The 115,343-nt window shown below is 27.2% G+C and carries 106 protein-coding genes, 1 tRNA gene, 1 rRNA gene and 1 other RNA gene (1 of these 109 running past the window's edge); 49 read left to right on the forward strand and 60 right to left on the reverse strand.

Features of this window, described 5'->3' with window-relative positions:
* Positions 1-122: ribosomal RNA gene (locus tag MSCUN_RS01545) — 16S ribosomal RNA — on the reverse strand; the annotation flags it as partial.
* 623 nt (positions 123-745) lie between these two features.
* On the opposite strand from MSCUN_RS01545, the gene MSCUN_RS08245 reads away from it, so the two are divergent.
* Positions 746-910, forward strand: a complete 165-nt coding sequence (locus tag MSCUN_RS08245) for a hypothetical protein (RefSeq protein WP_170103980.1) — start codon at positions 746-748, stop codon at positions 908-910.
* A 45-nt stretch (positions 911-955) separates the two neighbouring features.
* On the opposite strand, the gene MSCUN_RS01555 is transcribed toward MSCUN_RS08245, so the two are convergent.
* Positions 956-1,342 (reverse strand): hypothetical protein, encoded by a 387-nt coding sequence (locus tag MSCUN_RS01555; RefSeq protein WP_095609019.1) that lies wholly within the window; start codon positions 1,340-1,342, stop codon positions 956-958.
* A gap of 118 nt (positions 1,343-1,460) precedes the next feature.
* Between MSCUN_RS01555 and MSCUN_RS01560 the strand changes: the two genes are divergently transcribed.
* From MSCUN_RS01560 to MSCUN_RS01590, 6 genes are all read left to right on the forward strand, one after another.
* Positions 1,461-1,802, forward strand: a complete 342-nt coding sequence (locus MSCUN_RS01560; protein ID WP_146192102.1) for a hypothetical protein — start codon at positions 1,461-1,463, stop codon at positions 1,800-1,802.
* 471 nt (positions 1,803-2,273) lie between these two features.
* The gene (locus tag MSCUN_RS01565; RefSeq protein ID WP_095609021.1) at positions 2,274-2,747 is read left to right on the forward strand and encodes a hypothetical protein; all 474 of its coding nucleotides are present in this window, start codon (positions 2,274-2,276) and stop codon (positions 2,745-2,747) included.
* A gap of 254 nt (positions 2,748-3,001) precedes the next feature.
* Positions 3,002-3,421, forward strand: coding sequence for a hypothetical protein (locus MSCUN_RS01575; protein WP_095609023.1), 420 nt, complete (start codon positions 3,002-3,004; stop codon positions 3,419-3,421).
* Between the two features lie 234 nt (positions 3,422-3,655).
* Entirely contained in the window at positions 3,656-5,155 is a 1,500-nt protein-coding gene (locus MSCUN_RS01580) for a TrkH family potassium uptake protein (RefSeq protein WP_095609024.1), read from the forward strand.
* A 162-nt stretch (positions 5,156-5,317) separates the two neighbouring features.
* Positions 5,318-5,674 (forward strand): hypothetical protein, encoded by a 357-nt coding sequence (locus MSCUN_RS01585; protein WP_095609025.1) that lies wholly within the window; start codon positions 5,318-5,320, stop codon positions 5,672-5,674.
* Complete coding sequence (locus tag MSCUN_RS01590; protein WP_095609026.1) at positions 5,675-6,820, forward strand: TrkH family potassium uptake protein; 1,146 nt, start codon at positions 5,675-5,677, stop codon at positions 6,818-6,820.
* Between the two features lie 283 nt (positions 6,821-7,103).
* On the opposite strand, the gene MSCUN_RS01595 is transcribed toward MSCUN_RS01590, so the two are convergent.
* From MSCUN_RS01595 to MSCUN_RS01610, 5 genes are all read right to left on the reverse strand, one after another.
* Positions 7,104-8,744 carry a heavy metal translocating P-type ATPase gene (locus tag MSCUN_RS01595; RefSeq protein WP_245837662.1) on the reverse strand — a complete coding sequence of 547 codons (1,641 nt, stop codon included), beginning with the start codon at positions 8,742-8,744 and terminating at the stop codon, positions 7,104-7,106.
* A 65-nt stretch (positions 8,745-8,809) separates the two neighbouring features.
* Positions 8,810-9,214, reverse strand: a complete 405-nt coding sequence (locus MSCUN_RS08395) for a hypothetical protein (RefSeq protein WP_245837663.1) — start codon at positions 9,212-9,214, stop codon at positions 8,810-8,812.
* A 96-nt stretch (positions 9,215-9,310) separates the two neighbouring features.
* Positions 9,311-9,595: a DUF6110 family protein gene (locus MSCUN_RS01600; protein ID WP_095609027.1), complete on the reverse strand. Its 285-nt coding sequence runs from the start codon at positions 9,593-9,595 to the stop codon at positions 9,311-9,313.
* Between the two features lie 323 nt (positions 9,596-9,918).
* A complete protein-coding gene (locus MSCUN_RS01605; RefSeq protein ID WP_095609028.1) occupies positions 9,919-10,659 on the reverse strand; it encodes a metal-dependent hydrolase in 741 nt (246 codons plus the stop codon).
* Between the two features lie 89 nt (positions 10,660-10,748).
* A complete protein-coding gene (locus tag MSCUN_RS01610; protein WP_095609029.1) occupies positions 10,749-11,879 on the reverse strand; it encodes a UDP-N-acetylglucosamine--N-acetylmuramyl-(pentapeptide) pyrophosphoryl-undecaprenol N-acetylglucosamine transferase in 1,131 nt (376 codons plus the stop codon).
* 248 nt (positions 11,880-12,127) lie between these two features.
* On the opposite strand from MSCUN_RS01610, the gene MSCUN_RS01615 reads away from it, so the two are divergent.
* Entirely contained in the window at positions 12,128-12,313 is a 186-nt protein-coding gene (locus MSCUN_RS01615) for a class III signal peptide-containing protein (protein WP_095609030.1), read from the forward strand.
* Positions 12,310-12,489, forward strand: a complete 180-nt coding sequence (locus tag MSCUN_RS01620; RefSeq protein ID WP_095609031.1) for a hypothetical protein — start codon at positions 12,310-12,312, stop codon at positions 12,487-12,489. Before MSCUN_RS01615 ends, MSCUN_RS01620 begins: the two co-directional genes overlap by 4 nt.
* Positions 12,490-12,582: 93 nt before the next feature.
* Here MSCUN_RS01620 and MSCUN_RS01625 read toward each other — a convergent pair whose 3' ends face one another.
* The 4 genes from MSCUN_RS01625 to MSCUN_RS01640 form a co-directional block, all read right to left on the reverse strand.
* Positions 12,583-13,050, reverse strand: coding sequence for a phosphopantetheine adenylyltransferase (locus tag MSCUN_RS01625; protein WP_095609032.1), 468 nt, complete (start codon positions 13,048-13,050; stop codon positions 12,583-12,585).
* A gap of 223 nt (positions 13,051-13,273) precedes the next feature.
* Complete coding sequence (locus MSCUN_RS01630; protein ID WP_095609033.1) at positions 13,274-14,830, reverse strand: radical SAM protein; 1,557 nt, start codon at positions 14,828-14,830, stop codon at positions 13,274-13,276.
* A gap of 27 nt (positions 14,831-14,857) precedes the next feature.
* Entirely contained in the window at positions 14,858-15,328 is a 471-nt protein-coding gene (locus MSCUN_RS01635; protein WP_095609034.1) for a MarR family winged helix-turn-helix transcriptional regulator, read from the reverse strand.
* A 207-nt stretch (positions 15,329-15,535) separates the two neighbouring features.
* The gene (locus tag MSCUN_RS01640) at positions 15,536-16,777 is read right to left on the reverse strand and encodes an MATE family efflux transporter (protein ID WP_095609035.1); all 1,242 of its coding nucleotides are present in this window, start codon (positions 16,775-16,777) and stop codon (positions 15,536-15,538) included.
* Positions 16,778-17,154: 377 nt separating this feature from the next.
* Between MSCUN_RS01640 and MSCUN_RS01645 the strand changes: the two genes are divergently transcribed.
* A complete protein-coding gene (locus tag MSCUN_RS01645; RefSeq protein WP_095609036.1) occupies positions 17,155-18,273 on the forward strand; it encodes a pyridoxal phosphate-dependent aminotransferase in 1,119 nt (372 codons plus the stop codon).
* A gap of 52 nt (positions 18,274-18,325) precedes the next feature.
* On the opposite strand, the gene MSCUN_RS01650 is transcribed toward MSCUN_RS01645, so the two are convergent.
* The 9 genes from MSCUN_RS01650 to MSCUN_RS01690 all read right to left on the reverse strand — a co-directional run bounded on the left by MSCUN_RS01650 (position 18,326) and on the right by MSCUN_RS01690 (position 29,984).
* Entirely contained in the window at positions 18,326-18,841 is a 516-nt protein-coding gene (locus MSCUN_RS01650; protein ID WP_095609037.1) for a hypothetical protein, read from the reverse strand.
* A 220-nt stretch (positions 18,842-19,061) separates the two neighbouring features.
* Positions 19,062-19,145, reverse strand: a tRNA-Ser gene (locus MSCUN_RS01655).
* 102 nt (positions 19,146-19,247) lie between these two features.
* Positions 19,248-19,563: signal recognition particle sRNA (gene ffs / locus MSCUN_RS01660), an RNA gene on the reverse strand.
* A 163-nt stretch (positions 19,564-19,726) separates the two neighbouring features.
* On the reverse strand, positions 19,727-21,625 hold the full coding sequence (locus MSCUN_RS01665) for a DHH family phosphoesterase (RefSeq protein WP_095609038.1): 1,899 nt from the start codon (positions 21,623-21,625) through the stop codon (positions 19,727-19,729).
* Positions 21,626-21,680: 55 nt separating this feature from the next.
* Positions 21,681-22,208, reverse strand: coding sequence for a hypothetical protein (locus tag MSCUN_RS01670; RefSeq protein ID WP_146192103.1), 528 nt, complete (start codon positions 22,206-22,208; stop codon positions 21,681-21,683).
* A gap of 845 nt (positions 22,209-23,053) precedes the next feature.
* Positions 23,054-23,710, reverse strand: a complete 657-nt coding sequence (locus MSCUN_RS01675; protein WP_394338960.1) for an endonuclease III domain-containing protein — start codon at positions 23,708-23,710, stop codon at positions 23,054-23,056.
* Between the two features lie 27 nt (positions 23,711-23,737).
* Positions 23,738-25,015 (reverse strand): 3-phosphoshikimate 1-carboxyvinyltransferase, encoded by a 1,278-nt coding sequence (gene aroA / locus MSCUN_RS01680; RefSeq protein ID WP_095609040.1) that lies wholly within the window; start codon positions 25,013-25,015, stop codon positions 23,738-23,740.
* Between the two features lie 234 nt (positions 25,016-25,249).
* Positions 25,250-27,892 carry a valine--tRNA ligase gene (locus tag MSCUN_RS01685; RefSeq protein WP_095609041.1) on the reverse strand — a complete coding sequence of 881 codons (2,643 nt, stop codon included), beginning with the start codon at positions 27,890-27,892 and terminating at the stop codon, positions 25,250-25,252.
* Between the two features lie 319 nt (positions 27,893-28,211).
* Entirely contained in the window at positions 28,212-29,984 is a 1,773-nt protein-coding gene (locus MSCUN_RS01690) for an MJ1255/VC2487 family glycosyltransferase (RefSeq protein WP_095609042.1), read from the reverse strand.
* A gap of 329 nt (positions 29,985-30,313) precedes the next feature.
* On the opposite strand from MSCUN_RS01690, the gene MSCUN_RS01695 reads away from it, so the two are divergent.
* The gene (locus MSCUN_RS01695) at positions 30,314-30,511 is read left to right on the forward strand and encodes a histone family protein (protein WP_095609043.1); all 198 of its coding nucleotides are present in this window, start codon (positions 30,314-30,316) and stop codon (positions 30,509-30,511) included.
* 386 nt (positions 30,512-30,897) lie between these two features.
* On the opposite strand, the gene MSCUN_RS01700 is transcribed toward MSCUN_RS01695, so the two are convergent.
* From MSCUN_RS01700 to MSCUN_RS01735, 10 genes are all read right to left on the reverse strand, one after another.
* Positions 30,898-31,977: a hypothetical protein gene (locus tag MSCUN_RS01700; RefSeq protein WP_095609044.1), complete on the reverse strand. Its 1,080-nt coding sequence runs from the start codon at positions 31,975-31,977 to the stop codon at positions 30,898-30,900.
* A 248-nt stretch (positions 31,978-32,225) separates the two neighbouring features.
* The gene (nadA, locus tag MSCUN_RS01705; protein WP_095609045.1) at positions 32,226-33,143 is read right to left on the reverse strand and encodes a quinolinate synthase NadA; all 918 of its coding nucleotides are present in this window, start codon (positions 33,141-33,143) and stop codon (positions 32,226-32,228) included.
* Positions 33,144-33,216: 73 nt separating this feature from the next.
* Positions 33,217-33,978 (reverse strand): MTAP family purine nucleoside phosphorylase, encoded by a 762-nt coding sequence (locus MSCUN_RS01710; RefSeq protein WP_095609046.1) that lies wholly within the window; start codon positions 33,976-33,978, stop codon positions 33,217-33,219.
* 6 nt (positions 33,979-33,984) lie between these two features.
* Positions 33,985-35,433, reverse strand: a complete 1,449-nt coding sequence (locus tag MSCUN_RS01715) for an RtcB family protein (RefSeq protein WP_095609047.1) — start codon at positions 35,431-35,433, stop codon at positions 33,985-33,987.
* A 316-nt stretch (positions 35,434-35,749) separates the two neighbouring features.
* A complete protein-coding gene (locus MSCUN_RS01720; protein WP_095609048.1) occupies positions 35,750-36,187 on the reverse strand; it encodes an archease in 438 nt (145 codons plus the stop codon).
* 59 nt (positions 36,188-36,246) lie between these two features.
* Positions 36,247-36,390, reverse strand: coding sequence for a hypothetical protein (locus tag MSCUN_RS08250; RefSeq protein WP_170103982.1), 144 nt, complete (start codon positions 36,388-36,390; stop codon positions 36,247-36,249).
* 50 nt (positions 36,391-36,440) lie between these two features.
* On the reverse strand, positions 36,441-37,592 hold the full coding sequence (locus MSCUN_RS01725; protein ID WP_095609049.1) for an ORC1-type DNA replication protein: 1,152 nt from the start codon (positions 37,590-37,592) through the stop codon (positions 36,441-36,443).
* 711 nt (positions 37,593-38,303) lie between these two features.
* Entirely contained in the window at positions 38,304-38,705 is a 402-nt protein-coding gene (locus tag MSCUN_RS01730) for a hypothetical protein (RefSeq protein WP_095609050.1), read from the reverse strand.
* 67 nt (positions 38,706-38,772) lie between these two features.
* On the reverse strand, positions 38,773-38,901 hold the full coding sequence (locus tag MSCUN_RS08425) for a hypothetical protein (protein WP_275542270.1): 129 nt from the start codon (positions 38,899-38,901) through the stop codon (positions 38,773-38,775).
* A gap of 496 nt (positions 38,902-39,397) precedes the next feature.
* On the reverse strand, positions 39,398-40,216 hold the full coding sequence (locus MSCUN_RS01735) for a UbiA family prenyltransferase (protein ID WP_095609132.1): 819 nt from the start codon (positions 40,214-40,216) through the stop codon (positions 39,398-39,400).
* A gap of 685 nt (positions 40,217-40,901) precedes the next feature.
* On the opposite strand from MSCUN_RS01735, the gene rpl7ae reads away from it, so the two are divergent.
* The 15 genes from rpl7ae to MSCUN_RS01810 all read left to right on the forward strand — a co-directional run bounded on the left by rpl7ae (position 40,902) and on the right by MSCUN_RS01810 (position 51,561).
* Positions 40,902-41,273, forward strand: a complete 372-nt coding sequence (gene rpl7ae, locus MSCUN_RS01740) for a 50S ribosomal protein L7Ae (RefSeq protein ID WP_095609051.1) — start codon at positions 40,902-40,904, stop codon at positions 41,271-41,273.
* A 335-nt stretch (positions 41,274-41,608) separates the two neighbouring features.
* Positions 41,609-41,815, forward strand: coding sequence for a 30S ribosomal protein S28e (locus MSCUN_RS01745; RefSeq protein ID WP_095609052.1), 207 nt, complete (start codon positions 41,609-41,611; stop codon positions 41,813-41,815).
* A gap of 90 nt (positions 41,816-41,905) precedes the next feature.
* Positions 41,906-42,064: a 50S ribosomal protein L24e gene (locus MSCUN_RS01750; RefSeq protein ID WP_095609053.1), complete on the forward strand. Its 159-nt coding sequence runs from the start codon at positions 41,906-41,908 to the stop codon at positions 42,062-42,064.
* A complete protein-coding gene (gene ndk / locus MSCUN_RS01755; protein WP_095609054.1) occupies positions 42,061-42,519 on the forward strand; it encodes a nucleoside-diphosphate kinase in 459 nt (152 codons plus the stop codon). Before MSCUN_RS01750 ends, ndk begins: the two co-directional genes overlap by 4 nt.
* 952 nt (positions 42,520-43,471) lie before the next feature.
* Positions 43,472-45,316 carry a translation initiation factor IF-2 gene (gene infB, locus MSCUN_RS01760; protein ID WP_095609055.1) on the forward strand — a complete coding sequence of 615 codons (1,845 nt, stop codon included), beginning with the start codon at positions 43,472-43,474 and terminating at the stop codon, positions 45,314-45,316.
* A 251-nt stretch (positions 45,317-45,567) separates the two neighbouring features.
* On the forward strand, positions 45,568-45,963 hold the full coding sequence (locus MSCUN_RS01765) for a 30S ribosomal protein S6e (protein WP_095609056.1): 396 nt from the start codon (positions 45,568-45,570) through the stop codon (positions 45,961-45,963).
* A 49-nt stretch (positions 45,964-46,012) separates the two neighbouring features.
* Entirely contained in the window at positions 46,013-47,242 is a 1,230-nt protein-coding gene (locus MSCUN_RS01770; RefSeq protein ID WP_095609057.1) for a translation initiation factor IF-2 subunit gamma, read from the forward strand.
* On the forward strand, positions 47,223-47,630 hold the full coding sequence (locus MSCUN_RS01775; protein ID WP_170103984.1) for a type II toxin-antitoxin system VapC family toxin: 408 nt from the start codon (positions 47,223-47,225) through the stop codon (positions 47,628-47,630). Before MSCUN_RS01770 ends, MSCUN_RS01775 begins: the two co-directional genes overlap by 20 nt.
* A gap of 138 nt (positions 47,631-47,768) precedes the next feature.
* Positions 47,769-48,311 (forward strand): DNA-directed RNA polymerase, encoded by a 543-nt coding sequence (locus tag MSCUN_RS01780; protein WP_180738354.1) that lies wholly within the window; start codon positions 47,769-47,771, stop codon positions 48,309-48,311.
* 58 nt (positions 48,312-48,369) lie between these two features.
* Positions 48,370-48,555 (forward strand): transcription elongation factor subunit Spt4, encoded by a 186-nt coding sequence (spt4, locus tag MSCUN_RS01785; RefSeq protein ID WP_095609059.1) that lies wholly within the window; start codon positions 48,370-48,372, stop codon positions 48,553-48,555.
* Positions 48,556-48,577: 22 nt separating this feature from the next.
* The gene (locus MSCUN_RS01790; RefSeq protein ID WP_095609060.1) at positions 48,578-49,102 is read left to right on the forward strand and encodes a GTP-dependent dephospho-CoA kinase family protein; all 525 of its coding nucleotides are present in this window, start codon (positions 48,578-48,580) and stop codon (positions 49,100-49,102) included.
* Positions 49,103-49,107: 5 nt separating this feature from the next.
* The gene (locus MSCUN_RS01795) at positions 49,108-49,422 is read left to right on the forward strand and encodes an eS24 family ribosomal protein (protein WP_095609134.1); all 315 of its coding nucleotides are present in this window, start codon (positions 49,108-49,110) and stop codon (positions 49,420-49,422) included.
* 38 nt (positions 49,423-49,460) lie between these two features.
* Positions 49,461-49,616 carry a 30S ribosomal protein S27ae gene (locus tag MSCUN_RS01800; RefSeq protein WP_011406218.1) on the forward strand — a complete coding sequence of 52 codons (156 nt, stop codon included), beginning with the start codon at positions 49,461-49,463 and terminating at the stop codon, positions 49,614-49,616.
* Positions 49,617-49,929: 313 nt separating this feature from the next.
* Positions 49,930-51,324 carry an argininosuccinate lyase gene (argH, locus tag MSCUN_RS01805; RefSeq protein WP_095609061.1) on the forward strand — a complete coding sequence of 465 codons (1,395 nt, stop codon included), beginning with the start codon at positions 49,930-49,932 and terminating at the stop codon, positions 51,322-51,324.
* A 99-nt stretch (positions 51,325-51,423) separates the two neighbouring features.
* Entirely contained in the window at positions 51,424-51,561 is a 138-nt protein-coding gene (locus MSCUN_RS01810; protein WP_109582950.1) for a DUF3096 domain-containing protein, read from the forward strand.
* Here MSCUN_RS01810 and MSCUN_RS01815 read toward each other — a convergent pair.
* The 5 genes from MSCUN_RS01815 to MSCUN_RS01835 all read right to left on the reverse strand — a co-directional run bounded on the left by MSCUN_RS01815 (position 51,558) and on the right by MSCUN_RS01835 (position 59,341).
* Positions 51,558-52,589 (reverse strand): 7-cyano-7-deazaguanine synthase, encoded by a 1,032-nt coding sequence (locus tag MSCUN_RS01815; protein ID WP_109582952.1) that lies wholly within the window; start codon positions 52,587-52,589, stop codon positions 51,558-51,560. The two genes, MSCUN_RS01810 and MSCUN_RS01815, sit on opposite strands and share 4 nt — an antisense overlap.
* Positions 52,590-52,680: 91 nt before the next feature.
* A complete protein-coding gene (locus MSCUN_RS01820; RefSeq protein ID WP_170103986.1) occupies positions 52,681-54,264 on the reverse strand; it encodes a glycosyltransferase family 39 protein in 1,584 nt (527 codons plus the stop codon).
* Between the two features lie 69 nt (positions 54,265-54,333).
* Positions 54,334-56,028, reverse strand: coding sequence for a glycosyltransferase family 39 protein (locus MSCUN_RS01825; RefSeq protein WP_170103988.1), 1,695 nt, complete (start codon positions 56,026-56,028; stop codon positions 54,334-54,336).
* Positions 56,029-56,349: 321 nt separating this feature from the next.
* Positions 56,350-57,531, reverse strand: a complete 1,182-nt coding sequence (locus tag MSCUN_RS01830; RefSeq protein WP_095609065.1) for a TIGR04083 family peptide-modifying radical SAM enzyme — start codon at positions 57,529-57,531, stop codon at positions 56,350-56,352.
* 25 nt (positions 57,532-57,556) lie between these two features.
* Positions 57,557-59,341, reverse strand: a complete 1,785-nt coding sequence (locus MSCUN_RS01835) for a ribosome biogenesis/translation initiation ATPase RLI (RefSeq protein ID WP_095609066.1) — start codon at positions 59,339-59,341, stop codon at positions 57,557-57,559.
* 506 nt (positions 59,342-59,847) lie between these two features.
* Here MSCUN_RS01835 and MSCUN_RS01840 point away from each other — a divergent pair.
* Together MSCUN_RS01840 and MSCUN_RS01850 are read left to right on the forward strand one after the other, a co-directional pair.
* Positions 59,848-60,057: a histone family protein gene (locus MSCUN_RS01840; protein WP_095609067.1), complete on the forward strand. Its 210-nt coding sequence runs from the start codon at positions 59,848-59,850 to the stop codon at positions 60,055-60,057.
* A gap of 474 nt (positions 60,058-60,531) precedes the next feature.
* Complete coding sequence (locus tag MSCUN_RS01850; RefSeq protein ID WP_143744875.1) at positions 60,532-60,996, forward strand: hypothetical protein; 465 nt, start codon at positions 60,532-60,534, stop codon at positions 60,994-60,996.
* Between the two features lie 86 nt (positions 60,997-61,082).
* Here MSCUN_RS01850 and MSCUN_RS01855 read toward each other — a convergent pair whose 3' ends face one another.
* The 8 genes from MSCUN_RS01855 to MSCUN_RS01885 all read right to left on the reverse strand — a co-directional run bounded on the left by MSCUN_RS01855 (position 61,083) and on the right by MSCUN_RS01885 (position 69,880).
* Positions 61,083-63,770, reverse strand: coding sequence for an Eco57I restriction-modification methylase domain-containing protein (locus MSCUN_RS01855; protein WP_095609070.1), 2,688 nt, complete (start codon positions 63,768-63,770; stop codon positions 61,083-61,085).
* Positions 63,767-65,101: a DEAD/DEAH box helicase gene (locus MSCUN_RS01860; RefSeq protein WP_095609071.1), complete on the reverse strand. Its 1,335-nt coding sequence runs from the start codon at positions 65,099-65,101 to the stop codon at positions 63,767-63,769. The genes MSCUN_RS01855 and MSCUN_RS01860 overlap by 4 nt, the downstream gene beginning before the upstream one ends.
* 4 nt (positions 65,102-65,105) lie before the next feature.
* The gene (locus tag MSCUN_RS01865) at positions 65,106-65,972 is read right to left on the reverse strand and encodes a hypothetical protein (RefSeq protein WP_211305543.1); all 867 of its coding nucleotides are present in this window, start codon (positions 65,970-65,972) and stop codon (positions 65,106-65,108) included.
* A gap of 346 nt (positions 65,973-66,318) precedes the next feature.
* Positions 66,319-66,450 carry a hypothetical protein gene (locus MSCUN_RS08430; RefSeq protein WP_275542272.1) on the reverse strand — a complete coding sequence of 44 codons (132 nt, stop codon included), beginning with the start codon at positions 66,448-66,450 and terminating at the stop codon, positions 66,319-66,321.
* A 704-nt stretch (positions 66,451-67,154) separates the two neighbouring features.
* The gene (locus MSCUN_RS01870; RefSeq protein ID WP_095609072.1) at positions 67,155-67,427 is read right to left on the reverse strand and encodes a metal-sensing transcriptional repressor; all 273 of its coding nucleotides are present in this window, start codon (positions 67,425-67,427) and stop codon (positions 67,155-67,157) included.
* Positions 67,428-67,531: 104 nt separating this feature from the next.
* A complete protein-coding gene (rpiA, locus tag MSCUN_RS01875) occupies positions 67,532-68,227 on the reverse strand; it encodes a ribose-5-phosphate isomerase RpiA (protein WP_095609073.1) in 696 nt (231 codons plus the stop codon).
* Between the two features lie 131 nt (positions 68,228-68,358).
* On the reverse strand, positions 68,359-68,781 hold the full coding sequence (locus MSCUN_RS01880; protein WP_095609074.1) for a UPF0179 family protein: 423 nt from the start codon (positions 68,779-68,781) through the stop codon (positions 68,359-68,361).
* A 55-nt stretch (positions 68,782-68,836) separates the two neighbouring features.
* Positions 68,837-69,880 (reverse strand): NAD(P)-dependent glycerol-1-phosphate dehydrogenase, encoded by a 1,044-nt coding sequence (locus tag MSCUN_RS01885; protein WP_095609075.1) that lies wholly within the window; start codon positions 69,878-69,880, stop codon positions 68,837-68,839.
* A 615-nt stretch (positions 69,881-70,495) separates the two neighbouring features.
* Between MSCUN_RS01885 and MSCUN_RS01890 the strand changes: the two genes are divergently transcribed.
* Complete coding sequence (locus MSCUN_RS01890; protein WP_095609076.1) at positions 70,496-71,236, forward strand: MIP/aquaporin family protein; 741 nt, start codon at positions 70,496-70,498, stop codon at positions 71,234-71,236.
* A 448-nt stretch (positions 71,237-71,684) separates the two neighbouring features.
* Here the strand turns inward: MSCUN_RS01890 and MSCUN_RS01895 are convergent, their stop codons facing one another.
* Positions 71,685-72,185: a hypothetical protein gene (locus MSCUN_RS01895; protein ID WP_095609077.1), complete on the reverse strand. Its 501-nt coding sequence runs from the start codon at positions 72,183-72,185 to the stop codon at positions 71,685-71,687.
* 106 nt (positions 72,186-72,291) lie between these two features.
* Here MSCUN_RS01895 and MSCUN_RS01900 point away from each other — a divergent pair, with 106 nt between their 5' ends.
* The 3 genes from MSCUN_RS01900 to MSCUN_RS01910 all read left to right on the forward strand — a co-directional run bounded on the left by MSCUN_RS01900 (position 72,292) and on the right by MSCUN_RS01910 (position 75,113).
* On the forward strand, positions 72,292-73,677 hold the full coding sequence (locus MSCUN_RS01900) for an MFS transporter (RefSeq protein ID WP_245837664.1): 1,386 nt from the start codon (positions 72,292-72,294) through the stop codon (positions 73,675-73,677).
* Positions 73,678-73,890: 213 nt separating this feature from the next.
* The gene (locus tag MSCUN_RS01905) at positions 73,891-74,223 is read left to right on the forward strand and encodes a hypothetical protein (RefSeq protein ID WP_146192104.1); all 333 of its coding nucleotides are present in this window, start codon (positions 73,891-73,893) and stop codon (positions 74,221-74,223) included.
* A 137-nt stretch (positions 74,224-74,360) separates the two neighbouring features.
* Complete coding sequence (locus MSCUN_RS01910) at positions 74,361-75,113, forward strand: mechanosensitive ion channel family protein (protein WP_095609079.1); 753 nt, start codon at positions 74,361-74,363, stop codon at positions 75,111-75,113.
* Positions 75,114-75,357: 244 nt separating this feature from the next.
* On the opposite strand, the gene MSCUN_RS01915 is transcribed toward MSCUN_RS01910, so the two are convergent.
* The 3 genes from MSCUN_RS01915 to MSCUN_RS01925 form a co-directional block, all read right to left on the reverse strand.
* Positions 75,358-75,693, reverse strand: coding sequence for a putative quinol monooxygenase (locus MSCUN_RS01915; RefSeq protein WP_095609080.1), 336 nt, complete (start codon positions 75,691-75,693; stop codon positions 75,358-75,360).
* Between the two features lie 192 nt (positions 75,694-75,885).
* A complete protein-coding gene (locus tag MSCUN_RS01920) occupies positions 75,886-76,335 on the reverse strand; it encodes a hypothetical protein (protein WP_095609081.1) in 450 nt (149 codons plus the stop codon).
* A 77-nt stretch (positions 76,336-76,412) separates the two neighbouring features.
* The gene (locus tag MSCUN_RS01925) at positions 76,413-79,013 is read right to left on the reverse strand and encodes a DUF11 domain-containing protein (RefSeq protein WP_095609082.1); all 2,601 of its coding nucleotides are present in this window, start codon (positions 79,011-79,013) and stop codon (positions 76,413-76,415) included.
* Positions 79,014-79,348: 335 nt separating this feature from the next.
* On the opposite strand from MSCUN_RS01925, the gene MSCUN_RS01930 reads away from it, so the two are divergent.
* The 6 genes from MSCUN_RS01930 (at position 79,349) to MSCUN_RS01955 (ending at position 85,735) form a co-directional block, all read left to right on the forward strand.
* On the forward strand, positions 79,349-80,488 hold the full coding sequence (locus tag MSCUN_RS01930; protein WP_095609083.1) for an aldo/keto reductase: 1,140 nt from the start codon (positions 79,349-79,351) through the stop codon (positions 80,486-80,488).
* 277 nt (positions 80,489-80,765) lie between these two features.
* Positions 80,766-81,122: a hypothetical protein gene (locus tag MSCUN_RS01935; protein WP_245837665.1), complete on the forward strand. Its 357-nt coding sequence runs from the start codon at positions 80,766-80,768 to the stop codon at positions 81,120-81,122.
* A 272-nt stretch (positions 81,123-81,394) separates the two neighbouring features.
* Entirely contained in the window at positions 81,395-82,033 is a 639-nt protein-coding gene (locus MSCUN_RS01940; RefSeq protein WP_095609084.1) for a sugar O-acetyltransferase, read from the forward strand.
* 56 nt (positions 82,034-82,089) lie between these two features.
* On the forward strand, positions 82,090-83,244 hold the full coding sequence (locus tag MSCUN_RS01945; protein ID WP_095609085.1) for an aldo/keto reductase: 1,155 nt from the start codon (positions 82,090-82,092) through the stop codon (positions 83,242-83,244).
* 101 nt (positions 83,245-83,345) lie between these two features.
* Positions 83,346-84,494, forward strand: coding sequence for an aldo/keto reductase (locus MSCUN_RS01950; protein WP_095609086.1), 1,149 nt, complete (start codon positions 83,346-83,348; stop codon positions 84,492-84,494).
* 101 nt (positions 84,495-84,595) lie between these two features.
* On the forward strand, positions 84,596-85,735 hold the full coding sequence (locus tag MSCUN_RS01955) for an aldo/keto reductase (RefSeq protein ID WP_095609087.1): 1,140 nt from the start codon (positions 84,596-84,598) through the stop codon (positions 85,733-85,735).
* 109 nt (positions 85,736-85,844) lie between these two features.
* On the opposite strand, the gene MSCUN_RS01960 is transcribed toward MSCUN_RS01955, so the two are convergent.
* Together MSCUN_RS01960 and MSCUN_RS01965 are read right to left on the reverse strand one after the other, a co-directional pair.
* Positions 85,845-86,948 (reverse strand): aldo/keto reductase, encoded by a 1,104-nt coding sequence (locus MSCUN_RS01960; protein WP_095609088.1) that lies wholly within the window; start codon positions 86,946-86,948, stop codon positions 85,845-85,847.
* Between the two features lie 36 nt (positions 86,949-86,984).
* Positions 86,985-87,902, reverse strand: a complete 918-nt coding sequence (locus tag MSCUN_RS01965) for an aldo/keto reductase (protein WP_095609089.1) — start codon at positions 87,900-87,902, stop codon at positions 86,985-86,987.
* A 436-nt stretch (positions 87,903-88,338) separates the two neighbouring features.
* On the opposite strand from MSCUN_RS01965, the gene MSCUN_RS01970 reads away from it, so the two are divergent.
* Entirely contained in the window at positions 88,339-88,962 is a 624-nt protein-coding gene (locus MSCUN_RS01970) for an energy-coupling factor ABC transporter permease (RefSeq protein WP_095609090.1), read from the forward strand.
* Positions 88,963-89,233: 271 nt separating this feature from the next.
* On the opposite strand, the gene MSCUN_RS01975 is transcribed toward MSCUN_RS01970, so the two are convergent.
* The 3 genes from MSCUN_RS01975 to MSCUN_RS01985 form a co-directional block, all read right to left on the reverse strand.
* The gene (locus tag MSCUN_RS01975; protein WP_095609138.1) at positions 89,234-90,022 is read right to left on the reverse strand and encodes a TatD family hydrolase; all 789 of its coding nucleotides are present in this window, start codon (positions 90,020-90,022) and stop codon (positions 89,234-89,236) included.
* A gap of 166 nt (positions 90,023-90,188) precedes the next feature.
* Positions 90,189-91,211, reverse strand: a complete 1,023-nt coding sequence (locus tag MSCUN_RS01980) for an adenylosuccinate synthetase (protein ID WP_095609091.1) — start codon at positions 91,209-91,211, stop codon at positions 90,189-90,191.
* 521 nt (positions 91,212-91,732) lie between these two features.
* Entirely contained in the window at positions 91,733-92,374 is a 642-nt protein-coding gene (locus MSCUN_RS01985; RefSeq protein WP_095609092.1) for a hypothetical protein, read from the reverse strand.
* 195 nt (positions 92,375-92,569) lie between these two features.
* Here MSCUN_RS01985 and glf point away from each other — a divergent pair, with 195 nt between their 5' ends.
* From glf to MSCUN_RS02000, 3 genes are all read left to right on the forward strand, one after another.
* Positions 92,570-93,664, forward strand: coding sequence for a UDP-galactopyranose mutase (gene glf, locus MSCUN_RS01990; RefSeq protein ID WP_095609093.1), 1,095 nt, complete (start codon positions 92,570-92,572; stop codon positions 93,662-93,664).
* Positions 93,665-93,928: 264 nt separating this feature from the next.
* Entirely contained in the window at positions 93,929-95,128 is a 1,200-nt protein-coding gene (locus tag MSCUN_RS01995; RefSeq protein ID WP_095609094.1) for a glycosyltransferase family 2 protein, read from the forward strand.
* The gene (locus MSCUN_RS02000; RefSeq protein WP_095609095.1) at positions 95,122-96,204 is read left to right on the forward strand and encodes a glycosyltransferase family 2 protein; all 1,083 of its coding nucleotides are present in this window, start codon (positions 95,122-95,124) and stop codon (positions 96,202-96,204) included. Before MSCUN_RS01995 ends, MSCUN_RS02000 begins: the two co-directional genes overlap by 7 nt.
* Positions 96,205-96,350: 146 nt before the next feature.
* Here MSCUN_RS02000 and MSCUN_RS02005 read toward each other — a convergent pair whose 3' ends face one another.
* The 3 genes from MSCUN_RS02005 to MSCUN_RS02015 form a co-directional block, all read right to left on the reverse strand.
* Complete coding sequence (locus MSCUN_RS02005) at positions 96,351-97,058, reverse strand: hypothetical protein (RefSeq protein ID WP_095609096.1); 708 nt, start codon at positions 97,056-97,058, stop codon at positions 96,351-96,353.
* A gap of 51 nt (positions 97,059-97,109) precedes the next feature.
* Complete coding sequence (locus tag MSCUN_RS02010) at positions 97,110-97,352, reverse strand: hypothetical protein (RefSeq protein ID WP_095609097.1); 243 nt, start codon at positions 97,350-97,352, stop codon at positions 97,110-97,112.
* A 359-nt stretch (positions 97,353-97,711) separates the two neighbouring features.
* On the reverse strand, positions 97,712-98,662 hold the full coding sequence (locus MSCUN_RS02015; RefSeq protein WP_170103990.1) for an ADP-ribosylglycohydrolase family protein: 951 nt from the start codon (positions 98,660-98,662) through the stop codon (positions 97,712-97,714).
* Positions 98,663-98,865: 203 nt separating this feature from the next.
* On the opposite strand from MSCUN_RS02015, the gene tgtA reads away from it, so the two are divergent.
* The 4 genes from tgtA (at position 98,866) to uvrC (ending at position 103,837) form a co-directional block, all read left to right on the forward strand.
* Positions 98,866-100,878 carry a tRNA guanosine(15) transglycosylase TgtA gene (tgtA, locus tag MSCUN_RS02020; protein WP_095609099.1) on the forward strand — a complete coding sequence of 671 codons (2,013 nt, stop codon included), beginning with the start codon at positions 98,866-98,868 and terminating at the stop codon, positions 100,876-100,878.
* Between the two features lie 29 nt (positions 100,879-100,907).
* On the forward strand, positions 100,908-101,366 hold the full coding sequence (gene pyrI, locus MSCUN_RS02025; protein WP_095609100.1) for an aspartate carbamoyltransferase regulatory subunit: 459 nt from the start codon (positions 100,908-100,910) through the stop codon (positions 101,364-101,366).
* 54 nt (positions 101,367-101,420) lie between these two features.
* Entirely contained in the window at positions 101,421-101,834 is a 414-nt protein-coding gene (locus MSCUN_RS02030) for a secondary thiamine-phosphate synthase enzyme YjbQ (protein WP_095609101.1), read from the forward strand.
* Positions 101,835-102,025: 191 nt separating this feature from the next.
* Positions 102,026-103,837 (forward strand): excinuclease ABC subunit UvrC, encoded by a 1,812-nt coding sequence (gene uvrC / locus MSCUN_RS02035; protein ID WP_095609102.1) that lies wholly within the window; start codon positions 102,026-102,028, stop codon positions 103,835-103,837.
* A gap of 56 nt (positions 103,838-103,893) precedes the next feature.
* On the opposite strand, the gene MSCUN_RS02040 is transcribed toward uvrC, so the two are convergent.
* From MSCUN_RS02040 to MSCUN_RS02050, 3 genes are all read right to left on the reverse strand, one after another.
* The gene (locus MSCUN_RS02040; RefSeq protein ID WP_095609103.1) at positions 103,894-104,613 is read right to left on the reverse strand and encodes an epoxyqueuosine reductase; all 720 of its coding nucleotides are present in this window, start codon (positions 104,611-104,613) and stop codon (positions 103,894-103,896) included.
* Positions 104,614-104,758: 145 nt separating this feature from the next.
* Positions 104,759-105,349: a hypothetical protein gene (locus MSCUN_RS02045; RefSeq protein ID WP_095609104.1), complete on the reverse strand. Its 591-nt coding sequence runs from the start codon at positions 105,347-105,349 to the stop codon at positions 104,759-104,761.
* Between the two features lie 89 nt (positions 105,350-105,438).
* On the reverse strand, positions 105,439-106,014 hold the full coding sequence (locus MSCUN_RS02050) for a hypothetical protein (protein WP_095609105.1): 576 nt from the start codon (positions 106,012-106,014) through the stop codon (positions 105,439-105,441).
* A 206-nt stretch (positions 106,015-106,220) separates the two neighbouring features.
* Here MSCUN_RS02050 and MSCUN_RS02055 point away from each other — a divergent pair, with 206 nt between their 5' ends.
* Both MSCUN_RS02055 and MSCUN_RS02060 read left to right on the forward strand, forming a co-directional pair.
* Positions 106,221-106,775: a flavodoxin family protein gene (locus MSCUN_RS02055; RefSeq protein WP_095609106.1), complete on the forward strand. Its 555-nt coding sequence runs from the start codon at positions 106,221-106,223 to the stop codon at positions 106,773-106,775.
* A gap of 490 nt (positions 106,776-107,265) precedes the next feature.
* Positions 107,266-112,455 carry a beta strand repeat-containing protein gene (locus MSCUN_RS02060; RefSeq protein ID WP_095609107.1) on the forward strand — a complete coding sequence of 1,730 codons (5,190 nt, stop codon included), beginning with the start codon at positions 107,266-107,268 and terminating at the stop codon, positions 112,453-112,455.
* A gap of 276 nt (positions 112,456-112,731) precedes the next feature.
* Here MSCUN_RS02060 and MSCUN_RS02065 read toward each other — a convergent pair whose 3' ends face one another.
* Both MSCUN_RS02065 and MSCUN_RS02070 read right to left on the reverse strand, forming a co-directional pair.
* Positions 112,732-113,430 carry a diphthine--ammonia ligase gene (locus MSCUN_RS02065; RefSeq protein ID WP_095609108.1) on the reverse strand — a complete coding sequence of 233 codons (699 nt, stop codon included), beginning with the start codon at positions 113,428-113,430 and terminating at the stop codon, positions 112,732-112,734.
* A 345-nt stretch (positions 113,431-113,775) separates the two neighbouring features.
* Complete coding sequence (locus MSCUN_RS02070; protein WP_095609109.1) at positions 113,776-114,918, reverse strand: hypothetical protein; 1,143 nt, start codon at positions 114,916-114,918, stop codon at positions 113,776-113,778.
* A 414-nt stretch (positions 114,919-115,332) separates the two neighbouring features.
* Between MSCUN_RS02070 and MSCUN_RS02075 the strand changes: the two genes are divergently transcribed.
* Positions 115,333-115,343: the 5' portion of a M42 family metallopeptidase gene (locus MSCUN_RS02075; RefSeq protein ID WP_095609139.1), read on the forward strand. The gene runs 1,018 nt beyond the window's last position; 11 of the gene's 1,029 nt are visible here — the first part of the coding sequence; its start codon is at positions 115,333-115,335; the stop codon falls past the right edge of the window.

The raw sequence follows: 115,343 nt of genomic DNA on the forward strand, positions 1-115,343 counted from the left end.
CCAGTCCTAAGGGTAAGTTATCCACGTGTTACTGAGCCGTACGCCATGAATATAAATTCATTCAACTTGCATGGCTTAATCGAATCCCAATAGCAGTATCTTCCGCCAGGATCAAACGGATTTACACAATTATTTGTAAATCAGTCCTATCATAGCAGATATTTTGTATTTACACACTGTTTTTATCTTCTCTTTAGAAGTATTTTTTTGAAGTAAACTTAAAAAAAATTATAGCAGTTCTTTTGTTAACACTTTTTTCGTGTTACACCACTAATTCAATTAACACAATTGCATTAATTGTCTACTTGCTTTTTTTGCGTTTAACGTACTTTGAACTAAATCATTTCTCTATGTCAGTTGACATGTTTGAAACTTTCTTTTAGCTCTCATTAATAAAAGTTATTTATTAAAATGTTTTTATCGCTACAATTGGAAAAACTACAAATCATTACTTAAAAAATCTTAGTGATTTTCTTATGTTCATGTGTCTCGCTTTTTGTAGCACATACTATTATCAACGAACCAAATCTAACAAGATAATTAGAAAATATTACATAAATATTTTTATGGATAATGTTTTACATAAGTATATAATATTATGTTATTAATTCAAAAAGATGACTCTAAGAGTAATTTTATAAAAAATTTATATAAAGAAAATAAGATCATATTTGAAAAAACTACTCTTATTTCAAATAATTTAAAATATGTTATATGTTATTTTAGTAGTGAGGATTATTATTATGTGTATATTTATAATTACATTGATAATATGACATATAGTTGTGTTAATTTTAAGAAATTATCAAATTCTACACTTAGATATTTTAACATGCAAAAAGATGATACTTATGATGATTGGTTTAAAAATAGTTTCCGTTGTCTTTCACATATTGTAGGTTATAAATAAAAGGAGACTTTATCTAATTATATGATAACTTCTCCTCTATAAATATTAGTCTTTTATTATTATTTTTTCATATTGTGGATATTTTTTGATAAATTCTAGTACTTCCTTATCTATGAATTCGAACCATTCTTCATGTGATATATCACGTGAGAAGTGTTTTAGTTTCATATGATTTCGTTCTTCTTCTAATTGTTGTCTTTTTTGTTTGCATTCTTCTGCTATGTTTGGAAGTTCTATTTTATCATACATGTTTCCTTTACATGCAACATTTAGATCTTCAAATTCTAGTGGTATTGTTTCACCATTAGTATGTAGTAGTACTACTATTTCTTCAAAGTTTTCAGCAAGTATTTTATAGTCTATTGTTATACTATTATATGTACTGCTTTTTTCTGTCATACTTTCAAGTTTTTCATAATTCCAGTTAATCATTTTAAATCAACCTTTCTATATTTCTAGTTTAAATTTTATTTTTTATCATATTTAGTTGTTTATTTCAATTTTTTATGTGTTGTGTGTTTATATAGTTTATTTTATAAATGTATGATGTATGAGAAATAAAAACTTAGTAATAGTTATTGTTGCTATTGTTCTTGTTTTAATAGTCTTTATTAGTAATGGTGGAATTAATTTTAACATGTCAGATAATGACACAAATTCCTCAGATAATAATACCACTACTGATAATTCAAGCTATAATAGTAGCAGTAATGATGACAATAATAATGGTAATGATCATAATGAATTAAGTCCACAATCTGATGATTCACAACAGAATCAAGCTGGAGACTCTAAAGCCAAACCATCTAATGGTGGATCTCAATCTAATGGTCAACCACAACAACAAGCAAATGCTAAAGTAAGCAGTAGTGACTCAAGTAATGATAATTAAATAAATTACTTTTTATTACTACTTTTACTTTTTTTATTAGCCCCTTATTTTTTCATGATTCTATTCGTTTTTTGCTTTAATTATTTTTTAAAATCTTTTTCAAAATTTATTAAGTATTTTCATCACATTTTTTTAAAAAAAATAACTTAAATAGGACTTATATATAAATTATTTGATTAAATAAACTAAAAATTATATAAAAAACAATAATAACACTTCTTAAAAAAAATAAAATATTTTAAATACTATTACAGTAAAATATATAAATTGTAATTCCAATTTGACTCAAATAATTTATTAAACAAAGTTATAATTAAATATAACATAGAAAAAAGCTTTAATAAATTATCAGATAAAAACATGGAAAAAAAATAAAAAAATTATAATATTTTAAAATTTACATTATTCTTTCCCAATTTTTTTATTTTAAGAAAGAAAAAAAACCAAATATAATTTTAAAATATCGATAAAATGATAAATAAAAAAATCAACCTAACAAATACAATAAAAAACGAAAGCATCAATACAATTATAAATCTACTAGAAAACCAATACAATGATCAAATAGAATACATCTATGTTGATAAAAGTATACTAACAAAAAACAGACAAGACAACCTACTTTTTAAAGAAAAAATATTCATAACAACAGACAACAACAATAACCTACAAATGCTAGATTTCGAACAAAATGAAAAAGATATACTAAACTTCACACCAAAAGTAGACCTACTAATAATAGACCATCATAACACATCAAACAACTTCACAAAAAACATCATAGATAAACATACAATAATCTCAAAAATCCTATCAGATGACACAATATACATAGAAGATGCACTAAATAAACTAAAAATAATAATATCCAAAGATGAAACATACATCTTCAAAGATAAACAAAACTACAAAAACAACATACCAATGGAATTTAAATATACATAATTTAAAAAAATAAATTCTCAATATCTAAAAAATCCTTCTTTTTTTGATTTACATTATTTAATAAATAAAAGAGTGAAAAATATTTTTTTTCTATTAAATCTAAAAAATATAAATAACAAAAAAAGAACAAAATAACATATATACCCACAATAATCTCACCCCCAAACCCCTCTTTTAACACAATTTTATTCCCTACTTTTTTATTATATAAAATAATAATATTAATACACTATAAAAAATAAATATTAATAATAATGATAAAACTAGACTACTTAACATCAATACTAATGGGCTTATTTATAGGAAGTTTTATACTATTCATAGCACGACTTCTATCATATCCTATATGTGGAATAATACTAGCAATAATCATAGCACCACTAGTAGCAGCATTCTTATACAATCCATCAAATAAGAAAAAAGCAAACCACAGATCACTAAGATGCACAGCTTCAAGCATGCTACTATGTTTCATCTTCAGTATAATACTAGCAACATACTACATACCACAATTTAACACTCTCCTTGGAAGTGCAGACATATCAGCATCAATGTCACTAATAATAATCATAGCATTCACAATAATTGGAGGATTCCTCATAGGAAGTATTGGAGGAAGTATCGGAGCTACAATGAGAAATATAGTATCAGTAATAACCTTCGAAAGAAAATAAACCTCATTTATCTAAAATATCCCCTTTTTACTTTTTTTAAAATAGAATTCAGGTAATTTAGTACATATAATCTTTTTAAATGTTTAATTAGATGTTCTTATTTTTTTTATACTCATATTACTATAAATAATAAAATATACAAATAAAAATTTAGAAGTTATACAAAAGAAAAAAATTTTTTGTATAAAAAAAAAGTAATAAATCAAATAAAAAAAAATAAGGAAACGCTAAAAAATGAACTCATTTTTCATAAACAAACTAAAACCAAGCGAACTTAGAACTATTGCTTATTTCACAGGAATAATATGTATAATACTAGGCGTATTTCAACTAATACCAATAATCTTTGCAATAATATACCATGATAACACACACTACATCAACTCATTTCTAATATCATCAGCACTAACACTCACCTTAGGATTTATAATACATCACTTCTATAAAAAAGAAACGATCACAGATTTATCACTTAAAGGAGCATTAATCTTCGTATTTACAATATGGGGCGTAACAGCACTAATATCAGCACTACCATACTACTTTTCAGGAACACTAGGATTTCTAGATTCACTCTTCCAGTCAATGTCAGGAATAACAACCACAGGATTTTCACTAATAACAGATCCAACAATACCATACTCAATGGCATTCTGGCAAGTCTTCACACAATGGTATGGAGGACTAGGAATGATACTGCTCATCGTAGCTGTAATTCCATCATCCACAAGCCTAAAAAGATTATACTTTGCTGAAGGTAGAACTGAACAAATGACACCCAACATACGACACACATCAATGATATTCATAAAATTATACCTGTTTTTATCAGCAATAGGAGTAATACTCTACATACTTGTAGGATTACCACTATTTGAAGCTTTCTGCTACTCAGCAACAGCAATAGCAACTGGAGGATTTTCAGTATTTCCAGAAAGTGTAAACTACTTCCAAGACTTCTCAATACAACTTGTAACAATAATCCTAATGATACTAGGAAGTACAAACTTCATACTAATATACAGAGTACTAACTCGAAACTTTAAATCATACTACAAAGACTCAGAAACAAAAACCATGTGGTTTGTAATAATACTAGCAACAGCACTAATAACAATATCACTCCTATCAAATAACATCTATGGCTCTGATATTATACTATCAATGAGACATGCACTATTTCAAGCAGTATCAATAATGTCAAGTACAGGATTCAGCTCAACAGACATAAACATGTGGCCACCATTTTGCTACCAAATAATGATAATACTTATGATCTGTGGAGGAGGAATATGTTCAACATCAAGTGGAATAAAACTATATAACATATACTTACTTTTTAAAGCATTCTGGTGGGAAGGACAAAGCATGTTTCTACCAAAAAACTCAGTGATAGTAAAACGAATTTATCATGATAAAAAATATATTGACATAACAAACAACGACATCAGATCAGTTCTAATATATGTAATGGTATACATCATGATATTCATACTAGGAGCAACCATAATACTAATATACACACACAACATAGAATTAGCATATACAATATCAGCATCATCACTAGGAAATACAGGACTTGGACCAGCATACGTTGGAATAACAGCACCAACTGTTGTAAAAATAGTTATGATAATAGAATTCTGGGTAGGAAGAACAGGAATGTGGCCAATATTACTACTAATAGTATATGAAATAAATAAATTAGGGGAAATATCAGAAAAAAATACATAAAAAAAAATAAATTCACCACCCCCCAACTCTTTTTATTTGAAATTTTATTTTTTATACTTTTAAAAATTTGAATATTATAAAGAACATTATTACATAATAATATATAAGAATGAAAAAATCATAAAAGATATAAAAAAAAATTAGTAGGAAGTATAATAAAAGATGAACTCATTTTTCATAAACAAAATAAAACCAAGCGAACTTAAAACAATCGCATACTTCACAGGAACTATCTGCATAATACTTGGAATATTCCTACTACTACCAGTAATAATCGCCCTAATATATGACACACCAAAATACACCCAAGCATTTCTAATATCAGCAATAATAACAATAGTTGTTGGACTACTAATACGAGCAAACTTCACACGAAACAAAATAGGAGAACTATCACTTAAAGGAGCATTAATCTTCGTATTTTCCATATGGGGAGTAACAGCACTATTTACCTCACTACCCTACTTCTTTACAGGACTACTAGGACCACTTGATGCAATATTTCAGGGAATGTCATGAATAACAACCACAGGATTTACACTAATAGATATCCACCCAATACCACGATCAATCGCATTTTGGGAAGCATTCACACAATGGATTGGTGGACTTGGAGTAATACTACTTATAATATCAGTAATTCCATCATCCACAAGTCTAAAAAGACTATACTTTGCTGAAGGTAGAACTGAACAAATGACACCCAACATACGACACACATCAAAAATATTCATAAAACTATACATAATTTTAACATTACTAAGCATACTAACCTACCTACTTTTAGGACTACCAAAATTTGAAGCACTATGCTATGCACTAACAGCAATAGCAACTGGAGGATTTTCAATATTTCCAAGTAGTGTAGATTACTTTAACACACCAGCAATAGAAATTGCAACAATCATTATAATGATAATAGGAAGTACTAATTTCATACTACTATATCGACTAATTAAAGGAAACTTCAAATCATACTATAAAGATGTTGAAGTTAAAACAATGTTCATACTAATGGTTATAGCCACAGTATTAATAACAATATCACTCCTATCAAATAACATCTATGGCTCTGACATAATAGAAACACTAAGACATGCACTATTTCAGGTAGTATCAGTAATATCAAGTACAGGATTCACATCAACAGATGTAAATATATGGCCTCCATTTTGCTATCATATAATGATACTACTTATGATCTGTGGAGGAGGAATATGTTCAACAGCAAGTGGAATAAAACTATATAATGTATACCTACTTTTTAAATCACTCTGGTGGGAAGGACAACACATATTTCAATCTAAAAATACAATAATACATAAAAAAATATACCATGATCGAAGAATAATAAACATAACTAACAAAGAAATAAAATCAGTATTCATCTATGCAATACTTTACATAATAATATTCATAATTGGTGCAACAATCATACTCATCTTTACAAAAGATGTCCAATCAGCATATGTAATATCAGCATCAGCCATAGGAAACATAGGAATAGGACCTGAATCTATAAATATAACAACACCAGCTGTTGTAAAAATAGTCATGATAATAGAATTCTGGATAGGAAGAATAGGAGTATGGCCAATACTACTAATAATAGTATATGAAATAAATAAAATAAATGGAACACTTGAAGATAAATTTGAAAAATAATAAAGGTTAGAAAAAAAAAGTTTATTTTCAAATAAATATCATACCTCCTTTTTCATCTCCCCAAAAAAAAATATTTTACTATTTAGATACCTATCTTTCCTTCTTAAATAATTCTCATCATTATCTCTTTTTTTTATAATTAATATGCTAAAATTTTAAACTTTTGTTAAAAAAAATCAATTATTTTTCATAAGAAAAAAAATGAGAATATTAAAATTTTATTTTTTTTAATTTAGAAATAATAATATTTAAAAAAAAGAGAAAAAGGTGATGAATAAGGTATTTAAACATCAATTACAGGTTCTTTAAGATTATTAAAATTTTTAGATCTTGAACTATTTAAACCAATAAGCATTGTTGAACCATTATGTAATACTGAAGTTACAGCTGGAGTAATCACACCTGATAAACCTAGTAACATAAATAGTGTATTAAATATCACAATCTTTCTATAATTAGAATTAATTAAATCAAGCATTTGTTGACTTAATAATCTAATAGTTACCAAATCATCTAAACATGGTCTAAGTAAAGTAATATCTGCTACTTCACGTGCTAAATCAGATGAATCTTTCATTGCAACACTTACATCAGCTGCAGATAATGCTGGTGAATCATTTATACCATCACCTACCATTATTACCTTATTACCCTTAGCTTTAATTTCTTCAACTATATGAGCTTTATCTTCTGGTAAAACTTGTGATTTATACTCATCAATACCTAATAATTCAGCAGTAGTTGATGCTGCATTTTCAGAATCACCTGTTAACATTATAATATTATCAATACCTAATTTTCTAAGTTTACATAATACTTCTTTAGCCTCATCTCGTGGAGGATCATCAATACAGATTATTCCTTTAAGTACTCCATCAATACCAAAATATATTACAGAGTATTTATCTATATGTTCTTCAATAATTTCTTGTTTTTCTTTTGTTATTTCTACTTCTTCATCTTCAACAACAAAATGTCTACTACCTAAAACTGTACGTTTTCCAATAAGTGTTGTTACAATTCCATGAGCTACAATATATTCTACCTCAGAGTGTAATTCTTCTCCATGTGATAAATTACGTTTTTTCGCTTCATTAGTAATTGCTGTTGCAACACTATGTGGGAAGTGTTCTTCAATACATGCAGCTTGTCTTAATATTTCATCATCTGAAAGTTCACCTAATGATATTACCTTTGCTACATGAGGACTTGATTTTGTAAGTGTACCTGTTTTATCAAAAATTATAGTATTTGCTGTTGCAAATGCTTCTAAGTATTTTCCACCTTTAACCACAATTTCACGTTCTGATGCTTCACGCATTGCAGAAATAATTGCTATAGGTGTTGCTAGTTTAATTGCACAAGAATAATCAACAGTTAATGCTGATATTGCTTTAATAGAACTACCAGTAATTAAATATGTTAAAGCTGTTATGACAAAATTCCATGGTACAATTGAGTCTGCTAGTTTTTCTGCTTTACTTTGAATGGAAGCTTTTGCTTTTTCTGATTTTTTAATCATTTCTATAATTTGATTAATTCTTGTTGATTCATTAATAGCATCAACATTAACAATTATATTTCCATCTTCAACAGTTGTACCAGCATAAACTGTTTTTCCCTTATCTTTATGTACTGCTAATGATTCTCCTGTCATTGTAGCTTCATTTATTGCAGCTTCACCTGATATAATTGTTCCATCAACAGGTATTAGTGATCCTGTTCTTATGATTAGTTTATCATTATCTTTTAGTTTGGTAAATGGTATTTGTATTTCTTTACCATCATCTGTTTGTATCCAAACTTTGTTAATGTTTATCATTAAACTATTTTCTAATGAATTTTTTGTTTTCTCAACAGTATATTCTTCTAATATTTCTGATAATCCTAATAAAAATACAATTGATCCTGAAACATCATACATTCTTTTAGCTAAAGTTACAGCTAAACTTGTTGCATCAAGTAGATCAACATCACATTTTAAGTGTTTTATACTGTTGATTTAATTATATATGGAATTGACTTACATACTATTATAATTTTATTGATGTTAAATGGTAATAAAAACTTACAAGCATATCGTGAAACAATTCTTTTTATAATTTTATTAATATAAATTCTGTTTGTTTCACGTGAAATTTCATCAACTGTTGGTTCTGATTCAGTTAAATCAGATCTTTTCATGTTAGATAAGTATTTAAGTATTTTTATCTTATTACATGAATATTTAATGTAAATACTACCATTTATTGATGAGACTTTAACTTCTTCAATTCCTTTTTTTTCACTTAGAGTTTTTGATAATCCATAACCTTGCTCTTTACTAAAAGCGTATTTACCTGCTCTTAGGCGAATAATATTCTTATTATTATCATAAACTATTTTATATTTCATTTTGTATTTATCCTTTAAAAATTTAAATTAAAAAAAAATATGATAAAAAAAAAATTTTAGGGTTTTAGATGTTAAAAAAATAATTTTTTTGTGGTTTTATTCTTCGTTTTCTTCTTCTATTTCTTCATCTATTTCTTCTGAATCAAATATTTCAATTTGTCTTTTTTCTTTTGCTTCTGCATGAATATCTTCTGCATCTTCTTTAATTGTTTCTATTTCTGATTCAACAGTATCTTTAAGATTTAATGCTCCAGCTGTTAGGTTAACTGCAAGTTTGTGTGCACAGTCTGTTTCAGCTACTTTTTTTATTACATAACCAGCTACTATTCCTCCTATGAAGTATTTAACTTTTGTTTCTCCTAAGAAATCTTTTATTGCCATAATTATTACCTCTTTTTTTGTTTTATATTGTTGTTTAAAATTTAATTAAATAATTGTATTATCATATGTGTATTTACTAAAAAAAAATCCTATTTTTTCAATATTAATATAGAATATTTTTTTTTCACATTTCATATTATATAATTCAAACATTATAACTGTTGTTATAAATTTAGTTTAAACTAAATTCAAAGAATATATTATTAAAGTAACCTAAAAACACATAAAAAAAGCCTTATCTAATAACTTAAAATCAGAAAAAAAAAATAAAAAAAGGGGGAGGGAAGGGGAGATGAGATTATAATTTATCTATAATATCATAATTATTCATCTATAAATTCATCTTCAACTACTTGCTGTGATTCTTCAGAATATGTTTCACCAGGCATAAGAATAAGAGTGTATGTTCCAATACTTTCATGATCAACAAGTTCTGCAAATTCCTCTGGATCTTGTTCTATTTCTGGGAATGTATTATAATGCATAGGTATTACAATTCTTGCACCTATCCATTTTGCAGCAATTGCAGCATCAACAGGACCCATTGTAAAACGATCACCTATAGGTAACATTGCAATATCAGGTTTATACATATCACCAATAATAGTTTTCATATCACCAAATAATGCTGTATCCCCAGCATGATATATTTTCTTACCATTTTCAAGTGTTATTACAAACCCTGCAGCAGCTCCTGCTACTTCTACTTCTTCTGTAAAGTCAATTGAAGAGGTATGTTTTGCATCTGTCATTGTTATATTTATCATATCATTTACTGATACACTTCCACCTTTATTCATTCCTATTGCATTTAGTCCCTGTTTTTGTACAAAGAGTGCTATTTCATGTGTTGATATTATTGTTGCATTAGAGTTATTTGCAATTTCAAGTGCATCACCAAAATGATCTGAATGACCATGAGTAAGAAGTATTATATCTGGTCTTAAGCTTTCAACTGGCGTTGTACATGCAGGATTACTGCTTATAAATGGATCTATTAGTATGTTTAAACCTTCTTCACTTATTATGTTAAATGCTGAATGTCCTAAGTATTCTATATACATATATGAAATCACCTATATTTTTTTTTATAATTTTATTTTAAAAAGTTTTCTATTTATTATAATATTAATTTTTCTTTTTTAATTAAATTTCATTCTTTTTTTTCTATTATTTCAAAAGCTTTTTTACATCCATTATATTTTATAAATTTATTATATTCATCTGAGTTTATCTTGATTGTATCTGTTTTATTTATTGTTGTATTTATCATATTTTTTAGTTTTTCTTTATCATCAATCATAGTAGTTTGTGATATTTTATATGGTTTTATTCTTTGTATGTTTTTTTGTTGTTCTTTATGATTTTTAATTGGTATTAAAATGTTAGGTTTTTTTATTGATATAAGTTCCATGGTAGTTGTGTGTCCAGCTAGTGCTATTGTAAGATCTGATAATCGCATCCATTCAACGAGATTGTAGCTAAACTGTTTTATTATAATAGTTTTATTAGTCTTTGGTATTTTAAATTGACTTGGATCTAATTCTAAGCCTGTGAATATGATAATTGTATCAACATTAAGTTCTAAGGATATATCACATATATTTTCAATTAAAAGTTTTCCAAATTCACTACCACCAACAGTAACAACAATAACTTTACTATCCACATTTATGTTATGTTTTCGTCGTAATTCATCTTTTGTAAGATCTACTGGTGCTTTAATTAAAGGTCCTATAAATTCTGTTTTACTTTTAAGTTTATCTGGTATTGTAATTGTTCCTGGAATATCAGGTATAAGTATTTTTGTTGCATTTTTTGATATTTGATGGATGAGTTTTTCAATACTTTTTTCAAAATATTTTATAAATTGTATATCTGTTGAATCAGAAAATCCAAAAGTTAAATCATTAGTAATAATATAACATGGAATTTTTAGAAGTTTTGCTGTATATGGTGTTGAATAATCAGAATCTGATATTATAATATCAGGTTTTATACGCTTAATTATTCTAGCTTCTTTATACATTGTTTTAATAAAAGTATATGGTATGTCTTTTGAGTTTTTAACTGACTTTTCAATATCAACAGATCCATTGTTTCCTTCAAAGTTCATATTAGGGAGTGGATGAACAGTCTTATGATTTTTACGAAGAAAATGTAATCCTGCACCATAACTTGCAAACTCAACACTATGTCCTTTTTTTTCTAAATATAATGCTAGTGTTAATTCACGAGATGCATGTCCAATTCCAACACCACATGTTGTTATTAATATTTTCATAATTATCAAAAATCCCAAAAAAAAATACTTCTTAATTACTTCTTAGTTATATAGTTGTTTATCATAATTATATTAAAATTATTATCATAAATATTTAAAAAAAGATAGAAAGTGTGGTTGTAAAAAGGGTATTTTATTTTAAAAATAAGTATTACTTTTAATATAAAAAAGTAATACTTTTATATAGTAGAACTAATAAAAATAAGAAATACAAAAAACATAAAAAAAAGGTGACATAAAAAACAACTATGAACATAATAAAAGACACGAAAGGACAAGGAGCAGCAGAATACATACTACTATTTGGAGGAGTAATAATAATAGCACTAGTCGCACTTCAAATATACACAAACTACTTCGCAGATAGTGCAGGATTCAGTGCAAAAACAGACGCAGAACAAATACGAAACAACCTAACAACAAAATCAACATGAATATTATCAAAGACATTCATGCACAACTAAGCACAGAAATAATACTAATACTATCATCCATACTTATAATAACACTAATAACCGCACAGATGACACTAGATTATGAAAACAAAATAACAACAAAAACACAACAAATACTAAACACAACACGAAATACAATACTAACAAAAATATAAAAAGTAAAAAAAAATAGTATTTTAAAAGTTAAAAAAAAAGAAAAGTAAACAAAAAAAAGAAAAGTAATATAAAAAAAAGAAGATAGAATTATTTTATTCTTCTGTTAATAAAACACCATCTTGAGTAATTTCACCTTTCCTAATACGGGTAGATGAAATAGGAACATTATCAGCAGCAAGAATCCATTCAATAACAACAATATCAAGCAAATTAAGCCCATTTGACTTACGAATTTGATTAATATATACAGCTGATTCTTCAGTTTCCTCACTTACAACAATAGCATCAAGTTCAGGATCAAAATCAGCAGTACCCATAGCATCATCAATACGCTTAATTTCATAAAAGTTATCATAATCATTTACAACTTCTTTAACCTTTGCTATTCTTTTTTCACAACTTTCCACATCATGACTTTTATGTGCTGCAAATTCATCAGATGTAATTCCAATTAAAACTTTCTCAGATAACCTAAAAGCTGTTCTAATAAGTTCTTCATGACCTTTATGGAATTTATCAAAAGTTCCTCCAACAGCAATCTTCTTATAAGTATAATCCATTATAATATTACATCCCTTTCTACGTTCTTGTTTTTTTTTATAAAAAAAAATTAATTATTTTTTCATTTATGATTTTTAATAAAATTAAATAAAAAAAAATAAGTTATATTAAAAAAGTTTCCAAAAAAATGAAAAAATAAAGTTTCTAGCTCTTAGTAATTTTTATATTTTTCATAATATTTAAAAATTAATATCCACTAAAAATTGAAAACTTTTTAAATTGTTAGCATGCACCACAATTATAACAACCTTCCTCCTCACACCATGGTGTTACTTCAGAGTTTTGCATTTTTTCATACTCACTTTGAAGATATTTATCTGATATTCCAACATCTATTTCATACCATGGGAATTTAGTTATACCATCAACTTTCACCTGATTAATATTATTTGCAAGTTTATACCAGTCACGGAATTTTAGTTGATCTGATATTTTAAGAATATTATTAAGCTCTCCTCCACCATTTGAAAGTACATATTGTATTGTTGCACGACGTAGAGATTCATTTTTATATCTGAATTTTAATCGTGGAGAATATTTCTTAAATTTCTGGTATAAATCATCATAATCAAATGGCATATACTGAAGTGGAGTATGTGGTTTTGGAATAAGTGGATTAATACTTGTTTTTATTGTATTATATCGTACACCACGACTAAGTATTCCCCTAAGATAATTAATTAATTCCATCACAGTATCTGTTGATTCACCTGGTGTACCAAGAAGTAAATACATTTTAACTTTAAATTTAAGATCAATTGCCCGATCTATTGTATTAATTATCTGTGAATCTGTTATTGGTTTATTTAATTTTAAGCGTTGAGAGTATATGGTTTCAGGTGCTATTGTAATTGTTTTAAGTCCATTTGATCGTAATATTTCAAGAAGTTCATCAGATATTGATTCAATACGTAGAGATGGTGTTACTATATCAAATCCTTCCTCAGATAAATTCCAGCATAAATCCTCAATTTTACTATAATCACTTACAGCTTCACCTAATAATGCTACTCTATTATGTCCTGTTGCATGACGTGTTTTAAGTGCTGTATCTATAAGTGTATCAAGGTCAACTTCTCGTCTTGGACGATACATACATCCACTCATACAAAATCTACATCCACGACTACATCCACGTGATACTTCCATCATAAATGTATTATCTCCAAATGCTGGCATGAATTTAGGATTATCTGTCTTTGTTACTATCTGATATATTGGTCTCCATGCATCTTTCATGCTTTTTATTTGCTGTTTTTTTGCAGGATATCCTGGCTTATACACACCTGGTATGTCAAGAAAGTCAAATATATCGGCACGTGGATCATTTGTATCACTTCTAACATCTATTATTTCATCAAGTACTACTTCTCCATCTCCTATTACAAATAGATCTATGAATTTTGATATTGGCAGTGGATTTGATGTTGCACATGGTCCACCTGCAATTACAAGTGGATCTTTTGGTCTTCTGTTTTTACTTTCAAGTGGTATATTACTTTTTTTAAGCATCTCAATCATATTTAGATAGTCTTCTTCAAATTGTAGTGTGAAACTTACAATATCAAAGTCAGCTAAATCAGATCGAGTTTCAATACTTTTAGCTTGTGGATATATTACACGTTCACAGTAGATATCTTCTCGTGCATTAAGAAAGTCATATATTATCTGATATCCAAGTGATGACATAGCAACTCTATAAACATTAGGATAACATGATGCAACTCGTGTTATTACTTTTCGTGGATTTTTTATAACTGTATTATACTCTTCAATCATTAGTTAATCGTATCTCCCATTTTTTGTTTATTTTTTATTTTCTTCTATTATTCTATTTTTTATTTTATATGAATTTTTAAGTATTTGATCAAGTATTTTTTTTAGTTTGTGTATTTCATTTTCATTTAGAGATTCACATACTTCTTTTTCCCATTGTGTATCAAGATTTAATATGTGTTTTACAATTTCTGCTCCATCTGATGTTAGTGTAACAAAGTTTTGTCGTCTGTTGTTTTTGTCAATTTCTCGATGTATTATATTTTTATCTTCAAGGCGTCTTAGTGTTCGTGCAACAGCTCCTGGTGTTAAGTAGAATGTGTCTACTAGTTCATGTTGTGTTAGTTTTCCTTTATGATATATTTCCATTAATATTGGAAATTCTCCTGCTGATGTATTATAATCTTTTAGCATATGGTTTAAATAGATGTAGTGTTGACGATCAATTATTGAAAAGAATGCTATTAATTCTATATTATCCACATTATCTTCTTTTTTCATATTCTTTAATACACATCCTTATTGTCGTTATTTTTTGGTAATTACTTATTAGTTTTATTTTTTATTATTTTATTATTTTATTATTAATTGTATATTAGTCTAAAAAAAAAGTTGAGATATGGAATTTTTATTAAATTTATAAAAAAAAATTAAAGTAAAAGAAGGTGGAGAAGTTGGATTTAAAGGTTCTATTTTTTTCCCTTTTTTTTATGTATATCCTTCTAGTTTATCAATTTTTTTGATATATCCTTTAAATACTATTAGTCCTAGTAGTGATCCTAAAAATGCTCCTATTGCAAGTGATAGGTATGCTCCATCAGGTCCCATATTTAATGTGAATACAAGAATATATATTGATATTAGTATGAATAAGAATTCTCTGCATGTTGTAAGTATGAGTGATATTACACCTTTTCCCATTCCTTGGAATATGAATGAACAACATAATCCTATAGGTAAAGCCAGTAAGAACAAACATAATATTCTTAGTGCATCTGTTATTATTGAACTTAATCCTGCACTTGATGATGTATAACTAAATAGTAATGCTAGTTGTGGTGCAAATAATTCCATTAATATTATAAGTATTATAACAAGTATCATTGATAATTTTATTGAATAGTTACATATACTATCTACACGTTTTATATCACGTGCTCCATATGCTACTCCTGATACTGTAATTGCTGCTGTTGCAATTCCTACAGGTACCATCATACCTACTTGTATGATACTCATTGCAGCTGAAAATCCTGCAACTGTTGCTGTTGTTGATATCATTGCAAGTACTGCATTCATAATAATTGTTATTAGTGATATTATAAGTTGTTCAATACTTCCTGGAATTGCTACTGCTATTAATTGTTTTAAGATTGTTTTGCTAAATTCAAATTCACTACGTTTTACATCAACATATGTGTCTTGTTTTATTAATATCCAGTATAGCATTAGTATTGTTGCAACTAATGCTGAGAGTATTGTTGCTATTGCTGCACCTATAACTCCCATATTTAGTGCGTATATGAAAATTGGATCAATTATTATATTTATTATTCCTGTAAGAATTAGTGCTATTGTTGCTCGTTTAACATCACCTTCTGCTCTTAGTTGGCTTGAGAGTATTCCATTAAATATTAGTGTAAATGATCCTATGATTATGATTGATGCATATGGTATTGCATAATCTAGTACTGCATTTGCTCCCATTACTATTAGTAATTCTTTTATGCATGGAAGTAGTATTGCTGGTATTATTATTGAAAGTATGAGGGCTATTATTATTCCATGTATTGCACTATTTGATGCTTGGTGTTTATTTTTAGCTCCAATATATCTTGATATTAGTGAGTTTACCCCTGCTCCAAATCCATTTGCTATTCCACCAATTATAATAAATATTGGTGTTACAAATCCAATAGCTGCTAGTGGATCAGCTCCTAATCCTGATATCTACCCTATCTACCATATTATATACCATATTTAAAACTAATGTAAGTATTAAGGGCCATGCTATTGTTTTTAGTGCTATTTTTGGATCACCTTGTATTATTTCAACTTTTGAATTTTTTTCTGAATCATTCTTTTTCATGTTTTGATTCAAATTATCTTATTCTCCTTTGAAAAGATTATTTTTTTTCTATTATTTTATAATAATTATAATAAATGTTGTTTAGTTAATAATTTAAATATAAACATTTTACATGTAAACTATTTAATTGTAAACTATCTTATATTTTTACAACCAATCATATATAAAAGTATTCATTAAAATAATACTAAAAACAAAAATAACAAACAGAATAAAAAAAAAAGGATTGATCAAAAAAATGCAATATGGAGCAAAAAGAGTATTAGATATTAACCTCTCCCAAGTAAGAAAAATGTTCGAACAAGCAAGTCCAACAGCAATAAATCTAGCACTAGGAGAACCAGATTTTGACACACCACCACACATAATCGAAGCACTAAAAGATGCACTAACAATGGGCGAAACACATTACTCACAAAACAAAGGACTACCAGAACTTAGAAAAGCCATAGTACAAAAACTTAAAAAAGACAACAACATAAACACCACAATGGACGATATAATAGTAACAGTAGGAGCAAGTGAAGCACTATACTCATCAATAAATGCACTAATAAACCCAGGCGATGATGTACTAATACCAGATCCAGGATTTCTATCATACCAAGAAGTAGTAAAAATAGCAGGAGCTAATGCAATACCTGTTAAAACATACCCTGAAAATGGATTTAAAACAACAATAAAAGATGTAGAAAATAGCCTAACAGAAAATACAAAAGCTATAATCATAAACTCACCATGTAACCCAACAGGTGCAGTTATCGAAAAAGAAGATGTAAAAGCAATATCAGATCTAGCAGATGATAAAGACATAATCATAATATCAGATGAAATATATGAAAAAATAATATATGATAAAAAACACTACAGCTTCCAAGCATACACAGATAATGCAATAACAATAAATGGATTTTCAAAATCATATGCAATGACAGGACTAAGAATAGGATACCTCTCAGCAATACCTGAAATGATAGATGAAATACTAAAAATACACCAATATAATGTTGCATGTGTAGATACACCAACACAAATAGCAGCAACAGACGCATTAGTTAAATCACAACAATGTGTAACAGATATGGTAGCAGAATTTAGAAAAAGACGTGATCTTGTTGTAAAATCATTAAATGAAATGGGACTTGAATGTATACGTCCTGATGGAGCATTCTATGTATTCTTTAAATGTGATAATCCTGATGAATTTATACAAAAAGCACTAAAAGAAGATGTAGTATTAGTTAATGGAAATGCATTTGGTGATATGGGAGAAGGTTATATTAGATTATCCTATGCACAAAGTTATGATAACTTAGAACGTGCAATGAGAAGACTTAAAAAAATAGTAGAAAACTAAAAAACTTAGTTTTTTATATATTCTCCCCCAATTAGACTACCTTTACTTTTTTTTAATTCCAACCTACAAGTTTATCTGATATTTCACCAAGTTTTTTAATAATATCTTCAGTTAACTGGATATTTTCATTATATGTATCAATCTTATCTTGATATAATACTACTAGTGGTAGACATTCATCAAAAAAATCACTATCTAGATATTGTGATCTGTAAAATTTAAGTGTTCTTTTGTTTGATGAAATTTCACGTTTACAATGATCTATATAATTATTTAAAGCATCAATTTCATTTAAAGCATCTACTCTTATTTGAACATAGTTTTCATATGTTTCACCTATATTTTCTTTAAAATATTGTGGTAGATCATCCTCTGTAACATGAAAATCCTCCACACTTTCTATGATAAAATTATTTAAACTTTCATAAAAATTATCATAACCCATCTTTGAACGTGTAAGTTCCTCATTTTCTTTTTTAACCTTACTTAACTGTTGAGTTTCAGATTTTATCTTTTGTTCAATTTCCTTTTTAGCTTTAAGTAGAAAAGTTTCCTCACCATTTGACATAAGGTATTCTACCTCCCCTTTTTATTATTTGATTAAAAAAAATAAATTTAAATAAAAATATTATTAATTTAATGTTCTAATTAATATGTATGTAATTATCTAGTATATAAAAAAAATAGCATAAATTAAAAAAAAAATAATCTTAATATTTAAAATCATAGATTAAATATCTAAAAATTAGTATTAATGTTAAATAATTATTATAGAAATAGTTTTTAAGCGCCGAGGCCGGGATTCGAACCCGGGTGGAGATCTCTCCAGTGGCTTAGCAGGCCACCGCCGTACCAGGCTGGGCCACCTCGACATATAAAATTAAGTTTTTGTTATAAATAAAAAGCTATATTATACTATATTGTTTATAATATATAAAATTAACTGATATAGTTTTATAATATACATATTATTTTTACAAGCATGTAATTGGATGGACATACCTCATAAATATAAGTTATCTATATTCATAGCTCCACCCCGCGGATCCTCGAACATCAGTTGTCCAAAACAGAGCTGCTTCTTTCCAGACCTGACCCGTTCAATTGATTAAGATAGTTTAGTTTAACCCTCCAGTTAAACTTCCATCACCGCTAATCCCAAGGGACGAAGCTTCTACGCTGCAAATATAGGCTTATAAGTATTTAATATGCCTCTCCAAAAACTTCGGTCGCTCCATATAGAGGATTTGAGCTGATAAGAGACCACTAACCTCCCGACCTAGCTTAATTATAATATATATAATTTAGTATTTATAAAGTTTTTGTATTTAAAAATAGTAATAATTATTTATCAAAAGAATTATTTTTTTTATAAAAAATAGTAATTTAAGTTTATTTTATAATAAAAAGGTGAGTAGAGAAAATTTGTTTAAGGGGAGATTAGGTTTTGAATTTAATCTCTTTTAAGATCCTTTACATCTTCAATGAATAAGTCTAAAACTTCATCACGTAATCCTTCTACAAATTTAAGAGATCCTGCAACTTCGTGTCCTCCACCATCTACTCCTGCTTGTGGAAGTTCTTCTTGTATCTTTGTAATTACATTATTTAAGTTGAAATCAAAGTCATTTTTAATAGTTTCAGTTGCTCTTAGTACTGCAAAGTCAGGTCCATTTGCAAGTGTCATAATAGGTTTATCTTCACCTTTTTCTTGTACTAATTTATCATGTACATATCCTGTGGTTTTACCAGGTGCTGGGTATGTGAATTTATGAGCATATTTTTCAACATCAAGTCTGTTAAGTTGAATTCCATTATCAAAGTATACTGTTTCAACATTAGGAAGTGCTGCTTTAAGTTGTGTGTCAACTCTTTTATCAGATTCAGACATTAATACATCAAGTAGTTCTTCTTGACGTTCACGATCTTCAAGTCCAAGTAGTGTATTCATAATTCCTCGACCATTATTAAATCTTAGGAAGTATGCTTCAAAGTCTACACATGTTGATACACGATCAAGATCTTCACGTGAATATCCAAGTTCTTCTGCAATTTCAAGGTATTGATCTACTTCATCACATTCAGCATGATCTCCAACTGCTGCAATTGCTGGGAAGTGTCTTATTTTATCACGTACATCAGGATTAATCATACCAGCAAGTTCTACTGCTAATGCTCCTGCTGTAAGTTGTGAATCTCCACCTACAAGGTATGGATTTACATGTATATCTACATAATCATCAATTAGTGATCTTCCATCTTCTACTTCTCCTGGGTAGTGGTGATCTACAACAACTGATTCTACTCCAAATACTTTAGAGTGTCTTAGTGCTGCTACATCTTCTTCTGTAGATCCATTATCTAGTAATACTAGAAGTGGTAGTTTTTGTCCATGTCTTTCTTGATCTTCAAGTGCAAATGATAAATCTTTTACAACATCTTCAAGTTCATAGAATGGTGCTTTACTTGGTGATCTTTTAAAGAAGTGCCATTCAGCATCTGCATCATTACTTTCTTCACGAAGTAATGGTAGTACTGCTTGTTCTACTGCTATTCCTGAACATATTCCATCAGCATCTGCATGGTGGCGTACGAGAATTGATCTTCCATCAAGAATTGCACGTCTTATTGCTTTTGCTGCAGCTGCAAGTTTTGGTCTGAGTTTATCAAGTACTTCTGATTCTATCATTACTGATGTATCAGGTGATTCAGCTTTTTTATCTACAGCCATATCAATTGCTCGTCTTACAGCTTCTTCTTCATCTTCAGGTAGTTTTTCAATTGATTCTGATTCAATTTGTATTTTACCACTATGGAGTGATACTTCACCTAGTATTTCTACAACATCTTCAACTTCAAGTTCAGGATACATTCGTACACCTGGTTCATTGAATGCTGCTGCCCATGTTATGTCTGTTTCATCACGTAATGTGAATATTGTAGGACCACTGGTTTGTTGTATTTGTATGATTTCTCCTTGTACTGCAACATTTCGTCCTATAAGATCTTCTGTTAGGTCTTTGACTTTTGTTTTTTTAACGCTGCGTTTTACTGGTACTTTTTCATAGTCATTACCATAGCGTGTTTTTGAATAGCTTAAATCTACATCCATTTTTCCTTTATGTGGTTTAATTTCTGAGATTTTTACAACTATTTTATCTCCAACTTTTTCTTTTGGATTACGGGTTCTAAGTAGTCCATATACACTTTTACTTAGACTTACAAAAAAACCATATTTTTCTACTCTGGTAATAACTCCCTCATAGTCACTTCCGATTTCAAGGTCTTCTATTTGACATGAAGGATTAAGTACATATACCATTGGCTTTGTATATGTAGTTGTTTTACTCATGTTGTTTTACTCCTATGTTTTTAGCTTTATTTTTCATAAGTAAATTCTCTTTTTTTTAGCTTATGAATTTGTCTAAATGTTGTTTTTCTAAATTGTTACGTTCAATAGTATATTGTGATGTGTTTTGTATTAGTTGATTAGATTTTTTGAAGTGTTCTTTTGATGATTGTAAATTATTTGAATTTACATCACCTATTCCTTTTTGTATTTCTTCAAGTGATTGTATTTTTAAATCTATTTCTTCAGTTGTATGTTTAAAGTACTCAGTTAGTATACTGTCGTTTTCTTTGATTGTTTTATTTAAAGCTTTTTGGGTACTATATCGTGCATTTTCATAATATGTCATTGTGTTATTGATCTTATCTGATGCTTCTTGATATTTTTGTTGATTTATATTATCTGTAATTTCATTATAGTTTTTATTTCCCTGTTGTAGGTTATAATTTATTAATGGAATTTCAGCATCAGCTTTATTTATACTGTTTATATAAAAAAGAGCAATAATAGCAAGTACTATTATAATACAGGATATTATGGCTTTTTTATTCATATAATCAATTCCATAACTAATTAGTCTAAACATTTAATATATTTGTTGATTTTACTTAAAATATTTAAATATAATTAAAATATTATTTATTTAATAGTTATGGTTGATAAAAAGGTGTATATTTAACTTGTAGGTTATTTGAAGTACTTTTAATATTTGTTTTAATTTTTATTTTTTCATCTTATATTTTTTTTTGATAGTTTAATAGCATGATAAGTTAGTATAAATAAAAATTTCTTTAAGAAAAAATAAGTTTTAAAAATTGGAAGTTCATATTTTTTTTAGATATTTTTCATGGTGGGTATTAGTTGTGTGGTTTCTTAATTTTATTTTAAAAAAAATAATTTTGTGGTTAAAAAAAAATTATATGTATTAAATGATTTATCAAAAAAATTGTAATTATTAATTATTATAGATTTTTATTTTACCTTATTTTTGTTATAAAAAGGTGGAATTTGTAGTAATTAAAATTAAGTTTGGTCTATGTTAAATAGAAAAATAGGATAAGTAATAAATCTAAATATTCTTCTATTTTTTCCTCTAATTTTAATTAAATTCCAATCTTAAGAATATAAAAATCAACAACTAATAAAAAAAAACGACAACTAAAAAAATATCCTAATATTAATTAATTTTCCTAAAAAATAGGTTAATAAAATATTAAAATTAATTTTTTTTGGTCATTATATTTTTACAATTAATAATATAGAAACATGTTATATATATAAGTTATGAAATTTAAGGATATATATAATTATTTCCATAAATATACTAAAATATACTTTAAAATAGATTAAGTAATTTTTAATAACTTTTTTTGAAAATACTGAAAAAATAGGGATAAAAAGAAAAAAACTTCCCTTTCACATCCTTAATAATTAATCACTTGAATTATAAAATTCACACACACCAACAAACGGACACATATCATGCTTAGGACTAATAGGTCTACAAATTGTCTGACCAAATTGAACCATTAAATCATTAATAGGAATCCAATAATCCATAGGTACAATTTCACATAAAACTTCTTCAGTCTCCTCAGGAGTTTGAGTATGAACAAGACCAAGACGATTAGAAATTCTATGAACATGCACATCAACAGGTATAGCTTCTTTATCAAAACCAAATACCATAACACAATTAGCAGTTTTACGACCCACACCTGGAAGTTTCATAAGCTCATTTACCGTATCAGGTACAACTCCATCATATTCATCAATTAATATTTTTGAAACTTCTTTTATACGTTTTGCTTTAACATTATAAAATCCTGCACAATGAACAAGCTCTGCTATCTTATCAACAGGTGCATTTGCAACATCCACCATTGTTGGATATACACTAAAGAGCTTATCTGATGCTTGATCTGTATTCTCATCACGTGTACGTTGTGATAAAATTGTACGAATAAGAACACGATATGGATCCATATCATAAAATGTACGCCTATTATACATAGATTCTAATGTATCTACAATATCAATGATTTGATCTTCTGAAAAATCACCTATCATACTACTTTTAACTACCATTAATAATCACCATTCTCCACTAGTTTCTTATTGTGTTATTTGATCCATTACTTCAAGGAAATTTGGGAAAGATACATCATAACATGCTGCATCTTGAATTGTAATATGTCCAATTTTAAGACCAAGAACATAAAATGCCATAACCATCCTATGATCAAGATATGAATTTACAATACCACCTGTAGGTTTTCCACTTATTTTAAGACCATCCTGGAATTCCTCAACATCAACACCAACTGATGCTAATTCAGCTGCACAATTATGAACACGATCTGTTTCTTTAAACCGAGCATGTTCTACTCCTGTTATTGTTGATGATCCATCAGCAGCTGCCATTAAAATTGCAACAGTTGGAAGAAGATCAGGTGCATTAGCAAGATTTATATCAAAAGCTTTTAAATTACCATCACTTTTAATATGTATTTCAGTTTCTGATACTTCAACTTCAGCTCCCATACGACGTATAATATCAACAATTACCTTATCACCCTGCATTGAATCTTCATAAAGATTTTTAATTATAATATCTGATTTAAGTAGAGCTGCTGCTGCTATCATGTATGATGCTGATGAATAATCACCTTCTATTGTATAATCTGTACATTCATAGGTTTGTGGCTCTATGTAGTATGATGAGTATTCAGGCTGATTTGATGTATCATATTCAAAGTCTATTCCAAACTTACTTATTACAGATAATGTCATGTTTACATATGGTTTAGATACAAATTTTCCTTTAACATTTAATGTTACAGGACGTTTTGCATATGGTGCTGCCATTAGTATTGATGATATAAATTGACTACTTACATTTCCCTTAATATCTGTTTTTCCACCATCAAATCCACCTTTTACAATTATTGGTGGTGTTCCATTATTTTGTGATGATACAATTGTAACACCAAGATTAGTTAAAGCATTTATTAGATATTGCATTGGTCTTGTTCTTAGTGATTCATCACCTGTAAATATTGTGTAGTTTGCTCTTGGTGCTATTGCTGCTACACTACTTAGTATTCGTACACTGGTACCTGAGTTTTTAACATCAATCACATTTTCAGGTGTTCTGATATATCCAGCTGTTCCTTGAACTATACATTTATCAGGAAACCTTTGAAATAATGCACCAAGCTTCTCACAAGCTTGTAGTGTTGCAAGAGTATCCTCAGAATATAAAGGGTCACGTAAAATAGATTGACCCTCAGCCAATGCTGCTGCAATAAATGCACGATGTGAATAACTTTTTGATGCAGGTGCTTTAATTTCACCACATACTTTATCTACTTTTTCAACTTGTAAATCCATAATATATTACCTTTTCATATTTTTTTAAAAATTTATTTTATTATTATTATTTTTTGGGGTGTGTAAAATTTTTTTTCTTTTATATCTTCTTTTATGTTTTTAATAGATTCTATATATTATCATTCTAAAAAAAAATAAGTATGTAAAAAAAAAATTAGTTACTTTAAAAAAAAGAAGGAAAAAAAGAAGAGTATAAAGATTAAAAGTTTTTTTTTAAATTTTAACTTCTATTCCTTATTTTTGAACTTCTAATAATACATTCATATTAGGAGTTTTAAGAATATCCACAACTTCCCCTGTTTTACTTACAAGTTCTGATTCTTTAGTTATATGTTCATCTGTAAATGCAACATCATCAACTACAACAACACGACCATCAGATTCTAGTTGTTTTTGAATCTCTGATGGATCAGTATTTGCAATATAATCTATGATTTTCTTTGCATTTTGTTTAAATTCAGGACCAATAATACTCATAACTGGTTCTACACTTATAACTTTTTCATTTAAGTCAGGTTTTCCACTTGATACTGATATATTTTCAACACGATTAGTATTTTTAATATCATCAATTGTAGCTTCTACTTTTTCTACATCATCTGTATATATATTTACAATACTAAGTGGCTGATTTAATGCTATTCCATGTGATGATTTATAACGTCTTAATTCATCAATAATATCAATAGCATAGTTTCCAATAAGTTCTACATCATCAGATATTAATTCTTCTTGTATTTCTGGCCATCCACCAATATGTAATTGTTCTGATTCATTACCAAGATATGAATTCACTGTATCAGCAAAGAATGGTGTTATTGGAGCCATGAGTTTTAGTACTGTTTCTATTGTGTGTTTTAGTGTGTATTTTGCATCAGGTGTACTTGGAAGATCTTCATATAACCGGTATTTTACAGCTTCAATGTATTCATCACAGAAGTCATGCCATACAAAGTCATATATTGCTTGTTCTGCTTTTGCAAAGTCATATTCTTCAAATGCATCAGTTACAGTTCTATTTAAACGGTTAAGTTTTGATAGTATCCATTTATCAATGATATTATCACCAGTTAAATGATCTGGTATTTCACCATCTAAGTTCATGTTAATAAATCTGAATGCATTCCAGAATTTACGTAGGAATTTATATGCATGTTTTATATCTTTCCATCCAAATGGTACATCTGATCCTGGTGTACTGTTTGCTGACCATAATCTTAGTGCATCTGCTCCATATTCATCTATTACTTCTTCTGGTGCTATTACATTTCCTAGTGATTTACTCATTTTATGTCCATCTTCACCAAATACCATACCATTTATTACTATTTCATCAAATGGTTTTACATCAGTTAATGCATAACATCTAAGAATTGTATAAAATGCCCATGTTCTTATAATATCATGACCTTGAGGTCTTAATGTTGCAGGATATATTTTTTCCCATCCAGGATTTGGCCAGTCTGCTATTGTTAGTGGTGTTATTGAACTATCCATCCATGTATCTAGTACATCTTCTTCTGCTATGAATTCATCACATCCACACTCAGCACATACATGGTCTGGTTTATCTATTGTTGGATCTACTGGTAGTTGCTCTTCTGATGGAAGTACTACATGATGATGATCTTTACAATACCATACAGGTATTGGTGTTGCAAATATTCTTTGTCTTGATATGCACCAGTCCCAGTCCATGGAATTTGCCCAGTTTTCTAGTCTCTGATACATGTGTTGTGGAACCCATCTCATTTGTTTTGCTTGATCTATAATATCTTGGGTCATCTTATTTGCTGCTACAAACCATTGTTTTTTAGTCATAATTTCAATAGGTGTTTTACATCTCCAGCAAAGTCCAACATTTTGGTCAACTTCTTCTTGTTTTATCAGATAACCTGCTTGTTTTAGATCTTCAATTATTTCACTGCGACATTCTTTAATTGTCATTCCAGCATATTTTCCTGATACATCAAGCATATCACCTTTTTCACTTATTGCATTAATAACATCAAGGTTATATTTTGTTACCCATTCAACGTCTGTTTTATCCCCAAATGTACAGATCATTACAGCTCCAGTACCATATTCTGGGTCTACTGATTCATCTGTGATAATTTTAACTTCACGTTCATATAATGGTAATGTTAATGTTTTACCATGTAAATTCATGTATCGTTCATCATCAGGATGTACAACTACAGCTACACATGCACATAAAAGTTCTGGTCTTGTTGTTGCAATTGTTACATGTCCATTTCCATCTGTTGCTGGGAAATTTACATAGTTTAATTTTGTTACATTATCTGAGTATTCTACTTCTGCAAATGCTATTGCTGTTTCACAACGTGGACACCAGTTTATTGGATGAATATCCTGATATATCATATCTTGGTCGTATAATTTTAGGAATGATAGTTGTGTTCTCATCTTATTTTCAGGAAGCATTGTAATATATTCATGATCCCAGTCTTGTGAGTACCCCATTTTACGCATTTGTAGTCTCATCTTTTCGATGTTTTCATGTGTTAGGTCTATACAGTATTCCCGGAATTTTTCACGTGATACATCATTTTTCTTAATATTATGAATTTCTTCTACTTTTACCTCTGTTGGTAGTCCGTGACAATCCCATCCTTGTGGGAAGAGTACATCATAGTTGTTCATACGTTTGTATCTTGCTATTATATCCATATATACCCAGTTTAGTACGTGTCCCATGTGTAGTTTTCCTGTTGGATATGGTGGTGGTGTATCTATTATGTATGTTGGTCTGGTTCCATCACCTATGAATCTGTATGTTTTTTTATCTTGCCATAAGTCTTGTAATTCTTCTTCCTTGGTATGATCATAATCCTTTGGAATCTCATTATTACTCATCTTAAAGTATGTCTCCTAAAATTTAATTATGTTAAATTTTTATAAATTTTATTATTTTTTTTTTAAAAAAGTTTAGATTTTATTTGTTTTTTTTTAGTTTATTTTTTTTTCCTTGTTAAATAGTAGTTTCTTGTTTGTTATATGTGGAATTTTATATATATAAAAAATAAAATCTTTTTTACTAATTATTATATATTTATGTTAAAAATAGAATATTAAATTTTATATACCAAAGATAGGTTTTTTTTACCATATAAAAAAAAGTGTAAATATAGGGGGGAGAATATTAGTAAATAGATAAATTCTATGATCTGATTTTTTAGATTACATTATCTATTGTATCTTTAATTACTTCTAATATTTCACTATTTGGAACTGTTTTATAGTTTTCTTTAATATTTTCATGATATGTATCCACATTTTTAAGGAAATTATCTAGTATATTTTGTGTTATCATGTCATGATGTTCACCATAGCCAAGTCTATCTATATATATTGCATTTAATATTTGTTCAAATTGCTTATTTACAGGTATACTTAGTACTGGCTTTTTAAGTTCTAATGCTTCTGTAATAAATGAAAATCCACCATTTGCAATTACACATCTTGCATCTTTAAGATCCTTATATAATATTTCCTCAGTAAAAGCACGGAAAAGTAAGTTATCTTCACGTTTATCTTCATGGAAGCCATATATTCTAAATTCTATATCAGAGTTTTTCTTAAGAAGTTCTATTAATTTTTCATTAGAATCACTTGTCTGATATACGAGAATGTAATCTTTTTGTGTTGGTTTTAATTTCTTAATTTCCTCACGTACTAGTGGTTTTATATATTGTGTATCTTTCACATCCTTTAGTGGTGGATAAAAGTATGAATAGATAAGAGTTTTTTTAGCTTTCTGAATAAATGCATGAACTACAGCTTCAGCAAATATACGATCTTTCATATATTTAGAAGATACTTTATATCTTGCATCTGTTATTACATGCATATTATCAAGACTAATAAGTGGAATATTTAATATGTGTGAAAGTAAATTTGCATAAAATTCAAAATCTGACACAACAACATCCGGCTTAAATTCACGTGCAAGTTTATACATCTTAGACATATTACGTTGCAGATCACTTGGTACATCACGCATATTATATGTGAATGTTTTCTTATTTTTAACACTATTATTTTCATATACTGTGTTAAATCCATTAATTTCATGTATATTATTAAACTTAGTACATAAGTACTGATATGCTCGATCACTTGCAAATACTATTACATCATAATTATTTTGTATTAAGTATTCTATTACTATTGCACTTCGTATTGCATGACCAAGTCCTTCACCACATAATGAGTATAATATTCTAGGGTTACGTTTAAGTTTTTCTTTTTCATGACCAAATGTATAATTTATATCATCTAGTGTAACTTTATTTCCAGCTAATTGTTTTGCTGTACTTTTTGTATATTTTAATGCAAGTGTTTTGAGTCCTTCTTCTTCAAGACGACGTGTAGATATTAAAAGTCGAGGAGTATCAAGAACTTTAAATCGACTTATCTGGGCAATACGTTCAATATAATCTGTATCTTCACCAAAATCTATTTTTTCATCAAATCCGCCTACTTTTTCATGTAATGACTTATATGTTAATATTCCATAACATCCTGCACCATGAGGTTTTCTTTTTGAAATTTGTTTTGTAAAATAATTTGCAAATTCATGTGATAATTCATTAATAAAACCCTTCTCTAGTGGTACTATCTGAGTTATTGCAATTCCAAGGTTATGTTGTGTAAATTCATCAATTGCACATTTAAGATAATTATCAGTTAAAACAGAATCAGCATCTAAAAATAATAATACTTCACCTGTAGCTTTCTCAGCTCCTTTATTTCGTCCAACACCAGGAAGTCCTCCATCAACAATAATACAATTATATTCCTCTGCTATTTTCTTTGTATTATCAGTTGAATTAGCATCCGCAATAATAACTTCAACATCCTTGTAATCTTGTCTTTGTATGCTTTCAAGTAGATTTGGAAGATACTCTTGCTCATTATATGTTGGAATAACTATACTAACTTTCATAGAAAAATAATTCCCTCCACAAAAAAAATTAAAAAAAATTTTTTATTATTTATATTCTATTATAATATTAGTAACTATTATAAATTAAGATTAAAAAATAATTATATTACACTAAAAATACTTATTAAAATCATTAAAAAATTTAACTTTCTTAATATTAAACAATACTACTTTACTAAAATGAAAATTATAATTTTTTCAAACATCATATATTAAATAAAAAATAATAAGTTAATAAAATAGAATTAAAAACGATTTTATTTAATTAATTATATATACATCTATAGATATACTTTATAATTACTTAATAAAGAGGAGGTTATTAATTTATGTCTGAACTACCAATAGCACCAGTTGGAAGAATTATCAAAAATGCAGGTGCAATAAGAGTAAGTGAAGATGCTAAAGTAGAATTAGCAAATATCTTAGAAGAAATTGGAGAAAAAATAAGTACAGATGCAGTAGCATTAGCAAAACATGCTGGACGTAAAACTGTAAAAGCAAGTGATATAGAATTAGCTATATAAACATGCTTTAAAACTCTTTTTTCTTTTATAAAAAAAAAATAAAAAGAATTTAACTTTTTTTTTATTTTTTTAAAAATAAAAAGATATTATTTTTTTAAACTTTCATTAAAAGCTAAAAAATATTTAGCAAAAAAAATAAACTTACCCTAACCTCCATAAATTTTATTTTTTATTTTATATATTAAAAATTAATTAAATGAAAAAACTCTCTTTTTTTTATATTTAATTAAAAACTTTTCTTTAAATTACCCTTCAATAATAAAAACTTAAAGTATACTCAATTTTATTTTATTTAAATTTCTAAAAAAAAAATTACTTTAAAAAAAAAGTTATTATAAAAAAAAAGGGGAGGGTGGGTTAAAATGTTAAAGTATTTTTCTATTTTTTTATACAGGATATCCATATTTTTCTTCTTGTCTTAGTTTCATTGTAGGATTTTCAAAGTAACTATAAAAATCCCACGTCATAAATGTAACATCACACTTATGATCAAACGACTCAAACACTTCTTGAATTAACTCTTTATCAGGTGTTGTTGAATTAATTGTATAAATAGTTTTATCACCAACAACATCAATGTGTGTTACATTATAATTTGACATATCAACAGGTTCACTCTGATTTACAACTGTAAGTGTATGATATGCACTGTTACTTCCACCAATTTCCATAAAAAATCCTAGTATAAGTATTAATCCTATAATAACAACAGGATTAATTAGATATTTTATACCATAACGACCCTTAGCATTCCATATAATAAGAAGTAAAAAAATACCAATAAGAAATGGTTGTGAAAACATACCACCATCAAAAAGTCCAATAATTGCCATAGAAAAAGCAAAAATTGAAATAAAACGTGAAACTCTACCCATACATGTTATACTAATCATACCAAGAATAAATGATATAATAACAACTGGTATAACAACTAAGTTATATGGAAGTGAAAACTTAAGAATTGATGATGCTGTGTTAATATGTGATGGTACAAATGTATTTGCAACATAACCTAGTACAGACTTATAAAGATGTGAATGCATAGGACTTGTAGTACTTGTAACATTATCCATTGATGTTAAAATTGTAAAATATGAAACACCATAACTTGATCTTATATAAAATTCAATAATAAGACCAAATAATGCACATGCAATCATAATAGCAACAAGCCATATGATATATTTAAAACGAGCATCACCTGTAAGATAATCAAATTTCATATTAAAGTATGTGTTATTTCTAAGTACAGCTGTTATAATAAACATACTTCCTAATAAAACAAAGAAAAGTACACTTTTACCTTCTGATGAACCTTCAAGTAATGGCCAAAGTAGTGTTGTTAGAAAACTATCAAGATAATCTGTAGCTAAAATAAATGCAGCAAGAAGAATTAGAAAAATTCCAACATAAATAGACTTATTATTTGAAAATGCCTTCTTAATACATGAAGTAATATATATCACCAACATTTATAATTTAAATCTAGAATATATTCTCATTTTATTTTATTTAGATTAAATATTCCATAAAAAAAAATATATTCACTTTTTGATTAATATTTATTTTAATCATTTCTAAAAATAAGTTATTAAATATTTATACAAAAAAAAAATTAGTAGTTATTAAAAAAAAATAGTAAGAAGATGAAAAAGTATGTCCCTTAAAAAAAGGTTTAATACATAACTTTTCATGAAGGAATTTTAAAATTTCTCTATTTTGATAAGTTTAACATACGTTCAATTCCCACACGTGCTTTAGATGCAATTTCCTCATCTACTTCTACAACATATTTTTCATCAGCTAATGAGTCTCGAATCTTTTCAAGTGTTACAAGCTTCATTGTAAGACAGAATGCATCTTTACGTAGTGGTATAAATTCCTTATCTGGATTTTCACGTTTAAGACGTGTTGTAAGATCAATTTCTGTTCCTACAACTAATTGTTTTATATCTGGATCTTTTGCTAAGCGTACCATTCCACCAGTACTTTCAACATAATCAGCAAGTTCTTTAACATCTTCTGGACATTCTGGGTGTACAACTATTTTTGCATCAGGATATTCACTTCGTGCTTTTTGTACATCCTCTGGTTTAAATATTGTGTGTACATAACAGTGTCCATCTTCTGGTACAATTATTGCATCTTTTCCTGTTAGTTTTGCTGAGTAAACACCAAGATTATGATCAGGTGCAAATATGAAATTATCAGAATTTAAACTTTCAACTACCTTTGCAGCATTTGCTGATGTACATATAATATCAGCTTCACTTTTAGTTTCAGCTCGACTATTTACATATAATACAACTTCACACTCCGGATGTGCTTCTTTTGCAGCTTTTAGTTCTTCAAGTGAGATCATATCTGCCATTTGACAGTTTGCCCGGTTATCTGGTAGTAATACTTTTTTATCAGGACATATTATAGCAGCTGTTTCTGCCATAAAGTTAACTCCACAAAATACTATAATATCAACATCATCTACATCTGCTGCTTTAAGACATAATTCTAGTGAATCCCCAATAAAATCTGCAATTTCCTGGATTTCTTTTGGTTGATAATTGTGTGCTAGTATTATAGCATTTTTATCCTCTTTTAATTGTTTAATTTCTTTTATAATTTCATCATTCATTTTTAACATCACCCATTTGATATAACACCTTTATTATTAAGTTAGTGTTTTAATTTTTGTAACACCTTTTATATTAAATAATAGCATCATTAAGTATATTTTGACATATACATTCTGTTTTTTCATCTGTTTTTTCAATTGTTTTTGTTAATAATTGAAGTAAATTTTCAGTTGCATCTTCCATTGCATCCATTACTTCTGTTATTGTTAGTTTATCTTTTGATATTGAAGCTGCATAATTTGTTATTGCACATATACTACTATAACACATCTCACGTTCACGTGCAAGTACAACTTCAGGAACAAGTGTCATTCCAACTACTTTTCCACCTATTTGTTTATAAAACTGGATTTCTGCTGCTGTTTCAAATCTTGGACCTTGAGTAGCAATATATATTCCATAAGGATGTACATCCCCACAGCTTATAAGATTAGATCTTAAAGTTTCACAAAATGGATCTGTACAATCAATATGTACAACCTTATCATCATAAAATGTAGAAATTCTATCATGTGTAAAGTCTATGAAGTTATCAGGTATTAGCAGACTTCCTGGTTGTATATTCATATCTAGTGATCCTACAGAATTTGTTGCAAATACTTGGTTAACACCTATTGTTTTTAGTGCTTCTATGTTTGCACGGTAATTTATCATATGTGGAGGTGTTGAATGTCCCATACTGTGTCTTGGCATGTATGCTACTTGTTTATTTCCAATTTCAAGTATTGATATTTTTGGAGCTTTTCCATATTCTGTTGTAATTTCCTCAGTTGAGGTAATAGGATATGTTTCAAGTAAGGGCTTGGTTCCTGTTCCTCCAATAAGTCCAATCATATGAGATTACCCCTTAATTACACCTAGTGGTTTCATTTGTGCTACAGGATTACTTAGTCCTGTTTTATCTAGTACATCTATTACATCATCAATATTTTTATATGCTTTTGGTGCTTCTTCTGCAATTACTGGTTTTGAATTTGCTTTAAGAAGAATTCCTTCACTAGCTAGTTTTTGTGATACTTCATCTGGTGTAAATTCACGTTTTGCACCTGAACGACTTAGTATACGTCCTGCTCCATGTGCTGTGGATCCAAAGGTTTCATTCATTGCTGTTTCAGTTCCACTAAGTAAGTAGGATGCTGTTCCCATAGTTCCTGGTATTATTACAGGTTGTCCTACACTACGATATTCTTCTGGTATTTCTTCACGTCCAGGTCCAAATGCACGTGTTGCACCTTTTCTGTGTACATAGACTGTTTTGTTGTTTTTTCCAATTTTATGTTTTTCTTTTTTAATTATGTTATGTGCAACATCATATAGTAGATTCATTCCTAGTGATTCAGCATCTTCTCCTATTACATTTTCAAATGATTCTCGTACCCAGTGTTGGATCATTTGTCTATTTGTCCATGCATAGTTTGCTCCTGCTGCCATTGCTTTTAGGTAATTTTGTGCTTCATCAGAGTCAATTGGTGCACATGCAAGTTGTCTATCTGGTATGTCCATTTTTAGTCTTTTTGCAGTTTTATCCATTTCACGTAGACTATCAGCACATATCTGGTATCCACATCCACGTGATCCTGTATGTATGAGTACTACTACTTGATCTTTTTGAACTCCATATTGTTTTGCTACATCTTCATCGTATATTTCGCCGATTGTTTGTATTTCAAGGAAGTGATTTCCACTACCTAGTGATCCTAGTTGTGGTATTCCTCGTCTTTTTGCTTTGGTTGATACTTTATCAGGATCTGCTGTATCCATACATCCATTTTCTTCCATGAATTCTAGGTCTTCTTCCCATCCATAACCATTTTCTACAGCCCAACGTGCACCATTTTTTAGTACATCATCAATTTCTTTTTCTTTTAGGTGTTTTATTCCATTACTTCCTAGTCCTGATGGTACTTTTTTAAATAGTTCATCTACAAGGTCTTTCATGTATGGTTTTATATCATCTTTTGTAAGGTTGGTTTTAAGTAATCTTACTCCACAGTTTATGTCAAATCCAACACCACCAGGGCTTATTACTCCACCATTTTCTCCAAATGCTGCTACTCCTCCTATTGGAAATCCATATCCAAAGTGTATGTCTGGTAGTCCTATGGATCTTTTTTGTATTCCTTCAAGTGCTGCTACATTTGCTACTTGTTCAAGAGTTCCATCTGATATGTTTTGTATTGATTCATCATCTAGATATACTCGTGCTGGTACTCTCATATCTTTTCTGGTATCTGTTGGTATTTCATATACACAATCTCGTACTTTTACTAAATCATCTTTTGAAACCATATTAGTTCATTGCTCCTATAAAAATATCTTTTCTTGTTGTTGTGATTAAAATGTTATTTTTAATAATTTTCTTGTATAATTTTTTTTTTGAAAATTTTTTTATTTTTTATATTAATTTATTTATATGTAATGATTTTTGTTTTAGATTGTATTTTATTTTTATTGTTATAATAAATACAATTTGTATTATTATTTTTTTTTATATTTATTTAGAAGAAAAGAAAAAAATTATTTCCTCTCCAAAAAAAAAGTGTATAAAAAAAAAGTGTATTTTTTGGGAGGTGGTGTTTAAATTATAATTTTTTTTATGTTCATTTTAGATATCTACTATAAACCTCATGTGTATTTGATCATTTTCTTTCTTAATTTCCATGAGATGATATGTGATTGCTTTTACTTCTGTTTTATAATTATACTTAGTTGTATCATATATATCACCCATCATTAAAGCTTCAAGATGATATTCAGATCCATTTTGTGTTATTTTAATATCATATTCTGATGCGATATAATTATCACTATTTAATAACATTAATAATTCTGTAATCCAATCATAAAGCAGACTATCAATATCTTCACTTGTTAAATTTACCTGCATTGGTTTTTGTGGTTCTATTTTATCAACATCTGTTATTAGATTCATCACACCTATTGCTGCAAATTTAAATGCTAAGTTCATATTATCTGCTATTACATCTATTCCTATATCTGCTGTTGTATCAAAGTATTTGTATCCTTCTTTTTGCATCATCATACTTTTTTTTCTCCTATATTTTTTTTCCACTATTTCTTTTTTTTTATTTGATTTGTTAATTATTTTTTAGAATTCTTCTTTTTTTCTCTGCGTTTTTCTATTGCATCTTTTATCATTTTAATGTATGTGTCTTTAAAAAATATTGCTATTATTATCCAAAGTATTAAACAGAATATTATTCCAAAAATTATTATAAAGCTCATAATACTTAGCATCCACTTCTATTTTTTTTCATGGGATTGCCCCTTTAGTTTTATATTGTTATTTCATCTTCTATACATTCATTTATTTGTTCTTTGTTAAATCTGAGTGTTACATATCTTGAATTTCCTTTTTTTCCGCTTCCTGTATAGGTTGTATCAAGTAATCTTAGAAATTCAAGCTTGTTAATTAGACGATTATATGTTGAATAGCTTATTGGATATTTCATATTATATTCTTCATATAACTTACCTGATGTTAAGTTTTTCTCACCAAGATTATTTATAAACCATATCATGTGTTTTTCACGATCTGATAATCCTTGTAGAATATAATCTAATGTTTTATTTTCAGCAGTTTTCATTGCACGTTTTACATCTTCATCTGATATTTGTCTTGATGCACGTATTTCAGCATTATTTCCACTCATACGAAGAAGATCTATTCCAAGACGTAAATCTCCCATATTATATGTGTAGTCTACTATTTCATCAACTAGATCATCTGATATTACAGTTGGATAAAATCCTAGTTTTATTCTTTCTTTAAGAATTTGTCCAATTTCCTCATAGTTATATGGATTAAAATGTATTTCATTAGCATTAAATATTGATCCTACATTTTTATCTAGTACATGCTGAAATTTTACATCAGATAGTACTGCAAATATTCCTGTTTTAACAGTTGGATATGATTCATATGCACGTAGTATATCATAAAATACTTCACTTATCACATTTTTAGAAAATAGATGATTTATATCATCAACAGCTACAATTAATGATTTATCATTTCGTTCAAGTTCACTCATTATACTATTATATAGTCTGGCAAATGGTATTCCAGTTTCAGGTGGTGTATGATTAAATATTTTCTTATATATCTGTGAGAATATGTCAAACTTTGTTGAATGTAATTGGCAGTTAATATGTACACATACTATCTTATTTGAATAGTTAAATTCTATTATTTCAAATAACTTTTTTATTGCTGTTGTTTTACCCGTTGCAGGTGGACCTAGTATTAGGTTATTTATTGGTTTTCCTCCATGTAAAACTGGTCTTATTGAAAGTGCCATTTCTTGAATTTGACCATTTCTAAGTGTGAAGTTTTCTGGTATATAATCAGCATTAAATACTTCAATATCTTGAAAAATTGTTTCATCATGAAGAAGTATGTCTTTTATATTTGAATTTAAATCCATTCTAATTTCTCACCTCTTTTAATCGTAAAAAAAATTTTTATTTTATATATTTATTAAATTATATTAAGATCATATTTAGTTTTATTTAAAATAATATCTCTTATAAGATCAAAAAAAAGTGAAAATTTATTAGTATTATATAATACATGAAAAAAAAGTAGGTATGAAAAAAAATTAGTATAATAATAAGTTTCTTATTAAGTACATCAATCATATCTACTATATAATTCAATATCATTTTTTTAGAACAGATACTTTATATTCAAAATCATTTTAAATTGTTAATATATTTTTTAAAAGTTATTTCAGTATCACTCATTACATGTTTAGCATTTTCAAGTAATTCCTTATACTTAATAAATACATTAGAACCAGTATTAACATTTACATGTTCATGGCTGCAGTTACCATAATTATTACAGTATCTACAGGAAAAATGACAACTGTTATTATAATAGTATTCGGCCTCAGATCCATTACAATATGCTTTATCACCATATAACTTTTTTTATCAAAGAATAGCAAAACGTCCACATGCACTTTCTGCAGGACTACCAATAATAATATAAAATAAATAGTGATATCTAAGTATCATAAATAATAAAAATAACAAATTAATAAAGTACTATAGAAATAAATAAAGAAACAATAAATTAAATTAATAAGAATAAAAATAACTATTTAAATAAAAAAATAAAAAGCAAGGAATAATTATAATGATAAGTCAATATGAATATTACCATCTTTCACATAAACTAAAATATTCATAACCATATCATCAACAAATTCATAATCAAGAAAACTAAAAAATTTCTTAGGTAATGTTAATAAATAATGTGCATACTTTTTTGATTGTGATTTTGATTTCCTAAAAGTTAATCTAATTGACTCTTCTTCTTCATTTAATGACAATGAATATTTTGTTTTGGAAATTTGATTCATAAAAATAACATCAGAATCAATAAAATTAACAAGAGGAAGAGGAACTGAAATATGATACTGTGTTGAAGAATACACTTTCTCTTTTATTTTACGTTTAACAACCTTTTTAGTTATTTTACCAGTATATTGTACAAATAAACCATCATCATTAAATCCTAGAATAGTTTCCATAAATAAACCTCCATTAGAATTAAATTTTATTTTGTTTTGTTAAAAAAAAGATAAAATAAGAATGTTATTAAATAAATATTCTTATTAATTGTTTTAATTTGTTAAAATCTTTTTTTAGTGTAGGAATGGGATTACACATTGAGAATACAATTTCTACTTCCCCATTTTTTCCATGTAGTGTTATATGTTTTTCCATTAGTTTTTCCTCCACAATATTTTATTTTAAGTTTAATATAAAGTTTGAAATACTATTAATGATAAACATATATAAGTATAATATACTATTTAAGAGAGAATTACTCTCTTTTAAATTTGAAGAAGATATTCATGTTAAAAGTAATTTTTAAAGTTTTAGAGAAGAAAATTACTAATAAAATAAATTATGGATATTATACTTATCTTTATCACCCCCTTTTTGTTTTCTAATAATTATTATGTATTTAATAGTGTATAAACAGTTATACTTATAATTTTAAGTATAAAAAAATAAATAAATAAAAAAAATAAAATTAAGAATACATTTTCTTCAACTCATCCTAGAAGAGATTATAAAAAAAATAGTGTTTGGATGGATGATTTTTAATTCTGGTTAAAAAAAAATTTGTCTCATATTTCATATTATAAAAAAGTGTAACTGTTTACTTTTATTTAAAAAAATATGTAAATTGGGAGGAGATGAGTTAATCTTTTTTTTAGATTGTTCCTATTGCAAATGATACAAATGCTATACACATTGCTATTTTCATATATTTTGATACTTTATGTAAGTTTTCTTCACTATAACTTCCTAATGCCATATATGCTGTGTATATAAACATGATATCAGCTATTATTACTATAACTAAGTATCCAATGTTAAATATATGATAAATATACAATAGTGGGCTTAGAAGACATGTTATAATATTAAGAATAACAGCAAGATATACTGCTTTTTTAGCTCCATATATTATTGGAAATGTTTTTGCATTCTCAAGTTTATCACCTTTAATATCTTCTGTATCTTTTATTATTTCACGAGAAAGTGTCATTATAAATGCAAATACTCCAAGAATAACTCCTAAAATTACATCAGATACAATCATTCCACCATAAACGAATGTTAAAGCTGTAAGAAGAGATACACATATATTACCAATAAGAGTTCTTTTTTTAAGATCATATGCATATAATATCATAAGAAATGTACAAATAACAACAAGCAAACCAACAGGTATTGATATTATAAATCCTAGTATTATAGCAATACCAAAAAGTATAAGACTATAATATAATGCATTTATCCGTTTTATTCTACCTGATGGAATTGGTCTATTTGGCTTATTTATCTTATCAATTTCATAATCACAATAATCATTTATCACATTACCTGCACCTGTTGCAAGAAATACTGCAATAATTCCCAAAACAGCAGGCCATATGTAGTATCTGTTAATAAATGCCATTAGAACAACTGCAATAACTGCCATTAGAGCATTTGTAGGTCTTAGTATTTCGATGTATGACTTTATCAATTATTTATCCTCCCCTATTTAAATTATAAATTATTTTAAATTTTTTATTTATCTAATGAATATTAATTTGTCTAAATTTCTATTTTTTTTATATTATTATATGTGTGGAATATATCAGATATTATTATAGGATAAAATAAGTTAAAGATAAAAAAAATGGTTTTTTCTAATAAAATAAAAATTATAATTTAAAAATTTAATATCTACCTAAAATTTAGTGTTATATAATCTACATATATATTATTATAGAAAAAATAAATACTCTTTTTTTTAAGAAACTTATGTTTTATACATAAGCTTTATATTAAATTAGTTACATAATTATATAATAACTAATTTTTAACATACTTAAAACTGTGAGCGAATGAGTATCACTCATTAAGGAGTTTTAAATTAGAATATTTTTTATTTATAAATTATATTTTATTAAATAGGTCATTTAATCAGCCAAAACCATGATATTATAAAAGATATGATAGGATGAATGGATTTTGTAGGATTTTAACTAATATTAGTGTACAATAACAAAATACAAAAAAAATAATTATAATATAAAAATACACTGATGAAATTCTATTTTTTATTATCCATGAAATAAAATTTCTTATCTAATATTTTTTCATAATTCAAATTTACATGGTGAATGGATGGTTAAAAGCCAGATGATAATGGAGGACATTAAATGGCAAATTCAGTATATGTAAAATTTGAAGTACCAAAAGAAATAGCTGATAAAGTTTACGAAGCTTTAGAAATAGCAAGAGATACAGGTAAAATAGGAAAAGGAACAAACGAAGTAACAAAAAACATTGAAAGAAACAATGTTGCTTTAGCTGTTATCGCAGAAGATATTGAACCAGCTGAAATCGTTGCACACTTACCTATCTTAGCAGAAGAAAAAGACATTCCTTACGTATATCTTCCAACCAAAGAAGAATTAGGAGAAGCTGCTGGACTTAACGTGGGCACAGCATCCGCATGTATCATTGATGCTGGTGAAGGTCAAGAATTAGTTGACGAAATAGTTGCAAAAGTCGCAGAACTCAAAGAATAAGTAAATTGGCACAAAAATATTTTATAAATACATATAAAATAAACTCAACTAAAAAAAAATACTAGTATGACTTAAAAAAATTACCACATAAGTATTTTTGGTAAGGAAAGTAATCTTTTATTTTAGCAATAAAAAAAAAATATTTTAAATCTTTACATATTAAAAAGACAGATAAGAAATATTCAAAAAAGAGAGGGAATTTGAGAAACATTCTCAATTTAAACCTTAAATTACTTTTTTTTAATGATCATAACCAAAAAAAAAGTTTTAGTTGGAATTATATTTTATTTAATTTATTTTTAAACCAATTATTTACATAACTATAAGGTGATTATATGGAAGACGGTACTCCAGCAGAAGTTATTGAAGTTTTAAAAAGAACAGGAATGACTGGAGAAGTAATGCAAGTAAAATGCAGAATACTTGATGGAAGAGATAAAGGAAGAATACTCACTAGAAACGTTATGGGAGCTATTAAAAAAGGCGACGTATTAATGTTACTAGATACAATAAGAGAAGCTAAAGAAATCAGAACACCATAAGGTTAATGATTTAATTTTTAGTGAAATCTTAATTATTGTATTTTTTTATATGAAATATTCTTACACAAAATATTTAATAGGAGTTTAAATATGAGAACATGTTCATTTTGTGGAAAAGAAATACCACAAGGTACAGGAAAAATGTATGTTCGTAGAGATGGATCAATTTCTTTCTTCTGCAGCAGCAAATGTGAAAAAAATGACAAACTCGGAAGAGTTCCAAGGAAAGTTAAGTGGGTTAAACAATGAAACAAAGAACTTTTACCATGTTAAAACCAGATGCAGTTAAAAGAAGACTAACCGGTGAAATTTTAGCTAGATTTGAAAAACGTGGATTAAAAATAGTAGCAGCTAAAACACTTATGATTTCTGATGATCTTGCAAAAACACACTATGGAGAACATAGTGACAAACCATTCTTTGGAGATTTAATCTCATACATTACAAGCGGACCAGTATTTGCAATGGTACTAGAAGGCGACGATGTAATAAGTATGGTAAGAAAAATGGTTGGTGCAACCAATCCTAAAGAAGCAGCAGTAGGTACAATCCGTGGAGATTATGCAATAGACACAGGACGTAACATTGTACATGCTTCAGATTCAGAAGAATCAGCAGAAAGAGAAATTAATTTATTCTTCGATGAATCAGAATTCTGTGATTATGAATTACCTGATGAAGATATAATATATGAAGAGCCATAAGAAATTTTTTCTTTTATTTGCTCTTTTTTACTAAAAAATACTATTTTATTTTATTAATGTAAAAAAAAATGTTGAAAAAAATAAAATGAGTTTCATAATATTCAAAAAAAGTATAATGAATATTTTTTTTTTGAATTAATTATAAAAAAAAAGTTTATAGTAACATATTTTTTTTTATTAACAAATAAAAAAAAGTTTGAGTTTTTTTAATATTAAATAAATAAACTTTCAAAAACCAAAGAATAAATATTTATTTTAATTTACGCGTAAAAAAAATAATTAAAAAATAATAAAAAAAACTCTTTTATTTAATCATTAAGAAAATAAAAAAAACCCAATTTAATAAGTATAAGAAAAAAAATAGTAAAAAAAAATTAGTATAGATTTTTTATTTAAAAAATTTAAAATTTTATTCTTTATTATATGAATTTAGAATAGTTTTTAAAATACTAAAAAGCGAATAATTAATCTTTTTAAGTTGTTAATCATTCGTATTATATTTACTAATAAGATGTGAAATTTTTTTTTATAATTTTACAAAAAAAAGACTAACTTATCATTTATTTGAATAATGAAATATAAGATGAAAAAAAAATATTATTATTTTTTTCAAAAATTACATTAAAAAATAGAATTAGAAAAATAGTAAAAAGTTTTTCAGGAATATTTTTTTTATAAGATATTTTTAATAAAAAAAGAAAAAAACCCAAGCACATACTCTTTTATATTAAATTAAAGAAAGGAGAATGTTTCTTTATTAATGGGTTATTAAATCTTTTATAAAAATATTATGATAAAATGGATATTTTTTTAATCAGTAAATTTCCACAAAAAAAAGTGTGAAGTTTTAACTTTTAGTTAATCTACTGTTTAATAAATAAGGTTCAATGGATAAAAATCCTTAAATATTGAATTTAAGGTCAATATATTTTTTTATAGGGAGAATAATAAAATGAAAACAAGATCACCTATTGTATCTGTTTTAGGTCATGTAGATCATGGAAAAACTACCCTTCTTGATAACATACGTGGTAGTACTATAGCAGCAAAAGAAGCAGGTGGTATAACACAGCATATTGGTGCAACTGAAATTCCAATGGATGTTATCTCATCAATTTGTGGTGAATTCCTGGAAAGAATGAGTATTAATGAAAAATTACCTGGTCTATTTTTTATAGATACACCAGGACATGAAGCTTTTACCACACTACGAAAACGTGGTGGATCACTAGCAGATTTAGCAATTCTTATATTAGATGTGAATGAAGGATTTAAACCTCAAACATATGAGGCATTAAACATTCTAAAATCATCAAAAACACCATTTGTAGTAGCAGCAAACAAAATAGATAAAATTCCTGGATGGAAAAGTGTTGAAAATGCATCTTTCACAGAATCTATGAAACAACAAGATAGTGATATAGTATTTAAACTAGATCAGAAACTCTATGAAATTGTTGGAACACTACATGAGGAAGGTTTTGAATCTGAACGCTTTGATCGGATAAGTAACTTTGCAAGTCAAATTACAATAGTTCCAATTAGTGCGATGTCAGGTGAAGGTTTAACAGAACTTCTTACAATGCTACTAGGACTTGCATACCAATATCTACGTGAACAACTTCAAATTGAAGAAAATTCACCAGCAGAAGGAACAGTACTAGAAGTTAAAGAAGAAAAAGGACTAGGTCTTACAATAGATACAATTATCTATGATGGTCTTCTTAATAAAGATGATCGTATCATGATGTTAACTAAGGATAATAAAGTTATCTCAACTAAGATTAGATCACTTCTTAAACCAAAACCACTTGAGGAAATCAGAGAATCAAAAACAATGTTTGAAAACACAGATGAAATTGTTGCAGCAGCTGGTGTTAAAATTGTAGCACCACACGTTGATGATGTTGTAGCAGGATCACCTCTTAAAGTTGCAAACGCAAATGATGAAAAGGTAGAAGATGAACTACTATCTGAAGTTGACAATATACGTATACAAACAAATGATATAGGTATAATAGTTAAAGCAGATACACTTGGTTCTTTAGAAGCACTAGTTAACATACTAGATCAAAAAGATATTCCAATAAAATCAGCAGAAATTGGTGATATATCACGTCGTGATATAATAAATGCATCAATCATGTATGAAGAAGATAAAAAATATGGAGTAGTAGTAGGATTTAATGTTAACATATTACCATCAGCTGAGGAAGAACTTAATAACCAAGAAATTAAAGTATTCCAAGATAAAGTAATCTACCAGTTAACAGAAGATTACCTAGACTGGGTAAACACTGCTAAAGAACGACAAAAAGAACAAAGACTAGCTTCAATAATCAGACCATCTAAAATAAGAATCATACCAAAACTTGTATTTAGACATAGTAAACCTGCAATTGCAGGTGTTGAAATAATGTCTGGAATAATACAAAGAGGTGTGACACTTATTAATGAAAAAGGAAACGTAGTAGGAAAAGTTGAAAGTATGGAAGATAATGGAGAAAATCTTTCAAAAGCATCTCGTGGATCACAAGTTGCAATGGCAATATCTGATGCAGTATTTGAAAAAGACTTCGAAGAAGGAGATGTACTATACGTTGACATGTCAGAGCGAAACTTCTTAGCAATAGAAGAAGAATTTGATAGTAAACTTCTTGATGATGAACGTCATACAATGGATGAACTTAAAGAAATCAAACAACAATCAGAAGATCCTAACTGGGGAGTAATAAACACTGATTGGAGTGAGCTTGACACACTAGATGAAGATGAATATGAAGACTTCTACGAATAGCTAAAAAAAAATAATAAGTCGTAGAATTATGTACTAAAGCGTTTAATTGTGTAAAAAAAAATAATAATAAAAAAAAAGTATAAAAAATTTAAAAGTAAAAAAAAATGGATGGTTATTATACATAATATCATTTACAATTTTTTTGCACAATTTAAAAATAAATACTAAAAAAAAATATTATATTTTTTTACTTTTAGATTAAAAAATTTAAAAAAAAATTTAAAAAAATAAACTTAAAAAGGAGACATATAATGGTATACAAAGTAGTAGTATCAGATGAAGATGTAACATACCAATTAGAACTTGATGATAAAGATGCAAACGTTGTAAATGGTCTTAAAATCGGAGACGAATTTGCAGGAGGAGTTCTAGGACTCAAAGGTTACAAATTAGAAATAACCGGTGGTAGTGACAAAAACGGTTTCCCAATGAAAGCAGATGTAGATGGAACACGCAGATTCAAAAGTCTAGTAGATGGTGGAACAGGATTTAAACCTACCAAAAAAGGATTAAGAAGAAGAAAAACAGTACGTGGAAACACAATTGCTGATGATATATCCCAAATAAATGTAAAAGTTTCAGAAAGAGGAGATCAAACACTAGCTGAAATTTTCGCAGAACCAGAAGAAGAACAAGCAGAAGAATAGATAATATAAAATAATTTATATTATCCCACAAAAATTGGAGGTGTAACTTATGGATGTACAATCCGAAGTTAACATTGGATTAGTAGGTCACGTTGATCATGGAAAAACAACATTAACCAAAGCACTATCTGGAATATGGACAGATACTCACAGTGAAGAAGCAAAAAGAGGAATTTCAATAAGGCTTGGTTATGCTGATATAACATTCAGGAAATGTCCTGTATGTGAAGCACCTCAATGTTACACTACACTAGAAACTTGTGAACACTGTGGTTCTGAAACAGAAATACTCAGAAAAGTATCATTTGTTGATTCACCAGGACACGAAACATTAATGGCAACAATGCTCTCAGGTGCAGCAATAATGGACGGAGCAATCCTTGTAATAGGAGCAAATGAACCATGTCCACAACCACAAACCAAAGAACATTTAATGGCTCTTGATGTAATTGGTGTAAAAAATGTTATTGTAGTACAAAATAAAATTGATACAGTAACAAAAGAAAAAGCAATTGAAAACTATAATGAAATAAAAGAATTTGTAAAAGGAACATGTGCAGAAGGTGTACCAATCATACCTATAAGTGCACAACAAGGTGCTAATATAGATATTCTTATTGAAACAATACAAGATTATATAAAAACACCAGAACGTTCTCTTGAATCAAATCCAAAATTATATGTTGCAAGATCATTTGATATAAATAAGCCTGGAACAACACCTAAAAAAATTAACGGTGGAATTATTGGAGGATCTCTTGTTGAAGGAAAACTTAAAGTTGGAGAAGACATTGAAATCAAACCAGGAATTCAAGTTAAAAATAAAGGTAAAACAGAGTGGAAAAGTTTAACATCCACAATCACAGGACTTGAAGCAGCAGATAACTTTGTTGATGAAGTACAACCAGGAGGACTTATTGGAGTAGCACTTAAACTAGATCCATCACTTACAAAAGCAGATTCATTATCAGGATCTATTGCTGGAAAACCTGGAACATTACCACCAACAATACAAGAATTTACAATGGAAACATTCCTACTTGATCGTGTAGTTGGTACAAAAGATGAAACAGATGTAGAACCTATTCATTCATCAGAAAACCTAATGATAAACATAGGTACAACAACAACTGTAGGACTTGTAAGTAGTGCACGTAATAATACCGTAGATGTACAACTAAGATTACCTGTATGTGCAGAAGATGGACAACGTGTAGCTTTAAGTCGTCGTGTTGGAGCTAGATGGAGACTTATAGGTTATGGAATCATCAAAATGTAAGGCAATTATTGATACAAATTTTTTAATGATGATGTTTCAATTAAAAGTAGATGTAGTAAATGAATTAAAACTTAAACTACCATCATATTATGAATTAATTGTACCATCTGTCATATTAGATGAATTGTCTTTACTTAAAAAAACTCTACGTGGAAAAGATAAACTAGCAGCATCAATGGCATATCAGTATGCACAACAAAAACCATTTAAGGTAATTGATGTTCAAAAAGACATGGCAGTTGATGATGTTCTACTTAACTTATGTGATGATAAAGATGTTTTATGTACTAATGATAAGAACTTAAGACGTCGTGCACGAAAGCGTGGAATTAATGTTATTTATTTAAGACAACATAAATTTCTTGAAGTTGATGGATATATAAACTAGATTCCCTGAATTTAGTTAAAGAAAAAAAATATTTTCATTTGTTATATAATGAGAAAAAATTAATAAATTTAAGATAAAAAAAAAGCTATCAAACTTTTCAAAGAAGATAATTAAATAAGAGGTTATAAAGTGTACCAAATAGTAACTATAGAAGATACAGTAAGAGTACCACCTAACATGTTTGATCAACCATTAAAGGAAATAACAGCAGAACTTCTAAATAGGAAGTATGTTGGAGAAGTTGATAAAAACTTAGGAATACTTGTAATTGTTACTGATGTTTTAGAACATGATGAAGGAAAAGTTGTAATAGGAGATGGATCCGCATTCTATCATGTTAAATTCAATGCATTATTCTACACACCAACACTACATGAAGTTGTTGATGGAGAAGTAATCGAAATTATTGAATTTGGAGCATTTGTAAGAATTGGTCCTATGGATGGACTTGTACACGTTTCACAAATAACAAATGACTACATTACATATGATATGAAACGTGGTGCTCTTGTAGCAAATGAAACTGATAAATCCCTCGATGAAGGCGACTTTGTACGAGCACGTATTGTAGCACTTAGTATGAAAGGAAACAATACAAAAGATTGTAAGATTGGTCTTACCATGAGACAACCTGGACTCGGTCGTTTTGAATGGATTGAAGAAGAAAAACTTAAACTTTAAATGAGTAATTAATATTTTCAAAGTATGAAAAAAAAGTTAAAAACTGAGGGAATAAGAAATGGCTGAACGAGCATGTCAAAGATGTAAATATATCTCATATGATAAGAAATGTCCAATATGTGATAGTGAAACATCAAGTGATTGGAGTGGACTAATTGTAGTAACTGATCCTGATAATTCAAAGTTAGCTGAAGAGTTAAACATAACAATGCCAGGAAGATACGCATTAAAAGTCAATAAATAAATCAAAAAGGGAGATAAAATACGTGCTAATACTACCAAAAAATCTTAGACAAGACTTAAAAGAACCTTTAGGTGAATTGCACAAATCTATTGATTTAATAGAAGATCCACTAGAAAAACAATTATCAGAAGATAAACTAATAATCAGTATAGGAGATGTAACATCAAGAAATCTAGTAGAAGCAAATCTAATACCTCAAATTTGCATAATAGATAACTTGATAGAACGTGAACCTGTACAAAATAACTTAAATCATACAGATAATATAATATATGTAGATAATCCAGCAGGGACTCTAACTGAACAACTAGAAGATGCAATAAATAAAACACTCAAAGAAGCATCAAAAGATAATCCAGCTATAATAATTGTAGATGGAGAAGAAGATCTAGCAGTTCTACCTTGCGTATTAAATGCACCAAAAGACACACTAATTCTTTATGGACAACCAAAAGAAGGTGTTGTTTTACTTAATGTTAATGAAGCCTATGAAAAGGCAGAAAATTATTATAAACAATTAATAAATGAAGAGAAAAAAATAGAGTGATATTTATGGATATAGAAATAATCGAACGTAAAGAAAACCCATTATTAAACAGAGAAGAAATTAAATTTGAATGTATATACCCAGAAGAAGGAACACCAAATATATTAGATGTAAAACACAAACTTGTTGCATTAACAGATGCATCTAACGATCTCCTCGTGGTGGACTCAATGAAGCCTAGTTATGGAGTAGCAACAGCAGTTGGTGTTGCAAAAATATATGATTCCATAGAAAAACTCAACGAAATCGAACCTGAATCTGTAATTCTTAAAAACGAAGAACCAGAAGTTGAAGAAGAAGTAGAAGTAGAAGAAGAATAGATAAAAAATACACACAATTTTAATGGAGAATAATAAAAATGTCAAAAAAATACGAATTATACGAAGTTAAAGACGGTAAAATTGTAAGAAAAAATCCAGAATGTGTAAGATGCTCACATGGAATATTCATGGCTGACCACGGTGATAGATATGCATGTGGAAGATGTGGATATACACAATGGAAAAATGAATAAATATATTATATTGTAATTTTAAATATAATTAATATAGAAACACGGAATCTAAAAATACATTAAACTAAAAACTTTCACCCCCAATAAACACTTTTTTTATAAAAAAAATAATTTTTTTTTATCTTTTAATTAAAATCATCTTTTTTAACTATTGGTTTTATTTCTTCGAAAGGTTTAAAAATTAATAATTATATAGTTTTAAATTAGAAAATTTAGAAATATAAAGGAATTAAAATTTAATTTTTTTTTTACAAATAGGAATACTAAATTAAATATACATTTTTTTAACCAATTTATGAGGAATTGATAATTTATGGATTTAAGAGCTGGACGTTTTGATGGACAAATGAGTGATGATGCAGCTAAGTTTTCATCATCAATTGAGTTTGATAAAAGAATTTTTGATGCAGATATAAAAGTTAACCGTGCACATACTACTATGCTTACAGAAGAAGGTATAATTCCAAAAGAAGCTGGTGAAAAAATACTTGCTGCTCTTGATAAACTTGAAGATGAAGGAATAGATGCATTAAATCTTGATCCTAGTTTTGAGGATATTCATATGGCACTAGAAGATTATATAACAAATCTCATAGGACCTGAAGCAGGATTTATGCACACAGCAAAAAGTCGTAATGATCAAGTATGTACAGATATAAGATTAACACTTAAAGATGAAATTGAAAATACAATAAGTAACATTAAAGATTTTATCACAACTATTGTTAATATGGCTAAAGAAAATCTTGATACTCTTTTTATTGCATATACACACTTGCAACATGCACAACCTAATACCTTTGCACACCACCTTATGGCTTATGCTAATGAATTAAGACGTGATTGTGAAAGATTTATGGATACATATAAACGTGTAGATATGAGTCCTTTAGGATCTGCTGCACTTGCAACAACTGGTTTTCCAATAAATCGTAAACGAACAGCACAACTACTAGGATTTAGTGAAGTTATGGATAACTCTATTGATGGAGTAAGTAGTCGTGATTTTATAGCAGAAAGTGTATTTGATTATGCAATGCTATCAACTACTCTTGGTAAAATTGCTGATGAAATTGTAATATGGAGTAGTTATGAATTTAGAATGGTTGAATGTTCAAATGCATACTCATCAACCTCATCAATTATGCCACAAAAGAAAAACCCAGATATAGCAGAACTTGCAAGAGGTAAAAGTACAATTGCATATGGAGAACTTATGACTATTATGAGTATTCTTAAAGGTATACCACATAGTTATAATCGTGACTTACAAGAAATTACACCACATCTTTGGAGTGCTGTTGATAATACAAATGATATTCTTCAAATTGTACATGGAATGCTTGCAACACTAACAATTAACAAACAAAGAACTGCAGAACTTGCTGGTGCAAACTTTGCTACAGCAACAGAACTAGCTGATGTAATGGTACGTGAGAAAAACATGCCATTTAGAACAGCTCATAATATTGTAGGACGTGTTGTATCAGATGCAATAGAACAAAATCTTAAAGCAACAGACTTAGATGATGAGTTTATAAACAAAGCAGCAATTGAAGTTACAGGAAAACCTGTAAATCTTGGGGATGAACTTGTAAAACAAGCACTTGATCCTGCATTAAATGTTAAAGCACGAACAGTTCAGGGTGGTCCTGCACCTAGTGCTGTTAAAGATGCAATTAAAAATATGGAAAACTTTTTAAGTTAAAAGTATAAAAAATAATAAGATAATCTTAAAATTAATAGGGAAATCAAATAAAAGTTTATTATAAAAAAAAGTATAAAAAAAAGGAGAGTGTAAATTGTTATGATTACAACAGATGACTACAAATATGCAATAGCAATAATGGGTGGTATACTAATACTAATATACCCAGATTTAGTAGCATACATTGTTGGACTTGGATTAATAATATATGGTGTTCTTAAAATTATTGAAAACTAAATTGTATTAATTAAATCCAGTGCCTCACCAGGTTCAAGAATCCCAGCACGAGTTTCACGTAGAACTCTTTGAATTGAAAAAGATCTATACTGTGGATATTTATGATGAACTTGAACCACAAGAGGACATCCATAACCTTTTATTTTTTTAACATCATAATCTACCACAATATTTTTAATCTCATTTTTTTCCATTCTCATTAAAGCCGGAAGATTAATACGCATAATATTATCATTAAATGTAATAGCTTGTGATCCTGTTGAAAGTAGATCACCATATATCATAATTGGAATATTCATATTAGCTGTTTTTTTATGAATTGTTTTTTCAATAAATGATGAGCATCTTCCACATGGATGAATTTTACCACCTAGTGCATCATCTATTATTTGTTTCATATCAACTTCTAGGTATTCATGTTGAATTTCTGTTTTTTTAATTAAATTATCTATATTATAATGGAATTGTTTTGGTAGTATAATAGTTCCAGGATCTACACTAAAAGCATGTACATTAAAACCAAGTGCTTTAGCAAGAAGTAATGAAAAACTACTATCAACTCCACCTGATAATGCAACAGTTACATCTGCATTTTCATATGGTGTTCTGTTTATATTTTTTTTAATATAGTTTATGATTATGTTATTATCATATGCATGTGAGTGTTTAAGTTTTAGTAGTTCATAGATATTTTCAAATACTGGTATGTAGGATATTGGTATTTGTTTGTTTTTTATTAGTTTTTCTATGTTATTTTTTGCTAGTTGTAGTTGGTATTCTTTAAGTATGATATCTGTGTATGATACTACATGTATTGAGTTTATTTGTAGTTTTTCTCTTAGTTTTCCTACTACCCATCCTCCTTTTCCAATTATTATTGATTTTTCAGGTCTATCTGGTGTTATAATTGTAAGTTCATCAGTATCATCATTATAGTAAATTTCTCGTATTTCAGGTTTTACATATTCATGTCCTATTTCTTTTCGTATTTTTATTACGTTTTCTATTATTTCATCTTTTGTGTACATTATAATTTTAACCTATTTTTTTGTTTTTTTTATTTTTTATTATATAAAAAAAGAATTAAAGAAAAAAAAAGTATTGTGGAGATTAAGTTAGTTAATTTTTTTGGTATATTTTTATTTCTTGTTGTGTATTGTTACTATTATATATGATATGATATCCTTTTATATCTGTTAGGTTACTTGTTGAATCAATGTAATATGTGGAATTTATCGACTCGAGTGCCTCATCTATTGTCTGATTATTAGCTTCTAGTACTCGTGGTATACTTGTATATGTATATTTTTTAAGATACCAGCTAAATGCTACTCCTCGATCTGATGCAAGATTTTCATTCATGTAGTTTGGATCATATTCTTTTAGCCAGTTTGCTGTATTTTTTTCATCTGTTGTATGTTCATTTGGGTGTGTTAGTGATGCCATGTAGCTTGCATTTATTGGTAATAGTATTATTAGTAGTATGAGTAGTATTATTGTTGGTGTTTTAATGTTTTTGTGTGGTATTTTTGTTATTGTTTTTATCATGAAGTATATTATTGGTATGAATGTTGCTACAATATACCTGTCAACTTTTACTGGATGATAGGAATGCATTAAAATGAAAACACCCATCCATAAAAGCATAAGTATATCAAGTTGTTTAAATTTATATGGCAACTTTTCATATAATAATAGCACAGCTACTAGAAATATTAATTCTGATACTAAGTAAGTAATATGAGTATATGTAATTATGAGTAAAACAAATAAAATCATACAAATTAGAAGTACAATCTTATCTGACTTACTATATTTTGACACATTTTTACATAATGGATAAAACATTAAAACAATACCAATACCAGATAATGCTAGTATTATATATGAAAGTATTGTAGGTTTATTAAATACAGAAGTTAACGTAATATCATATGTTAAACTTGAATTTAAAGTAGTTAAAAGCTGTGGTATATTCTCAAGATAATAATATGGATTAAGTTCATATCCAATATTAACACTTGATACCTGACTACTTTTTGAAACTTCTAAAAACTGACTAATAAACGGTATTGTACCCTGTTTAATTAAATAAACTGCACAAATAACTGATCCTATAATACATACAAATACTATGAAATTTCGAAGCTTAACTTTTGTACAAATTTTTATGAATTTATCCCTATTCATTATAAGATATCCAAGTATTATAATAAGAACAAATCCTTCTGTAAATCTTGTGAAAAATGCACATACAAAACACATGAAAGCCAAATAAATATAATTAAACCTGGAATATTCAATCATGTAAATTGTAAATAACAACGACCATACAGCAAATGTGAGTGAAGGAAGATCATTAGATCCACTAACAGCCCATGTTACAACTAATGATAGCATTGAAAAAAACAAACTACCAAGAAAAGCTAATCGTTCATCATATCTTACATTAAAAAGTAAATAAATACCTATTATTAGAAATATAAAAAATATTCCTGATACTATAAATAATGTTAACTCAGAAACCAATCCCAAAGTAAATGGAATTGATACAATCAAAGAAAGTATTGGTGGAACACTAAGCTGACTTCCAATATTCATATGTGCAAAAAGCATTGCATTTTGAAGATAAACAAAAATATCCCAGTAATTAACACCAATAATACTCTGATTATACACAAGAATAGATGTATAAATTAGCATAAAAACTACTAGAAGTACTAGTAACTTATTTTTCAAATTCATAGATTTAAAATTCTTAAACATCTAAAATCACACATCCACACTTGTTTTATTAAACAGTTCATAGTAGTATTTATCATATTCATCAGATTGTAAATCCTTATAATCATGAGATTGTAAGTATGTATTTTGATAAATTGTAACACCACCAGTTTGATATACTTTAGTAAATCCTGTATAGTTATTTTTATTATTATTTTTTGTATCAATATAAAAATGTGCAGCATGATGTGTCTTATTATCTGCAAGCATCATATATGCAAGTTGATCTGTAGCATTATCACCTGCTTCAAGAACACCACGTTGTGCATAAATATTAAGATACCATGAAATAGCAGGCCAATTATCAGAATATATAAGAGTTTTATTATTATAATCTGGATAATTTTCATTAAACCAATCACAAGCATCCTTAATATCATCATAGTCACTTTTATCAGGAATTGAAGCTGCAAAAGATAAACTATTAAATACTAAAAATATAACAACTACAGCTGTAATTATTGTAGTAGGCTTAATATTTTTAATACTTGAAATTTTATGATTTATATACTTGAAAATATAATAGATGGCATTTGTTATGAAATATGCAATAAATGGTAGAACTGTTATAAAGTAACGATCATTTTTTGTATAAAGCACAGACTGAAATATCAGATATATGAAAAACAATGAAATCATTAGAAAATCATAACTTAAGTACTTAATATCATATTTTTTAAATATATAGTAAAGTTCAACTAACACTACCATAAATAAAATGTTTGTTGTAATATATGATACATTTGATATTGTTAAAATACATGCACTAAAGACTATAATTGTTGTTATAATTAATATAGAATTTTTTTGTGTTAAAAACTTAATATCAGATGATTTAACCTTCTTAAATATATTATAAAATATTAAGATAAAACCTACCATCATAAGAATTATATAGATATCAGATAGTATTGTTGGAATATTTCCCATAGGATTAATAACAGCATTAAAACCACAACCTGGTGGAATAGTACTTGATAGATAGTTTGGAATATGTGTTATATAATACCATGAATCAGGAAGAAATCCTGCATCTATAACCTTAGTATTAGATACTGTTCCACTAAATTGTCCCATAAATGGAAATGGCGTATTAAGTTTTTTATTAAATTCATCTAAAAACCATAAAATACCAACAACACCTATGATAATTCCAATAATTATATCACGTAGTTGTTTTAAGTTAGGCTTTTTCATAATCAAATATGTTATAATAGCAAAAATCATTATACCAGCAGTATAACGTGATAAAAATGCATATGCTGCAATAAAGAATGCAGGATAGAAAAATTTACTATTATAATTACATGCAAGTATTATGAAATATATCGTAACAAGTGTACCTGTAACACCAATAATATCATTTCCACCAACAGCCACCCATGAATAAAGTAAAGTAAATGTTGCATAAATAAGACTTCCAATGAGGGATGTATTATTATCAAACTTAAATCTTAAAATTAAGAAAAATACAATAACACCAATAATATAAAATACAACATCAATATTAAAAATTGCCTCAACATAAGTATGACCAGCAAGTAAAAACAACTTCGCAATTAACATAGGAAGAACCGGAGCAATACTTGGAACATCACCCCACCCCATTTTAGCAAAGTTACGACCATTTTCAAGATACAAAAAAGTATCCCAATTAGCCACACCAACCGAATACTGGTGCATAAGCTTTGGAATTACAAGTAATAATAGTATAATAAATAAAATAAAACAATAAAAAATACAACTTTTATTATTATACAAAAAATTCTTAAACTTATTTGTCATTGAAATATTAAAATCTCTCCTTACTAAAATAAAAAATAATATAAAACCTAAAAAATTTTTTTCTTTTTTAATTAATTCTTTTTAAGAAAAAAAAAGATAATGTTTTACTTATTTCATATTTTTTTTTGATAATACTATTTTTGTAATTAATATGGTTAAATTATTATTATATATAAAAAAATATTAAAAAAAAAGAAAATATTAAAAGGGGGGGGGTGATTATGGTTTTAATGCTATATCCATTACTGTGAATTTCTTCTTAGAATCCTCAGGTTTATTTTCAAAACCTACATTTAATGTAAAATTAAAGTCTTTTTCTATTACATCATTAAGTTCATCAAATGCAAAGTCAAGTTTCTGATTCATAAGTTCATCTATTTTATCAAATATCATCTTATATGCTTCACAATGTGGATCTACACATGATACTTCCATGTTTCCATCACCATAAACAAGTGCATTATATGGACAACCTCCACGACAGTAGTCAATATGTTTACAATCAGAACAGTTTTCATCTACATACTCTTTATATTCTTTAAGCAGTAGTTCAGCTTTTGTATTCATAAGTTCTTCATATGATGGTTTATCTGCTACATCACCTATTTTAAATTCTGGCATGTCAACAAAACGATAGCATGGATATATTGATCCATCAGGTCCTATTGCAAATGTTGAATCCATACAATCTACATATGTACATACACATCCTTTCTTACGTAAAACTCCTTTACATAGATGATCTATGTTTTTAAGTTCCATTATATCAGCTACATCTAGGTATTCATCAAGTAAGTATAGCATTAGATTTCCATATTCCTCTGGGTCTATTGCAAAGTTGTCACTTTTATGGCTTTTTATTGAACTTAATGCTGGATGTATTTTCATATTTAAGCCTTTTTGTTTGAAGAATTCAAAGATTTCTTCTTTTTGTTTTATTGAGTTTTTTGTAAATGTACTAATAAAACTTACATTTAAGTCATGTTTTCGTGCTATTTGATAACCTTTCATTGTGTTATCATAGTAGTTTATTCCACGTTGAATATCATTAAGTTCTCGTGGTCCATCAAGACTACTTCCTATTGGTATTTCATATTGTTTAAATAGTTCTGCAATTTCATCATCCATCTTCCAAAGGTTGGTTTGTATTGCATATGCAGGATATAGAAAGTCTAATTCTTTATCAATACGTCCTAGAATGTGTTTGTAGAATTCATATCCTGCGAGTAATGGTTCTCCTCCATGGAATGTGAATGTTGTTGGCTCTTTTTGGAAGTCTTTTAGCCATTCTATTATGTCATCAGTTGTTTTTTGTGTCATTATATGAGATGTTTCCTCAGAACTCCAACAGTAACTGCAGTTTGCAGGACATCCCATTGTTGGTATTATCATTACATGCATTTTATAAATTAACCTCCACTTTTTTTTATGGTTCTTCTTCTAGGTAGTAATATTCACCTTTTTCTTTTTGTTCCCGGTCAAGGAAACTATCATGTTTATTTACACGTGGTCTGTTTGTTTCTTTATCACGACGGAATGTTATTTCTACATCAGATAAAAATTTGTTCATTGCATCACGTAGGTTTATTGGTGCTGTTGCATGTCCATGTTCTCCTGGTGTTCCATAGAAAACCATTGCTCGATCTGATACATAGTCTATAAATACAATATCGTGATCTACTATTATTGCTGATTTATCATCACGTGTTATGATGTGTTTTATTGCTTTTGCAACTTTTAATCTTTGTTCAACATCCAGGAATGCTGTTGGTTCATCAAGAAGGTAGATGTCAGCATCTTGTGATAGTGTTGCTGCTGTTGCTAGACGTTGTAGTTCCCCACCTGATAGTTTTGCTACGTGTTTATCTAGTATTTTATCAAGATCAAATGGTTTTAGTATATCTGAGTTAAATAGTGGTGTTCCATATCCTTGTGCATTCATATATAAGAAATCTTGTACAGATCCTTGGAAGTCTGTGTTTATGTATTGTGGTTTATATGCTATTTCTACTTCATCTTCAACTTCTCCACTATCTGGCTTTGTAATTCCTGCAAGCATCTTAGCATATGTTGTTTTTCCTATACCATTTGGTCCAAATGCTGTTATTACTTGACTTTGTGGTATTTCTCCAGCATCTACATTTATCTCAAAGCTTGGATATTTCTTATCAAAGTCTGTGTATTGAGTTATTATTTCTGATTCAATTAATTGATTTGGTGGTCTTATTTCAAATTCTATTGGCTGACTTCGTATACGTACATTTTCTTCATTTAAAAATCCATTTACATATGCATTAATTCCTACACGTACACCTCTAAGTTTTGATACTACTCCAAATCCTCCTTCTTGTCCATACATTACATGAATGTAGTCACTCATAGCATCAAGTGTTGCAAGATCGTGTTCTATTACAAGTACATTACGTTTTTCACTAGCAAGATCTCGTATTACTTCTATTGTATTTAGTCTTTGTTTTACATCTAGCCATGATGTTGGTTCATCTATGTAGTAGAAGTCAGCATCTTTTAGTACTGCTGCTGCTATTGATATTCTTTGAAGTTCTCCACCAGATAAGTTTTTAACTTCTCGATCCATAATCTTTGATAGTTCTAGTTTTTCAACTACATCATCAAGTTTATTTCTTTCATCTACACTTTCAAGTAGTGGTCTTACTTCTCCTTTAACAACTTTTGGTAGAACATCTACCATTTGAGGTTTGTATGCTAGTTTTATTTCATTTTGTGATAGTTTTTTGAAGTAGTTTTGTAGTTGTGATCCTTTAAAGTGATCTATTACATTATCCCATGTTGCTTCTTCATCATAGTGTCCAAAGTTTGGTATAATTTGACCTGATAAGATGTTTAATATTGTTGATTTTCCAATACCATTAGGACCAAGTAATCCAACAACTGATCCTTCATTAATTGTTGGCATACCAAATAATTCAAAACTATTTTGTCCAAAACGATGAACTGGATCTTCATCAAGTGTTTCAGGTAAGTTTATTATGCTTATTGCATTAAATACACATCTGTTGGTACATATTCCACAACCACTACATAGTTCTTCTGATATTACTGGTTTTTTATCATCTTCACTTACAACTATTGTATCTTCCTGCATTCTTACACCCGGACAGTATTCGATACATTGATAGTTACATTTTTGTGGTTGACATTTATCTTTTTCTATTATTGCTATTCGACTCAAAATATAATAACTCCTATACCATTTTTTTATCTAAAAAATTTTTTCCTGTCTTATTTTTTTATTTTATTATAAAAATAAATATTATTATTTTATTAAATTGATAAAATTTTATTTTATTTTTTTTTAAAGCTTTATAAGATGTTCTATTTTAATTTTTTTTCATATAATATTTTATCAATTTTTGTATAAAAAGTAGAATAAAGCTGTTTTTTTAAATGATTTTATAGTTATTAATAATTTATGTTTTTTTTAGTATATAGTTTTTTTAATCAAATTAAATCTTATTGTTTTAAAGATTTAAAGAAGTTAATATATTGGATAAAAATATAATTATTTTTCTATGAACTTTTAAATTTTCCATTTTTAATATATTTTTTTGAATTAATATGAATACTATTAAATACTTAGATTTTTATATTATTTATTAGATATTATCTTTTTTTTAGATAATATATTAAATAAAATTAATTATTTTATAGAAAAATAAATTTAAGGAGTTATTGATTATGGAAACATTACCAATCGCACCTATTGGAAGAATTTTATCTAACTCTGGTGCATCAAGAGCAACAAAAGATGCAAAGATAGAATTATCTAAATGCTTAACTGAACTCGGAGATGAAATTGCTAAAGAATCAGTTGAAATAGCAAAATACTCAGGAAGAAAAACAGTAAAAGCATCAGATATCGAATTAGCTTTAAAACTTAAATTTTAAGTATAATATTCTATTTTTGATATATAAATTAAAAAAAGACTATTTTTTTAAGTCATTTATGATAAAAAAAAATAAGTTATCATAAGTCATGTAATTAAATAGTCTTTCCCAATTTATTTCTTTTAATTTTTACATAATTTACCAAAAAACAACACTTTTTCTAGTTCTAAAAATATTCTAAAAATAAACTATTTTCTTTTTATTAATTTAATTTCTTATAAAATATGATTCTTGATGATAAACATGAGAAAAACCAGTTTACTAATTACCTGAATTCTATTAATAAAGGCATATTTATTCCATATGGGGAACTAATTAGTATTTATAAAAAGGTTTCTAAAATTGATAATATATGTTCTAATAATGTCCAGAACATTAGTTCGGGACTAAAACCATATGGGCTACGTACTGACTTTTTTAATGATCCATCAAAGTATAAATTACCAGATGTTTCTGCTGAAAGACATTCATCTAATGATATTGAAATATATGGATTATTATGATAAGAAAAGAGTAATAAGATATGTTCCTGAAGATTATCCAATACCTTATGGAAAAGAGAATATTAAAAAATGGAAAGTTTTTGGATCATATGCATATGGTAGAGGAACTTATGGAGAAAAAACACCTGAGTTAATTATTGGTAAGCCTAATCAAATTTGTACAGAAACTTTTCTATCATTTGGACCATTTGATACTGAATTTGAAGCAAAAGCTTTTAAAAAATATTATAATGGAAAATTTTTTAGAGCATTATTAGGTATTTTAAAGAATACACAACATAGTACTACTAGTTTTCACATTGTACCACTACAAAACTTTACTAAAAAATCAGATATTGATTGGAGTAAAAGCATTTCCCAAATTGATGAACAATTATATAATAAATATAATTTAAATAATGAAGAAAGAGAATTTATAGAAAAGAAAGTTGAATAATTACTTCCTCTTCATTTAAAATTTTTAATTAATAAGTTATAAATATTATTTTAAAAAATAAAATGTTAATAATTTAAAGATTATTACTATTTATTCAATCTCTTGTCTTCTATTTTTTCTTCTAAAAATAATATCTCATCCTCATTTAAAGAATATTTTTCATACAGTTGTTTATCTATATCTGATATGCTATTTGACCAATTTATATCTGATTTTTCTGTGAAATCTTGAATCGGAATATAATCATATACTGTCACGTTATCTTGAGTAGTTTTTAATATTCCTAATAATGATCTAAAAAACTTTGTATAATAATATTTTTTAAATGACTCTACCTCATATTCAGTTTCAAAAGGACCAAATGCAAGAAATGTCTCAGTACATATTTGTCCAGGTCTTCCAATAATAAAATCTGATAGTGACTCACCAAATTTCCCAGAACCATAAGCTTTTGGGACAAATAATTTATATTTTTCAATTGGAACTTTTATCTTAGGTATTGGATAATCTTCAGGAACATATCTTATTACTCTTTTCTTATCATACATAATCCATATTTCAATATCATTAGATGAATGTCTTTCAGTAGAAACATCTGGTAATTTATACTTTGATGGATCATTAAAGAAATTAGTTGTCAAACCATATGGATTACGTCCTGAATTAATATTTTGAATATTATTAAAATCAAGTTTCTCTTTTTGAGATACTTTTTTATAAATACTTATTAATTCACCATAAGGTATAAAAACACCTGTATTTGCTGAATTTAATTTTGTTCTAAATTTAGATTCATGTTTATCATCAAGAACCATAATATCTACTTCACCATCATATTTTTTATCATATGTTAAATACAATACTCCTCCTTTTATATCAGTATTAGGGAATACTAAATTTGAGTTTTTAAATAAAGTCATAGATCTAATATGTGTATCATTAATCATTTCTTTATTAAACGATTTAATACCTTTTCCAGCACCACTAAGCCATCTAGCTGGGAAAATCATGTTTATTTTATTTTTTGACAATTTTTTAGCTAAACGGAAAAAATCAGGATAAATTGCAGATGCTGATGCATTAACAGTACCATTTTCACGTTTTCCATTATCATTTAATTGGTAAGGTGGGTTTCCTACCACTATATCAAATTTCATATTTTTATCTCCAAATTTTTCTAATACTTCTTGTGCTGTTGAACTTAAATCATTTTTTACCTTATCTACTAAATTATCTACATAAATTAAATTGTTTTCTATCTTTGGATTTTTTTCATATCCATTTAATGTTCTGTATGTTATGGTTTTCGCCATTGGAGTTTTATTTAGTACATAGATATTTTTTTCCAGTATTTCTCTCCATAATTTTTTGTTCCAATCTTTACTATCCACATAAGGATTTTCTTGTTTTTTACGTTTTTTATATAATGTATATGCCATGTATAGTGGATATAATCCTGTCTTTGAGTTAATTTCCAATATTTTTGTATTTGGTTTGAAAACGTCATCAGTTATTTGTTTTTTATTTATATATCGTATTTTGTTATCAGGATCTTTCTCTTGATAAGTTTTATTATAAAAATTATACCCACCTATAGATTCTCCAAGTTGCATGTTTACAACTCGCCATGGTGTTAATACTGTTTCTTTATCTGGATTTCTGAATCCTTGAAACATACTTGTTATTTTATCTATTCGTTCTTCTATTGGTAATGCATCTGCTGTTTGTGCTGTTCGTCTAATTCGTTTTCCAGCTTCTATAAATATTTCAGCATCATAATATTTTTTAAATTGATTAAATTTTTCTTTAGTTACTCCTTTTGGCATGAATTCATTCCATGATACATCATCAACTATTTGTGTGAAGTTATCTATTGTTACATCATCATTTATTTCCATATCCATTCCATAAATCATTAAAGGTATTCTGATTGACATTCCCCTAAGTATTGAAATCATGGTTTGTCTTTGTTTTAGTAGTTGTTGTCTTTTATCCAGTGCTTCTTGTTCTTCTGGTGTTCTTTCTTTTTTAGGTTTTTTATCAGCTTTCATTGCTCTGGAATATTCTTCATCTGTCATCCCTTGATTGTTTATATCTACTTCATTTAATTTTTTTCCTTGTTTTGTTTGTCCTAATATTTTCCTCAGATCATTAAATTCATTTATATCAGTACTTGTTAGTTTTAATAGTTGATCACTGTATATTGATGTATCATCGAATCCACTTCTCACTGCTTTTTCTGCTTGTAATCTTTTGAGTTGTATCATCATTCTTTCAAAGTTATATTCTTTCATTTTGTTTCCATCAATACCTATTATTGGTAGGAAGTTTAGTAGCTTTTTCATTTCTTGTTTTTGCTGTGGACTATTAATTGTTCCTTTCTTTGTGTTTAGTTTAACTGCTTGTGATATCATTTTTAGTGATCGATCAGGTGCAAAATCAAATACATATGCTTTTTCTTTTTGTCCATTTTTTCCAAGATATGGTGATTGCACCCTAAATATTGATTGTAAATAGTTAGTTGCACTATCTGTATTATTTAGTACTAATATTGCTCCCCATTCAGGTATTGTTGTTCCAACAGTTGCTTTTCTTACAGTTAGAGTAATAGAATATGATTCTTCAGGCTTATCTGTTATTGCTTCTTTTATCTTATCTAAATCATCTTGTGTTTGTCCATCTTTAGATAAGTTTGCTATATTGTATTGTTTAAATATAGGATGTTGTTTTAGTATCTTTTCTAGTTCTACTGCTGCTGGTCTATTTGGCATCATCCATAGAGATGATGTATTTCATCACGATATTCGCTTGTAAAAGGCATATTAGTATATTCATGATTGTTATTAATATTTGTTATAATATCTAGAAATGATTTAATTTCTTTTTCATATATGAATTCTTTATTATCATTTAATCTGAAGAATTCAGCAAAATTGAAGCTTTTATTTTCAATATCTATAAAAGCATTGTTTTTTATCATTTCTGTAAGTTCATAGACATACATTTGTATTTGTGGCATGTCACCATATGGATTAGAGTCCCCTTCATGTATTTTATCCCATGATTGTTTAGCTTCTTGTTCGTCAATATAACTCCAAGTAAACATTTTGTCTTCATCATCATATTTATCTAATATATTAAATGGAGTTCCTGATAGTTCTAAAACTTTAGTTTCTTTTCCTATAATTTCATTTTTTACAGCTTCTGCTAGTTGTGTTTGTGTCCCTTCGTGTGCTTCATCTATTATTACAAAATCCCAATCAATATTAAATACATCATCATTTTTATTAAATCCTTTACCTTGGTTTACTTTATTAGATCCTCTAAGATCCTGTATGGAAGTAAAATAAATAAATGGCTTATCATATGAAGAATTTAGTACTACTTCCTTTTTTTCACCCCTATTTTTAGAACTATACACATAATGATTATCAGGATCTATTTCAAAAATCTTTTTATAATCGTCATACCATCCATCATCTACTATTGGTCTATGGGTAATTATTAGTATTTTTGGGACTTGTTCTCGCTTAATTACTTCTAATGCACATAATGTTTTTCCAAATCGCATCTTTGCATACCAAAGCATCTCATTACCATATTTTTTAAATTTGAATATTTTTCGTGTTTTTTCTATAGCTTCTTCTTGTTCAGGTCTAAAAAGTATCTCTTGTTGTAACTCCTCAACATGTTTTTTATGTATTCTATATTCTCCTTTTTTAACTGCATCTATTGCATCTATTGCTGTTTCTTCATCTATTTTAAACCATTCAGTGGAACGTCCCATTGTAATTTTAGAATATCCTGATCTTACTAGTACTTCATGTACTTGGTAATCTCTGAATGCTGTCCAGTTATTATCAACTGCTAATGTAGCATATAATATATTTATTTTAGATGAATGTTCATATTCTCTGATTCTTTCTTCTGCCATTTTTTTTAAGTAAGGACTATTTGTTTCTAAGTTTGAATCAGGTTTATCAATACTTGTATCTCCTATTTTTACTAATCCTTTAAAATCTTCATCATTAGGTTTTTCAAAAACATATATGAGCTTTCTACCCATAGTATTCTGCATAAATTCAACATTTTTAGCTTCATTCATATACTTATTCCTCCTTATCAATGTATTCCATTTTATTAGTCTCCCAATTCATTATTTTTACACGAATTCCAGGTTTTACTTCCCATTTATCAGTCTCAAGAATTTCACCAAATAGTGTCATTTGTTTCCCTTTAGTACGTGTTTTAGTCTCACTTAATGGTATTGTTTTAGTTAAACCATCCATCTGGAAAATATTATAACTAATAATAATCGCTATCTTTTTAAAATATTCAAAAGCTGGTTTTGTATTCCATTTTGCTTGATAATAGTCACAGTAAGTATATAAAAGGTTTTCACGTGCTAATAGTAGTGAGTCTCCACTCCATTCAAAACCATAACAAGATTTATATGCTAATTCTACTAAATGTTGCCACTCTAACTTATCATTTACTTCTCCGTTAATTCGTTTAAGTTTTCTATCTAGAAAACCTTCACGCTCATTAAGTGGTAATTGTTCTCCTGTTATCATATCATATCGTGTTGCAATATATGGAGCTTCACCACATGCAACTTCTAACCATTTAACCTTGACATAAATTTCTAATGGGTCATTAACATAATCCTTTTCTGCTTCATCATTTTGTTGTTTAATTATCCATGTAGGAGTAAATACTTCTGCTTTACATCTTGTTCGCTCTTTTTGTGTTTCCTTAGATTTATGTGAACGTGGAATAATTTTTTCTCCAATATTAGTATTAAAAATTTCACGAGTAATCGGATGAATTGCTTTATACTTCTTAGGATTAAAATTTTCATAATTATTATTAGCAAAAATAATGTTCTTTTCATGCTTTTTTGTTGATTTAGTTCTATCTAAAAGTAATATATCAAGAATTTCAGGGTATTGATCATATATATCTTTAAGTGGCAATATTTATATCTCCAATTGTTAATTTCAATTAATATTTTTTTTATATTCTAAAATTATCTAAGATTTAAAAGGTTTTTATTAATAATATTTTTTTAAATAATTATTATATAAATAATAGTACAAGTATATGAAATTTATCTAATTAAAAAAAATATAGTTCTCAATAAAAAATAATGTGGAGTAATTCAGATTAGATTATAAAAATATAATGAGACTTTCATAAAATAATAAGTTAGATTAAGACTTTATGGATATTTTAAATGTTGTAAAATAAATGATTAATATTTTTTAAAAAGTAGTGTTAAATTAAAAAAAAGTGTTAAAAAAAAAGATAATATGGTGTTTTTTATGTTCTTTGTTTAACTTGATATATTGGGTGTGTTTCATAAATATGTAGGTATATTAATAGTAAAGCCATTATTGGAAGCATGCATATATCAAGTATTGTTTTTCCTATTTTTTTAATTATTTTGTTCATTTTACATTCCTCCTAATTGGATTTGTATGGAAGTTTTTTTTTAATTTTTATATATCAGGTGATTTTTATCATCAGTTTATTTTTTTTAAATGGTTGGATTAACATTAGATTATACTTATACCCGTAATGGTATATTTTCTTGGCTAAAAATATCGATAATTGTTTTTCCAATCTTTTTAATTTTTTGATATATACTCATTTTTTTCTCCTCTTTGTATTTTGTTAAAGTGTTAAGTATTTTTTTAATGTTTATTTACTTTTTTTAAATGGTTAGATTGAATTTGAATTATACTTGAACCCGTAGGGGTATAATATTTTTAATAAAAAAAATATTATTAAAATAACTATTAAATCAAGTTTTGGAGGTTTTTATGATTTTTTATGGTTATTTTATTTATTCCTTACTATAAAAGGATTAAAATTTTTTTAAATTTATTATGTCTAGTTTTTAGTTTTTTTTAATATTTTTTTGTATTAAATTTAATTTTCTTTGAATTATATCATATATAGCTTTTTTGTCTATTCATCTATTTTTTATGAATAGTATTATATCCAGTGAACTATACGTATACCCCTTTAGGTATAATACATAATTTAAAGTTATTAGTATATAAAGGTAACTAATCTAAAAACCCCTAAAATAAAGTAAATTTAAAAACAATACAAGAAAAAAAGAAAAAATAAAAAAAATGAAGAATTACTAACTAAATTCTTGAATAATAATCAATTATTTTAGATAAATCCTTGATAGCTTCACTACTATCTCCTTTATCAATAGCATCTTTAACACAATGATTCATATGACCTTCAAGAATAATACTACTAACCTTAGTAAGAGCAGATTTAGCAGCATTAACTTGCATTAAAATATCTTCACAAGGAATATCCTCTTCAATCATACGATCAATAGCAGCAACTTGTCCTTCAATTTTTCTAAGACGTCTATGTAAATTATCTGAATCCATACACTGTTTCACTGAATCAAACCTCCATAATTTTGAAAAAATATATGATAAAAATTCTTAAAAACCATATTTTTTTTATTATTTAAAAATAAAAAAAAGAGGAAAAAAAATAGAATCTATATAAGATCTTCACGATCAATCTCTTTAATACCTGACGGGCTTCCAACAATAACTTTATCAACAAGATCTGTGAAAATACCATTTTCAAGAACACCAGGCAGAATATTTAATTCTTTTTCAAGCTTTTGAGGATTTCTAATTTTCTCAAACTTAGTATCAAGAATAAAATTACCATTATCAGTTATTACAGGACCATCTTTTTGAACACCCATTCTAAGTTCAGGTTTACCTCCCATATCAATTAAACTTTTTTTAACAACACGTAAAGCTTCAGGAATTATTTCAACCGGAACTGGGAATTCACCAAGATCACGTACCATCTTACTATCATCTACAATAACAACAAATTCCTTAGCAGAACTATCAACTAATTTTTCAAGAGTATGAGCTGCTCCTCCACCTTTAATTAAGTCAAGATTCTGGTTAACTTCATCAGCTCCATCAACAGCAATATCAATATCATACTCATCAAGAGTAGTTGTATTAATACCAGCTTCACGTGCTATGATTAATGATTGATATGATGTTGGAATACCAAGAATATTTAAATCTTCATTTTTAATACGTTCACCTAAATGTCTTATAAAGTAGTGTGTTGTTGAACCTGTTCCAAGACCAACAATTTGTCCATCTTTAATTAAATCTGCAGCTTTTTTACCTACATTATCTTTTAATATATTTTTATTTGACATAAAATCATAATCCTCTTTTTAATTTTATTTTTTTTTACTTTTTAATTTATAGATATTATTTATATAATAAATCCTTTTTATTATTTACAATTTAGAGAAAAAAAATAATTTTTCCCCTTTTTATAATTTTTTTAATGATTTAAAATTACTTCAGTTAAATCATAATTATTTTTACATGAAAGTTTAGGACCAATTTCCTCAATTTTACATGTGTCATCATCATAAAGTCCTTCAGGATGACATATATCATAATTTTCACATTCTTCTTCACATTCTTCAGTTCTGAAGATAATTGTTGATCCATGATATGCTTTTCTTGTTTCAATAGCAGCACGTATTGTTGCAGGTTTAACTTCTATTGTTTGAACACGTCCATCTTTATGTACAGGACATTTATGAGTTACTTTCTTAACTTCAGTAATTTCATATTTACGACCCTTTTCAAGGTTTAAACAAGTATTGCTAAATCTACAGGATTCACATTTTTTTGCTCCTCCATTAAATGTGAAAACAAGACCTTTTTTTGCTAAATTTGTACCTATTAAAGTTATCATATTCTCTTATTACTCCTTTAAAAAATAATCTAAAAAATAAATTTTATTTTATATATTATATTACTTTTGTTTTTGTTGCAATATTTTGAGCAGCTTCATATGTTAAGCCACGATCACCTAGTATTGTGTAACGTTCATGTCTTATTGTATGTGCTTTAAGTAGTGCTTGAATAATATATTCATCATCAATACCAAGTTCTTTTGCATTTACTGGTGCATTAACCTTAATTAGTGCATCACGAACACATCTCCAGTCTCCACCTTGAAGATACATCATCATAATTGTACCTACACCACATTGTTCTCCATGAAGTGCAGGATGTGGTGCTATAATATCAAGAGCATGACTAAATTTATGCTCAGATCCACTTGCAGGACGACTATTACCTGCAATACTAATAGCAATACCACTACTAATTAATGCTTTAACAACAACCTCAGCACTTACACAATTACCAAGTCTTATAACATCAGCTTGATCCATCAAAGTATGTGCTGTTAGTGTGGCTAGTGCTGCTGCTGAGTCACTGAAAGGATCATTTATAAGTTTATTTGCAAGCTTCCAATCTTCTACTGCTGTAAGATTTGATATAATATCAGCATATCCTGAAGCTAAAAATCTGTATGGTGCTTGTGATATAATCTCACTATCTGCAATTAATGCAAATGGTGCATCAACTTCTAATGATACAGAGCCATCCTTATTTTTAATAGATGCACGTGGTGATACTATACCATCATGAGCTGCTGTTGTTGGAACACTTATAAGTGGAATTTTATTATTTGTTGCAGCCATCTTTGATACATCAATAACACGTCCTCCACCAATACCAAATATAGCATTACTATCTTTAGATTCCTCTATTACTTTATCTACTGTATCTTGTGTACCTTCTTTAATTATGATTTCATTGACATTATATCCTTTATCAACAAGTAAGTCTAATACATAGTCTGCTGCAATCTTTTTTGTTGTAGGTCCTGTTACTATTGTAATATTATCAGGAATAAGTAGTTTTTCACATAAGTTTGGTATTTCATTAAGAACACCTTTTCCTGTGTGTATTTCACGAGGAAGCTGAACATTTCTAAAATCCATTTTATAAACAAATCCTCCATTAAAAAAATTTTATATTATTATTATATTATTCAAGAATTTCTTTTTTTTTAATAATTCATTGTATTAATATATGTTTATTATTTTTAATTAAAAATTTTTATAATTATTTAGTTTTATTATTGAAAAAATATCTCTTTTTTTTGTATTTTTAAACTTAACTTTCAGAATTGTTTATTATTTTTTTAAAATTAGTATGATTAATTGGATTTTTTTAGATTAAGTTATTATAAAAATACATTTAAATTGTTTAAAAAAAAAAGTTATAATACTATTTAATCTTTTATTAGTTTTTAAATATATAGTTATTTAACTATAAAATTAGGTTATACTAAAAATTTGAATTTTATACTCAAAAAAATAAGAAAAAGCGATGAAAAATTAAAGCAACCTAGAAAAAAAAGTAATTGCAATATTTTTAATAAAAAAAAATTCAAAAGTTCTTATTAATTATAAACTACATTTAAATACTTAAACCTATAATACTTTGAAGTAGAGAAGTAAAGCTAAAGCAAATATATTTTTAACACAAAAAAAAGAAAATATAAATCTTAAGTTTTGCTTATTTTTCTTTAATTAATTATGGAGATTTTAAAAATGACTGAAATGAAAAAGATACTTGCAGAAATCATTGGTACATTTGTTCTTGTATTTTTTGGTACAGCATCTGTAGTACTAACATTATTCATCAATAATGGACCAGCTGGTCAAACATACGCAAGTATATATAATATAGGTATAACTATGCCAGATTGGATCGGAATCGGTCTAGCATTTGGTCTAGCTTTAGCAGTAGTAATTTATGCTTTTGGTTCTATATCAGGAGCACACTTCAACCCAGCAGTAACAATAGCACTTTGGGCAGGAAAAAAATTCCCTGGCCGTGACGTAATACCTTATGTAATTGCTCAATTCATAGGAGCATTAATTGCATCCGCAGCACTTCTTGCAATATCAGGACCTGCAGCATCAACAATAGGTGCACTTGGAGGAGTAGGACCATTTGGAGACATCAGTATGGTCGGATTATTCATTGCAGAGTTCCTAGGTACATTCTTACTTATGTATGTAATTATGGTAACAGCTGTAAATGAAAGATCAACAGCAGCAGATGCTGCACTATCCATTGGTTTCGTACTTGCAGGTATAGTAATCGCACTTGGTAACTTCTCAGGTTGTGGAGTTAACCCAGCACGTGCATTCTCACCAATGTTACTCAATTTCTTTGTAAGTGGAGCAAACGCATTTATCTACTACCCAATATACTTCATTGCACCAATTATAGGAGCAATAGTAGCAGTATACATGTATGACTACTTCCATGAAGATAAAAACTAGATAAATGAAACGTAAACTTATAAAAAAAAATAAAGAAGGATTCTCAATATAAAAAATAAAACAGATGAAATTGTTTTAATTAAACCCCTCTTTTTTCTTCTTTATCATAAATAAAAAAAAATATAACCTCCAGTATTCTAAAAAAAAAATGATTCTATTAAAAAAAAGAAAAACAATTATATTATAATGTTTTTCTAAAAACTTTACACTATTATACTCTTTTTTTTTAATTGATTTTTTTCTAAAAAAAAACTAACTTTTTTTACAAAACTTACTATATTCTAATAAAAACATGACAAAAAAAAATTGTAAAAAAAAATAAAACTTTAATTATTTTTCCTTTTAAACTTCTTATTCTAAAAAAAAAACATGGAATAAAATTTTTAACTACTCTAAAAAAAAGAAGATAAATAGTTAGGGTGGAGAATTTTAATAAAAAAAACCTTTTTTAGTTATCAATTTGAGATATTAACTGCATAATTTCAGCAGCTTGCATTTGGTCAAGTTTCATTGTTTTAACAGCTTTAATTGTAGCTTGTGTTAAATTTAAGTTTGTTACAACAAGATTTTCTGTAACATACTTTCTAAATGCATCATAACTTGACTCTGTTTTTAATGCACGACGAAGTTCACGTTGTACTGGTTGAAGTTTTTCATCAAGTACATATGCAAGATCAGCAATAGCCTCATCATTTGCTTTAACCATCTGTTTTTGAAGAGTTTGTCCAATATCATTTTGTGTAAATCTTTTCTCAAGTTCATCAATAATATATTCATCTACAACTTCATTATCCTTATAATCCTTATTTAGTTTTTTATCATCTTTATATTCATCAACAAATTCATCAAAAAAGGTATCTATTAACTCTTTTTTATTGTCAAATAAATCTTCAATTGTTGAAATAAGCACACTGCTTGCATATGTTTTAATTGTTTCTACATCTATCATTTCATATCATTATCCTTATTATCAGTTTATATTTAACGTTAAAATTAATTTTATATTACTTTATTTATTATTAATATAAATACTTATTTTTCATATATTATATAATATGCAAGAAGAAACAATAAATAAGTACATTATTATTGTATCAATAATATCTTCTTTTGCTGTAGCATTTACATCAAATGCCGTTTCAGTTGCACTTCCTGTAATTGCACATGATCTAAACATTAGTAACATAATGCAAAACTGGATTGTGAGCATATACCTGCTTATCATAGCAGCAGCAAGTGTACCTTTCGGAAAAATATGTGTAAAGTATGGACTTAAACTCACATATGAAATTGGACTAATTGTATATATGATAGGTGCAATTCTATCAGGAATGGCTCCAGACATATCAGTTCTTATAATTTCAAGAATAATACAAGCACTTGGATCTGCCATATTATTTGTTAATGGAATGGCTCTTATTACAGCACAACTTCCAGAAAACAAAAGAGGTCAATCAATTGGATTTACAGTAACAGGTGTTTATATTGGTCTTGCCTTAGCTCCAACAATAAGTGGAATTTTATCACAAAATGTATCATGGAGAAGTGTTTTCTATGTTACAATACCACTAACATTAATATCATTATTTTTACTTATGCGAATTAAAAAAGAGTGGAAAATGGAAGAAGAAAAACCAATTGATATTCGTGGATCTCTTCTATATGTAGTAGGAATAATATTATTAATGTATGGATTTACAAGAATAAATGAATCAGTTGGAATTATTTTATTCATACTTGGAATACTAGTTCTTGCAGAATTTATAAAATATGAACTTAAAATTAAAAATCCAATCTATGAAATAAGACTATTTAAAAATAAGATATATACAGCATCAAACATTGCATCATTAATAAGCTATTTTGCAACATTTGTAGTAACATATATCTTAAATTACCACTTCCAATACATACATGGACTAGATCCTCAGACAAGTGGAATAGTACTTGTTGTAACACCTGTCATAATGGCAATAATAGCTCCAATATCTGGACGTTTATCAGATAAATATCCACCTCAAATAATTACAGCAATAGGAATGGGACTTGTTACAATAGCATTATTCATATTAACATTCTTAGATAAAACAACACCATTTGCACTAGTACTACTTGCAATGATACTTCAAGGAGTAGGATTCGGTTTCTTCTCATCACCAAACAGTAACATAATAATGAGTTCTGTAGATAAAGATGATGTAGGAACAGCATCAGCATCACTATCAACCGTAAGAACCATAGGACAATCATTTAGTCTAGGACTTCTTACAGTAGTATTTGCATTTATCATGGGAAATGTACCAATTATACCATCAAACTACTATCTATTGATTCAAAGTAGTCAAATGACAATGGCAATAGCAACATTCCTATGTCTAATTGTAGTATTCCTATCTCTTAAAGGACTAAATTATCATAAAGAAAAGAAAAATATAGAATAAAAATACCTAACAAATTTCTCTTCTTTTTATCTTTTTTTAAAAAAAACTAAATTAAAAACTTTTATTTATAAATATAAAGAAAATAGAAGTAATATTAATATCAAAAAATGAAAAGAGAGGATGTAATAAATGAACACTACTAAAAATATACTAGTTATTTTAATATTTTTTGATATAATATTTCTAATAATATTCAACTTTTACCTATTTTTAATGACAACTTTAATTATAATACTACTATTCATATATGAATTTATAATGAAACCTGAAGTAGAATATGATGATAAATACTATGAAGATGAATACAACATGAATAATCCTAACTTACCAGATATAAGATTATTTTATCGTGATAATATGAATTTTCCATTCTCACATTGTATAATATGTGGATATCGTGATGAATGTGATCCATGGTATTATTGTCTTTTCTTTAATTGTCAACCACATACATCAGATTATAAATACAATGATTTATACTATGATTACATTGATTATCTTAATGAATACGGCGAAGATGTACTTGATGAGTGGTATTATGAATAAAAAAAAAGTGAAAAAAATAGAAGATAAAGTTTTTTTTTGATAAATTAAATTTTTTTTTGTAGATAATTATTTTATTTTTAACATAACATAACTATTTAATATAATAACTACTGGTTTTGGAGGTGAAGTTTTAGTTTATGGCTGCTATTGATTTTAATGATATTGAAGTTATACTTAGACTTATTTGTTCAATTGTTATTCCAATAATTTTAACTATGATTATAAAACATCTTCTTATCAAATTTCAGAAAAAAACAGGATCAATTACAAAAGATAACATTTCAACAATAATGAAAATAATACGAATTATTGCAGTAATTGTAATAATAATTGGATGTCTTGATGTACTTGGTGTTAATATTGAATCTCTATTTGTAAGTTTAGGTCTTGTAACATTAGCATTAACACTAGCTGCTAAAGAGTTACTTTCAAATCTTATTGCAGGACTTAATATTGTCATAGAAAAACCATTTACAACAGGTGATATGATAGGAGTAAATAACTATAAAGGAATAGTTCAAAAGATTGGATTTAAAAATGTTGAACTTCTTGCAAAAGATGAGACAATAATTGTTCCAAATATTATATTTTCACAAAATTCATATATCAACTATACAAAAAATGGTAAATTTATGCAGAAAATAAAATTTTCACTTCAAAATAATCAATACTTGGATGAAAATCTTAAGATAATTGATGATATCATAAAAAATTGTGATGATTTAGATAAAAAATATAAATATTCCATAAATGTACGTAGTTTTGATGATAATGGAGTTAATATTACAGTTAAAGTTCCAATAAAAGATATTGATAATAGAAAAGTTATTGTATCAAAAATACTTGTTGAAATTTATGATAAAATAAAAATAGATCCAACAAAAGATTAACTAAAATACAAATTTACACTATATATAGTTATCATTAAATTAGAAAAAAATAGATTTTCATCAAAAATTAGGAATATTAATTTCTTTTTTTAGGGGAGTTTATGCTCTTTATCACTTTTTTTAGTTGAAAAAATATGATATTAAAGTAATTTTACTTTTTTTTATATTACTTTAATATATATTAGTCTTTTAAATTTTCTTATTTTTTTTATTTTTTAATTATTTTACAGATGTCTTAAAAGTCTTATTTGTATAAGATTCTTATTTCTTTTACATCTGTATCAGGTTTATCTGATAATAATTCTGCAAAGTAAATCTCTACTTTTAGATTTTCTTCTAGCATGTCTTTTGTTGATTTTCCAAAGTCTATAAATGCATCTGTTTGCATGTGAGATTCTAATGCTTCTTTAGATTCCCATTTTTCAATGAAAGTTAGAGTTTTATCTTCCACATTTTCATATAGGTTATATGCTATGTTTCCATAATGTGTTCTGCTTTCTGCTATTAAGTCATTTGCTTTTTTAATGATTTCGTCTTTTTCATCGTTTTTTGGCTTTAAAGTTGCGTTTACTATTATCATTGTTGATTTCTCCTATATTTTTAATAAGGTAAATACTAATATATACTTGATTTTATTTATAGTTAACTTGAATTCATTATTTGAAAAAGGTGTAAAAAAGAGAAAAGATGAAAAAAATCTTAACTCATAAATTTTTTTTACAAATCCTCTTAAAAAAAAATAAATAATTCATTGTAATATAAACTTCTAATACTACAGTTTTTCTCCAATTATATGAAGATCGTTATATGTAGTATTGAACGATTGTCTGTCCTCCTTAGATTTTTTTATATTTTCTGTTTTCTTTGTATTATTTGTGTTATTCGACTTACTTTCATTAAAATTTAGTGTGTATTTTAATGGTTTATATATTTGATTTCCTGAATAACAAATGGTAATATTATATACAAAACGTGCAGATGAGCTTATTGTTACATATAACTTATCACTGCCATGTTTTATTTGGGTTTTATTGGTTATTGTTTTTCCATTTATTTTTATAACAAAATTTCCACCATAAATGGGCATGTTGGTGGTATTTGTCATAAGACTAATTTGGATTTTATAATCATCAAACCTTTTATATGTATTATTTGATAATGTTGCAATAACATCTTGTGATTCTATGTATAATTTAGAGCTTGTTGTATTTTTGATATACATATTATTTCCACCATATACCACACTAAGTGTATATACTTTATTTGTAAAACTTTGAGGTATAAGATAGTTTAAAGTTGCTATTGAATTATTAACTTTACATAAATTGTTTTACCATTTGTATCTTTCAGGGATTTATAATTAATTTTAAAGACCACTACACCTTTTTTAACTGGATTATTTTCATAATCTAGTATTTTTACAGATAGATTTGTTTTTATTCCAGGTGTTATTTTAAAATCATCCATGTATATTTTCACACTTTTTTTAGTTATATGAAGTGTGGATGTGTTAGTAAAGATTTGTTTTAAATTTCCCTGATGATATATAATATCAAGTCTATTTTCTGTTGCTTGAATACCTTCACTAACATGATAGTTTAGGAATGTTATCTTGTTTTGTTTTATTAATACAGTTCCATTTATTGTTTTTTGATTTAGTTTAAATGCATATTTTCCAGTTAAGTTTGTTTTTATATTCTCAAGTGTAGCTGTAATGTTTATAATTCCACCAGCTTCTGTTGTAATATCATTAAACTTAAGATATGGTTTTGCTATAGAGTAATTTTTAGTTATGAAATTTTGATTATTGAAAGAATCTTTTATATTTATAATAGATTTAATCATACCATATCTTGTTATCTTCATATTATTATCAGAGACAATCATGGAATTATTTTGTCGTATTTGATGAATAAGGTAGGTTTTATTATAAAATAATTCATCATCACAGAAAAGTTTTAAATTTACAGATATGTTATATCCAGAACCATTACCAGTATTTTTAATAAGAACCATTTGGCCAATATTATCACCATAATAGTAGGTTTCAGGTAGGATTGTAACGTTGTATGTGGAAATATTTAATGAAACATAATGAATAATTTTTGAGTTATTTTGAAAATAATTTTCTTTTGTTGTGTTAAGTTGAATTTTAATATCACATGCTTTATTTGAAGTAGCATAGATTTGTAGTATTTTAGTTTCACCAGGATTAAGTTGTGATATAATCCATGTGTTATTTTCTAAATTGCTACTGCTATTTTTTAAAGTTAGTGTATTAGGAATTATATTTTTAACACTAATATTACGTCCTATACCTTTTCCATTATTTGTTATGGTAATATTATAGTTTATTTCATCATCCAGATTATATGAATTTGGTGCCATCAATTTAAGATTGTATAATGGGGATTTAATGGTTATATTTTCATATATTATAGTAGATGTGAAATTAACATTATCAATGTATTCTATTTTTAACTGATTTAGGTTATCATTTTGATTGACGAGTTCATAGTAATATGTACTATTTGTTACTTTTTGTGAATTTATGATTGTTTCATTGATTTTAAGTTGTATTACTCCTGAGTTTATTGTTGTATTGTAGATGGTGTTTGGTTTTATTGTTATGTTAATTGGTATATTTTCATCATAATTAAATGATTTTTTATTCATGTTAAGTGTGATTGTGTTTTGTGTTAGATTGTTTTTTGTGTATGTGTTGTTTTGGGTTTGTTTGTATGTGTTGTTGTTTGATTTAAAGAGATTTGGAGATTTGTTGTTTGTGAAGTTATTTTGTGTTATGTGTGTTTGTCCATCTTTTTGGTTTATTAGTGTATCTTTTAGATAATTTTGGTTAAAATTATTTTCTGATACATATATTGTTGCATTGTTATTTTCAATTCCAATATTTAGGTTGTTTTTTTGTATTAATGATTTTTGTATGTTTAATTTTGATTTTGTATTGTTAATTAAACATGTTGCATTATTTTCTTCTATTATGGAATTTATTATTTCTAGTGTTTCATCATTGATGATTAGTGTTTTATGTTGATTTTCTTTTAGTGTTACGTTGTTTAGTTGTAGTTTTGCCTGGTTTTTTATTAGTGTTGTGTTTGCTGTATTTTGTGTGATAATTGTATTTTCGAGTATTATTTGTTTTGAGTTTATACGATTGTAAATTATTGAATTATTAGCAGTATTTTGTGTTATGTTTGTATTGTTGATTATTATATGTGTTGCATCATAGTTGTAGATGCATGCTCCATTTAAGGCTGTGTTATTGTAGAAGTTTGTATTGTTTAGTGTTAGTGTTGTGGTTGTAGTTGGTGTTTCAATTAAGTATATTGCTCCACCATTTATTGCACTATTTTGTGTGAAGTTTGTGTTGTTTATTGTTAGGTTTGCTTTGTTGTGTATTGCTGCTCCACCTAGGTTTTTTCCGCTAATTTGGTTGTTTTTGAATGTTATATTATTGATTGTTAGATTTCCCTGGTTTTGTACTGCTGCATATATTTGATCGCATGTGTTTGTTATTGTCATGTTAGCTAGTGTTATAGTTGTGTTTTCTGCTATTTTTAGAAATGTTTTTGTGTTTTTTCCATCTATAATGCTTCCTTGACCATTTATTGTTAGGTTGGTTTTCTCACTTTTACTATCCCATGTGATGGGATTTGTTATGATGTAGTTGTCTTTTTTTAGATTAATATGATAGTTACATTCACCTTTAGTTTTTGCATCTTCGATTTGTGTTTCAAGTTGTGTGTAGTTTGTTACTTGTTTTGTTATTGTCGTTGTTGTGGTTGTTGTGGTGTTATCTGTTGCTGTGATTGTATTTATTGTTATTATTGTAAATAGTAATATCAGTATTAATTTTTTATTGTTATTTTTTAGGTTCATATCCTATATATTTTACAATAAATCAATATTTATTTTAAACATTGAATACTTTTAATTTTATTTTTAAACTATATAAATGTTATGGTATAAAATTAAACAATTTCAAAAAAAATAAATAAAATAATAAAAAAATTTTAAAAAAATAAGTAAAAATTAAATTAAAACTAAAATATTTTCTAAAAAATATATGAAAAAATATAAATTAATATAATTACTATTTTACACTTAATTACATTAAATATAAAATCTAATTTAAAATAAACCCATAATATAATAACAAATCAAACCTATAAAAAGAATAAATTATTATTATCAAAAAAAAATGAGGATATATTATGGTAAATTTGGGCTTTGGAATGATGAGACTTCCACAAAAAAATAAAGATGATGAAAAAAGCATAAACTACAATCAACTAAACACAATGGTAGATACCTATATTAAATCAGGTTTCAACTACTTTGATACAGCATATGGATATCATAAAGGAGAATCTGAAGTAGCATTAAAAAAAAGTGTGATAGATAGATATAATCGATCAGATATCATAGTAGCTGATAAACTTCCTGTATATATGATTAACAAACAATCACAACTAAATGAAATATTTAACACACAACTTAAACGAACAAATGCTGGATATTTTGACTACTACCTGCTTCATGATATGGGAATACTATCAGATAAAGAAAACAAAGATATAGATATATTTAGTTTTACAAAAGATCTAAAAAAGCGTGGACTAATTAGAAAACTAGGATTTTCATCACATGCAGATGCAGAATATATAGAAAATATACTTAAAAAACATCCTGAAGTTGATTTTATACAATTACAAATAAATTATCTTGACTGGGAAAATGACACAATACAATCACATAAATGTTATGATGTAGCATGCAAATATAACAAACCCATAATTGTCATGGAACCACTTAAGGGAGGATTCCTTGTAAATGTACCTAAAAAAGCTGAAAAACTAATGCATGATTATAATGGACAAACACCTATAATGTGGGCATTTAGGTTTTTAAGTGGTCTTGATAATATTATAATGATACTCTCAGGTATGAATAATAACAAACAAGTTATTGATAATATACAGATATTTAATGATTTACAACCACTTAATGATGAGGAACTTAATATTTTAGATGAGGTGGTTGATATTATTAATGAAAATATTGCTATTAATTGTACATCTTGTCGTTATTGTATTAGTGTATGTCCTATTGGTATTGATATTGCAAAGCTTTTTGATATGTATAATCATGATATGATTGAAGATGCTCCTGGTTATACTGTTTGTGGTAATATTTATGTTAATTATTCAAAAGATGAAAAAAACCATATTGCCTCAGATTGTATTAAATGTAATAGATGTACTGATCGTTGTCCACAACATTTAAATATTCCAAAACTTATGGATGATGTCAAAAATCGTTTTGAAACAGAAGTATATGGATTTAAAAAATAATACTTATCATTTACATTAACCTTTTTTTTTATTCTCTTTTTTTTGATTATCATCATATTTATTTTAAACAATTTTCTAGTTTTTAATGTATTTTTTTTTAAATATTTTTCACACTATTTTTATGATGATGTCAATATTAAAATAAACAATTTAACATATATATAGATTCTAGTTTTAAATAAAATATATATAGTATAAAAAAAAGAATGATTTCTATATAATATTTTAATAACATAGTTATAAAAGAAATATTATATGAAAAAAACTATAAAAAAAGGTGCTAAAAATAACAGAATTTAACAAATGTACATGTGTAAAAGTAAACAAAGAAAAGATGGATCTAATAAAATCTAAAGGATTAAAACTTCAATGTATATTAGATAAAGCAATGGATAAAGAACTAGAACTTGAATGTCTAACAAACAAAGAAGAAAAAATCAACTTACTAAACGCTGAAATTGAAAAACTAGAACAACAAAAACAAGAAGCAACAAAAAACACAAAAAAACACATCAATGCAATAATAAAAAATCTGGAATTTATACAACAATACGAAGAAAAACAATACGACATACAAATCCAACAACTAACACTAGAAAGAGACTACATAGAAAAACATTGTCTTAAAAAATAGAAAAAAAAGTAAAGATCCAACATAATCCCCCCAATATAATATGAAAAAACACGAATCTTATAATCTTTTTTAAACTTTACTTTTTCACTAAAATAAATTATTTTATTAAAAAAAAATGAAAAAATCTTTTTATTTTAAGAAGTATTAAACATTAAATTCTTTTATTATATTTAAAATAAAAATTAGCAACTTAATCTTAAAAAAAATATTAATCTAACAATTACATGATTATCTCCCAAAAAAAAGACAATAAATAAAAGTATAGCAAAAAAATGGGGGTTGTTAAAATTAAGAATTCCAAACATAATAAACTAAAAGGACCACTAACACAATATGGTCAATATAAAGAATTATTTCATAAAGCAGCACAAATAACATACAAATTAAATAACCTATCACCTGATGAAACTAATGAAAAAAAAGAATTATTTAAACAACTACTAGGATCAATAGGTGAAGATACAGAAATTTTAACACCATTTTACTGTAACATAGGATCAAACATCCACCTAGGTCGTGGATGTTTCATAAACGTAAACTGTAACTTTCTAGATACAGATACTGTTGAAATTGGAGACTACACACTACTAGCACCAGGCGTAAATGTAATATGTGCAGATCATCCAACAAAAACAACACAACGTATAGTACCAAAAAATGATAATTACAATAATAACTACATAAAAGCTGACGGCTCATATGATGAAACAATAAATTACACCTTTACAAATACAAAACAAGAAGTAAAAATAGGAAAAAGATGCTGGATAGGAACAAATGCAATTATACTTCCAGGTGTAACAATAGGTGATAATGTCATAGTAGCAGCAGGCAGTGTAGTAACAAAAGACATACCAGATAATATGATAGTAGGTGGGGTGCCTGCACATATAATCAGGGAAAATAAATAAAAAAAAAGTATATAATATAAAATTAAATTTTTATCAAATAGGAGTGTAGAGTAACAATGAAAAAACTAGGATTTGGAATGATGAGACTTCCAAAATCAGATAAAGACGATGAAACAAGTATAATCCAAGAAGAAGTAGATAAAATGGCTGATCTATTCTTAGAAAAAGGATTCACATACTTTGATACAGCATATGTATATCATGATGGAAAATCAGAAGGAGCATTTAAAAAAGCAGTAGCAGATAAACATCCACATGAAGACTACCAAATAGCAGACAAACTACCAATATTTGCAATAAAAAAAGCAGAAGAAATGGAACCAATATTCCAAGAAGAACTTGAACGTCTTGGAGTTGACTACATTGACTACTTCCTAATACATAATGTAAGTGGATTTTCAGATCATGCACTAAAAAATACAGACCCATTCAAATTTGGAGTAGAAAAAAAAGCTGAAGGAAAAGTAAAACATGTAGGATTCTCATCACATGCAGATGCAAAATACATTGAAGATGTAATAAAACAACACCCTGATATGGATTTTATCCAACTACAGATAAACTATCTTGACTGGGAAAATGATGCAATACAATCTAAAGAATGCTATGAAGTAGCATGTAAATATAACCTACCTGTAATTGTAATGGAACCACTAAAAGGAGGATTCCTTGCAAATGTACCTAAAGAAGCTGAAAAACTAATGCGTGACTATAATGGTCAAAGTCCTGTAGAATGGGCATTCAGATTCCTTATAAGTTTAGATAATGTAATGATGGTATTATCAGGTGCAAGTTCATATGAACAACTTAAAGAAAATATAGAAATATTTGAAGATATTAAACCATTAAATGATGAAGAACTTGAAATACTAAGAAAAGTACGTGAAATAATAAATGCAAACATTGCAATAGACTGTACTGGATGTAACTACTGTCTAAGTTCATGTCCACAAAATATACTCATACCAAAACTTTTTAATATGTATAATGAAGATATGATACAAAATCCAGGACCAACAGAATTTACAGCAGTAGGAAATGCTTATGTAAACTATGCAAAAGAAGCAAAACATGGTCTTGCATCAGATTGTATAGATTGCCAAGCATGTATACCAAAATGTCCACAACACATTAACATACCAGAAGAACTTGTTAAAGTAAAAGATCACTTTGAAACTCCATTATATGGATTCAACCAACAAGAAGAATAAAAAAAGAATAAAATAATCACCTCATCTTCTTCTCCTCTTCATATTATACTTATAAGTATTATTTTTTTAAATTTAGACCAAATAATTAAAGGAGAAAAAAAATGAAAAAACTTGGCTTTGGATTAATGAGACTACCAAAATTAGATAAAGATGACGAATCAAGCGTTGAGTATGAACAAGTAGATAAAATGGCAGAAACTTTTATGAAAAATGGATTTAACTACTTTGACACAGCATACATCTACCATCAAGGAAGAAGTGAAGTAGCATTTAAACATGCTGTAACTGACCATTATCCACGTGAATCATTCATAATAGCAGATAAAATGCCACTACCATTTATAAATAAAGATGAACAACTAGAAAACATCTTCCAAGATCAACTAGAAAGACTTGGTGTAGATTATATTGACTACTACCTGATGCATAATGTATGTGAATCATCAGAAGATGGATACCTTAATGGTAAGACATATGAATTTCTAAAACAGAAAAAAGAAGAAGGATACATTAAACACCTAGGATTTTCAGCACATGATAGTGCAGAATATGTAGAAGAATTCATAAAACAAAACCCTGGAATGGAATTTATACAACTACAAATAAATTACCTAGACTGGGAAAATAATGTACTTCAAGCACGTAAATGTTATGAAGTAGCACAAAAATATAATCTTCCAATAGTTGTAATGGAACCACTAAAAGGAGGATTCCTTGTAAATGTACCTAAAGAAGCTGAAAAACTAATGTGTGAGTATAATGGACAACCACCAATACAATGGGCACTTAGATATGTTGCAGGACTTCCTGGTGTATTTATGGTATTATCAGGTATGAGTTCATATGATCAACTTAAAGAAAATATAGAAATCTTTGATGATATTAAACCATTAAATGATGAAGAACATGAAATAATAAAAAAAGTTGTAGAAATAATTAATAATAACATAGCAGTTGAATGTACAGGATGTAATTACTGTCTAAGTTCATGTCCTGAAAACATTGTGATTCCAGAACTTTTCCAGATATATAATCATCAAATGATTCAAAATACAGATAATTTCACAGCTTATGGGAATGCATATATTAACTATGCTAAAAGTGGAGAACATGGTCTTGCAGGAGATTGTATAAAATGCCAAGCATGTATACCAAAATGTCCACAACACATTAATATCCCAGAAGAACTTGTTAAAGTACGAGATACATTTGAAATTCCATTATATGGATTCAACCAACAAGAAGAATAAAAAAAGAATAAATTTTTATTCTCCCTCTCCTCCTCCTTAATAATAATTTTTATTATTATTTTTCAAACTTTTTTTTAATAAATATATAATAGGTGAAAAAAATGAAAAAACTAGGCTTTGGAACAATGCGACTTCCAATAGCAGATAATGATGATCCCACAAGTGTTATTCAAGATGAAGTAGATATGATGGTAGATACCTTCATGGAAAATGGATTTACATACTTTGACACTGCATATTCATATCATAATGGAACAAGTGAAGTAGCATTAAATAAAGCATTAATTGAAAGATATCCACGAGAATCATATATTATTGCAGATAAACTTCCAATATTTATGATAACAAAACAAGAAGAATTAGAACCAATATTTGAAGAACAATTCAAACGTCTTGGTGTAGATTACATTGACTACTACCTGATGCATAATGTAAGTGGATTATCAGAAGCAGGATTTATTGATGTTAACTCCTTTGAATTTGCAAAAAAGAAAAAAGAAGAAGGATATATTAAAAAATTAGGAATCTCATCACATGCAAATGCAGAATACTTAGATAATATACTAAATCAACACCCTGATATGGACTTCATACAACTACAAATAAACTATCTTGACTGGGAAAACGATGTTGTAGAAGCACGTAAATGCTATGAAGTAGCACGAAAACATGATCTTGAGATAGTTGTAATGGAACCACTAAAAGGAGGATTTCTTGCAAATGTACCTAAAAAGGCAGAAAAATTAATGCGTGATTATAATGGACAAAGTCCTCTAGAGTGGGCTTTACGTTTTGTTGCAGGACTCCCTGGTGTATTTATGGTATTATCTGGTATGAGTTCACAAAAACAGGTAGCTGAAAATGTTAAAATCTTTGATAATATTAAACCATTAAATGATGAAGAACATGAAATTCTAAAAGAAGTTGTTAAAATTATTAATGAAAACATTGCTGTTGAATGTACAGGATGTAATTATTGTATAAATTCCTGTCCTGAAAATATAGCTATTCCTAAAGTATTTGATATGTATAATCTTGAAATGATTGATAATAAAAAGCGATTTACAGCAGTTGTAAATGCATATGTAAACTATGCAAAAGAAGCAAAACATGGTCTTGCATCAGATTGTATTAAATGTGGAGCATGCATAAGTCAATGTCCACAACATATAAACATACCAGAGGAATTAGAAAAAGTAAAAGATACATTTGAAACTCCATTTGAATCATTTTATAAATAAAAAAAAGGTAGTATGTAGTTAAAAGAAGAATATACTCCTTTTTTTTCAATCTACATTTCTCATATTTTTTATTTTTTTTTAGAATTATATTTTAACATCCTTCTTTTTTTTAATTGAATGTTTTTGTTACATTTTTTAGTTGTTCTATTATATTGATTCTTTGTGGACATATTTCCATACAGTTTCCACACTCTATACATGCACTTGGTTTTGGATGATCTGATGTGTAGTTTTCATAATACATTATTGCATGATTATTTTCAAGTATTTTATTTGTGTTATAAAGATCAAAGTATTTTGGTATGTTTATATGCTCAGGGCATCCATCAAGACAGTATCCACAAAAAGTACATGGTATTTCATGGCTACGTCCTATTAGTTTGGCTGCTTTTTTTATTATATCAAGTTGTTTTTGTGTTAGTTTTTTAAATGTCTCGGTTGTATGGATGTTATCTTCTAGTTGCTTTTTTGTGTTCATTCCACTTAGAATCATAAAGACATTATCTAAGTTTAAGTCAAAATCAAGTGCCCATGATGCAAGGGATTTATCAGGATTTGTGCTTTTAAATAGTTTTTTTACATCATCTGGAACATTTATGAGTGTTCCTCCTTTAATTGGTTCCATGACTATTACTGGTTTTTCATATTTACATGCAACATCATAACATCCTTTTGCATCTATAGTTTTATTATTCCAGTCTAGGTAGTTTATTTGTAGTTGTATGAATTCTATTTCTGGATGTTTTTTAAGTGTCTCTTCGATAAATTCAGGTCCATCATGACATGATATACCAATGTGTTTTACATATCCTTTATCTTTCAAGTGTTTTATAAATTCGTATGCTTGAAATTTATCTATTTTTTCTTGGTGTCTTGTTGATGCATTATGTATCATGTAGTAGTCTATATAATTAACTCCTAAACGATCAAGTTGTTCTTGAAAGATTGTTTCCATTTGATCTTTGCTGTTTATGTTAAATATTGGTAGTTTATCTGCTATTATGTATTCATCTCGTGGGTATTTATCTACTATTAGTTCTTTTATTATTTTTTCAGATACTCCTTTATGATATACATGTGCTGTATCAAAGTAGTTAAATCCGTTTTTCATGTAGATGTCTATTAATTCTTTGAGTTCTTCTTTGTTTATGCTTGTTGGATCATCAGGATCTATTAGTGGCAATCTCATAAATCCAAATCCTAGTCTTTTCATATTTAATCACCTATATTAAATTAAGAGTGTAGTGTTTTATCTTCTTTGTGCACCTGGACAGTTTTGTGTACATGTGCTGCATGAAAGTGTGCATCCTGGTATATTGTTCATGCTACTTGTTTGTATTATTTTAATTATATCATCAATTATTATTAGTTCTCTAGAAGTTAGTGGTTGTATATTTTTAAAGATTTGCATGTTTTGTTGTAGTTGTTGTAAAGTTGACATATTTGATATGATATAATCTATATCAGGTATTGAAATTAGATATCTAAATGCCCATGTAAGAGGAGTATCACCTGTTGTGTCCTTGATTAATTCTACTGCTTTTTTAGGTAGATTAAGAAGTAGTCCTCCTTTTAGTGGTTCTGATGCAAATATTGGTATTTTATGTTTACATGCTACATTAAAACACTTTTGCATTTGTAAATTAGGATTATTCATATCTAGGTAGTTTAAGTCAAGTTGTACATAATCAAATACATCATTTTCAGATAAAGTAGTATCTAGTTGTTGATATCCCGCAACGCTTGAAAGTCCTACTTTTTTAATTAGTCCTTCAGTTTTTTTATCATTTAGAAATTCTACTAAGTTATAGTTGTCAATATCTGTTTTTACAGTATATAGATCTGGTATCTGATAGTAGTCAAAATAGTCTAAATTTGTAGTTGTAAGTTGTCTTTTGAAAAATTGGTCAATATCTTCATTATTTTTAAAGCTCATTATTGGTAGTTTATCAATTACTTCAAAGTTTTTATGATCATAATTTTTAACTAGTATATCTGCTATTATATTTTCTGCTTTTTGTCTGTGGTATGTGTATGATGTATCAAAGATGTTAAAGTTATTTTCCATAAAATCTTTTATCATCTGTTTTGTTTTGTCTTCATCTATATTTTTTAGGTTGTTTTTGATTATTGGAAGATTTCTCATTCCAAAGACTAATTTTTCCATTTTGTTATTTTTCCCCCTACTTTGTTTATTTGATTTGTTTTTTCATACTTTTTTTTATTATTTATTTATTGTATTAATATTATTTTATTAATATTTATTAATTAAACATATGAACATGTTTTCATGTAAACTAAAACATATGAGTAGTTTTTCATTTAAAACAAATTTATTTTTATTCTAAAATGATTTAAAGTTATGCCCATACCCCTTAAGGGCTATAATAAATTTAAATACTAATTTAAACAAAGTTAAAAAATAAGAAGAATTAATTATAATTTGCATTAGAAAAAAAGAAAGAACAATTTTAAAAACAAAATAAATTATTAAAAATTGAAACATGAAAGTTAATGCAATTGAATACGACAATTTTTTTAATTCAAAATATAGTCCAAAAAAAATCTTCTAATAAACCAAATATAAAGGAGGGAAAACTTCTATGCATATACCAGATGGATTAATAGGAATGGGATATCCACTACTAGTATCATTACTTCTAGTTATATTAATACTAGCAATAATAATCTATAAATCAAAAGATACTCTTAGTGAAAAAAACATACCAATGATAGCATTACTAACAGTAGTAGCAGTACTAGTACAACTTGTTGAACTACCATTACCTGTTGCAGCATGTGTACATATATCATTAATTACATTCATTACACTATATAACTTTAGAACATCAATTATTGTATATACACTTGTAACAATCATACAAGCTCTATTTATACATGAAGGTGGAGTTTCAACAATAGGATTAAACTTACTTAACCTTGCAATACTAGGACCTGTATTTTCATTAGCATTATACAAAGCATTTGCAAAAATCAACAAATACCTAGCAATAGGAATATCAGCATTTGGAACAATAGTTCTACTTGGAGTTGTAGTATCAATAGAATATGCAATAGCAGGCGTATATCCAATCGGCTTTGGACTTATAACAATAGTACCAATTGAAGCACTTGTAGGAGTACTTGAAGCTGTTGTAACATTAGTATTAATGAAAGCACTAAAAGATATAAAACCAGAACTTGTACCAGTATTAGCTGATAATTAAAAAATAAAATTTATAATATTTTATTTCATCTAACCTCCATTTCATTTTTTTCTTATTTTTTCATAAATAATTTAAATTATTATATTTTTTTAAAATTTTAAATTAAACCTTCTTTTATTAATTAATTTCCCATAAAAAAATTATTAATTCATTATTAAAATTGAAATATTTAATGTTTAATTCCATTAATTTTAGTTAAAACTGATAATAAAAAAAAGAGGTTTATTATGAGGAGAGGAAGGGTTATTTTTTTTTATAAAAAATTTTTTATTTATAATTTAAAGAAGTCTATCGTATTTTGTGTAACTACTTTTGCTAGTTCATCTGCATCCATATTTTTATGTTTTGCTATTGTTTTTAAGATGTGTGGTAAATATTTTGGATCATTACGATTTTTCTTTGGTTTTTTAGGTAAATCTCGTGGAAGTAGAAATGGTCCATCAGTTTCTATCATAAGTTTTTCAGGTGGTATAACTTTTATAGCTTTTAGTAAGTCATCATTTCGTCTTTCATCACATATCCATCCTGTAACACCTATATAACATCCAAGATCCAGGTAGTCTTCAGCTTCATATTTTGTTCCTGTAAAGCAATGTACTACTGATTGTTGTGCCATTTTCTTATGTTTTCTAAGTATTTTTGCAAAATCATCATATGCTTCCCTATCATGTAGAAATAGTGGCATGTTTAACTCTTCAGCTAATTCTACTTGTCTTTCAAACCATTTACGTTGCACATTTTGTGGTGAGTAGTTACGATTATAATCAAGTCCACATTCACCAATTGCTACAACTTGATCATTTTGAGCTAATTGTCTTAGTGTATCTATTGTATTATCATCACATGTTTTTGCATCATGAGGATGTACACCACATGTTGAATAGAGTACTCCAGGATAATTTTGAACGTATTTTGCTGCTTTTATACTTGATGGGATACTACTTCCTGTAACTATTATTTTATCAACATTATTAACTTGAGCTTCTTTAATTACTTCTGCTCGGTCTTTATCATATGATTTGTGCATTAAGTTTAATCCTATATCAATAAGTTTCATAATAGTATGATATATTAAAAATAAAATAAAAAACCTTTCATAAAAAAAAGAGAAGTTATTTTTTTTCTGTTTTTGATAAAATATTAGTTTAAATCTATAAATAAAAAAAAAGAGTATGTATAATAATTTTAAAAAAAAGGTTTTAGGTTGAAGGGAGTGAGTGATGAATTTATAATTTTTCATCACGTAAATCTATTGTATCTTCAAGATCAGGTCCTGTTGATATAATAGTTATTGGTACTCCTACATCTTTTTCTATATCTTCTATGTAATCACGTGCTTCTTGTGATAGTTCTTCGTATTTGTTTACTTTTGCACATTCAGGATATAGTTTGTCAATGCATGTAAGTGCAATTTGTGTTGCTCCATTTATCATACAGGAACGTTTTGCAAATTCTTTATCAAAGAGTCCAACTCTTCTTTTACGTCCTGTTACTACACCATATTCTTCAAGTCCCATTGCTTCTGCTTCTTCTGGTGTAATTTCTGTTGGGAATGGTCCTTCTCCAACACGTGTTATGTATGCTTTTAGAATTACAATTACTTCATCAATTTTGGTTGGTCCAACTCCTACATCTGCTGCTGCGGTAGATGCACATGTATCTTTACTTGTTACATATGGATATGTTCCATAGTATAATGATAAACCGAATCCTTGTGATCCTTCAATAAATACATTTTCTCCATTATCAATTGCTTCATTTACAATTGTAGGTACATCAGCGATGTATTCTTCAAGTTCTACTACATCTTTTGCATAGTCGATTTTACGATTAATTCTATCTGCATTTGCAGGTCCACATCCACTACCTGTTGTTCCAATCTTTTTTGATAAATATGATGATGCTTTATCAGCTTCAATATGCTCATCTGTGATAATTGCACAGTTTGCATCCATAAAGGTTCTTCCTTCAAGATCATACTTATTTAGGTATTCAAGTTCATGTTTGAATACTTCTGGATTTACTAGTACTCCAGCACCAATTAATAGTTTTGCATCTGTGTTGAAGAAACCAGAAGGTGTAAGTCTTAAACCATACTTTTCTCCGTTATGTTCTACAGAGTGTCCAGCATTTGGTCCTACTCCAGCTCTTGCAATAATTTCAGGTTTATCTTTGGTACAAAAGTAGGTAATACATTTACCTTTACCTTCGTCACCCCATTGTCCCCCAACTAATATGGTACATGTCATTATATTGTATCTCCCTAATTTGATAAAAAAAGAGGTTATTTGTCTAAAAGAAAGTTTTTTTTTGGAATTTATTAATTCTTTCTAATTTCTTTTACTCTTTTTTTTGTTATTTTCCTATAAAATATATATTAAATTTATTAATAAAAAAATTACTAAAATTTTATGATTAATACAAACTATGAGAAAAAATAAAAAGAGTCAAATTCTTTTTAGTTTAAATTGAAAAAATACTATTTTTAAGCCCCTTTTATTATCATCCGATAATATCTTTTTTTTAAGGATAGTTTTTTTTTCTTTTATTTTATTATATGAAAATGAGTTGTATTAATAAAAAAATTAGATTCATTCTTTATTTTTTTTCTCTTATTTAATTTTTATTTCATAACTTTCGAATATATCTTAAGTCATTTACTTATATATTTATATTTACATTAAAATAAAAAGCTTTCTATAATTACTTATTAATTAATCAAAAAAAAGTTAGTAAAAAAAAAGTAGAAATTAGGATTTTCATAGTTTAATTATTCATCCTGTGTTATACCTAAGTGTTTTTGTATTTTCTTGTTATCTTCACTTAGTATTTCCATGTTATCTTCTATGTTTGATGTTAGTTCGGCGAAACTATTTGATGATTCAACTTGACTAAATTCTATAAATGAAAGTATTTTATTTGATCTAGTATTTATTGTTTCAAAATTCTCATTTAATTTATCAGTTGTTTCAACAAATTCATGTCTTAAGTTTTCATTTTCATCTATTGCTTTTCTCAAATCAAAGTTATGATTAAATAGTTGCTTATTTTCACGTAGAATATTTTTATTTTCAGCTTTTAGTAGTTCCATGTCTTTTTTAAGTTCATTAAGTTGGTTTTCGTATTGTTTTATGTAGTTTTCTTTTTCTCTTATTTGAATATCTTTATCTTGAATAGCTTTATTTTTAGACTCTATGGTACTATTTTGATTTTTAATCTTGTTATCTTTGTCTTTTATTTGTGAGTTTCTAAGATTTATAAGATCATCTTTATTTTTAATAACTTTATCTTTATGTCTTATATCCTTCCACATTTGTTTGTTTTCTAGTTTAAGTTTGTTATACTGGTTTTTGTAGAACTTGAAGCTGTTACTTGAGTTTAATATCTTTTCATATATTTTTTTAAATACCATATGCTAAACCTTTTTTATGTTGAATTATTTTTTATTATTAATTTATGTTTTTAATAAGTATTTTATTTTTTCTTATAAATGAAATAAAAAAAATGTGAAATTAATAAAAAATCAATATTAGTAAGAAATAACATAACTAAATATTAATAAAAATTACTTTAAAGAAGATAAATTTTATATGAGGTTTTATTTTATATGAAATATGATTATTTAATTGTTGGATCAGGATTATTTGGTTCAGTATTTGCACATGAAATGACAAAAAAAGGAAAAAAATGTCTCATAATAGAAAAAAGAGATACAATTGGTGGAAACATATACACAGAAAAACAAGAAAACATCAACGTACATAAATATGGAGCACACATCTTCCATACAAGTGATGATGACATATGGAATTATGTAAATCAATTCATTAAATTTAACAGATTTACAAACTCACCAATAGCAAACTATAAAGGAGAACTATACAATCTACCATTTAATATGAATACATTCTACAAACTATGGAAAACAAAAACACCACAAGAAGCATATGAAATGATAGAATCAGAAAAAGAAGAATATAAAACAGAAGACCCACAAAATCTAGAAGAACAAGCAATAAATCTAGTAGGACCTACAATATATGAAAAACTAATTAAAGGATATACAGAAAAACAATGGGGAAAACCATGTGATCAACTACCATCATTTATCATAAAAAGATTACCTGTACGTTTCACATATGATAACAACTACTTCAATGACCTATATCAGGGAATACCATTTAATGGATATACAGAACTAATTGAAAAACTAACAGATGGAATTGATATAAAACTCAATACAAATTACTTTGATGATAAACAAAAATGGGATGAAATAGCAGATAAAGTACTTTTCACTGGAATGATTGATGAATACTATGACTACTGTTATGGAGAACTAGAATATCGTGGTCTTAACTTTGAATCAGAAACACTTGATATACCAAATTATCAAGGAAATGCAGTTATAAACTATACAGAAGCACAAATACCATACACACGTATCATTGAACATAAACACTTTGAAAACAGTGAATCTGATAAAACAATCATCACACGTGAATATCCAAAAACATGGACTAAAGGTGAAGAAGCATACTATCCTGTAAATGATGATAAAAACTCCCAGTTATATGCAAAATACAAAGATCTAGCAGACAAAGAAGATAAAATCATCTTTGGTGGAAGACTAGGAATGTATAAATACATGAACATGGATGAAGTAATAAAAGAAGCATTAAACCTAGCAGAAGCTCAATAAAAAAAATAACAGCATAGCTTGTAATTTTTTTTTAGAATAAATCACCACCTTCTTTTAACTTTTTTTTATACTTAAAATTTTTTCTAAATTAACAATTTTTTTCTAGATTAACAAATTATACCAAGAGTTTTTTTTTTATAATATTAAAAAAAATATTCTACTTTTTTTTAAATTATACTTATTCATGAGTAAATTTTTAATATCTGAATTAAGATAAATATATTATAATAAAAAGAAAATTTTTTAAAATAACCGGGTAATATAATGGTAAAAGTCTCAGTAATAATGCCTATATATCAAGCAGAAGAATTTCTTGAAAGAACCTGCACTAATTTTTCAAAACAAACACTAAATGATATAGAACTTATCTGTATAAATGATGGATCAGTAGATAATACACAAAAAATCCTTGAAAAACTAGCAGAAAAATATGATTTTATAAAAATAATAAAACAATCAAATCAAGGATCAGGAATAGCAAGAAATAATGGGATAAAAAAGGCAACAGGTGAATACATAGCATTTCTAGATGCAGATGACATATACATAGATGATAATGCACTTGAAAAAATGTATAATTATGCAAAAAAACATGATGCAAATATAGTATGTGCAAATCTTGAACGAATATCAACAACAATGAAAAAAGAAGGAAACTTCAACTATGATGAAGATAACTACACCAAGTTCACAGAATATAACATACTAAATCCAGAGGAATATGGAATACCATGGGCATTTTATAAAAATATCTATAAAAGAAAATTTCTAGAAGATAACAATATAACATTTCCATCACTTAGTCGTGGACAAGATCCTGTATTTCTAGCAGAAGCATTAACTAAGACTGATAAAATACACACAACACCTGTAACATTATATGGATATAATCACCAAGCAAATGGCGGAGCAAACAATAAAGTAGATGATTATCAAAAGAAATATGACTACATAAAACACTATCATGACACAATTAAAATACTAGAAGATAATAACTACTATAAAACTGCACAAAAATACAAAGATCAACTAATAATCTACATGTCACTTATAAATAACCGTGAAGATCAACAACTACTTAAAATAATACATGAAATATTTGAAGATAAAAATCCTACATACTTTAATACACCTAGTGAAGAACAAATATATCTAAGAATCTGTATGCTTAATCATAATGATAATAAATCATTTTATAATGAACTACAAACAACCAAAAAAGCACTACTTGAAGTAACACTCAGTACAACAAATTTCATAAATCCAAAAATATTAAGAAAATATAACATAGAACTTAAAAAACTTGATAATCAAAAAGAAGATGATCTTAAACAACTAAAACAATTAAATCAAAAGATCGAAAACTCATCAAGCTGGAAAATAACAGATCCTCTACGTAAATCTAAAAAAGGAACAATAAAAGTACTTAAAAAATGTAAACATTCACTGGTGAAACTATGGTAAAAGTATCAGTTGTAATACCAATATATAATGTTGAAAAATACTTACATGATTGTCTTGATACAATAGTAAATCAAACACTAAAAGATATTGAAATAATCTGTGTAAACGATGGATCAACAGATAGTTCTCTTGAAATAATAAAAGAATATGCAAATTGTGATGATCGAATAACAGTAATTGATCAACCTAACGGAGGACATGCTGTAGCAACAAACGTAGGAATACAACATGCAACCGGAAAATACCTATTTTTAATGGATTCAGACGACATACTAAAACTCAACGCATTAAAAGACACATATAAAATAGCAGAAGATAAAAATGTGGACTTCGTACTATTTAAAGCTATTAACTATGATGATGAACAAGATAAATACTATGAAGCTGAAAACTACAGTATGAACATGGTAGCACACCGTGTAAAAGACAACGTATTTAGTTATGATGATATAAAAGACTTAATTTTTAAAATAACAGTAACACCATGGAGTAAACTGTACAATCGAAAGTTCATCATGGATAATAATATAACATTCCCTGAAGGACTTGTATTTGATGATAATGTATTTTTCTGGAGAGTACTTTTTAGTGCAAAACGAATATACTTCCACCCAGAATTTCTATTTACAAGAAGATGGTATGCAACTTCATCAACAACAGCAGGAGACAGACGATTTATTGACTCAATAGAAATATATAACTTAGTATGGGATGTATTTCGCGAATATGGTGTATTTGATGAGCATAAAAAAACATTATATAACAACAAGGTATTTTTAGCAAATATGAGATTTCGGAAAATTAAGGATGAATTTAAAGAAGAATATTTTATGCATATGAAAGATGATTTTTTAAAAATACTATCTGATGAAAAATTATATGATGATTTTATAGCTAACTTATCATATAAAAATAAGAAAATCTATGAACAAGTTCTAATAACACAATCAGCTGAGGAATTCATGTTATGCAGATCAACATATGACATGCTAAACTCATCAAGCTGGAAAATAACTAAACCTCTTCGAAAATCAAAACAAGTAGCTAAAAAAGCATATCATAAAATAAAAAAATAAGCTAGATTTTTTTATAGAAAAAAACCTTATTTTTTTTGCATCATCCCTTCCATTTTTTTTTACAAAAAAAAAGTTCTGTAGATAATAAAATATTTTTTTTTATTCACAGAACCTTTTAAAATATTAATAGTCTTTTTTTTGTAATTTTATTTTTTATTTTCCTTATAATAGTTATTTAAGTACTTATTTGCTTTTTCATCATCTATATTTAAATTAGATTTCAATTTATTTATTATTTCATCATCTTCTAATTTAAATTCAATATATGTACTTATAATACCTCTTATTTCTCCTATTTTTATTCCTCTTTCTTCTACTATTGAATCATATAGTGTTTTTATTATAATATTTACTTTTTCATTTAATTTAGTATCATTTCCATACTTACTATTTAAATATTTAAATAAATTACTAATAGCCAATAATAAGATGTGCATATCTTCTGGATTTATTTTTCCACTTTCTTGTAATTTGATGATTTCTTCTGCTGTTTGTTTTGCACTTTGCATTACTTTTTGCATTTGATCATCAATTTTATCCTTATTTTCTGTTTTTTCTTTGTTTAATTTTAGAAGTTCTTCTTTAAAGTTAAAAAGTTGTAGTGGTAGTAATGGATATAATTTATTTTGGATCATTTCCTGTGTTGAATATTGAGAGCATTTCATTACTGGTATTTCATAGTCTTTTTCTTGTTCATCTGGGAGAACTATTTTCATATCCATATGATTTGGTATATTATTTTCTCCAATGAATATTATTATATCCTCTGGCATGTGAAATACTATTTTATCATCATTTTGTTTTCTTTTTTCATAATATTTTTGTTTTGCATATAAAAGATCGTATTCAAACATGTATTTTATTGATGTTTTATCTTTTTTTGTTTGAAATTTAATATGATAGTTTTAAGTTTTCTTCTTTGATTTTAGTTCTAATATTAAATCTGATTTTAAAACATTATTTTGTAGTATTGTAAATTCAGGAGTTTCTTGAGTTATTGTTGTATCTTTGATGCTATAATTTTCATGAAATATTGTATTTATCATGTTTATAAGAACTTTATTTGAAACTGTAAATAATGATTTTAAAATTTCATCAAGTTTTATGCATTCTATTTTTTCTATTTTGTTTGTGTTTTCTTTATTCATAATGATTATAATTTTTCTCCTATATCATCTTATTTTTTCTAAAAAAAATTATATTTTATTAATAATTTTTTAGAATTTTTAAAATTAAATAAGTTAATGTATAATCTTATATTATTTAGTACTATTTATATATTTTTACTATTTTTATTGAAAAATAGTTTAATTATTTTATGATATTTATATAAGATTATTTATATTTTATAAAAATTATCTACATTTTTTTAAAAAAAAATAATTTAAAACATATTAATTTATTTAGAAAAACTAGATAAAATCAGAGGCATAAAATAAAGATAGAAAAAAAATTTTATCCTAATTAAAAAAATAAAAAAAAGAATAGAATATAGATAAACTAACATTTATATTTTAAGTGTTTTTATGAATTGGTCTATCATGTCTTCTAGGTATTCACGCTTTATTAGTGTTTTAAGATATTCATCAGGTATATAGTCATCACCATAATATAGTCCTGCTACATCTCCTGTTATTTTTGCATTTGTATCTGTATCTTCACCAAGATTTGCTGCCATTAGTATTGCATCTTTATAATTATCTGTATGATAACAACAGTAAAATGCAATTTCAAGTGCATTTAATACAAAGCCTGTACTTTCAAGTTCATCTAATGAAATGTTAAAGAAGTTATCTGAAAATAGTCTATTAAACCTACGACTTACAGATCCTTTATACTTATCTTTTGCCTTATTTTTTGCATTTGTTAGTATTTCTTTAAATTCCATTTCAGGATTATCAAGTATTTCATATACTAAAATATTATAAATATTACAAGATGTATAACTTACAGGGTGTGCATGTGTAAGGGATGATACATTTTTAATAATTTCACAAGCATCTTCTATACTATAGTCATTTGCATATAAATAAAGACATACTGGTATTAATCTCATTAATGATCCATTACCATTACTATGATCATCATCTAATCCACACTTAAGTGCTTCTGTACCTTTTCTATATTGATCAATTGTATATCGTGTTGTACGTCCAACATCAAATGTTTCATTATGTGGCGTATATTTTGCCTCATATAACCATTCACTGAATTTATCCATCATATCTGTATAGTTAATTTCATCATTTTCTATTATACTATCAATTAATGCAAGTGTCATTGATGTATCATCAGACCATGTACCTGGTGGCTGGTTATAGGTTCCATATCCTATCATCTTAGATATAGGATTTTCTGCTATTTCACTACGTGATAGAAATTCATATGGAACACCTAGTGCATCACCTACTATTCCTCCTAGTATTGATCCATAAACTTGATTTTTATTAATTGGCATAAATATTCTCATCTCAACTTTTTTTTCATTATATTTAATTTATTTAATATATAATTGATTTCTAGTTTTTAATATAATAATATACTATTATTGTAGTAAAAATATTAATTTTAAAAATAACATAAATTTATAGTATACTAATAAAAACAATTTTTTTAATAGAGAAAAAAAATAATAATAAAATTTATAGGGGTTATAATACTTTGGATTTTGAAATAAAATATAAAGATGCAATGGGACGAATAGGAAAATTCACAACACCACATGGAACTGTTACAACACCAGCACTAATGCCTGTAGTACATCCTGGAAAACAAACACTAGATGTTAAAAAACTAGGTGCTGAAATTGTAATTACAAACTCATATATAATCTATAAAAATGAGGAACTTAAAGAAAAAGCATTAAAAGATGGAGTACACCCACTTATCGACTTTCCACATACAATAGAAACAGACTCAGGATCATTTCAACTATCAGTATATGGAGATATTGACATAACAAATGAGGAAGTAATTAAGTTTCAAGAAGCAATAAAAACAGACATTGGAACATCACTTGATATTCCAACAGCACCATATGTAAAACGATCAAAAGCAGAAGAAGATCTGGCAATTACAATAGAACGTGCAAAACAAGCAGCAGAAGTAAATGAAGAACTTATCTTAAATAGTGTAGTTCAAGGATCAACATTCCCAGATTTAAGATTAAAATGTGCTGAGGAAATATCAAAATTTGATGCAGATATTTATCCAATAGGTGCTGTTGTACCTCTTATGGAAATGTATAGATATGCAGATTTAGTTGATGTTGTAATGTATTCAATACGAGGATTACCAGAAGATAAACCACGCCACCTTATGGGTGCAGGACATCCAATGGTATTTGCACTAGCAGTTGCAATGGGATGTGACCTATTTGATAGTGCAGCATACATACTATATGCAAATAAAGATAGATTCATGATGCCAGATGGAACATTAAGACTTGAAGATCTTATTGAAATGCCATGTAGTTGTAGAGTATGTTGTGAATACACACCAGATGATTTACGTAAAATGCCACAAGATGAACGGGCAAAACTAATAGCAGAACATAATTTACACATAAGTTTTGCTGAAATTAGACGTATACGTCAAGCAATTGTAGATGGAGAACTAATGAAACTTGTTGAACTACGTTGTCGTGCACACCCATTCTTACTTGATGGATTAAGAAGACTTAAAGAATACCAAAAAGATATGATGAAACTTAATCCAAGTAGTAAAAAGAATGCATTCTTCTATACAGGTGAAGAAACACTAAATCGTCCTGAAGTTCTAAAACACCAAAAACAACTAGAAAACATACAACCAACAAGCAATAGTCTTGTTATACTACCACATACAAGAAAACCATACACTAAATATCTTAACAAAGAATACATAAAAAAATACACACCTGAAATAGTATCATATTATACTAACTCATGTAACTTAGACTTCTCTGATGCTGATGTTGTAGTAGCAGATATACCATTTGGAATAATACCTCTTGGTGTTGATGAATTCTATCCTCTAGCACAAAATGAATCACCAGCAATACATGATGAAGATGCAAAACAATTTATGAAAAAAGCAATATGTGATTATACAAATAAGTATGATAATATATTAATTCATAAAAAAATTGTAGATAAATATGACCTAGATTTAACTGATGAATATACTATTGTTGATGCTCCAATAACTCTACCTGATGCTAAAATATCAGACTTTGATCGTCTTAAAATGATAGCAGACTACCAGTTTGGTACAAATGCAGGTAATGTTCTTTTTGGTGATGATCCTGATAAAATTAAGATTGAAAAAAGTCGAAAAACAGGTAAAATACGACATGTCTTTGAAGATAAACAAAACATTGTAAATATGCGTGCAAATGATGGATTTTTAATCTTATCTGATCTTGGAGCAAAACGGTTACATGAAGCATTTGATGCACCACACATGCGTGTTGTAGTAGCAGAAGATGCAGAAGAATATGCACGTAAAGGAAAATCAGTATTTAATAAATTTGTATTAGATGTTGATGAACCAATCAGACATAATGATGAAGTACTAATAGTAAATGGTGATGATGAACTACTAGCATTTGGAAAATCATTACTTTCAAGCTATGAAATTAAGGATTTTAACTCCGGACAAGCAATAAAAACACGAAAATGGAAAAATCAATAAAAAAAAAGGGGAAAGGAGTGTATTAACTTATGGCAACAGAACTAAAAGTAAAACCAATAAAAAATGGAACTGTAATAGATCATATAAAACAAAATCGTGCATTAAACATATTAAGCATGCTAAATCTACCAGATTCTGAAACATCAATTATGGTTGCAATAAATGTGGAATCACCAGACATGCAACATAAAGATATAATTAAAATTGAAGGACGAGAATTATCACAAGAAGAAGTAGATAAACTCGTACTACTAGCACCTAAAGCAACACTTAACATAATACGAGACTATGAAATTGTAAGAAAATCACAACTACAATTAAATGATGAAATAACAGGTGTAGTAGAATGCAGTAACCCTAATTGTATAACAAATACAAATGAACCAATAGAAAACAAATTCAAAGTAGTAAGCAAAGAACCATTACTACTTAAATGTCACTTCTGTGAACGTGATATGGACTATGAAGATATAGAATCACAATTCTAAAACTTTAGTATGAAATTAATAACTACCAATTTTTTTAGGTGGTGTAACATCTATATGAAGATCTTAAATAAAAAAATACACATAACAACAAACAATAAAACACAAATGATAAACATAACAGGTGAAATACAACAGATAATAGACAACGAAAACATAAATGAAGGACTAATAAACATACAAACCAAACATACAACCACAGCAATCATAATAAACGAAGATGAAGAAGGACTAAAAGATGACTTCATCAAATTCATAAACGATATAATACCAGAAAGTGAATATAAACATGATCGTATCGATAATAATGCAAAAAGCCACCTTCAAAGTATGATACTAAATTCAAACCAAACCATACCCCTAATAAATGGAGAATTAAACCTTGGACGATGGCAGAGCATATTCTTCATAGAACTAGATGGATCTAGAATGAATCGTGTAGTTGAAATAACAATACTAACAAAAGATTAAATCTCTTAACCACCATTTTTTTTTATTAATTCCATTTTTTTTATAATATTTTATTTTAATATAAATTCAATCATCTTGACAACCTAACTTTTATACTATAAAATATTATAATTATATAATACTAAAAAAAGCAAAATTAAGGAAACTTTTAAATTAAAAATAAACCATGAAAAAGGAGGGAAAAAAACTTTATGTCAATGCAAATAACAGATCCTAAAGAACTACCAAATAACCCGGGCGTTTATATAATGCATGATAAAGATGATGAGATAATCTATGTGGGAAAAGCAAAGAATCTTAAAAAAAGAGTACAAAGCTACTTTAAAGATGAAGATAAACTAGATCATCCAAAAACTCGTGTATTAATGAGACATTTTAACTACCTTGAATACATAATAACAGACACAGAAAAAGAAGCATTAATTCTTGAAGCAAGTCTGATAAAAAAACACAGACCACAATATAATATACGTCTAAAAGATGGAAAACAATACCCATTTATTAAAATAACAAATGAAGAATATCCAAGAATCTTTCTAACACGAAACATAATAAATGATAATGCCTCATATTATGGACCATATCCTAATGCACATAAGGCACGAGAATTCATAGACTTCATCAACAAAAACTTCAAAATACGAACATGTAAAAGCATGAATGGACCATGCTTAAATTATCAGATAAAACAATGCAGTGCACCATGTATCAACAATATAACATATGATGAATATCAAAAAAACATAAAACATGTAAAACAATTACTAAGTGGAAAATATAAGACAATAATTAAAAACATGCAACAAGAAATGAAACGTGATGCTAAAAATATGAACTTTGAAAAAGCAGCAATACTACGAGATCAGATAGATACAATCAAAGTAACACTTGAAAAACAACACATACAGTTAACAGAAAATGTAGATGAAGATATAATAGCAATAGAACATAACAACCACGAAGCAAGTGTAACAATACTATCAGTACGTGGAGGAAAAACAAGCCGTAAAGATGATTTAACCTTACAACACATCGAAGATATGACAGATCAGGAGATAATAACAGAATTTATAAAACAATACTACATTACAGCACCAATACCTGATGTTATAATTGTTGAACAAAAAATACAAGATCAAGAAGTAATAAACGAATGGCTAAATCAAAAACATGAAAAACGTGTGAAAATACGAATAGCAGAAGATGAACACTACAATAAACTCATAAATATAGCTAAGAAAAATGCTAAAATAACACTTACAGAAAATACAAAAAAAGAAGATAATCCACTTGTTACACTCCAAGGATATCTTGGTCTTAAAAAACTACCTTATCATATTGAAGCATTTGATATATCTAACATATCAGGTGAATATGCAGTAGCATCCATGGTAGTATTTGAAGATGGAAAACCTAAAAAGAATATGTATCGTAAATTTAAGATGCAAACACCAGGACCTAATGATTTTGCAATGATGAAAGAAGTACTAACTAGACGTTATTCATATCTTTCTCCAAATACACCTAAAGGACAAAATTATATGAATGATCCTGATAATTCTTTCTATATAAAACCAGATCTTGTACTTATTGATGGTGGTAAAGGACAATTATCAATGGCAGTAGAAGTATTTAAAGAACTTAAAATAAAAGATGTTCCACTCATAGGACTTGCTAAGAAATTTGAGGAAATCTACATACCAGGACGTAGTAATCCAATTATACTTCCAAGACGTTCATCTGCTTTAAGATTACTTCAGTATGTACGTGATGAATCACATCGTTTTGCAATAACATTTCATCGTACACTACGTAAAAATGCATTTACAAAATCTGAACTTGATGAAATTCCTGGTGTTGGATTAAAACGAAAACAAGCTCTTATGCTTCATTTTAAAAATATTGATAATATAAAAAAAGCATCAGTTGATGAAATTGCAAGTGTTAAAAATATTCCAGAAAAAGTAGCACATACAATATATGAATATATGCATGAAAGTTAAGCATATAAAAGGTGGTGTAGAGTTTTAGAAATTTAATGATGAGAAGTATTTTCTCATCATTTTAAGTTTTTTTTCTTATTTTCAAGTATTTTTGCACTTTTCTTATTTCCATAAGGACAAATATATAGACACATTCCACATGCTACAGGATGTCCTTCATCACGACGTGACATTATATAATCTCCACATTTAACAGGATCATATGATAATTTTGGATCATCAAGATTTTTTATAGCATCACCTGGACATGCATTTACACATAATTGACAATCACCACACTGAGATTTCATCTCATTTTTCACATAATCTGCTAGAGGTGTATCTGTTAGTATTGTTACCCATGTAAGGCGTGGCCCAAATTCACATGTTGTAAGTAGATTGTTTTTTCCAATCCACCCAACACCTGCTATATGTGCACTTGCCTTGTTACTAAATGGTATTTTAAGATTTAACTCATCAGTATCTCCTGCTACATCTAGTATTATTGCATTATGGTTTTGTTGTTTTATTTTATCTGCTATTTTTATTGCTATTTTTTTAGCTCTTTGGTGTGAATTATAGTATTCATCCAGATATTCTTTTGCTATTTCATCATCCTGATAACTTAGTGGTATTTTTTCGATGATATCTTCATTCATTTTATGTCCTATTACTATTGCATATTGGTATTTGCAGATGTCATCTCCATATGTTTTTATTAGCTCATCACGATCATGGTATAAGTCTGCTACTCCACATACATCTGAGAGTTGTTGTACATATTCCATTATGTTCATCTATTATGCCTTCTCTTTTTAAGTTATTATTTTATTTTTATACAATACTTTTTTTTTATTTAAATATTAAAAAAAAAGAATAAAAGAATTGTTGGGAGTTTAGATGTGTAATTTTTTTAACTTTTTCATATAATCCTTTTTTTTATTATTCATCTTTTGGTGTGAATCCTATTATAACAGAACTTAGTGATTCATCATGTGAAAGATCAAAACAATCACGGATAAAATGATCTGTTTCTGTTGATGGTATTCCTACTGTGACAGATTTTACAGTACTGTCTATATCTTTGTCTGTTACAAAGTCACTTCCTGCTGATTCCATGTAGAAGAATTGTTTTTCTCCTGCTACTGATGCATCTTGGTATGTTACAAAGTTATCTGATAAGAAGTATACTGTTGGATCATTTCGTAGATCTTCTAGTTCCTCATCATCATATATCATTTCACCTATTATTTTTCCTGATTCTGTTCTTAGTGTGAATGCTGCAGGATCTGATGTGTATGATTCTTTGTTCATCTCTTCGACTGATTTTTCTTCATGTTTTCTTATTATAAGTAATGCTTCTTGTTCATCTAGTGCTTCTTTTAGTCCTTCATTTATGAATGGTACTATTTCATCAAGTCTTTTCATTTCATATAATAAGAGATTTTTTTTCATTTCATCATCAATTATTTCACTTAGAATTACATTATCTTCATCTTGCATGATTTTTTGTATTTCATATTTTTCTGTCATTAGAAAATCACTTACCTATCATTAGTTAAAGTTATTATATTTGTTATATGGCTTTTTAGTTGTAATATAATTTTTGGATATAATTTATTTTATGTAGTATATCCTACTATGAGTGTTCCTATGTTTTTATCTTCTCCCATGTTGTAGTACTCTTTGATGTATTGGTCTGTTTCTATTGATGGTACTGCTACTTTAAAGCTTTTTGTTATTTTTGATAGGTTTTCATGTGTTATGAAGGTACTTTTTTCAGCTTCAACTAAAAAGTATTGTTTTTCACCTTGTGTTGTGTTATCTTGATATGTTACAAAGTTATCTGACATAAAATAGGCATTAGGATCATTGTGAAGTTCTTCTAGTTCTTCTTCATCATATACCATTTCACCTATTATTTTTCCTGTATCTGTTCTTAGTGTGAATGTGTAGTCATAGGTTTTATCTTTGGATTGTATCATGTCTTGTTGTGTTTCATATGTGTTTTTTCGTATTACTACGAGTATTTCATCTTCATTGAATGTATCTAGTATTCCTTTATTTATAAATGGTACAAGTTCATCTACTCTTTTCATTTCAGATAGTAGAACTTCTTTTTTCATTAAATCATCCATTGGATCGACTATTATTACATCATCTTCATTTTGTATGATTTTTATTATTTGATCATCCATTTTAGTTGTCCTCCTTTTTATATAGTTGTTGAGATTAATAATTATATTGTAAAATTAACTGATATTAAGTTTATATTAATAAAGTATGGAAATTAAAAATAGAATATAGCTAAATTTAAAGATTAGTTTAATAATAAATTTTAAAAAAAACTAACTAATTTAATTTATTTAAAAATAAATAACATAATAGGAGTCAATAGATATTTATGAAAACAGTATGTGTAATAGCAAGTCCAAGAAAAAAGGGAAATTGTAAACAAATTACAGATATGATAATAAATAAAATAAATCAAGATCATGAAAATACAACAGAAATACATTTCATAGATGATATGAATATTAAACCATGCCAGGCTTGTATGGGATGTCGTAACCCAGAAAATCCACAACCATGTATTATAGATGATGATTTTAGGAAAATTATGGATCAATTTACAAATGAGGATGCAGATTTACTCATTTTTGCTGCACCTAATTATTTTGGTGAAATTAATGCACAAGGTCATATTTTTATGGATAGATTCTATTCAATGACTCAAAAAACATCAAATTATCTTAAAAATCATCCAAAATGTATTATTGTTTTCACATATGGAGCATCTGATGGATATTATGATGAATATATTAATTCACGTTCACGTCTTTTTGAATCAATAGGATTTGATGTATGTGGTGTAATTTCAGCTGGTCGTGGAAAACCTACATCAAGTATTGATGAAAATCTTATACTTAAAATTGAGGATGTTGTTAATAAAATTTAGAATTTCTTTTCTAAATTCTTTTTTTTTAATTTTAAATTATTTTTTTCACGTTTTTAACTATTTTTTATAATACTATTTTTTATTTTATTTTTTAGATTTTTTTTAAAAATCTATTTTTCTTAATTTTTAATTTTACTTTTTTTTTTACTTTTTTTTGAATTTTTTAAAATTTCTAAAATTAATTAAAAGCGTTCTTTGGAAGATTAATTTGATTTAATGTCTTTTAATTATGAATTTAGGTTTAACTAAATTCATAACATTAATTATGATTTACTAATATAACACATAAATATAAAGAATCCCACTAAAAAAAAATTAACACTACACAGATTCTTTATGCTTACACAAAATATTATTTTTTTAATAAAAAAAATGTCTTAAAAAAAAATAATATCAAAAAAAAAGATAAACCAATCCTCAAAAAAAAACAACTTATTTTTTGAGTGCAAGTTTATTTTTCCTATAATATTAAAAAACGTGATTTATTTTGATGAAAAAAACAAATTATAAGTTTTTATTAACAGCACTTGTAATAATGTCAATATTTATCACCCTAAGCACAATAAGTGCAACAGATAATGTATCATCTGATAATGCACAACTAACAACATCAGATGACATAACACAACTACAATCTGAACAAATAAATACTGATATTAAAAAAACAAACACTGAAAATAAAGACATACAAAAAGAAATTTCAACTAAAAAAAATAATAAAATAAACAATACAAACAATCAAAAAACCACAAAAAAAGACACATATTCAGTAAATAACTACCAAGAACTATATAATAAAGTAGAAGACATAAAATCAAATTCACAAAATACAGAAGAAACAATCACCCTAAATAAAGGAACTTATACAATAACAAACCCAATAAACTGGGGAAACACAACACAAACCACTAAAAAACTCACAATAAAAGGAAATGGACAAGTAATTGATGGTAAAGGAGTTAAAAACTTCATAAGTGTTAAAAATGATTACATATTAAATCTTGAAAATATCATCATACAAAATACTAATGCATCAAATGGATCAGCAGTATCTACAAACAATGCAACAGTAAACATACAAAACTCACAATTTAACAATAACAACGCAAGTATGGGTGGAGCAATACACAACTACAACCGTAGTAGTATTACAATCACAAATACAACATTCAACAATAACAATGCAAAAAGTGGAGGAGCAATATACAACCGCTTTGCAAACTTAACAGTTACAAATGTAACAGCAACCCAAAACAATGCAACATGGGGAGGATTTGTATACAATGCATATAATGGTGATGTAAGACTTATAAACTCACAATTTAACAAAAATAACGCAAGTATTGGTGGAGTAAGTTACACAGCACTTACAAGCAGAACAAAAGTATCAAATTCAAACTTTACAGAAAACACAGCTAATAGTTATGCAGGTGCAATCTATGTACAAAACTCAAATGCAACAGTTGAAAATTCAAATTTCAACAAAGGAACATCAAAATATGGTGGAAGTTTATACATGGATGGAGGAATAGTAACAATTACAAACTCCAACTTCACAGAAGATCAAGCTAAAGCTGGAAGTGGAGGATCACTATATGCTACAGGATCTAATGTAAAACTCACAGTTTCAAACTCCAACTTCAAAGACTGTACATCAGATATGGGTGGAGCAATCTATACTAATACAAATGGATTAGTTGTAGAAAATTCAAACTTCAAAAACTGTATAGATAACAAATACAACACAACAATATACACATTCCAAGGTTTAACACTTAAAAATTCAACAATCATTGCAGATATAGCAACTGTAAATGCTGGAGAACAAGTTACAATTACAGCACCAGTAAATGATAGAACACTAAGTGAAAATGAACTCATAACATTCAATGTTGAAGGTAAAGATTATACAACAACCAAAACAGGAATAGCTATAATATATAACACAACCTTTACTAAAGGTGGAAACCAAGTTGTAACAGTTTCATTCCCATCACAACCTGGAAATACAATGACACTTAACTACAATGTCATTAAAACAGGAGAATTTAATGTAACAGGATATGAAGAATTATACAACAAAGTTGAAGAAATTAAAGCAAACAATGAATACACAGAAGTAACAATAAACCTTAAATCAGGCGACTACTCAATAACAAACCCAATAAACTGGGGAAACACAACACATACAACAAAAACAATAACAATAAAAGGAAATAATCAAGTAATTGATGGTAAAAAAGTTAAAAACTTCATAAGTGTTAAAAATGATTACACATTAAACCTTGAAAATATCATTATACAAAATACTAATGCATCAAATGGATCAGCAGTATCTACAAACAATGCAACAGTAAACATACAAAACTCACAATTTAACAACAATAACGCAAGTATGGGTGGAGCAATACACAACTACAACCGTAGTACTATCACAATTACAAACACAACATTCAACAATAACAATGCAAAAAGTGGAGGAGCAATATACAACCGCTTTGCAAATCTAACAGTTACAAATGTAACAGCAACCAAAAACAATGCAACATGGGGAGGATTTGTATATAACGCATATAATGGTGATGTAAGACTCATAGATTCACAATTTAAAAATAACAATGCAAGTATTGGTGGAGTAAGTTACACAACACTTACAAGCAGAACAAAAGTATCAAACTCTAATTTCACAGAAAACACAGCTGATAGTTATGCAGGTGCAATCTATGTACAAAACTCAAATGCAACAGTTGAAAACTCAAATTTCAATAAAGGAACATCAAAATATGGTGGAAGTTTATACATGGATGGAGGAGTAGTAACAATTACAAACTCTAACTTCACAGAAGATCAAGCTAAAGCTGGAAGTGGAGGATCACTTTATGCTACAGGATTTAATGTAAAACTCACAGTTTCAAATTCCAACTTTAAAGACTGTACATCAGATATGGGTGGAGCAATTTATACTAATACAAATGGATTAGTTGTAGAAAACTCATACTTCGAAAACTGTATAGATAACAGATATAATACAACAATATACACATTTAAAGGTTTAACACTTAAAAATTCAACAATCATTGCTGATGTAAAAACTGTAAATGCTGGAGAACAAATTACAATTACAGCACCAGTAAATGATAGAACATTAAGTGAAGATGAACTTGTAACATTCAATGTTGAAGGTAAAGATTATACAACCACTAAAACAGGAATAGCTATAATATATAATACAACTTTCACTAAAGGTGGAAATCAAGTTATAACAGTTTCATTCCCATCACAACCTGGAAATATAATGAAACTTAACTATTATGTCATTAAAACAGGAGAGTTTAATGTAACAGGATATGAAGAATTATACAACAAAGTTGAAGAAATTAAAGCAAACAATGAATACACAGAAGTAACAATAAAATTAAACCCAGGTAACTACTCAATAACAAACCCAATAAACTGGGGAAACACAACACATACCACTAAAAAACTTACAATAAAAGGTAATGGACAAGTTATTGATGGTAATAATACTAAAAACTTCATAAGCATAACAAATGGATACACTTTAAATATTGAAAATATAACTGCACAAAACTGTTATGGTTTAAATGGATCTGTAATAAATAACATTAATTCAACAGTAACCATACAAGATTCAATATTTAATAATAACACAGCTAAAAACTATGGTGGAGTAATTTACAATGGTCATGCAAATACAACAGTAATTGATTCTAAAGCTTCAAAAAACAATGCTACAAATGGAGGATTTGTATACAACAACCATAATGGAAATGTTACAATTATAACATCAACATTTAACAATAACAATGCATCATTAGGTGGAGTAACATTTGATAACTCATTATCAACAACAACAATTATGAACTCTAACTTCACAAACAACAATGCAACATACAGTGGTGGGGTAAACTATGTATCTAATGCATCATGTGTAATTAAAAACTCAAACTACAACAACAATACAGCAAAAAATGGTGGAGCAATATTCAATACAAATAAAGGTAGTATAGATATTACAAAATCAAACTTCACAGATAACCATGCAAACATGGGAGCATTCATATACACAAACAATGCACCATTAAGCATAAAAGATTCAATACTACTAAACAATGTAGATGATAAAAATAACTACACAATGTACTTATTTAACAATATCACCATGAAAAATACTACTATCATAAATGACATGGGAGAAGTATCAAAAACAACCATAGTAACTATTAATTCACCTGTATATCTAAGATCACTAGGTGACTATGATAAAGCAGTATTTACTGTTAATGGTAAAACCTACACAGTATACAAACAAGGTGGAGTAAGAAGTATTATACAATTAAATACAACATTTAATACATTTGGTGATAATATTGTAGCTATAGCTTATGATGTACTACCTGGTAACACAATACAATTAGTATATCATATAAAAGATGTAGTTGAAAATATAACAGTTGATGACATAAATATTAGTTCACTTAAAAATGGTACTATTACAGCAATTGTAACTGATGTAAATGGTCATTCTATTAAAGGAGAACTTCCTGCAACAATAACTATAAACAACAAAACATATGATACTATAATTAAAAATGGTCTTCTTAATGCAAATATTCCAACAGACACATTAAAAGCTGGAGAATATGATGTTATAATTGATATACCAGAAACTGAAAATAGTACTCATGCACAAGTTACACATTCATTAAGTATAATAAAACGTGCAACACAAAACATGACACTTGATGATGTTACAATTAAAACAATGAATAATCATACCATTACAATCACATTAAATGATGTGGATGGTAATATGGTACAATCAAACTTACCTGTTGCTGTAAAAATTAATGGTGTAACACAAAAACATATAACAACAAATGGTAACTTACTTAATATAACATTAGATACTGATGATTTTAGAGCTGGAGTATATAATATAAGTATAAAATTAGGTGAAAATGGATACTACACAGGATCTGAATTAGTACAAAAACTAACAATTGAAAAACGTACACCTACTATAAGTATAAAAACAAACACACCAAAAACACAAGATACATTAGAAGCAGAAATCAGAATAACAGAAGATAACACATTAGTAGATGGAGGATTTGTAATCTTTAAAATTAATGGTGTAACACTTAAAGATGAAACTGGAAATACAGTACGTGCAAATGTAGAAAATGGATTTGCATATCTTAACTACAAACTTCCAAGTAATATTGGATCAGGAAATTACACAATTAGCGTAGTTTACAATAGTCCGTTCCATGAAACTATAAGAACTACAGAAAACTTAACAATAGAAAAACAAATAGTTGAAAATAAAACATTAGAAACAATCTTAACACAAAAAGGTGAAAATACAACAATAAGTCTTAACATAGCTGATATAACTGGAAAACAATTAGTTGGAAATACCAAAATAGCTGTAAAACTCAATGGTAAAACACAGATATCACAAACTATTAGTAATGGTAAACTTGATATTTCAATACCAACAGATACTTTCTCAAATAAAAATTACACCTTAACAATAATATTAGGTGCTAATGCATTATATGATAAAGCAGTATATAATGGTATGATAACAATAGTAAATCCAAGGGAAATGCCAGCTTATATTGAAAATGAAAATTTAACAGTTTTAGAATAAAGGAATTTTTTTAATTCTTTATTCTCCCTCTTAAACTCCCTACTTTTAAACTTCTATATTTTAAATTTAACTTAAAAACTTTTTATTTTTAAAAAAAGAAATTTAATTAATATTTTATAAATTATATCAAAAAAAAGGATAAAATGATTTATAGATGATATTTCTATTTTTTTATTATACTAAGAATCATCCATAATTTTAGGGGTGGTTAAAAAAAAGAATTTTATCTATTTTTTTAATTTTATATATTCTCTCATTTTATGAATTATATTTTTTTTAATCTAGACTATAATCATATTTTTCTTCTAGATGTACTTTTTTAATATCATAAATTCCACTATCACATTTAAATATTCTCTCAGCTTCATCAATAACAACACGTCTATCATACATAGGACCATCAAGTACTAATGTTTCAGCTTCTCCTCCTTCAAATGCTACGTGTATTCCATATTTTTCATTTAGTTTTATTAGTTCATCTAAGGATTCTTTGGTTATTTTTCGTCCTAGCCATTTTTCATCTAGTCCATATGCTGATACTCCTGTTAGTATTACATCAAATCCTAGGTCAATTATTTCATTCATATATTCTACAGGGTCTCTATGCCATAGTGGTGATATACATTCAAGATCTAATCTGTCACATATTGCTTCGATTCTTGATCTTTGATATTCTGATTCTATTGCTCCTGTATATACACATTCAATACCTTTATCTTTAAGTCTTATTAAACTTCCTTCAAGATCATCTAGTTCTTCTTCTTTTATTCCATCTGTTGCTATTTCTATTACCGGTAGTTCCATTGCTGCAGCAGTATAGTCTACCATGTCTATTGCTGGTACATGAAACATGTAGGATTGATCATTTCGTGATACCATTGTTAGTAGTGCATATATTTCATCATTATTTTTTTGTGCATGATATATTGCCATTGTACTATCTTTTCCACCAGAATATAGTATTACTGCTTTCATCTTATATAAATCCCCTTTTATTTGATAAATTATCTTTTTTTAGATAATTTTACTTATATGTTATTTTTATAATATTATATTTTATTTTTCTAAAGTATATAATCATAGAATAAAAAGGAGAAAAAAAAGATATATTTTTAAATTTTATATGTAGTATCATATTTTTTTTATATACTAAAATAAATAGAATAATTCTTCTTATTAAAAAAAAATAAAGTTAAGTTTTTTGTCTTAAAAAAGTTATATTTGGGTGTTTAATATTTTTTTATAGTAAAATAAAAAAAAAAGAAATGATAAAAAAAAGATTTTTTTTAAGAAAGTGGATTTTTCTATAATAGAAAAATATTAATCTCGTTTTTTTGGTCTAATTTTTGGTGCTCTTCTTTGTTGTGGTTGTGATTGTTTTTCCTCTTTCTTATCTTGTTTTTTATCTGACCTGAAACGTGAAAGTCTTCCTTTTTTAGGTTCTTCATCGTTTTGTGATGATTTTTTAGTTAAATTATCATCTTTTGTTAGTTGTTTGAAGTTCCTATTTGATCCTATATTTTGCTTACTACTATTTTCAAATGATTCATCATTAAATATGTCAATTGAGTCATGTTTTGGTGTTTTCTTAGTTTTACTACGTGTTTTTGGCATTGAACGTTGTGTTTTTGGCACTGTTTTTCTTTTAATTTGATCTTTTGTAGATTCTTTTTTCTCTTTTTTTCTTCGTTTTCTAAATGAGAATATTGAATCTATAAAGAATCCTGCAAGTGCTACAATTACACCTAGTACTGCTGATATGATTACAATGTCTGTCTGGTTTGGTGTGTATTTGTTTACTATGTTTACTTGGTCTTCTGTTGGTCCTGATACACTATGAATTATTGCTCCACTATCTTGTATTGCATTCATAATTTTTGTCACATTATTTGCTGATACTGTTGCATTTGCATCCATTGCTGTATAACGTAAATGTACATATGTTACAGATCCAAATACATCATAGATTCCTGTTAGTACTTCTTGAGGATCTCCATTTTCTTTAATTTTTATAAAGTATGAGTTATTTCCTTGATCTTCTATATCTTCAATACTGCTACTACTTGCTTTTATTTTACTAAAGAATGATTCTTGTTGAACTGGCGATTCAAATGGTTCATCAGTTCTTATTTCAATTCCTTGATATGTTACCTTTTGAACTCCAGATATTGATGATATGTTTTCGATAAGTTGTGTTACATTTCGATTTGTTGATAATCCCATACTAATTTCATCTGTACCTTCAATATTTTCCTCTATTATTGTACGGCTAAAATCTGGTATATCTTCAACTATTGGAGATAGTAGAAATGCTCCTCCTACCGCTCCGACTATTAATCCTAAAAGTAGGATTGATATCAGATTTTTTTTACCTAGATATGGTGTTAAAAGAGCTGTTGAAAATACAAATATCATAGCAATAATGAATAATATCAACATAATTATTATAGTTAATGCATCCATATGTTAATCCACTCTTAAAAAAATATAAATTTAACTAAATATAGAGAAAATAGCCCTTAATCTAATAGTCTTATTAGTTTTTTCATGGCTGATTTTTTTCTCTCTATTTTTTTCCATATTTATTTTATTTGTTTAAAAAAATGTGTTTTATAATTATTAATTATTTTTATCAAATATCATATTAGTATTTTATTATAACATGAAAATTTTTTTTTATCATAAAAATAATAAATTTATGAAAATTATATTAATAGTAGAAAATTATAGTATATATTATAAGATATAAAACGATTTTTTACAATAGACTATAAAAAGAATGAAATTACTAAATCATTTTATAAATAAAATTTAAAAACAATCAAATAAAAAAAAAACTTTTATTTAAAAAATATAAAACAGAGGTTATTAACAATGATGGTAGATTT

This window comes from Methanosphaera cuniculi (genome assembly GCF_003149675.1).
In the GTDB taxonomy this organism is placed as follows: Archaea; Methanobacteriota; Methanobacteria; order Methanobacteriales; family Methanobacteriaceae; genus Methanosphaera; species Methanosphaera cuniculi.

Coding starts and splice junctions, on each gene's coding strand:
- MSCUN_RS01555 (WP_095609019.1), bottom strand. CDS start 1,342: ATGATTAACTGGAATTATGAAAAACTTGAAAGTATGACAGAAAAAAGC.
- MSCUN_RS01560 (WP_146192102.1), top strand. CDS start 1,461: ATGAGAAATAAAAACTTAGTAATAGTTATTGTTGCTATTGTTCTTGTT.
- MSCUN_RS01565 (WP_095609021.1), top strand. CDS start 2,274: ATGATAAATAAAAAAATCAACCTAACAAATACAATAAAAAACGAAAGC.
- MSCUN_RS01575 (WP_095609023.1), top strand. CDS start 3,002: ATGATAAAACTAGACTACTTAACATCAATACTAATGGGCTTATTTATA.
- MSCUN_RS01580 (WP_095609024.1), top strand. CDS start 3,656: ATGAACTCATTTTTCATAAACAAACTAAAACCAAGCGAACTTAGAACT.
- MSCUN_RS01585 (WP_095609025.1), top strand. CDS start 5,318: ATGAACTCATTTTTCATAAACAAAATAAAACCAAGCGAACTTAAAACA.
- MSCUN_RS01595 (WP_245837662.1), bottom strand. CDS start 8,744: ATGTATGATGTTTCAGGATCAATTGTATTTTTATTAGGATTATCAGAA.
- MSCUN_RS08395 (WP_245837663.1), bottom strand. CDS start 9,214: ATGAAATATAAAATAGTTTATGATAATAATAAGAATATTATTCGCCTA.
- MSCUN_RS01600 (WP_095609027.1), bottom strand. CDS start 9,595: ATGGCAATAAAAGATTTCTTAGGAGAAACAAAAGTTAAATACTTCATA.
- MSCUN_RS01605 (WP_095609028.1), bottom strand. CDS start 10,659: ATGTATATAGAATACTTAGGACATTCAGCATTTAACATAATAAGTGAA.
- MSCUN_RS01610 (WP_095609029.1), bottom strand. CDS start 11,879: ATGAAAATATTAATAACAACATGTGGTGTTGGAATTGGACATGCATCT.
- MSCUN_RS01615 (WP_095609030.1), top strand. CDS start 12,128: ATGAACATAATAAAAGACACGAAAGGACAAGGAGCAGCAGAATACATA.
- MSCUN_RS01620 (WP_095609031.1), top strand. CDS start 12,310: ATGAATATTATCAAAGACATTCATGCACAACTAAGCACAGAAATAATA.
- MSCUN_RS01625 (WP_095609032.1), bottom strand. CDS start 13,050: ATGGATTATACTTATAAGAAGATTGCTGTTGGAGGAACTTTTGATAAA.
- MSCUN_RS01630 (WP_095609033.1), bottom strand. CDS start 14,830: ATGATTGAAGAGTATAATACAGTTATAAAAAATCCACGAAAAGTAATA.
- MSCUN_RS01635 (WP_095609034.1), bottom strand. CDS start 15,328: ATGAAAAAAGAAGATAATGTGGATAATATAGAATTAATAGCATTCTTT.
- MSCUN_RS01645 (WP_095609036.1), top strand. CDS start 17,155: ATGCAATATGGAGCAAAAAGAGTATTAGATATTAACCTCTCCCAAGTA.
- MSCUN_RS01650 (WP_095609037.1), bottom strand. CDS start 18,841: ATGTCAAATGGTGAGGAAACTTTTCTACTTAAAGCTAAAAAGGAAATT.
- MSCUN_RS01665 (WP_095609038.1), bottom strand. CDS start 21,625: ATGAGTAAAACAACTACATATACAAAGCCAATGGTATATGTACTTAAT.
- MSCUN_RS01670 (WP_146192103.1), bottom strand. CDS start 22,208: ATGTTTAGACTAATTAGTTATGGAATTGATTATATGAATAAAAAAGCC.
- MSCUN_RS01675 (WP_394338960.1), bottom strand. CDS start 23,710: ATGGTAGTTAAAAGTAGTATGATAGGTGATTTTTCAGAAGATCAAATC.
- aroA (WP_095609040.1), bottom strand. CDS start 25,015: ATGGATTTACAAGTTGAAAAAGTAGATAAAGTATGTGGTGAAATTAAA.
- MSCUN_RS01685 (WP_095609041.1), bottom strand. CDS start 27,892: ATGAGTAATAATGAGATTCCAAAGGATTATGATCATACCAAGGAAGAA.
- MSCUN_RS01690 (WP_095609042.1), bottom strand. CDS start 29,984: ATGAAAGTTAGTATAGTTATTCCAACATATAATGAGCAAGAGTATCTT.
- MSCUN_RS01695 (WP_095609043.1), top strand. CDS start 30,314: ATGTCTGAACTACCAATAGCACCAGTTGGAAGAATTATCAAAAATGCA.
- nadA (WP_095609045.1), bottom strand. CDS start 33,143: ATGAATGATGAAATTATAAAAGAAATTAAACAATTAAAAGAGGATAAA.
- MSCUN_RS01710 (WP_095609046.1), bottom strand. CDS start 33,978: ATGATTGGACTTATTGGAGGAACAGGAACCAAGCCCTTACTTGAAACA.
- MSCUN_RS01715 (WP_095609047.1), bottom strand. CDS start 35,433: ATGGTTTCAAAAGATGATTTAGTAAAAGTACGAGATTGTGTATATGAA.
- MSCUN_RS01720 (WP_095609048.1), bottom strand. CDS start 36,187: ATGATGATGCAAAAAGAAGGATACAAATACTTTGATACAACAGCAGAT.
- MSCUN_RS08250 (WP_170103982.1), bottom strand. CDS start 36,390: ATGAGCTTTATAATAATTTTTGGAATAATATTCTGTTTAATACTTTGG.
- MSCUN_RS01725 (WP_095609049.1), bottom strand. CDS start 37,592: ATGGATTTAAATTCAAATATAAAAGACATACTTCTTCATGATGAAACA.
- MSCUN_RS01730 (WP_095609050.1), bottom strand. CDS start 38,705: ATGGAAACTATTCTAGGATTTAATGATGATGGTTTATTTGTACAATAT.
- MSCUN_RS08425 (WP_275542270.1), bottom strand. CDS start 38,901: ATGGAAAAACATATAACACTACATGGAAAAAATGGGGAAGTAGAAATT.
- rpl7ae (WP_095609051.1), top strand. CDS start 40,902: ATGGCAAATTCAGTATATGTAAAATTTGAAGTACCAAAAGAAATAGCT.
- MSCUN_RS01745 (WP_095609052.1), top strand. CDS start 41,609: ATGGAAGACGGTACTCCAGCAGAAGTTATTGAAGTTTTAAAAAGAACA.
- MSCUN_RS01750 (WP_095609053.1), top strand. CDS start 41,906: ATGAGAACATGTTCATTTTGTGGAAAAGAAATACCACAAGGTACAGGA.
- ndk (WP_095609054.1), top strand. CDS start 42,061: ATGAAACAAAGAACTTTTACCATGTTAAAACCAGATGCAGTTAAAAGA.
- infB (WP_095609055.1), top strand. CDS start 43,472: ATGAAAACAAGATCACCTATTGTATCTGTTTTAGGTCATGTAGATCAT.
- MSCUN_RS01765 (WP_095609056.1), top strand. CDS start 45,568: ATGGTATACAAAGTAGTAGTATCAGATGAAGATGTAACATACCAATTA.
- MSCUN_RS01770 (WP_095609057.1), top strand. CDS start 46,013: ATGGATGTACAATCCGAAGTTAACATTGGATTAGTAGGTCACGTTGAT.
- MSCUN_RS01775 (WP_170103984.1), top strand. CDS start 47,223: ATGGAATCATCAAAATGTAAGGCAATTATTGATACAAATTTTTTAATG.
- spt4 (WP_095609059.1), top strand. CDS start 48,370: ATGGCTGAACGAGCATGTCAAAGATGTAAATATATCTCATATGATAAG.
- MSCUN_RS01795 (WP_095609134.1), top strand. CDS start 49,108: ATGGATATAGAAATAATCGAACGTAAAGAAAACCCATTATTAAACAGA.
- MSCUN_RS01800 (WP_011406218.1), top strand. CDS start 49,461: ATGTCAAAAAAATACGAATTATACGAAGTTAAAGACGGTAAAATTGTA.
- argH (WP_095609061.1), top strand. CDS start 49,930: ATGGATTTAAGAGCTGGACGTTTTGATGGACAAATGAGTGATGATGCA.
- MSCUN_RS01810 (WP_109582950.1), top strand. CDS start 51,424: ATGATTACAACAGATGACTACAAATATGCAATAGCAATAATGGGTGGT.
- MSCUN_RS01815 (WP_109582952.1), bottom strand. CDS start 52,589: ATGTACACAAAAGATGAAATAATAGAAAACGTAATAAAAATACGAAAA.
- MSCUN_RS01820 (WP_170103986.1), bottom strand. CDS start 54,264: ATGCTAATTTATACATCTATTCTTGTGTATAATCAGAGTATTATTGGT.
- MSCUN_RS01825 (WP_170103988.1), bottom strand. CDS start 56,028: ATGCACCAGTATTCGGTTGGTGTGGCTAATTGGGATACTTTTTTGTAT.
- MSCUN_RS01830 (WP_095609065.1), bottom strand. CDS start 57,531: ATGCATGTAATGATAATACCAACAATGGGATGTCCTGCAAACTGCAGT.
- MSCUN_RS01840 (WP_095609067.1), top strand. CDS start 59,848: ATGGAAACATTACCAATCGCACCTATTGGAAGAATTTTATCTAACTCT.
- MSCUN_RS01850 (WP_143744875.1), top strand. CDS start 60,532: ATGATATTGAAATATATGGATTATTATGATAAGAAAAGAGTAATAAGA.
- MSCUN_RS01855 (WP_095609070.1), bottom strand. CDS start 63,770: ATGATGCCAAATAGACCAGCAGCAGTAGAACTAGAAAAGATACTAAAA.
- MSCUN_RS01860 (WP_095609071.1), bottom strand. CDS start 65,101: ATGAATGAAGCTAAAAATGTTGAATTTATGCAGAATACTATGGGTAGA.
- MSCUN_RS08430 (WP_275542272.1), bottom strand. CDS start 66,450: ATGAACAAAATAATTAAAAAAATAGGAAAAACAATACTTGATATATGC.
- rpiA (WP_095609073.1), bottom strand. CDS start 68,227: ATGTCAAATAAAAATATATTAAAAGATAATGTAGGTAAAAAAGCTGCA.
- MSCUN_RS01880 (WP_095609074.1), bottom strand. CDS start 68,781: ATGATAACTTTAATAGGTACAAATTTAGCAAAAAAAGGTCTTGTTTTC.
- MSCUN_RS01885 (WP_095609075.1), bottom strand. CDS start 69,880: ATGGATTTTAGAAATGTTCAGCTTCCTCGTGAAATACACACAGGAAAA.
- MSCUN_RS01890 (WP_095609076.1), top strand. CDS start 70,496: ATGACTGAAATGAAAAAGATACTTGCAGAAATCATTGGTACATTTGTT.
- MSCUN_RS01895 (WP_095609077.1), bottom strand. CDS start 72,185: ATGATAGATGTAGAAACAATTAAAACATATGCAAGCAGTGTGCTTATT.
- MSCUN_RS01900 (WP_245837664.1), top strand. CDS start 72,292: ATGCAAGAAGAAACAATAAATAAGTACATTATTATTGTATCAATAATA.
- MSCUN_RS01905 (WP_146192104.1), top strand. CDS start 73,891: ATGACAACTTTAATTATAATACTACTATTCATATATGAATTTATAATG.
- MSCUN_RS01910 (WP_095609079.1), top strand. CDS start 74,361: ATGGCTGCTATTGATTTTAATGATATTGAAGTTATACTTAGACTTATT.
- MSCUN_RS01915 (WP_095609080.1), bottom strand. CDS start 75,693: ATGATAATAGTAAACGCAACTTTAAAGCCAAAAAACGATGAAAAAGAC.
- MSCUN_RS01920 (WP_095609081.1), bottom strand. CDS start 76,335: ATGTATATCAAAAATACAACAAGCTCTAAATTATACATAGAATCACAA.
- MSCUN_RS01925 (WP_095609082.1), bottom strand. CDS start 79,013: ATGAACCTAAAAAATAACAATAAAAAATTAATACTGATATTACTATTT.
- MSCUN_RS01930 (WP_095609083.1), top strand. CDS start 79,349: ATGGTAAATTTGGGCTTTGGAATGATGAGACTTCCACAAAAAAATAAA.
- MSCUN_RS01940 (WP_095609084.1), top strand. CDS start 81,395: ATGGGGGTTGTTAAAATTAAGAATTCCAAACATAATAAACTAAAAGGA.
- MSCUN_RS01945 (WP_095609085.1), top strand. CDS start 82,090: ATGAAAAAACTAGGATTTGGAATGATGAGACTTCCAAAATCAGATAAA.
- MSCUN_RS01950 (WP_095609086.1), top strand. CDS start 83,346: ATGAAAAAACTTGGCTTTGGATTAATGAGACTACCAAAATTAGATAAA.
- MSCUN_RS01955 (WP_095609087.1), top strand. CDS start 84,596: ATGAAAAAACTAGGCTTTGGAACAATGCGACTTCCAATAGCAGATAAT.
- MSCUN_RS01960 (WP_095609088.1), bottom strand. CDS start 86,948: ATGAAAAGACTAGGATTTGGATTTATGAGATTGCCACTAATAGATCCT.
- MSCUN_RS01965 (WP_095609089.1), bottom strand. CDS start 87,902: ATGGAAAAATTAGTCTTTGGAATGAGAAATCTTCCAATAATCAAAAAC.
- MSCUN_RS01970 (WP_095609090.1), top strand. CDS start 88,339: ATGCATATACCAGATGGATTAATAGGAATGGGATATCCACTACTAGTA.
- MSCUN_RS01980 (WP_095609091.1), bottom strand. CDS start 91,211: ATGACATGTACCATATTAGTTGGGGGACAATGGGGTGACGAAGGTAAA.
- MSCUN_RS01985 (WP_095609092.1), bottom strand. CDS start 92,374: ATGGTATTTAAAAAAATATATGAAAAGATATTAAACTCAAGTAACAGC.
- glf (WP_095609093.1), top strand. CDS start 92,570: ATGAAATATGATTATTTAATTGTTGGATCAGGATTATTTGGTTCAGTA.
- MSCUN_RS01995 (WP_095609094.1), top strand. CDS start 93,929: ATGGTAAAAGTCTCAGTAATAATGCCTATATATCAAGCAGAAGAATTT.
- MSCUN_RS02000 (WP_095609095.1), top strand. CDS start 95,122: ATGGTAAAAGTATCAGTTGTAATACCAATATATAATGTTGAAAAATAC.
- MSCUN_RS02005 (WP_095609096.1), bottom strand. CDS start 97,058: ATGTTTGAATACGATCTTTTATATGCAAAACAAAAATATTATGAAAAA.
- MSCUN_RS02010 (WP_095609097.1), bottom strand. CDS start 97,352: ATGAATAAAGAAAACACAAACAAAATAGAAAAAATAGAATGCATAAAA.
- MSCUN_RS02015 (WP_170103990.1), bottom strand. CDS start 98,662: ATGCCAATTAATAAAAATCAAGTTTATGGATCAATACTAGGAGGAATA.
- pyrI (WP_095609100.1), top strand. CDS start 100,908: ATGGCAACAGAACTAAAAGTAAAACCAATAAAAAATGGAACTGTAATA.
- MSCUN_RS02030 (WP_095609101.1), top strand. CDS start 101,421: ATGAAGATCTTAAATAAAAAAATACACATAACAACAAACAATAAAACA.
- uvrC (WP_095609102.1), top strand. CDS start 102,026: ATGTCAATGCAAATAACAGATCCTAAAGAACTACCAAATAACCCGGGC.
- MSCUN_RS02040 (WP_095609103.1), bottom strand. CDS start 104,613: ATGAACATAATGGAATATGTACAACAACTCTCAGATGTATGTGGAGTA.
- MSCUN_RS02045 (WP_095609104.1), bottom strand. CDS start 105,349: ATGACAGAAAAATATGAAATACAAAAAATCATGCAAGATGAAGATAAT.
- MSCUN_RS02050 (WP_095609105.1), bottom strand. CDS start 106,014: ATGGATGATCAAATAATAAAAATCATACAAAATGAAGATGATGTAATA.
- MSCUN_RS02055 (WP_095609106.1), top strand. CDS start 106,221: ATGAAAACAGTATGTGTAATAGCAAGTCCAAGAAAAAAGGGAAATTGT.
- MSCUN_RS02060 (WP_095609107.1), top strand. CDS start 107,266: ATGAAAAAAACAAATTATAAGTTTTTATTAACAGCACTTGTAATAATG.
- MSCUN_RS02065 (WP_095609108.1), bottom strand. CDS start 113,430: ATGAAAGCAGTAATACTATATTCTGGTGGAAAAGATAGTACAATGGCA.
- MSCUN_RS02070 (WP_095609109.1), bottom strand. CDS start 114,918: ATGGATGCATTAACTATAATAATTATGTTGATATTATTCATTATTGCT.